The organism is Halosimplex carlsbadense 2-9-1, assembly GCF_000337455.1.
In the GTDB taxonomy this organism is placed as follows: domain Archaea; phylum Halobacteriota; class Halobacteria; order Halobacteriales; family Haloarculaceae; genus Halosimplex; species Halosimplex carlsbadense.
Genome location: NZ_AOIU01000047.1, coordinates 54,578 through 152,206 on the forward strand (window position 1 = coordinate 54,578; position 97,629 = coordinate 152,206).

Consider the following 97,629-nt stretch of genomic DNA (forward strand, 5'->3'; position numbering starts at 1 on the left):
TCGCCCCGCGGTCGGTCGCCTCGCCGGACCGGCTCAGGCCTCGATGATGTCGTCGTCGTCGCTCTCGGGAACCGTGAGGTCGCCGTCGAGCGTCGTGACCGCCCGGCCACCGACGCGGGGCGCCGTCTCGCCCTCCTCGCCTTCGCGGGTGTCGACCAGCACCCGTCCCGGACGGTCGAGGAAGTGCCCCTGCTCGAACACGAGCGGGTCCTCGGCGTCGAGCGCGCCCTGGTAGCGCAGATACGCGCCCACCGCGCCGCTGGCAGTCCCGGTGACGGGGTCCTCGGGGATGCCCGCCAGCGGCGCGAACGACCGCCCGTGGAGCGTCGCGTCGCCTTCGAGCGTGTCGAAGGTGAACGCGTACAGCCCTTCGGCGCCGTTCAGCTTGCAGAGCTTCTCGATCGCCGCCATATCGGGGTCGACCGCAGAGAGCTGTTCGAAGTAGCCAACCGGAACGACGAGGAAGGGCAGGCCGGTCGAAGCGCGGGCGATCGGCAGGTCCTCGCCGACCTCCGACAGCGCCGGGGTGTCGAGGCCGAGCGCGTCGGCCGCCGCCTCGATCTCCACGTCGACCTCGCGGACCTCCGGCGGCGACTGCGTGAGCCAGACGGTGCCGTCGGGTTCGACTTCGACGTCGAGGACGCCGACTTCGGTCTCGACGGTGTGGTCGCCGTCGTCGATCGCCCCGCGGTCGGACAGCGACGCGAACGCCGCGACGGTGGCGTGGCCACAGAGGTCGACCTCGCGCTCGGGCGTGAAGTAGCGCAGCCGGTGGTCGGCCTCGTCGCTGGGAAGGACGAACGCGGTCTCGCTGGCGCCGAGTTCCGACGCGATGGCTTCCATCTGGTCGTCGGCGAGGTCGGCCGCCTCGGGGACGACCCCCGCCGGGTTGCCGGCCATCGGTTCCGTCGTGAACGCGTCGACGAGCTGGACGCGACGGGTCTCGGTCATGTGTATCCCGTTGCCTACCTGCACAATAAGATACCGGGTGTGCGTAGTGCGGTTCCATCGAGGCCACCGCGACCGTGTCCAACCGCACTCTCCCTGGTGCCCCAAACAGCGTGAAAGCCCCCGCTCGCTCGTGGCCGCCGCGACTCGCTGCGCGCTTCGCTCCCTGTGGTCGCTGCAGTGCTTACTTCGTCGCGGCGGCCACGAGCGAGCGGCCCCTTTCATTCCCGCCCGCACAGACTGTCCGATCAGCCGACGCAGGTGGGAATAAAAGGGGCGACGCGTTCGACGAACCGCGGGAGTCGAACGCGTCGGGGCTTTCACGCTGTTCGCGGTCTGCGTCATTCCCGCGGTCGGTGCGTCACGCCCGCGGTCGTCGGTCGCGGTACCGGCAGCCTCGTTCCGGGCAAATACCGACCCGGGAACGATCGAAACGACTCGCTCAGATCGGGTCGAGTTCGCCGGAGTCGTCGGTGATGAGGTCGTTGATCTCGTCTTCGCGGGTGTCGGCCTGCTGCTGGATGTTGGACTTGGCGTCGACCGCCTGGTCCTGGAGGGCGTCGATGCGGTCGACCCGCGTGACGTTCGAGAGCAGTACCGCGACCGACAGCCTGTCGGCGCCCTCGCGGGGGTCGTCGCCGGCCAGGATCTCGACGCTGTCGGTCTCGCGTTCGAGCCACTCGCGGGCGCGACGCATCCCCTTCTGGGAGAACTCCGAGGGCGGGCCGGAGACGACGACCAGCGAGCGCTCGGCGGAGTCGATCTCCGCGGGGATGGTCAGGCGGGACTTGACGGCCTTGCGGACGAGGCCGTGGACCTTCATCGTGAGGTCGCTCTCGTCGCGGCTCTCGTCGTGGCCGTTCGTGAACCGGCTGATGAGGCCCTTCTCCTCGCGGGTGCCAGATTCGAGGCCGGAGGAGGAGAAGGCGATGGAGCTGACGCCGCCGGTGGCCAGCGTGCGTTTGACGTCCGAGGAGTCCATGGCGGCCTCGGATATCTGGGAGCCGTCGAGTTCGCCCGCTGCGAGGAGGGTGACGACCCGACGGGCGATCTCCTCGTTGGTGCGGTCGTAGCCCGTCTCGACGGAGTCGCCGTGCTGGCGCCAGGTGTCGTTGTCGAACAGGACGAGGTTCTCGGTGGCCTCGGTGAACGAGGTGAGCGAGCGGGCGGCGTTGAACGCGGGGCGGCCGCCCTCGTCGGCGCTGGGGAGCACGCCCAGCCCGTACACCGGTTCGGCGTAGCGGTCGCTCAGTGTCTCGGCGAGGACGGGCGCGCCGCCGGAGCCGGTGCCGCCGCCGAGGCCGGCGACGACGAGGAAGCCGTCGATGTCGTGGATCGGGACGCCGTCCATCGCGCGCTCGATCTCGTGGTGGTCCTGGCGGGCGATCGTCGCGCCGACCTCGGGGTCGGCGCCCGCGCCGCGGCCCTTGACGCGCTGGTCGGTCTGCCCGATGAGGATGCGGTTGTCGCGGGGCACGTAGTCCAGCTTGGCGAGGTCGATCTCGGCGGAGTTGACCGCGAGCGCGAAGCGACACAGCGACCGTCCCGTATTCGACTCGAACGCGAGCAGTTTGTCCACGACCTTCCCCCCGGCGTTCCCGAATCCGATCACGGCGAGATTCATGGATGCTCGTCCGGCGTGTGTTTCGTTAACTATGAGCCACTTTCTCAGGTCGGTGCGACCGCAACGTCGGCTTACCCCGATTGACTGCCCGCCGGAGGGAAAGCGGATCCGCACGGTACACGCAGGAAACTCGCAACCGACTGGCGACTGGTTCGCGGACAATCGGTAGCGGGCCGCGAGCGACCGGCTCTCGCCCCCTCCCGGGGGCTACCGGACATCCTCAGCCACCGCTCCCCGTCACCCTGCCACGCCGAGAACTACCGCCGGTCGTCCGCTACCGTTCGGTGCCAGCCCCGCACAACCGGTGTGTACCGACGCGGCGCTCAGCGTCGACGCCCGTCTCGTCCGCGCTCGCGTCCGTCCTCGCGGACGTACCGGAGCGCGTCGTAGAAGGCCTCGATGTCGACCTTCCCGTCGGCCTCCTTCAGGCGCTCCCGGAACTTGGTCGGCGTCATGTCTCCTGTTAACACACGCCACTTCGAAGTATAACTGTTTCGACGGGGGGTGGCTGTCGGGTACGAAGCCCCAATCGCGGCGTCTCAGCGGGATTTCCGACGGAGCGCTGCGGCGGTGACGAGACAGCAGAGTCCGAGCGCCAGCGGGACGAGGGAGTTGGTCCGCCAGTTGCAGCCGTCGTACCACGAGAGCGCCAGCGACGGGAGTTCGACGCCGAGGACTCTGACACCCCAGGGGTCGACGCCGACCGCCTCGTAGACGGCGCTGTCGATCCCCGGACACGCCCGCTGGGTCGAACCGCCGACGCGCGCGGTCAGCCCGCAGCAGACGACACCGACGACTACGAGCGCGTACTCGGCGCGGTCGGGGACGTTCACGTCGAGATATCGGCGCCTCGGCCACATATTCGTGGCGACGAGCGACGCGACGGTCAGTCGGCGACGGCTTCCTCGGAGCCCGTGGCCGCGTTGGGGTCCTGGACCCACAGGTCGCCGAACATCTCGTCCTGGGTGAGCCGGACGTGGCCGCGGTGGGCCAGAAAGAGCAGGCCGAGGAAGGTGAGCACGCGCGAGCCGCCGGTGTCGGATATCTCGCGGTAGAGCACCTCCTCGCGGCCCTTGTCGTACTGCTCGCGCAGCGCGTCGTGGACGTCGTCGATGATCTCGTCGACGTGCTCCTCGTGGGCCGTGTCGGTCACGTCGGCGGCGCTGGGCTCCTCGTCCATCCGGAAGTCGTCGCCGCTGCGGTAGTCGAGCTCCTGGGTGCCCCGGTCGAAGCCCGCGGGCGAGCCGCTGGTGTCGTACTCGCGCGATTCCTTCCACCAGTTGTCCCGCTCGGCCTCCCGCAGGTCGCGAACGAGTTCGTCCAGCGTCTGGGGCATCCCGCGGGCGCGCCGGCGCTCCAGCCGGCGGTCCATCTCCGACTCCAGCGCGGCGAAGGGGTCGGGGCCCTCGAAGCCGTCGTCGGCCATCTCGCCGCCCTGTTCCCAGGGTTCCTCCCACGGTTCGTCCTCCTCCTCGCTCCCGTCGTCGAGCATCGCGTCGCTCTTCATCCGCAGGAGGACGCTCGCGTAGAACAGCGCCCGGCCGGACGTGCGCAGGTCGCCCTCGTCCAACCGGTCGAGGAACTTGTCCGTCACCGCGACGATGTCGATGTCCCACGGGTCGATCTCTCCGTCTTCGGCGAGGTTGACCAGGACCTCCACCGGCTCCTCGTCTTCCTCGTCCTCGCCGTCGCCGGCCGTCGAAGCCGCCGCGTCGGCCTCGGCGTCGATCGTGGGGTCGGGCTGGCCGTCCACCGAGGGGTCGCCGGTGACGAGGGTGTCGGTTGCCGCCTCGTCGCCATTCCCGTCCGACTCGTCGTCGCCGCCGAACGGGTTCTCGTCGCTCTCACTCGGCCGCTGGCGGTCCTCGTGGCCCGCGATGTTCAGCGGAATCTCGTCCTCGGCGTCCTCGCTGTCTCGCGGGTCATCACTCCGTTCCTCCCCGCTCGACTCGCTCTGCTCGCGGCTCGCTTCGCTCTCCGCTCGCGTGTCCGAGTCGCTTCGCGACTCGCTAGTCATCCGCGGGCACCCCCTCGGAACTGAGGTCGATACCCGTCACCGCGGAGATGTTGTCGCCCTGCATCGTCACGCCGATGGCCCGCTCTGAGCGTTCGAGCATCGCCGACCGGTGGGAGACGACGACAAACTGCGCCTTCCCGGCGAGCTCGTCGACCATCTCGCCCACCAGGTCGGCGTTCTTCGCGTCGAGGAAGGCGTCGACCTCGTCGAGCGCGTAGAACGGCGCGGGATTGTGCCGCTGGATGGCGAAAATAAAGGCCAGCGCAGTCAGCGACTTCTCCCCGCCGGACATCGCCGCCAGCCGCTGGATCGGCTTGTCGGCCGGCTGTGCCTTCATCGTCAGGCCGCCCTCGAAGGGGTCGTCCTCGTTCTCCAGGTGGAGCTGGCCGCTGCCGTTCGAGAGGCGTTCGAAGATGTCCCGGAACTGCTCGTCGATGGCGTCGTAGGCCTCCATGAACGTCTCCTTCTTGTTCTGCTCGTAGCGGTCGATCCGGTCGCGGATGCCCTCCGCCTCCTCGACCAGGGTCCCCTTCTTGTCCTGCAGGTCGTCGAGTTCCGCCTCGACGCGGTCGTACTCCTCGATGGCGAGCATGTTCACCGGCTCCAGCGCCTCCATCTCGCGTTCGAGGCGAGCGATCTCCGACTCGACCTCGTCGTGGTCGGGGATCTCCTCGGGGTCGTAGTCGCCCACGGCGGCCTCGAGTTCGTCGACCTCCCACTCCAGGCGCTCGGCCTCGTCCCGGCGCTCGTCGAGGTCGCTCTCGACCGCGCCGACCGCTTCTTTCTTCTCGTCGCGCTCGGCGCGGGCCTCCTTCAGATCCTCCTTGAGGTCCTCGCGCTCGTCTTTCAGATCGGCCAGCTCCGATTCGAGCTCGGCGACCGCCGCCTCTTTCTCCTCGAGTGTCTCCTCCTTCTCGGCGATCTCGCTCTCGAAGCCCTCGATGCGCTCCCGGTGTTTCGCCGTGCGGTTCTGCGCCGACTCGATTTTCTCCTGCAGGTCCTCGATGGCGTCCTCGGCGTACTCCTTCTCCAGTTGCAGTTCGTTCAGCTCGCCGTCGAGATCGTCTATCTGGCCCTCCAGGTCGTCGATAGCGGCGTTGATCTCGTCGGCGCGACTCGTCAGGTCCGGCAGCTCGGAGTCCTCGACCTCGCTCTCCAGGTCGTCGATCTCGGCCTCCAGTTCGTCGATCTCGGCGGTCTTGGCCTCGATGTCGGCCTCGATGGCGTCCATGTCCGCCGAGACCTCGTCGCGTTCGCTCTCGATTTCGTCGAGGCGCTCTCCGAGGTCCTCGATCTTCTCGCGGGTCTCCTCCCGTTCGGTCTCGCGCCGTTCGATGTCCGTCTCGATGTCCCGGACCTGCTCGGCGGCGTCCGATTCCTTGTCGCGGGCGTCGTCGAGGCGGTCCTCCACGTCACGCAGGTCCTCGCGGACGGACTGGCGTTCGTCCTCGAGGTCGTTGATGTTCGCGGCGATCCGTTCGATCTGACCCTGGCCGCCCGAGAACGAGTAGCGGGTTCCCTTCGAGGAACCGCCGGTCATGGCGCCGGATTTCTCGACGAGGTCGCCCTCCAGCGTGACCATCCGGAAGTCGCCCATCAGGTCCCGTGCGGTGTCCATGCTGTCGACGACGAGGGTGTCGCCGAGGACGTACGAAAAGACGCCCGCGTAGTCGCGGTCGAAGTCGACGAGGTTGGCCGCGAAGTCGACGACGCCGTCGTGGCTCGGCAGCGAGGGCAGCGAGCGGTTCTGCATCTGCGTGATCGGCAGGAACGTCGCCCGGCCGGCGCCCCGCGATTTCAGGTAGTCGATACACTGCTGGCCGATGCCGTCGTCGTCGACGACGACGTGGGCCAGGCGACCCCCGGCGGCGGTCTCGCAGGCCACCGCGTACTCGGGGTCGACGCCGCCCAGCTGGCCGACGGTCCCGTGGACGCCGTCGATGCCGCCGTTGAGGATGGTCGTCACCGCGCGGCCGTACGAGGAGTCGCCGTCCTGGCCGGCCTTCGCCTCCAGCTCGGCGTACTCCTGCTGTTTGGCCGTCAGCTCGTCTTCGATGTCGTCCAAGTCGTCCTGCAGCGCGCGGCGCTCGTCTTTCAGGTCCGAGACCACCTCGGCGATGGTCCCCTGGTTCTTCCGGGCTTTCTCCAGCTCGCCCTCCAGGTCGTCGATCTCCGCCTCGATCTCCGGGATCCGTTCTTCGAGGTCCTCGATCTCCGACTCGGTCTCTCGCTGTTCGTTCGACCGCCGACGGGCTTCGTCGAGCAGGCGGTCCTGCTCGCGCTGGAGGTCGTTCTTCTCGGATTTGAGTTCCTCCAGGCGCTCGCGCTTCTCTTCGAGTTCGTCTTTGACCTCCTCGAACTCCTCGCCGACCTCGTCGATGCGGGCCTGCACCTCGTCGAGTTCGCTCTCTCTCTCCTGCACGTCGGCCTTCAGCGAGGATTTCGAGACCTTCGTCTCGCGGATGTCCGATTCCAGGTCGTCGATGGTCTCCTGTTTGCGGTCGATCTCGACGAACGCCTGGCGGCGCTCGTTCTCGGCGTCCTCGATAGTTTCCTCGGCCGAGTCGATCTTGTCCTCCAGCCGGGAGATGTCGCCCTTGACCTCCTCCATCTCCCGCTTGATGGCGAGCTGTTCGTCCTCGCCCTTGCGCTCGATCTCGGCGTTGAGGTCGTCGAGTTCCTCGTCGAGCCGGACGACGCGGCCCTGGCGCTCGTCGAGTTCCAGCTGGAGGTCCTCGAGTTCGGCCTCCAGTTCCTCGACGGCGTCGGTGGCCGCGTCGAGCTCCTCGCGCTTGTCCTCCAGCTCGGCGGCCTTGCGGTAGCTCTCGTACTCGCTTTTCTCGTCGCGCAGGTCCTGGTACTCCAGGGCGGTCTCCCGTTCCTCGGAGAGCTGGTCGAGGCGGGTCTCCTTCTCCTCGACGCGGAGTTCGGCCTCCTCGATGCGCTCCTCGACGACTTCGAGCTCCTCGAAGGCGGATTCCTTCTTCTGGTCGAACTCGGCGACGCCGGCGATCTCGTCGATGATCTCGCGGCGGGCGCCGGGTGTCATGTTTATGATCTCGGTCACGTCGCCCTGCATGACGACGTTGTAGCCCTCGGGAGTGACCCCCGCCTGCGCGAGCAGGTCGCGGATNGTCATGTTTATGATCTCGGTCACGTCGCCCTGCATGACGACGTTGTAGCCCTCGGGAGTGACCCCCGCCTGCGCGAGCAGGTCGCGGATGTCCGAGAGGTTGACCGAGCGGCCGTTGATGTAGTAATAAGAGTAGTAGTTGTCGTCGGTCTCCTTGACCCGGCGGCGGATCGAGATTTCGTCGACGTCGCCGACGTTCTCGGTGCCTGCGGCGGTGACGACCTGCGACCGGGAGAGGGTGCGGTCGACGTTGTCGAGGATCACCTCGACGCTGGCCTCCCGTTCGCCGCCGGTCTCGGCGTCGTCGTCGGCGTGGCCGGGGTTGTAGATCAGGTCGGTGAGTTTCTCGGCGCGGATGCCGGAGGTCCGGGCCAGGCCCAGGGCGAACAGAACGGCGTCGATTATGTTGGACTTACCGGAGCCGTTGGGGCCGCTGACGGTGGTGAAGTCCTCGTAGAAAGGGATGCGAGTCTTCCGGCCGAAACTCTTGAAGTTGTCAAGGACGAGCTCTTTGATGTGCATGGTGCTCGCGATGGAGCGGCCCTAGGCGATGATGATGTCGCCGGGACCGCTCTCCGTGCTATCGTCTTCCTCGGTAGCCTCGGTTTTAGTCCTATCGGCCTCGACTTCGTCTGGAGATTCCGACGAGTCGACGGGCTCGTCGGGGGTGAACCCGATGTCCTCGTCGACCGCGTTCTCCAGCTCGCGGAGGCGGACCTTGCACTCGACGAGTTCGTCCGTCAGCCCCTCGACGGACGCCTCGAGTTCCTTGACGCGTGATTCGAGCTCCTCGACTCGGTTACCGCACATATCACTACGAGTGGTTTCCCCCGTCATAAACCTACGTCAGACATTCGCACCGATCCTGATAGGAACCGCCTACTCGCAGCGTCTCCGTGGCCGGAGCGCTCGCGCCGCTGGCACGCCCACTCCGCTCGGACCGACGCGTCGCTCGGCCGGTCGTTCGACCTCGACACGAAACACTCGTTTCACGTCCGATCCACGCATCTAACGGTCGTCTGTGCCACGATGATGGGTCGCAAACGTCTGTGACTGGCGGTCGCCACGCTCGTCGTTCGTCTGCTCGGCCCGACCGAGCGGCGATTGCGGCGGCGTCACGACCGGTGACGTTCGCTCGGGTCGTTAGCCTTTAGCCGGACGGTGCCGAATCGCGGGTAATGACCGCACAAGCCGTCGAGACGGGGGACCTCGCGACCGTCATCGGACTGGAGGTCCACGTCCAGCTGGAGACGGACACCAAGATATTCTGCGGCTGTTCGACCGACGTTGGCGACGACGAGCCCAACACCCACACCTGTCCCACCTGCCTCGGCCTGCCCGGCGCGCTCCCGGTGGTCAACGAGGGCGCCGTCGAGGCGGCCGTCAAGGTCGGCAAGGCCATCGACGCCACCATCCCCGAGGAGACGAACTTCCACCGGAAGAACTACTACTACCCCGACCTGCCGAAGAACTTCCAGATCACTCAGTACGACGCCCCGATCTGCCAGGACGGCGAACTCGAATTCTCAGTCGAGGGCGAGCGCCGGTCGGTCTCCGTTCGTCGGGCGCACCTCGAAGAGGACCCCGGTAGCCTCCAGCACAAGGGCGGCTCCATCGACACCGCCGACTACACGCTCGTCGACTACAACCGCGCGGGCACGCCCCTGATGGAGATCGTCACCGAGCCCGACTTCCGCTCGCCCGACGAGGTTCGCTCCTTTCTCGCGAAGCTCACGGAGGTGCTGGAGTATCTGGGCATCTTCGACGCCACCCGCGACGGCTCGCTGCGCGTCGACGCCAACCTCTCGATCGTCGACATGAGCGAGGTCGACGGCGAGGAGGTCGACGCGTCGACCCTGGAGGACGCCGACCCCAACCGCACGGAGGTCAAGAACATCTCCAGCCACAAGGGCGCGGAGAAGGCGCTGGCCTACGAGGAGACCCGTCAGCGCAACGCCATCCAGCGCGGCCGCGTCGTCGAGCAGGAGACCCGCCACTGGGACGAATCGAAGGGCGTCACCCTCTCGATGCGCTCGAAGGAAGAGGAGAAAGATTACCGCTACTTCCGCGAGGCCGACCTCCCGCCGCTGAAAGTCAGCGACTGGAAGGAGCGGCTGTCGATCCCGGAACTCCCCGATGCTCGCCGGGAGCGCTTCCAGGCGGAGTACGGCCTCAACGAGGAGGCCGCCGACAAGCTCACCTCCACGAAGGAGGTCGCCGACTTCTTCGAAGACGTGGCCGAGCGCTTCGACCCCGGCCTGGCCGCGACGTGGGTCGCCGACGAGCTGCTGGGGGAGCTGAACTACCGCGACATGGCGATCACGGATGTCTCGGGTCGGTTCGACGAGATCGAGCGGCTGGTCGAACTCGTCGCCGACGAGGAGATCACGACGAAGAACGCCCGCGAGACGGTGCTCCGGGAGATGCTCGACGAGGGCGACGCGCCGACGGAGATCGTCGAGCGCGAGGACCTGGGCAAGACCAGCGGCGACGAGGTCCAGGGGGCCGTCGAGGCGGCCATCGAGGAGAACCCCGACGCCGTCGCCGACTACCACGACGGCGACGACGGCGCCATCAACTTCCTCGTCGGACAGGTCATGGGCAAGACCGGCGGCTCGGCGGACCCCGGTGACGTGAACCAGCTGCTGCGTGCGGAACTGGACGGGTAAGCGCGGCGGCCCTCGCTCTCGCCGACTGTCGGGCTCCGTCCCTGAACTGTGAACGCTCGGTCGCGCTTTCGACGCGCGTATCAGAACGTCCTTTGTCGTCCGGTCCCGACGTTCGACAATGACACTCGGCCAGGCGATCGGAACCGGACCGACGGCCGCGGTCGGGAGCTTCGGGGGGTTCGACGCGGTCGTCGCCCACGCGGGCACGACCCACGCCGGGACGCCCCACTGGCTCCTCGGCGCGCTCGCAATCCTGGGGATCGTCGCGGGCGCCGGCGGATTGCAGGTGCTGCGCGACGGGACGCGGAGCGACCGCTTCGGCGCGGGACTCCTCTCGGCTGGCGCGATACTGGTCATCGCGGGGACCATCGGGCTCGTCGAGATCCAGATCGCGCCGGAAGCGACGCCGGACTGGACGCGGCTGTTCCCGGTCGTCAACGCCGTCTCGGCCATCGTCGTCGCGCTGGGGAGTCTCGTCGTCGTCCGCTGGAAGTGGCCCGAGCGCCCCCGCTACGTCGGGCTCGGCCTCCTGCTTTCGGCGTGGATCGCCTACCCGACGCTGCTGCCCCAGGAGGGACTGACGAACCCGCTCGGGTACTGCCTCGCCGCGGCAGTGCCCGCCGCCGTGATCTACGTCTTCTACCGCGACGCCGGCGCGGCGTTCCCGGGGGTGCTCACCGCGCGGATCCCGGCGCTCACCGCCGTCGTCACCTTCGGCATGTTCGGCGTCTTCTACCTGTTCTCGGCGGGGACGCTCTCGGTGAACCCCGACCTGACGGCCGACATGGTGGGCCAGGGCTTCGTCACCCCCTACCAGGTCGCCTCGCCGCTCGTGTACTGGCCGGCCCTGGAGTTTTACTTCCCCTCGATCCCCCTGTCGGGGTACGTCTCGCTGGGGTCGCTGCTGCTGGTGGGCATTCTCGGCGGGCTCGTCGCGAGCAACGCCGCGCTGGCGGCGCGCCAGCTCACGACCGGCGGGAGTGTCGACTCCCCGCGGGCGGTGATCGGCACCATCACGACCGCCGGCGCGACCGCCTGCGGCTGCTGTGCGCCCGCGGTCTACGGCGCGGCCGGCGCCGTCTTCGGCGCGGCGGCCACGCCGGTCTACTGGGCGTTCATGGATCCGTCGTCGCCCGTCGGCGGGCTCTTCTTCGCCGCGAGTGTCCTCATCCTGACCGGCAGCGCGGTCCGGGCGAGCCACGACCCCGCCTGTGCGATCCCGGCGGTCGACCGGCCCAGCGGCGAGCCCAGCGCCGGCGACTGAACGCGAGGCCGGTCGCGGTCCCCGACATCAGTCCGCTTCGGCGCTCGCGGTCGGAGCTGTCTCGGCCTCGGTGCCGGCCGGGAGCGTGACCGTGACGACGGTCCCGACCGGGTCCCTGTCGCTGAACGCGAGACGGCCGCCCAGTCGAGTCACGCCCCAGTTGACCGCCCAGAGGCCCAGTCCGCTGCCGTGTTCGAGCGGCGACTCCTCGCCCGACTCGATGACCGCCCGCTCGTGGTCGGGGAGTCCCGCGCCGTTGTCCGCCACCGAGATCCGGACGGCGCGCTCGTCGGGGACAGCCCGCGCGCCGACCGTGACGACCGGCGTCGGCGCGTCGTTGTGTTCGAGCGCGTTCTCGACGAGGTTGTCGAGGACCTGCGAGAGGAGCGTCTCGTCGGCGGCGACCGCTAGCGAGGTCGGGACGTCGACCGACAGCGTCGCCGCCGAGTCGGTCGTACGGTGGTCGTCGACGACCCGCTGGGCGACGGGGCCGACCGCGAGCGACGGGTCGGTGTCCAGCGAGCGCGCCATCATCCCCTCGACTTCGTGAGCGCGGTCGCCCAGGTCGGCGAGGTCGTCGGCGGTGTCGAGGATCGACTCGGCCATGTCCGTGTGGTCGCCGTCGCGCTCGGCGATGATCGACGCTCGGCCGATGATCGTCGAGAGTTCGTTGCGGAGGTTGTGCCTGACGACGCGGTTGAGCACGCTCAGCCGCTGTGCGCGGACCCGATCGCCGGTCACGTCCCGCAACACGACGACCTCGCCGGGCGAGCGACCGTACCTGTCGGTCACCGACGAGACGGTCGCCTCGAACTGCCGGGTCCGCCCGCCGACATCGAGGGCCACCGTCCCCGGTTCGGTGAGGGTCGCGCGGTCGACGCCGACGACGGCCCCGAGGCGCGCGCCGACGGGGTCGGGTCCGTCGACGCCGAACGTCTCGGCACCCGTCTCGTTGACGCGGACGACCCGCGCCCGCCGGTCGACGACGAGCACGGATTCGTCAAGTTCCGAGAGGACCGTCTGCGGTCCGAGCGTCCCCGCGGCGGGGGCGGCGTCGTCGAGGCCGCCCCGCGTCACCGCGAACGCGGCGGCACCGGCGCTGAGTACGTATCCGACCGTGGTGAAGCCCACGAGCGTCTCCGCCGGGACTGTCCCGTTCATCCCCGGCGCGAGGAAGTGCCCGACCCAGGGCCACGCGGGGACGAAGGAGAGCGCGACGGCCAGGCGCCTATCGAGGTGGTCGTAGCGGGCGACCGTCACCGCCAGCAGCGCGATACCAGCGAGCATCACCGCGCTCGCGAAGTAGAGCCCGACCTGTTCGAAGGCGCCCGCCAGCGCGAGGACCGCGGGGAACCGCGGCGTCGCCGTGAGGCCGCCGCCGCTCATCGCGCCCGCGGCCGAGGGGGCGAGGATGATCACCGTCCCGCCGGCGACGCCCAGCGCCACCGGCGTCGCGAACGCGACGCGACGCGGCCGCGAGGCCAGGTGCGGGAGGCCGTAGTACTCGACGACGAACCAGCCGAACGCGGCCGGGATCGCGAGGTACGCGACGAGCCACACGACCGACAGTCCGGTCGGGTCACCGGCCGCCAGCGAGTCGGCGACCGCGAGCGTCCCGACGACGCCGACGAGCGCCGCGAACGGCCGCAGCGCTCGCGTCCCGTCGGTCCGGTACACCGAGGCCGCGACGGCGAGCAGCACGGCCCCCGCCGCGGCCATCGTCACCCGCAGCGCGCCCGCGGCTATCACTCCGACCACCGCCCGTGGCCCGCTCGCGCGGCCGGTCCCGCGAGCGGCCCGCCCGTTCGACGCATGGACGTGTCCACGCCGATCGGTCACATAGGTGTTGTTCAAATTCCGTTGTGGATCCGGCCAAAAACGCCCCGAGACGGCTCGAAACGTGCTTCCGGTGACTGCCGTCCGTCCAGCGCCTCACAGCGGGAACCACGCGCCAGCGCGGCCCCCCGGCACGGCCAGCGCCTCGCTTGCGATACCCCGGCCGCGCCGGTGACGGGTGAGCCGTCGGACACGGGAATCCTCCGCACGTGCCCACGCGCGACGCACCCGCTCGCACACCCCTGCACGCGCTCTCGCTCGCGGGCGCTCGATCGCACGCACACGCCCGCTGTCGGCTGATTTCGCCCGAAACCTTTAGGACGGGGACCTCCCTATCGACACCCATGACTGCAGCCCGCGGAGCCGGAGGTGGCGCCCGGTGGAACTGATTATCACGGAGAAGAACAACGCCGCGCGGCGCATCGCGGAGATCCTGAGCGGCGGGAGCGCGACGACGACCCAGCGCAACGGCGTCAACGTCTACGAGTGGGGACTGACGACCTGCGTCGGCCTGTCGGGCCACGTCGTCGGCGTCGACTTCCCCGAGGAGTATTCGGACTGGCGCGACGTCGAACCCGTGGAACTGATCGACGCCGACATCGTCAAGTCGCCGACTCAGGAGAACATCGTCCGGACGCTGCGCCAGCTGGCCCGCGAGGCCGACGAGGCGACGATCGCGACCGACTACGACCGCGAGGGCGAACTCATCGGCAAGGAGGCCTACGAGCTCATCCGCGAGGAGACCGACGCGCCCGTCAAGCGGGTGCGCTTCTCGTCGATCACCGAGCGCGAGGTCAAAAGCGCCTTCGACGAGCCCGACGACATCGACTTCGACCTGGCCGCCGCCGGGGAGGCCCGGCAGGTCATCGACCTCGTCTGGGGCGCGGCGCTGACGCGCTTCCTCTCGCTGTCCGCGCGGCAACTCGGCCAAGACTTCATCTCCGTCGGGCGAGTGCAGTCGCCGACGCTGAAGCTCATCGTCGACCGCGAACGGGAGATCCAGGCGTTCGACCCCGAGGACTACTGGGAACTGTTCGCCGACCTGGCGAAAGACGGCGAGACCTTCGAGGCGCAGTACTTCTACGACGACGACGGCAGCGAGGCCGAGCGCGTCTGGGACGAGGCCGACGCCGACGAGGCCCACGAACGGCTGCGCGAGGCGACCAGCGCCGAGGTCACGTCGGTCCGTCGGCGCACCCGCACGGACAACCCGCCCGCGCCGTTCAACACGACGGCGTTCATCTCCGCCGCGGGCTCGCTGGGCTACTCCGCCCAGCGCGCGATGTCGATCGCCGAGGAGCTCTACACCACCGGTTACATCACCTACCCCCGCACCGACAACACGGTCTACCCGGAGGATCTCGACCCCGAGGAGCTGCTCGACGAGTTCACGATGACCCACGAGTTCGGGGACGACGCCGAGTCGCTGCTCGAACGCGACGAGATCGAGCCCACGGAGGGCGACGACGAGACGACCGACCACCCGCCGATCCACCCGACCGGCGCGGTGCCCGACCGCGACGAACTCGACGAGGACGAGTGGGAGGTGTACGAACTCGTGGTCCGTCGCTTCTTCGCGACGGTCGCCGAGGCCGCGACGTGGGAGCACCTGCGGGTCGTCGCCGCCGCCAACGGCTGCCAGCTGAAAGCCACCGGCAAGCGCCTGCTCGAAGCCGGCTACCACGACGTCTACCCCTACTCGTCGGCCAGCGAGTCGTTCCTCCCGCCGGTCGAGGAGGGCGACGCGCTCGACGTGACCGACGTGGAACTCGAGGCCAAACAGACCCAACCGCCCCGCCGGTACGGCCAGTCGCGGCTCATCCAGCAGATGGAGGACATGGGCATCGGGACGAAGGCCACCCGGCACAACGTCATCGAGAAGCTCTACGACCGCGGGTACATCGAGTCGGACCCGCCGCGGCCGACGTCGCTGGCGGAGGCGGTCGTCGAGGCCGCCGAGGAGTTCGCCGACCTGGTCGTCAGCGAGGACATGACCGCCCAGCTGGAGGCGGACATGTCCGCTATCGCCAACGGCGAGGCGACGCTCGACGACGTGACCGCCGAGTCCCGAGAGATGCTCGACAGAGTGTTCGAGGAGCTTCGCGACTCACGCGAGGACATCGGCGACCACCTCCAGGAGTCGCTGAAGGCCGACCGCCGCCTGGGTCCCTGTCCCGAGAGCGACCACGACCTGCTCGTCAGACAGAGCCGCCAGGGGTCCTATTTCGTCGGCTGCGACGGCTTCCCCGAGTGTCGCTACACGCTCCCGCTGCCGAGTACGGGCGAGCCGCTCGTGCTGGAGGAGGCCTGCGAAGAACACGGCCTGAACCACGTGAAGATGCTCGCCGGCCGGGACACGTTCGTCCACGGCTGTCCCCAGTGCAAGGCCGACGAGGCCGACGACACCGAGGACGAGGTCATCGGGCTGTGTCCCGACTGCGGCGACGAACACGAGGGGAACCTCGCGATCAAGAAGCTGCGCTCGGGCTCGCGGCTCGTCGGCTGTACCCGCTACCCCGACTGCGACTACTCGCTGCCCCTGCCCCGTCGCGGCGACATCGAGATCACCGACGAGTACTGCGACGACCACGACCTCCCCGAACTGGTCGTCCACAGCGGCGACGACCCGTGGGAACTGGGCTGTCCCATCTGTAACTACCAGGAGTACCAGGCCCGCCAGGCCGTCGACGACCTCGAAGATCTGGACGGCGTCGGCCCGGCCACGGCCGAACGGCTGGAGACCGCCGGCGTCTCCGAGCCGGCGGACCTCCGGGACGTGGACCCGGACGTACTCGCAACGGAGATCCAGGGCGTCAGTTCGAGCCAGATCCGCGACTGGATCTCGCAACTGCCGGAAGTCGACCCCGGCGACGACGACGACGACGACCCCGACGACACCGTGTCGGGAAGCGAAGACGGAGAAATCATGGACGATATCCGCGCCGAGGTCGAAGAAGTCGAAAGCGACTGAGCGCTCGACGTGCGTGGCGGTCTGAACGGCAGTTCGTCCGCCGCTTCTCGTTGCCCTTCAATCTCTGTCCGTCAGAAGCCGACGTGGCTGGTCGAACTCGGGCCGCTCTCACCGTCGTCGATCCCGCCGTCGTGTTCGAAGCTGTACTCCTCGTCGACCAGATACACCGCGCCGTCCGCCACGGCCACGTCGACGTCCGGGAGCGTCGTTCCGGCCGCCTGGCCGTTGTCACAGTCGCCCGAACACGCGTCAGGAACCACCTTTTTTCGCCTCGGGTTTCCTCGGTCGCCCAGGGCGACCTGCGGGAACCGCTCGACGAAAAAATCTGGACCAAAAAAGGCCGGACGCTTCGCTCGTTTCACTCGCTCGCGTCCGGTGAGTGCGCTCGACCGCAGTTCAGAACCCGACGTGACTCGTCGAACTCGGCCCGTCGTCGCCGTCGTCGATCCCGCCGTCGTGTTCGAAGCTGTAGTCGTCGTCGACCAGATACACCGCCCCGTCCGCCACGGCCACGTCCACGTCCGGCAGCGTCGTCCCAGCCGCTTCGCCGTTGTCGCAGTCGCCTGAACACGCGTCGAACATCGAGCCGTGCTTGGGACAGATTATCTCGCCGTCGCGCATGGGGACGCCGCGGCCGGTGTCGAAGCGCTGGGCCTCGTGGGTACAGCGGTTGATCCACGCCGCGACGCCGCCCTCGTCGTCGACCGGCGTGCCGCCATCGGCCGCCACGTCCTCGTCGCAGGGGACGACGATGATCTCCTCGTCCATGTCGAAGGAGTTGGTCGCCGTGAACAGGAACGATCCGTCTTCGCGCACTTCCTCGACCGTCGTCAGTCGCGCGCCCGCTGGCATTATCCGTCGATAGGACGGCGCCGAGTTAGGTCTGGCGGCGACGAACCGACGACCTGTCCACGTCGGCGCGCGCTGGAGCGCGCGTTCATGCGCGCGACGACACCGTGCGAGGGATGAGGAGCGCAGCGGAGCGAGTAGCGAGGGAGCGGAGCTCCCTTGGGCCATGCGGGCGACCCGCGGGTCGCCCGCAGACACCGCAATCGGCTGGGGAAGTTCGTGGCGGTCTGCGGTGCTGTGTGTGACGGTCGCGGTCCCTGGCGGACTGAAAGGGCGAGGCGCGCTCGCGTTCACGTGGTCGTCTGAGCGACCTCTATCCGCGCGGGCGGTGCCGAGAGCGCGGATATGTCGCTTAGCGGCCGCGAGCGGGTCGAGGGCTTTCATCGCTTGCTGTCCCTGACCGTCAATGGGCCAGCTAGCGAGCGGGTCGAGGGCTTTCATCGCTTGCTGTTCCCGACGGTCGAGTCGACTGTGAGCGAGCGGGCCGAGGGCTTTCACCGACGGCCATCTGCAACTATGCCGAACCCGGACGGAGTATTACATGCGGGTACCGGGTTGACCGCGCACAATCGTGCGATCGATCTCGGACTGTCTCATAATAATCCGGGTCAGAGTACGTCGGTAGGATGTTCGGCACCGTGTTCGATCAGCTCGCTATCGAACGAGACGAGCGTCGCATCGACCGCGTCCGCGGCGGCGAGGACGAGCGCGTCCATCGGGTAGAGCAGCGTCTCCGACTGAAGTTGATTGGCTGCGACCATGTCGGACGCGTCGGGAACGGTGACCGTGGCACGGGTGGTGATCCGGTTCTCGATTCGCTCGATCCGGTCGCGTTCGAACTGCTTTTTCTTCGTGAGAACGCTCCGGAGTTCCATCAGGTTCAGAACGGAGACGTACGCCTCGTCGACTTCGTTGAGTAGTTCGACCGCGTCCTCGGATCGGTCGGTATCGCGCGTGACCGCTGCCACGAGGACGTTCGTATCGAGAAGTAGTTTCAGAGCCGCTCGCGAACGTCGCGAACCGCCTCGACGGAGTCGGTTTCGGCGTCGACGGCCAGCTCCGCAAGCGCGTCACCGAGCGGGACGGTTTCGTCGTCTTCCGGGTCCGAACCCATGAAATCCCGGAAGTCGTCCGTCGTGAGACTCATACGACTGGGTTGCACTGCCCGCCGCAAAAGCCTGCTGGTGGCTCGGACATCGGTACGCCCGACAATCGGCCCCGCGGCCGCCTGCGCTCGCCGCTACTCCCCCACCGCTTCCTCGACGATAGCGATCTCGTCGTCGGTCAGCCCGTACAGTTCGTACACGATCTCGTCGATCAGGTCGTCGGTGCGTTCGATCTTCCGTTCCAGTTCCGCCGCCCGGTCCATCGTCTCGCGGTAGCTCGCCAGCCCATCTTCCACGTCGGCGACCCGCGGCAGGGTCAGCGAGCGCAACCGATCGACCAGCGAATTCGTCTTCGTCGCCGTCTCCCGGAAGTCCGCGAACCCACCGGCCTCGTCGACGGCGACGGGCACGAACGCCTCGATCAGGTCCGCCTCCGTCTCGGTGAGGTCCGTGATCCGCAGGGCGGGGAGCGGGTCCGTTTCGGTGTAGCCCCACTGGTCGGTCTCGTAGGCGTCCTCGTCGTCGGGCTTGTAGCGTGCGGTGAGCCGGATCTCCACGGTCGTGTCGGATTCGCGGTGGACCGTCGCCTCGCCGACGCGGAGGTTGGGTTTCTGTTCTGCTGTTTCTTGGAGAATGGAGTCGGCCGAGTTCTCGGGCGGTTGAGTGAGGCCGATCTCAGCGAGTGTTTGGCCGTCGGAGTAGGTGCCGAGGTGATCTAGAAGATCTAAATTCAGTTCTTCCAAGTTTTCCTCAAAGAGCATCATCTCTTTACAGCAATGGGATATAAAACTCTCCTTCAGATTGAAACTGCTATTCCTCTGAATCCGTTCCCTTATGCCATCTATACTTACATTTCCTTCCACAAATTTAGAAAACTGGCTTGGAATAGTTTGCGTGTCCTCTTCGGTAGCAGACCCATTCTTGTCTGAGGGTAGTGGTATCGAGAACGGATACAAATACTCGCTTCTAAACGTGTAATATCCACCTCTGAATGTAGACCCGGTATTCGTCATAAAGAACCAAAATACCGAACTATTCAGAACTCCTAATAAATATTCTACCGACACCGGTGTATCTTCTTCGAAGGGGATCCCCTCAATGTCTGTATTATGGTATATGCCGCCCGGTTTAACGGTAAACTCTGGTTGGTTCCCAAGCCGAGGAGTGATTATATATTCTCGCTCATAATCTGTGAGGTTCTTTGGATATACGTAATCATACCACTCTTCATGATCCATTTTGCCGCCCTCTCGCTGTCGCAGCGTTTCTTCGTGATCTTTTAGATATTGATACGTCTTCGGATACTCTGACTCCATTTCCTTTTCACCGACAAACTCAGCTAAAGAATCGTCCTCTTGTTGTTGAATCTGGTACGGGAATATAACTGAAAGACGGGGATTCACTTGTCTATATCTGTCAGAATCGTTCCCTTTGAGCATTGGTTTAAGAAGATCTGATTCCAGTTCAAACACTTCATCACTACTCTGGCGCCTGACTTTCTGATATCCGTCTCCAGTTTCGATATTTTCTAAGATATATACTGAGTCTGCGCTCGTGGCGAGTCCTTGAAACACTTTTTCGGCTACATTCACTAGGTCTTCGCCATTCGAGTCGATTTTCTGTAATACCCTATCGATATGCGGTGGCGAAAACACCCATTTTTGTTCGGAGTAGTCCGCTGAAATAGAATTAAACGGTAATTTTCCGTCTACAGATAGTGTCTCTGGCTTGATTTCTGTATACTCAAACTGCTCATGCTCAGACCCGCTAAGGAGTAAGATACAAGTGTAGATGGTAGCATCCTCAAACACCTGATAATCCCCAAAAGATACGACTTTGCGTAGCGATCTGTCTTGAGAGATTACCTGACGAAGTCCTTCCCCAAAGCTACTCTGGAAGAATTTGTGTGGTTCAATGTATCCTAAGTAGCCATTTTCGCTCAGTAGGTCAGAGCCCTTCTCGGTGAAGCACACATAGAGATCGAAATTCCCTATCGCCGATTGGTATTCTCCGGTCAAGTAATCTGCTTGGCTGGGGACAGCTTGTCGTAATTCTTGAATCTTCACGTAGGGTGGATTACCAAGAACTCCACCAAAGCCGGCTCCATCAGAGACATCCCCATCATTATCAAAGAACACCTCGGGGTACTCCAGTTCCCAGTGGAAGAAGTCCTCCCGTTCGGCCACGGACTGCGCCTCGGAGAACCACGGCTCTCCCTCGATCTCGGCCCACTCGTCTTCGTCCTCGATAGCGCCGGCCATCTCCTCGTAGGCATTCTCAGGTACGTCGACGCCGAACTCCTCGGCGGTGTGGACGTTTGCCAACTCGAACAGCCGTTGGTACAGCGGGTCGTCACGGATCTCGTCGTACAGCTCCTCCATCGACTTGATGTCTTTCAGTTCCTCGTTGTCGATGGCGAGCAGTTCCTGCATCAGGTCCATGACGTGGTCGAGCGTGTCCTTGCGCACCCGCTCTAACGCCTCGAATAGCGTCAACTGTCCGTCCTTCTGCTCGGAACCGTTGCTCAGCACCTCCGTGATGTCCGACCCGACCAGCGAGTTCCCCGTCTTGAGCCGGTGGTCCAGAAACGCGAGCGGCTTGTCCGCCGCCAGCGTCTCCAGCCACATCGAGAGCTTCGCCAACTCGACGGCCATGCCGTTCACGTCCACGCCGTAGATGCACTCCTTGGCGAGCGTGCGCCGGATCACTTGCTCGTCACGACCCTGTTCGCCTTCCCGGACGACCTCCATCACTTGCTCGGTGAGATAGCCGACCGCTTTCGTGAGGAAGTGTCCCGACCCCATCGCTGGATCGAGGACCGTCAGGTCCTGTACCTGCCTGTAGAACCGCCCGAAGTACGTCGGGTCGCCCGGTTCCAGCCCATCCTCGCGCAACTCCGCGTCGATGTCGTCGATCAGCGGGTCGACGGTCTCCTCGACGATGTAGGCGACGACGTAGTCGGGGGTGTAGTAGGCGCCGGTGGCCTTGCGCTCGCCGTCGTCGTTGACGACGAACAGTTCCCCCGACTCGACCGTCTCGACGGCCTCGGCGACGCTCACCTCCGTCGCGGGCTGCCAGACCTGGCCGCCGTCCTCCGCGACGGCGGCGTAGGCCTCCGGCGCGATGCGGAACTCGTGTTCGAGCAGGCCCTCGTAGATGCTGCCGAGGTGGCGAGTATCGAGGTCGGCGTAGTCCGCCAGGACGAACGAGCCCTCGTCGTCCTCCGTCGTCCCCAGTCGGTAGATCACCTCGGCGATGTAGCGGTCTGCGACCTGATTCTCGGCGAGGAACTCGTGGCTGTCGTCGTCGAACAGGCCGCCGTTGTACGGCGGGATGCCCAGCGACTCCTCGCCGGAGTCGACCAGCCGAAAGAGGTCCTCCAGGCGGCTCCACATCGAGGTGGAGTGCTCGCTGTAGTCGGCCAGCGACCCGCCGCCGTCGACCTCCTCGTGGACCTCCAGCCGCAACGCGTCGAGGCTGAAATGTTCCTCGTACTCCGAGACGGCGTCGGGGTCGTCGGGATGGATGAGTCCCCGCGACTCCGCGTAGAGGACGAACATCAGCCGATACAGCAGGACGAGCGACTGCTCTTTCAACTCCTCCAGCGCCGCGTCGTCGTCGGGGTGGATGTCGAGGTCGTTCGTCTCGACGAAGCCCTCGCCGAGCACCCGGAGGCCGGTGAAGACGTTGTCCTGCAGGTCCTCGCCGAGTTCCTGGGCGGCCGTCTCGCTCTCGGACCAGACGGTGTCGAGAAAGCACGTCCCGGCGGTCTCCCGGAACGCCCCGGGGCGGAAGAAGGCGAAGAAGTACTTGAACTGCTCGACGCTGCCGGAGGCGAGCAGTTCCGGCAGGTCGACCTCGTAGTAGGTCTCGGTGGCGTAGTCCTTGGTCCCGTAGAGGCGCCACTTGCGGCCGTCGGTCAAGACTCCCCAGCGCATCCGCTCGGGGGTGTGTTCGAGGTAGTACTTGATCTGGTGGGAGGCGTCGCGGTACGAACGCTGTTCGCTGAACCGCGCGGAGAAGTCGGCGCCCCACTGTTTCGCTTCGAGGACGGCCGCTGCGGTCCCGTACATCGCCTCGGGTTCGCCCTCTTTCTTCCGGAGCGCCCCCTCCCTGCGGTCGTCGTCGGACTCGAAGAGGAGCCGATCGTTGTACCCGCCACTGTCGGGGAGGGTCGTCTCGGACATCGTCCCGAATCCGAGGACGTCGAGCACCTCGTCGATCCACGAATCGAGCAGCTCGTCTTCCTTGTACGACGGGAGGAGATCACCCTCCAGTTCCCACAGTTCTCGCAGTCGCTCGAACGCTTCGCGGGCTTCCTCGTCGCAATCCCAGGCGTCCAAGTCGGCGACACGCTCGTCGAGATAGTAGTTAGAGAAGAGATTCGAGTTCTGATAGGGTGTCGACGAGAGGGTCGCCTGGCTCATCGGATACCCCTATCTCCTGTCGGCGATCACCAAAAACGTAGGTGCTCCGGCGGCCTCTGTGCCGGGTTTCGGCGGTGAATCAAGTGACAGGTCCGTCGAGATGTTACACTGGTCCCATCCGAAGCGGTTTTATCGCCCCGCGGGGAGTGTGGGAGTATGCAGAGGCCGTGGGACGACTGGGATCACGTGCTGAAGGTCGACCCGGACAAGGATCTGGTCGACGGGGAGACGTACGCCGACGTCGTCACCTGTGGCACGGACGCCATCGAGGTGGGCGGCACGACGGGCGTCACCGAGGAGAAGATGGCCGACGTGGTCGAGGCCTGCGCCGAGTACGACGTGCCGCTGTACGTCGAACCCTCCAATCCGGCCAACGTCGTCTACCGCGGCGGCGTCGACGGCTACCTCGTGCCCGCCGTCCTGAACGCCGGCGACATCGCCTGGCTCACGGGCGTCCAGAAGGAGTGGGTCCGCATCGACGACGACATCGACTGGGACCACACCTTCACCGAGGGGTACATCGTCCTCAACCCCGATTCGGCCGCCGCGAAACTGACCCAGTCCGACTGCGACCTCGACCCCGCGGACGTGGCCGCCTACGCCGAAGTGGGCGAGCGGATGCTCGGCCAGGAGATCGTCTACGCCGAGTACTCGGGCACCTTCGGCGACCCCGAGGTCGTCGCCGCCGCGGCCGACGCGCTGGCGGAGGCCACGCTGTTCTACGGCGGCGGCATCCACGACTACGAGTCGGCGAACACGATGGCCGACCACGCCGACACCGTGATCGTCGGCGACCTGGTCCACGAGGAGGGGGTCGACGCCGTCGCCGAGACCGTCGAGGGCGCCAAAGACGCCAAGGCGGCGACCGTCTCCGAGTAGGTCCGCCTCCACACCCGCCTTCTCCCGACCGTCCGGTGCTGGATAGCGCCGCCGCAAGGTTCAATTGCGTCCGGTCCTGCGCTCCGGATGGTGTGATACCATGTGCCACGAATACACGTCCCGGGTCTGGGACCGCGAGCGCGCCGACAGCGAGGCCGAGCCGGCGTCCGAATCGGGCGAGGAGCTACCGGAGTTCGCCAACGAGGACGGCAGCGACGACGTGGAGGTCCTGACGGACGGCGGCGACGACAACGACGAGTCGTAACCCATCGCGTTTTTTCGCGGGTGTCGTACGACCCTCACCGACGGGAGTATCCGTCGGTGGCGTGGCAACCGGTGACGGCGAAGGACTGTCCTTAAGTCGAGCCCCCCAGAAGCCACTCCCATGGACGACCGTACCTACACAGCCGAGGCCGAGCCGGGCGAGACCGTCACAGTCGCCGGCTGGGTCCACGAGATCCGCGACCTCGGTGGCATCGCCTTCCTCATCCTCCGGGACACGACCGGCAAGATCCAGGTCAAATTCGAGAAAGACGAGATGGACGACGACCTGGTCGACACGGGATTAGGCGTCCACCGCGAGTCCGTCGTCGCCGTCACCGGCGACGTCGAGGAGGAACCGCGCGCCCCGACCGGCGTCGAGATCACCCCCGACAGCCTCGACGTGGTCGCCGAGGCCGACCCCGAACTCCCGCTCGACCCCTCCGGGAAGGTCGACGCCGACCTCTCGACGCGCCTGGACAACCGCACGCTGGACCTGCGCAAGGACGAGGTCCAGGCCATCTTCGCGATCCGCGCGGAGGTCCTCCGCTCGGTCCGCGAGGCGTTCCGCAACCTCGACGCGACGGAGATCAACACGCCGAAGATCGTCGCCACCGGCACCGAGGGCGGCACCGAACTGTTCCCGATCACCTACTTCGGCCAGGAAGCGTTCATGAACCAGAGCCCGCAGCTGTTCAAGCAGCTGATGGTCGGCTCCGGCCTGGAGCGGGTCTTCGAGATCGGTCCGATCTTCCGCGCCGAGGAACACAACACGCCGCGACACCTCAACGAGGCCACCTCGATCGACTTCGAGTCGGCCTTCTACGACCACACCGAGGCGATGGACGCCTGCGAGACCATCGTCAAGGCCGCCTACGAGGGCGTCGCCGAGAACTGTCAGGACGAGCTCGAAGCGCTCGACCTGGACGAGGAGTTCGAGGCGCCGGCGGGTGACTTCCCGCGGCTCACCTACGAGGAGGCCATCGAGCGGATCAACGCGACGGGCGAACTCGACGAGCAGCTCGTCTGGGGCGACGACCTCCCGACCGAGGGCGAGCACGCCCTCGGCCAGGACGTGGGCGAGCACTACTTCATCACCGACTGGCCCAGCGAGATCAAGCCGTTCTACATCAAGGACCACGACGACGACGAGCAGCTGTCGACGGGCTTCGACATGATGCACCCGACGATGGAACTGGTCTCCGGCGGCCAGCGTGAGCACCGCTACGACCACCTCGTCGAAGGGTTCGAACAGCAGGGGCTCGACCCCGAGCAGTTCGACTACTACACCAAGATGTTCAAGTACGGGATGCCGCCCCACGCCGGCTGGGGCCTCGGCGGCGAGCGCCTCGTCATGACGATGCTCGGGCTGGGCAACATTCGCGAGGCGGTGCTGTTCCCGCGAGATCGCCAGCGCCTCTCTCCGTAGAGCCGCTCGATCTCGCTGCGTTCGCGACAGGCAGCGCCTGTCGCCGTAGCGCGCAGCCGTCAACGTTTTTCGGCACCACCTCCGAAGCCAGTCCGTGGAGTGGACGGCTTACACGTTCGAGTGTGCTGACGAGGCGGCCCGCGAGTCGCTGGTGGCGTGGTTCGACGACGAGCACCCGGTCGACGCGCCGGACGACGAAAGCTGCGTCCACGGCGACCTCGTCGACGGTGACGGGACCGAGCGGGCGGCCGACCTGGCGTGGGTCGCCGAGTACTGTTACGTCCTGACCGGCGACCCCGTCCCGGGCCTGCTCGTCGAGAGCGCCGACCGCTGGGAGCGGGCGGCGGTCGGGACCTTCGATTCGGAGACGGAGACCTGCACGGAGGCCGTACTCTACCGGTCGAACGGCGACGACGCGCCGGCCGAGGTCGCCCGGTACGAAGGCGAGGACGGGCTCGCCGGGCAGGACATGCTCTATCGGTTCGCGATGGCCCACCGGTTTCGCTTCCGCGCGTTCGCCCACGCGCCGCCGGCGCCGATGCTCACGGAGCTATTCGGCGCGTTCGACGCCGTCGCGGGCATGGGGTGGGGGAGCGACCTGCTGGCGGAGTTCGAAGCCGAGACCGGCGTCGAACCCACCGCCCGCGGCGTCGAGTTCCTCGAAGCGGACCCGGTGCTTGACGACGGCGAGTTCTACGAGGCCGCCGGCGAGGAGTGACGAGCGGCGGGTCGCGGTCGACGAGCGACCGAATCAGTCGTCGTCGACGGCCGCGGCGCCGCTCCCGGCGCTGCTTCCGAACCCGGCGGTCTCGACCACACTCTGGTTGGCGGCGACCCAGCGCAACAGCAGGAACGCGAAGATGTACTTCGCCCCGATGTCGAGCACGGAGTAGGCCCACGACGTGAGCCCGACCGACTCGACCAGCGCCAGTCCCTCGATGCCCACTGCCCAGATGATCGGGTATCCGAGCCACAGCACGACCGTCAGCGCGCGCAGTGTGCCGAATATCTCGTCGGTGCCCGCCGCGCTCGCCGACTCGGGCCACTCGACGAGGACGGCGTACAGCACGACGACGAAGAAGGCGCAACTGATACCGTAGAACACCCACCGGAGCGCGTACGAGGAGGTGACCAGCGCCGCGGCCAGCCCGGTGACGCACATCCCGATGTCGGCCGCGACGACGGTGAACAGGCTTCCGAGGTCGACGTCGGCCAGCAGTCCAAGCGCGATGAGGATCATCGGCGTCGAGAGCGCCCACGTCAGGTAGCGGCCCCACTGGCTCATGACTTCCTCGCCGGCCAGCGCGTGCCCGGCCGGCATCTCGAGATAGCCGACCGTCAGCCCCGAGACCAGCCCGGTGTAGCTCGATATCGAGACCAGCGGGATCATGAGCGTCGCCCCGAAGATGAGTTTCCCGCGCGTCCCCTCGACGTTCCGGCCCATGTACACGAACAACAGTATCGACAGCCCCGCCAACGCGATGTTCGCCCACAGCGACGACGACAGGAGTACGTCGTTGCTAATCTCACTGAACACTTCGGACTGTGTGGCCTGCAACGCGACCCCGCCCGCTGTAACTGGTGGCATACGCCCGGAAATTCGGCCCCTGTGGTATTGTACCTCGTGCCAAACTATGCAGGGTCGCGGCGCACTGACCCCACCCAAGCGGTCTCGTGAGCCCGCGTCAACCGCGATATCATCTCTGGCGCGCGGACGCTACTCCCCGACCGCACCGACCGCCTGCGACCGCATCTGCGCCCATCTTTTTCCCGGAAGGGGTATCCTCGCGCTCTGCGAGCGCTGCGGGTACCCCTCCGGCAAAAACATGGGTGAAAAAGCGGGCCCTCACTACGTTCGGTCCCGAGAACCGCGCGCCGGGGCGCGCGGACGCTACTCCCCGACCGCACCGACCGCCTGCGACCGCATCTCCCCGGTCATCTGGATGCCGTTGGCGTCGATGCGGCGGACGATCCGCCGGGCCTGCGAGCGCGAGAGGTACTTGTCCTCGGCGGCCGCGCGAGCGACGACGCCGAAACAGCTGGTGACCGCGCCGCCCAGCCCCTCGGCGATGCGGCGGACGCGGCGGTCCTCGGAGACGACGGCGACGGCGTGGCGGTCGTTCGGGTCGGCGTGGGCGATGACGCCCGCGAGCATCGCCGCTTCGTGGGTTCCCTCGTCGATGCCGACGACCTCGACGGCCCGCTCGTGGGCCGTGTCGGGCACCGCGGTCGAGACGGACGTCTCGTCGAGAAACGACTCCAGCGCGCTCCGGGCCGGCTCGGTCGTCACCTGTCGCTCGACGACCTCGGGGACGACCAGTCGCCCGTCGAAGCTCTCCAGCAGGTCCAGCTCGCCCACCTGGCCGAGCGCGTAGAGGCTCGTCGGGCCGACGTAGATGCGGGTCATTACAGCTCCTGGGCGGTGAACGCGTCGTCGCCCAGGTCCTCGGCGGCCAGCTGGGTGGTGAGGTTGCGCTCGTGGGCGATCTCCAGCCACTCGCCCAGCGAGACGCCGGCGATGCGGGCGGCCTCGGCGACCGAGGCGTCGCCCGTCTGGTAGCGTTCGACCGCGCGCCTGACGCGCAGCTCGGCCAGCCCCTCACGGAGCGCCTTCCGGATCGTGGTGCTGCGGTCCTCGTCTAGCAGTTCGGCGACCGCGTCCAGTTCCTCCTTCTCGTCGGTCGGGAGCCGCGCGCTGACTGACGGCATACTCGATACGATGTCCCCCATCGTATACAATAACTCTATGGGTCGCCGCCGGCGCTCGGCTGCCCGGATCCGGGCGGCGCCGCGGGGACGCCAGCGGTCGCGGCGAGGTAGATACAAATGCGGGGCCGCCCTCGATCCGGTATGGCACGCGACGACCGCGACGCCGTCGAACCGGACGACGGCGACGAGGAGAGTCCGCTCGTCGGCGTCGCGACCGGCGCCGTCACCTTCCTGACGCTCGGCGTGGCCTTCTCGCTCATGTTCCTCGGCGTCGACTACTTCTGGGTGGCGTTCCCGGTCGGCTTCGGCGGCGGCATGCCGCTGGCCGTGGCGCTGGCGAAGTACTACGAGTCCGAGGGGGCGGCCGAGCGCGACCGAGAGCGCGGACGCCGCGACCGCGGCCGGAGCGACGAGGCCGACGACGCGCTGGCGGAACTCCGGGACCGCTACGCCCGCGGGGAGATCGACGACGAGGAGTTCGAGGCCCGCGTCGAGCGGCTGCTGGAGACCGAGTCCGTCGACGACGCCGAGACGTTCCTGGGGACGGACTCGCCGACGGGTGACGGCTCGGACGAACGCGAGCGCGACACGGCCTGAACGGCGCCTCTCTCCGCCGCGCCCCGAGGACGAAACTGATTACAGGCGCCGTACCGACGAGCGAGTATGACAGCGGTGGCACGGGCGTTCGTCCCCGGGCACGTGACGGGCTTTTTCACCGTCGACCGGGCCGACGACCCGACGAAGGCGGGGTCGCGCGGCGCGGGACTGGCGCTCTCGGAGGGCGTGACCGTCACCGTCCGGCCGGCCGAGGCGGTCGCGGTGACTCTGAACGGCGAATCCGTCGAGATCGAGGCGGTCGAGCGCGTGCTCGACGCGCTGGAGGCGACAGTCGCGGTCCGCGGCGTGACGGGCTTGCCCGTCGGCTCGGGGTTCGGCGTCTCCGGCGCGATGGCGCTGGGGGCGGCGCTGGCGACGAACGACCTGCTCGACCGGCGGCTCTCGACGTACGAGCTCGCAACGATCGCTCACGGTGCGGAGGTTCAGGCGGGGACCGGCCTGGGCGACGTGGTGGGCCAGCTCCACGGCGGCGTCCCGATCCGGCTGGAGCCCGGGAGTCCCCAGCACAACAAGATGGACGCGGTGCCGGCCCGCTCGCGCGTCGAGTTCCAGACGTTCGGCGAGCTGTCGACGAGCGAGGTGATCGGCGGCGACACCGAGGCCATCTCGGCGGCCGGCGAGCGCGCGCTGTCGCGGCTCGTCCAGGAGCCGACGCTGGAACGGCTCGTGGCGTCGTCACGGCAGTTCTCCCGCGAGGCGGACCTGGTCACCGACCGGGTGTACGAGGTGGTGACCGACGTGGCCGAGGCCGGCGGCGAGGCGACGATGGGGATGCTCGGGCAGACGGTCGTCGCGCTCGGTAGCGGCCTCAGCGACGCCGGCTACGACCCGACGGTCTGCCGGGTCGACCCGACGGGGGCGACGCTGGTCGCCCCCCGGGGCGACCGGACGCTGCCGGAGTAGAAGCCGCTTACCGCCAGCCAGCGACGGACCGTAGTATTCAGGCATTCGTTTTTCATCCGTGGCATCCGTCTCATTCGACGGACCGGAGACGCGCGCGATATCGGTCCCACCTCTCCCACCACCCCACCCCGGTTTCCGCTTTCGACTCACTGGCCCGCGCATGCGCGGGCCACCTACCACCCAACCCATGCGAAAACGCGAGACACTCTACTTGCACGCGCTGTTCGTCCTGGTCCGTCGGGAGTTCGAGGACGAGCGCGACCTGGCGGCCGCTCCGTTCGACGAGTACGACGAGACGGCGGTCGATCCGACCGCGGTCCACCGCCCGAAAGACGCACACGAGCGGGCGCTGTTCGCGCTCTCGACGGGTCTGAGCGCGACCGCCGCGTCGGCGACGGACGACACGGAGCGGCCCCGGTCGGACGCGGCAGGTTCGGACCAGTATGCGAGGTGACCGACGACGCGGGGTTCAGCCCCCGGTGTGCCCGTCCGCGTCGAGCGACACAAGACACTTGTCGCCGTACCCGTGGGGTCCCCGATAGCATGGCCTCGCCCGAAGAGCAACCGACGGAGCTCGAATTCCGGGTGACCAGTTCCGACTACGTGTTCGTCAGGGAGTCGGAACGCGGCTCCTGTCGGTGGATACTCCGGGAACTGCTGCCGCGGTCGAACGGCGAGTATCTGGAGTTCTTCGAGGTGCGCGACGCCTCGCCCGCGACCGTCGACCGGATCACCGGCGCCGGACCGGTCGAGGAGCGACTGGTCGACCATCACACCGACAACGGCGTGCTGGTCTGTCGCATCGAGGAGCCCGCCGACTGCGTCGCGACGACGCTCGCTGACGAGGAGGCGTTCCTCCGCGACCTCTGGGCCGAGGCGGGCGACGGTCACGTCGTCGCCGAAGTGTTGCCCTCCCGCGATGCGGGTGCGGTCGTCGAGTCGTTCATGGACGAACACTCCTCGGTCGAACTGGTCGCCAAGCGCGACCGTCCCCGCGAGGGGCCGCTGTTCCTCCGCCACCAGGTCCAGGACGTGCTCGCCAGGGAACTCACGGACCGCCAGCTGGAGGTGCTGGTGACCGCCTACCGGACCGGCTACTTCGAGCGACCGCGCGAGACGACCGGGGCGGAGGTCGCCGCGGACCTCGATATCTCGCCGTCGACGTTCTCCCAGCACCTCCGGGCCGCCCAGCGCAAGCTCCTCGGGGCCCTCTTCGAGGAGGGCGGCCCCGCCGCCGGCCACCGGATCGGCGCGGAGTGACCGGCCGATACCGGCGGCCTCGATTCGCGAACCCCCGCGACCGAGACGCGCCACCGACCGTGAGCGGTCGGCGTCGGAAGCGTCGGATTTTCGGCGCTCGGCCCCGAGCGTCCGGGCATGACCGACGCCGACATCCCCGAGAGTCACCCGCGCTACGAGTCGCTGCTCACCCGCCACCGCATCGAGGCGGGCGTCGAGAAGGGGATCACCTCTCGCCAGGGGCTCATCGCCCAGGGCCGCGGCGAGGCGTTCGACTACCTGCTCGGCGAGCGGACGCTTCCCTCGGCCGACGCCGCCGAACGAGCCGCTGCCGCCCATCTCCTCCTGGCCGACCACCCCGTCCTCTCGGTCAACGGCAACGTCGCCGCGCTGGTTCCCGGCGAAGTCGTCGACCTGGCCGAAGCGACGGCGGCCGACATCGAGGTCAACCTCTTCAACCGCACCGACGAACGGATGGAGCGGATCGCCGACCACCTCCGCGACCACGGCGCGAGCGAGGTGAAGGGCCTGACTGCCGACGGCCGTATCCCGGGACTGGACCACGAGCGAGCGAAGGTCGACGCCGACGGCATCGGCGACGCCGACGTGGTGGTCGTTCCCCTGGAGGACGGCGACCGCGCCGAGGCGCTGGGCGAACTGGGCAAGGTCGAGGTCGTGATCGACCTCAACCCGATGTCGCGCTCGGCGCGGGCGGCCGACGTGCCGATCGTCGACAACGTGATCCGCGCGGTCCCGGCGATCGCAGAGCACGCCCGCGATCTGGCCGATGCCGACCGCGAGACGCTCGAATCGGCCGTCGCCGAGTTCGACGCCGACGAGGCGCTGGCGGCCGCCGAGCGCGCGATCCGCGAGGGCGGCGACGACGACGAGACGTGAGGCCGCTGTCGGGTCGCCGGGTGGCGCGAACGCCGGTCGGACCGGCGACGGCCCCGGTCGCGGTCGGCCGGAACGTTGATACTCCTGACCGTGTCACTCCGTCGTAATGACCCGCGCACGCGACGGAGGAGTCTGACGTGCTCCCGAAACGGTTCGCCTTCGACCGGCGGCTACCCGACGAGGCGACGGTCCGGGCCGCGCTGGACGAGCGAGCGATCACCCCGTTCGGCCCCGGCGAGGACCTCGACCGCCTCCACCGGGTCCTCTACCCCGCGTTCCGGCTGACCTTCGAGTACGAGGCGTCCGAACTGCTCTCGTTCGGCGCGAACAGGGAGACGACGACCACGCTCGTCGACGGGCTGGTCGAGGGCAACGACCGGTTCGTCCACGAGTACGTCGACGGGACGGCCGACCCAGTGACGGTCGACCCCGGGGAGTTCGACCTGGGGAGCGACCATCCGGGCCTGGGGACCACGGTGATGCTGGAGTTCCAGGCGACGAACGACCGCGCCGAGAGCGTACTCGTCGAGCGGCTGCTCGACTATCGCGAGCGCCGCGCGGCCGCCGGCGAGGAGGCCGCCGCCGTCTTCCTCAACAAGTTCAAGGACGCCTACGGCCTGCCCAACGACTTCGACCCCGACGGCGGCATCGACGTGGTCGACGTGAGCCGCGTCTACCTGCCGTTCTGGCTCGCGGAGTTCCGTGCCGACAGCGCCGACCACGCCTATATCGTCTCCTTTCGCGACGAGAGCGACGCCGACGTGGACCACCCCGACGGCTGGGTGGCCGAGTGGGTCTCCGGCGACCCGACGGTCGTCGGCGACTTCGGGTACGAGGTCGACCTCGACCGCGTCCAGCGGAGCGCCGGCGACGCCGGAAGCGACGGCACCGGGAGCGACCGCGGGGTCGGGGACGCTGAGACGAACCACGAGGGCGGCCCCGACCCCCTGGACTCCTCGGGCAGTCGCGGCGCCGGGGCCGGCGACGGCGACACCGAAGCCGTCCAGCCCGACGGGGTCGAGATGAACGCCGATTCGCTCGTCGACCTCGCACCGGACCACGGCTTCGGCGAGGTCGGCGGGATGGCCGATCTCAAGGAGACCCTGCGCCACAAGGTCGTCCGGCCGGTCACCGACCCCGACCGGTTCGCCGAGTACGGCCTGAGCGTCGTCAACGGCGTCCTCCTGCACGGCCCGCCCGGCTGCGGGAAGACCTACGTCACCCGGGCGCTGGCCGGCGAACTGGGCCACGCCTTCGTCGAGGTCTCGCCCGCCGACGTGACGAGCAAGTACATGGGCGAGCCCGCCCAGAAAGTCGCCGACGTGTTCGAGATCGCCCGCGCGAACGCGCCCTGCCTCCTCTTTATCGACGAGATCGACGGGATCGCCGGCGACCGCGGCGGCGGCGCGGACATGAACTCCAGCGAGCAGCAACTGGTCAACCAGCTACTGACGGAGCTCGAATCGCTGGACGACCACGACGTGGTCGTGGTGGGCGCGACCAACCTCCTCGAAGACGTGGACCCGGCGATCCGTCGGTCGGGGCGGTTCGACGAGCGTGTCGAGGTGCCGCCGCCCGACGCCGACGCGCGGCGGGCCATCCTCGACCTGCACCTCGCCGGCCGACCCACGGTCGACGACCTAGACCGCTCGCCCGCCGTCGAGCGGACGGTCGGCTACGCCGCGAGCGACCTCGAGTTGATCGCCGAGAACGCGGCCCGCGAGGCGTTGCGCGACGAAGCGCCGATCGGCAAGTCCCACCTCGAATCGGCCCTCGAATCGACCGAGTCGAGCATCGGCGACTGGGTCGGCGTCTCGCACAAGGAAGGGACCCACGTCGTCCAGCCCGACGGGGTCGACCTGTCGGCCCACTCGCTGGTCACCGTCGACGTGGACCAGTCGTTCGGCGACGTGGGGGGCATGGCCGAGCTGAAAGCACGACTGCGCGAGACGGTGCTGGACCCGCTCTCGAACCCCGAGACCTACGACCGCTACGATATCGACGTGCTCTCCGGGCTCCTGCTGTACGGCCCGCCCGGCTGCGGCAAGACCCACGTCACGCGGGCGCTGGCGGGCGAACTCGACCACGCGTTCGTCGAGGTGTCCCCCGCCGATTTGACCAGCAAGTGGATGGGGAAACCGGAGGAGAACGTCGCCGACCTGTTCGAGATCGCCCGGGCGAACGCGCCGTGTCTCCTCTTTATCGACGAGATCGACGCCGTCGCGGGGTCGCGCGGCGGCATGAGCCAGGGCAGCCAGGGGATGGTCAACCAGCTGCTCACGGAGTTGGAGGCGCTCGACGAGGACGACGTGGTCGCCGTCGGCGCGACCAACCTGCTGGAGGACGTGGACGGGGCGATCCGCCGGTCGGGGCGGTTCGACGAGCGCGTCGAGGTGTCGCCGCCCGACGTCGACGCCCGACGGGAGATACTCGACCTGCACCTCGGCGAGCGACCGGTGGCCGACGCGGTTGACTGGGACCGGATCGTCGCGGGCACCGAGGGGTACGCCGCGAGCGACCTCGAACTCCTCGCCGAGAACGCCGCACGCAACGCGCTCCGCGCGGGCGACCCCATCGACGACGACCACCTCGACGCGGCGCTCGACGAGACGCAGTCGAGCCTGCGAAACTGGGGCGACGGCGACCGCTACGCCGAGAGCGACGCCGGCTCGGACCTGCAGTACTTCGGGTGAGCGACCAGCCAGCGCGTTCGAGGGGCGCTCAGGTCAGCGGCTCGTCGAGCGCGGCGTTCACCCGCGCTTCGAGGGCGCCCGACCGCACGAGGTCGGCGACGGCGGCCATCTCGTCGGCGAGCGGACGGTCACCCTCCAGCGGCGGGACGCGCTCGCGGACGGCCTCGTAGGCGGCGCCGCTGCCCCGTCCGGGGGCCAGGTCGTCGTCGACGAACTCGGCGGCCTGGGCGCCACAGCACAGTTCGACCCCGAGGACGCGAGCGACGCGGTCGGCCGTCTCGCGGGCGGCCCAGGCGGCGGTGGCGCTCATGCTGACGTGGTCCTCCTGGTTGCCGCTGACGGGCGTGTTGTCCGTCGACGCTCGGCCCGTGGCCCGGCACTCGTTGACGAGCGCGGCCGCGGTGTACTGGGCGATCATGTACCCCGAGCGGACGCCGGCGTCGGTGGTGAGGAACGGCGGGAGATGCGGCTCCTGGGTGTTGGGGTTGAGCATGCGGTCGACGCGGCGCTCGCTGATCGCGGCGAGTTCGGTCAGCGCGCTCGTGAGGTAGTCCAGCCGGAGCGCGAGGGGTTCGCCGTGGAAGTTGCCGCCCGAGAGGACCGCGGCGCGGTCGGTGCCGCTGGCGCGGGCGGCGGCGTCCGTGGCCCCGCCGTCGGATCGGCCGGCGATCGAGTCGCGCCGGAAGACGAGCGGATTGTCGGTGGCGCTGTTGAGTTCCGTCTCGACCGCCTCCCGGAGGTGGGAGACGGCGTCGCGGACGGCGCCGTGGACCTGTGGGAGACAGCGCGTCGAGTAGGCGTCCTGCACGCGGTCGCAGTTGCGGTGGGAGTCGACGATCTCCGAGTCGGCGGTCAGCCGCCGGAGGTTCGCCGCGCTGTCGGCCTGGCCGTCGTGCGGGCGGACCGCCTGGATCGCCGGGTGGCTCGGTACCGTCGAACTCAGCGTCACCTCCGTCGTCAGCGCGCCCGCCACGTCGGCCGCCCGGACCTGCCGCTCGGTATCGACGACGAGCAGGGCGCCCAGCCCGACCGTCAACTGCGTGCCGTTGATGAGCGCCAGTCCCTCCTTGGCGCCCAGCGTCAGCGGCTCCAGCCCCGCGCGGGCCAGCGCCGCCTCGCCGTCGAGCCGTTCGTCCCCGACCTCGGCCTCGCCCTCCCCGAGCAGGACGATCGTCGCGTGGGCCAGCGGCGCGAGGTCGCCGCTGGCACCGAGGCTTCCCGTCCGCGGGACGACGGGGTGGACCCCTTCGTTCAGCAACGCGGTGAAGTGGTCGACGACGACCTCGCGGACGCCCGAGTAGCCCTTGACGAGCGCGTTGATCCGGGCGACGAGCATCGCGCGGACCGCCTCGGTCGGCAGGGGCTCGCCGCTGCCGGCGCTGTGGCTCCGCAGGAGGTTCGTCTGCAACTGCGCGACCGCCTCGCGCGGGATGCGCTCGTCGACGAGTTCGCCGAAACCCGTGTTCACGCCGTAGACCGCTTCGTCGCTCTCGACCACCTCCGCCACGCGCTCGCGGGCGGCGCGGACGGCCTCGCGGGCGTCGTCGGCGATCGCGACTTCGGCGCCCTCGCGGGCGACGGCGGCCACGTCCGCGGGGGTCAGCGACTCGCCGTCGAGGACGACCGCGCCTCCGCCCCCGGCATCAGACATCGGTCTCACCGCCGGACCCTCCGTCGTTCGCGTCGTGACTCCCGGTCCACTCGGGGCCGACGACCGGGCGTCCGTCCTTCAGCACGGTCGCGACGCGGTTGATCCCGTAGCTGTAGGGGACGTGGACGTGCGAGGGCGCGTCGAGGACGACCAGGTCGGCGGGCGCCCCCTCGCGGACGACGCCCAGGTCGGGGCGGTCGAGCGCGCGGGCGCCGTTTCGGGTCCCGGCCACGAGCGCCTCGGCGGGCGTCAGTCCCATCTCGACGCAGGCCAGCGCGCTCGCGAAGCCCATGCTCTGGGAGTGGCAGTTCGGGTTGAAGTCGGTGGCGACGGCGACGGGGGCGCCCGCCTCGACCATCGCCCGCGCGTCGGCGTAGTCGGCGCCGAGGCCGAACGCCGTTCCCGGCAACAGCACCGGCGCGACGCCCGCCTCCACGAGCGCGGCCACGTCCTCGTCGGTGGCGTGCAGGAGGTGGTCGGCGCTGGCGGCACCGACCTCGGCCGCGAGCTTCGCGCCGCCGCGGTGGGCGAGTTCTTCGGCGTGGACCTTCGGCGTCAGGCCGCACTCGGCGCCCGCCCGGAGGACTCGCCGGGACTGGTCGACGGTGAACGCCCCCTCGTCGCAGAACACGTCACAGAACTCGGCGATCCCCTGATCCGCGACGGCCGGGAGCTGTTCGTCCACGACCCGGTCGACGTAGTCGTCGTCGCTCACGGGATCACCACTCCCCTCGTAGTCCCGCGGGACCGCGTGGGCACCCATGAACGTCGGGATCACGTCCACGGGGTGGCGGTCGTCGGCACGGTCGACGACGTCGAGCATCCGCAGTTCGGTTTCGGTGTCGAGGCCGTAGCCCGATTTCACCTCGACGGTGGTCGTTCCGTGAGTCAGCATCACGTCGAGGTGGTCGAGCAGGTTCCCGAGCAGTTCGTCGTCGCCGGCGGCCCGCGTCGCGCGGACGGTGCGGTGGATGCCGCCGCCGTTCGCGAGCAACTCGCCGTAGGTCGTCCCCCGGAGTTTCGCCTCGAACTCGTCCGAACGGTCCCCGGCGAAGCAGGCGTGGGTGTGCGAGTCGACGTAGCCGGGGATCACCGCCCGACCGCTCGCGTCGACTTCGTGGGCGGCGTTTTCCGGTGGGTACTCGCGAGTCACCTCGTCGGTGGGTCCCACCGCCGCGACCGCGCCGTCGACGACCGCTATCGCGCCGTTCTCGACGATCCCCGCGGGGTCGTCGCTCCCCAGCCCGCCGGTCGCGGTCGCCGCCTCGGCGGCGCCGTGGACGACGGCGTCGAGATCAGCCATCGAGGGCCCCCGTGCGGGAGTGGCGGCCTTTCGGCGCGGCGAGGCTGGCGAGGAAGTGCGCGAGAGCGCGGGCGGCGGCGTCGACGGTGCGTCCGCCCTCGTCCAGCGACGGCGCGCACTCGACGACCTCGAAGCTCGCCACGCGGCCGTGGGTGGCGACGTGTTCGAGCAGCCGATACAGCTCCCGGGTCAAGAGCCCGCCCGGCGTCGGCGCGCTGACGCCCGGCGCGGCCGCCGCGTCGAGGACGTCCACGTCCACGCTGACGTAGATGGCGTCCACGTCGCCCAGCGAGGCGATGGCGTCGTCCATCGCGTCGATGGGGTCGGCGGCCACCTCGGCGGGGGTGAACACCCGTCCACCCTGTTCGTGGAGGAAGTCGTGGTAGGCGGTCGAGGTCTCGAAGTTGCGGGCGCCGACGACGGCGAGTTCGTCGAGGCCGTCGGCGAACAGCTGTCGGTACGGCGTGCCGCTGGTCGGACCGGTCCCGTTGCGGACCTCGCGGCAGTCGAGGTGGGCGTCGAAGCTGATGGCGCCCAGCGATCCGCGGTCGAGTAGCGGCGCGGCGTTCGGGTACGTCAGCGAGTTGTCGCCGCCGAGGAAGACGGGGACGGCGCCGCGGCCGTAGAGGTCGCTCGTCACCTCTCGGACCCGCTCCTGGGTGCTCGCCACGTCGGGGCCGCCCCCCTCGGTCTGGTCCGGGAGGGCCACGTCGCCGAGGTCGCCGAGCGCGAGCGACTGGCCGGTCGAACCGTGGTCGTGGCCGGGGGTCCCCCTCCGTCGCTCGTCGCGAGCGACAGGTCCGACATCGACGTGGTGCGTCTTCGCCGCGGCGAGCGACTCGCGGATCGCGGCCGGTCCGTCGGCCGCGCCGCGGCGGCCGATAACCCCGCCGTCGTAGGGTTCGCCGACGAGCACGGCGTCGAACGCGTGGAGATCCTCCAGCGACGCCCGCTCGACGGCGTCGCCGAGTTGCTCGTCGTTCGGGTCGTCCGAGGGACCGCTCCACTCCGGCGGCGGCGAGAACGCGGCCGCGCCCGCTTCGCCGTCACGCATCTCGGTCCTCCATCGGGACGGCGATATCGGACGCGCGGGCCTGTTCCAGCGCCCGCTCGTAGCCCGCGTCGGCGTGGCGGACGACGCCCATCCCGGGGTCGGTGGTGAACACGCGCTCGGCCTTCTCGGCGGCCAGGCCGGAGCCGTCGAGGACGACGTGGTTGTTGGTGTGCAGGGAGTTGCCGATCCCGACGCCGCCGCCGTCGTGGACGCTCACGACGTCCGCGCCCGCCGCGCAGTTGAGCAGGGCGTTGAGGATCGGCCAGTCGGCGACGGCGTCCGAGCCGTCGCGCATGGCCTCGGTCTCCCGATTGGGCGAGGCGACGCTGCCGGCGTCGAGGTGGTCCCGGGTCACGACGACGGGCGCCCGGATCTCGCCGTCCGCGACGAGGTCGTTGATCCGCAGGGCGAAGCGGGCGCGCTCGGTGAGTCCCTCCTCGTCGCCGGTTTCACCGGCTCCGCTCCGAGACGCCTGCGGCGTCTCGCTCGTTGCGGCCCCGAGCCAGCAGACTCGCGCCGGGAGTCCCTGGAACGAGACTCGCTCCTGTGCGAGGTCGATCCAGCGGTGGAGGGCGTCTTTCCCGGGAAACAGCTCCTTGACGGCCTCGTCCGTGCGGTGGATGTCGGCGGGGTCGCCCGACAGCGCCACCCAGCGGAAGGGGCCCTTCCCTTCGCAAAAGAGCGGGCGGACGTACGCCGGGACGAACCCGGGGAAGTCGAAGGGTACGCGCTCCCGGGCGGTCGCGCCGGAGACCGGCCAGGGGTCCTCACTACCTCCGTCGGCCCGGAAGTCGGCGACCTGGCCGCGGATGTTGTTGCCGTACTCGACGGCCACGGCACCGCGCTCCTGCAGTTCGAGGACCGCGTCGACGTGCCGTTCCATCGTTTCGAGGCTCTCGCGTTCGTAGCGGTCGGGGTCCGCCTCGCGCAGTTCGTCGGCCTCGGCGACGGTGTAGCCCGAGGGATAGTACCCCTCCAGGGCGTCGTGAGCGGACGTCTGGTCGGTGACGATATCGGGGACGAAATCGCGTTCGAGCATCGCTTCGAGCACGTCCGCGGCGTTGCCGTGGACGCCGACCGAGTACGGCTCACCCGATTCGGCGGCCCCCTCGGCGCGCTCGATGGCTTCGTCGAGGTCGTCGGTCTTCGCCTCGCAGTAGTCCGTCTCGATGCGGCGGTCGATGCGGCCCTCGTCGACCTCGGCAGCGATACACACCCCGCCGTTCATCGTTACCGCGAGCGGCTGGGCGCCGCCCATGCCGCCGAGGCCGCCCGTGACGACGATCCTGCCTTCGAGGGATCCGTCAAAGTGTTGGCGGCCCGCCTCGGCGAGCGTCTCGTAGGTCCCCTGGATGATCCCCTGCGTGCCGATGTAGGCCCACGACCCGGCGGTCATCTGGCCGTACATGATCAGTCCCTTCGCCTCCAGTTCGTGGAACTGTTCCCAGGTGTCCCAGCGGCCGACGAGGTTGGAGTTGGCGATGAGGACCCGAGGCGCCCGCTCGTGGGTCTCGAAGCGTCCCACTGGCTTCCCGGACTGGACGAGCAGCGTCTCCGTGTCGCCCAACTCGCGGAGTTCCGCGACGATAGCGTCGTACGCGTCCCACGAGCGGGCGGCGCGGCCGGTCCCGCCGTAGACGACCAGGTCCGCCGGCCGCTCGGCGACCTCGGGGTCGAGGTTGTTGTCGAGCATGCGGAGCGCGGCCTCCTGGCGCCAGCCCTCGCACTCGACGTCTGTCCCCGTCGTCGCTCCCGGGTCGGCGCGCCACCGGTCGCTCGGTTCGCCGACCGCGGCGTCGTCGGGCTCCTGCTGTGACATACGGTAGCTTGGATCGAGACGGACAAAAGCGCGATGCCGGCTGGCGTCGGGCCGATCGGAGACGGGGCGGTCGCGTCGCGGCTCGGCTACAGCGGGACGCGACTACGGCGCGGTGAGGGTGACGGTGCCGGCGGTCCCGCTCGCGGTCGCGTTCGCGACGAACGACTCGGAGCCGCCGAAGACGACGACCGTCTCGTCGCCGATCCGGGTCGACCGAAGACTGGTCGCGTTTCGCGATTCGAGGTCCGTTTCGAGGTCGGCGACGGCCGCGGCGAGTTCGTCGGCGTCGTCCTCGGAGTCCATCCGGAGGACCCAGGCGACGCTCGGATCGGCATCGTCGCCGAACCGAACGAGTCTGTCGGCGCCCCACCCCGTCGCGGCGGTGTCGACGCGCTCGTCCGAGAGGCCAGCGTGGAGCCACGCCCGGAGTTCGACCTCGCCCGCTCGACGGCGCTCCCCGACCGCCCAACGGTCGCCGCCGTCGACCGTCACGTCCAGCGAACGGACCGGTTCCGCGCCGGGTTCGAGGCGGTGGACGACCGCTTCGGCGGACCCGGGCGGCGACTCGAAGACCGCCGAGAGGTTCGTCGGCTCGTCGACTCGCCACTCGACGTAGCGCGCCCCGAAGTAGACCTCGCCGGCCGTCTGTCGGTAGGTTCCGGGAGCGTGGTCGTACAGACACTCCCTGACCCCGACAGGCCGAGACCCGTTCCAGCGCTTGTCGTAGCGGTCGGCGTACTGATTCGTGGTGTACACCGCGACACCACCCGTGAGGTAGGTGGACGCCTCACCGAGTTCGATCATTTCCACGGACCCTGACGCCTGTCCCTGGAACATATGACCGAGTTCGTGGACGAAGATCAGCTCGACGGCTTCCGCCGAGAGGGTCCCCTGCGTGATGGAGATGGAGTCACCGCCGGACGCCGGATAGAACGTCGGACAGTTGGATACCGAGCCCGCCTGCAGTCCCAACGCCGCCTGGTACGGGCGCGGTTCGATCGTCGAGAAGTCGAACGCATCTCGGTCCTCGATGACGACATCGGGAGCCGGTGCGTCGACGCCGAGCAGCCGCTCGACGCGGCGGTAGACGACCGTCGCGTTGAACGGGAGCTCCCCACCGCGAACGGCGACGCGCTGACTCTCGCCGACGCCGTCCGGATCGCCCGGTTCGACTCCGCGCTCGGTGGCCGACGGCTCCGATCCAACGGGGGGTACGGTCGATGTCGCTCCCGGGTCCGAACCGGTCGCGGCCGGCGTCGGATCCGGCGTCGTACTCGCGCCGAACGGGGCTCCACACCCCGCGAGGACGAGGAGACAGGCGCACAGCAGCGTCGGGAGGGCTCGTCGAGTCGCCATGTCGCTCGATGGAACTGTAACTTCAAAATACGATCGGATCGATACGTTCGGCTACGGGACGGTGATCGTCACGTCGCCGGCGGAGCCGGTGGCCTCCCCGCCCGCCGCGAACGACTCGGTCCCGGCGAAGACGACGACCGTCTCGTCGCCGACGCGGGCCGTCTCGACGTTCGTCGCGTTTCGCGATTCGAGCGTCGCTTCGAGGTCGCCGACCGCCGCGGCGAGTTCGTCGGCGTCGGTCGACGAGTCCATGCGCAGGACCCAGGCGACGCCCGTCTCGCCGCCCCGGTCGAAGGCGAGGATCTCGTCGCCTCCCCAGCCGGCCGCGGCGGTGTCGACACGGTCGGCGGGGAGGCCGGTGTAGAGCCACGACCGGAGTCGGAGTTCACCCGCTCGCTCGCGCGTGTCGCCGATCCAGCGGCCGCGCTGTCGGACCGACACCGAGAGGTTCGCGACCGGTTCGGTCCCGGGCGCGAGCCCGTGGATCACCTGTTCGGTCGTCCGTGGCGGCGCGCGGTACACCGCCGAGAGGTTCGCCGGCGAGTCGAGCCGTTGCTCGAAGTGCAGCCCCCCGAAGTAGTAGCGGCCGGCGAGTCCGCGAGTGCCGTCGCCGACGCGGTCGTAGATGCACTCGCGGATGCCCAGCGGGGTCCGTCGGTTCCACGTCTTGTCGTAGCGGTCGGCGTAGCGGTCGGCGACGTAGACGGCGCTGCCCTCGGTGAGCGCGTGGTCGACGGCGTACCGTTCGATCTCGCCGACCCGCTCGTACCCGGCGAGGTCGTCCTGAACGATGTGGACGAACTCGTGGGCGAGGACCAGCTCGACGGCCTGGGCCGAGAGGTTCCCCGGCGCGATGGAGACGGTGTCGGTGGTCGCGAAGGCGGGATAGAACTGGCCACACTGCGAGACCGACCCGCCGTCGCGGCGGTAGCCCAGCGCCTCGGTGGTCGGAGCGAGCTCCGGCGAGGAGAATTCGATCGGTCCGTCGTCGGTCACCTCGACGGTCGGCGCCGGTGCGTCGGCCCCCATCACCCGCTCGACCCGCTGGTACACCATCGTGGCGTTGACGGGCAACTCCCCCCCGCGGACGACGACGCCGTCGCTCTCACCGACGCCGTCGGAGCCGCTGTTCGCCGTCGGTGTCGGGGTCGGCGTCGGTGTCGCCGTAGGCGTCGGTGTCGGGGTCGCTGTCGGCGTCGCCGTAGGCGTCGGTGTCGCTGTCGGCGTCGGTGTCGGAGTAGCCGTCGGTGTCGGCGACGGACTCGGTGTCGGCGAGAGGGTCTGTGGGGCCGAAGGCGTCGCGGTCGGTGTGACCGGGCCGTTCGCAGCCGTCGGAGCGGGGGTCGGTCCGTCGTCGGTGGGCGCGGGCGTCGAGCCGCCACCGAGGAGCGTCGAACACCCGGCGAGGACGACGAGCGTTGCGAGGAGGAGGGTCGCGGTCGGGACGCGGGAACCCATCGCCCCACCTTGGAATGTTAGACAATAAATAGTTCCGGTCGGCGGGACCGCCGTCACTCGGTCCGGGCCGACTCGGCGAGGTCGACGGCGAGGGCGGCCGCCTCGGTCGCCGTCTCGCCGAAGACGTACGTGACCGGTTCGATACCGAACGCTCCCTCGTGATAGGCCACGCGGGGGACGGCGCCGCGGTCGCGGAAGCGCTCGCGCAGGCGCTCGCCGCGCTCCTCGTAGTCGGCGTCGAACGCCAGGGGGTCGATCCCGCGGTCGCGAGCGGCGGCGAGCAGCCCCTCGGACGTGGCGAGGTTGAGCGCGCCGCGGGTTTCGGGGTCGACGGCCGTCGCGGCGCGGATCGTCTCGGCGACGCGCTGGGAGGCGCCGAACTCCGGGTCGGCAGGAAGCACGACCCGGCCGTTGACCGCCTGGAGCCGGCCCGGGACCGCGGCCACGTCGGTCGGATCGGCGGCGTCGGGGACGGCGGTCCCGACGTTCGTGCCGACGTTGGGGACGTGTTCGGCCATCCCCGGCTCGTTGGCGATCCGACGAGCGGCCCGGCGGACGGCCGCCAGCGCCTCGCGCTCGGCGAGGACGGCGTCGTCGGTCCCCCGGACGCACAGATCACAGCCCAATCCATCGAGCGCGGGCATCTCCTCCTCGTGGACGGCGCAGATGGGGCCGCGGTCCTCGAAGACGCGAACGAGGTCGAGCAGCTCCGAGAGAGCCTCGTAGCCGTCCATCGAGCCGTCGGCGAACCCCTCGGCGATGGCCTCGACGGTCGCGGCCATCCGCTCGTCCTCGGCGAAGCGGTCCTCGACGGTCACGTCGCCGCGGAGGTACTTGCTCACCGCCGCTTGGGTCAGTCCGAGGCGGTCGGCGACCTCCTTCTGAGTGAACCCGCGGTCGTGCAACTCCGTCGCCAGCATCGCCCGCGCGGTCGGGAGGAACCGCTCGACCACGATCTCGCTGGGCAACCGCAGTGACATGCCCACACGTTCGCCTGTCCACGGTATAAGCTCGTTGTACAACGAACCCGTGCGGAACCGTGTCGTCGTTCCCCTTCGCGCTCCCGACTGGTCGATTATACAATCGAGTTATATCGAAAGTTGCTTTACCACTGGCTGGTAACACTGGTTAATATGAGCCAGGAAGGCTTCGACAAGTTCAGCGACGTCGGCGAGGCGGAAGTCACCCGAGCGATCGGCCAGGAGTGGACCGAGGAGTTCATGGACTTCTCCGACAGCGACGTGATCATCGTCGGCGGGGGCCCCTCGGGCCTGATGGCGGCGAAAGAACTCGCAGAGCGGGGCGTCCAGGTGATGGTCGTCGAGAAGAACAACTACCTCGGCGGCGGCTTCTGGCTGGGCGGGTTCCTGATGAACAAGGTCACCGTGCGCGACCCGGCCCAGCAGGTCCTCGACGAACTCGACGTCGACCACAAGCAGTCCAAGGACAGCGAGGGGCTGTACGTCGCCAACGGCCCGGAGGCCTGTTCGGGCCTCATCAAGGCCGCTTGCGACGCGGGCGCGAAAATGCAGAACATGACGGAGTTCACCGACATCGTCATCCGCGAGGACCACCGCGTCGGCGGCATCGTCATGAACTGGACGCCCGTCCACGCGCTGCCCCGCGAGATCACCTGCGTCGACCCCATCGCCGTCGAGGCGGACCTGGTCATCGACGCCACCGGTCACGACGCGATGGCCGTCAAGAAGCTCGACGAGCGCGGCGTCCTCAACGCGCCGGGCATCGGCGAGGAGAACAGCGGCATGGACCAGACCGGCGACGACACCTACGGCGCCCCCGGCCACGACTCGCCCGGCCACGACTCGATGTGGGTCGGCGAGAGCGAGGACGCCGTCGTCGAGCACACCGGCCTCGCCCACGACGGCCTCGTCGTCACCGGCATGGCCACCGCGACGACCTACGGCCTGCCGCGGATGGGCCCGACGTTCGGCGCCATGCTCGTCTCCGGCAAGCGCGCCGCCCAGGTCGCCCTCGACGAACTCGAAGTCGACGCCGACCCCGTCGACCTGACGAGCCGCGACGCCGTGGCGTCCGCCGACGACTAGCGTAGACGACCAACCAATTGTTCTGACGCGCGCTGTCGTCTCGGAATCGCTCGCGATTCCGATGGGCCGTCAGAGCTTGCCTCTGACGTTGGCGGCTCTCGTGCCGCGACAGTACCGTGCGAGGGATGAGTGAGCGAGCGAATCGGCTGGGGAGGTTTGTGGCCGATTGCGGTGCTGTGCGAGCGGGTCGAGGGCTTTCGCCGAGTACGCAGACAGTGCCCCGAACGGATCAGCACAACTGCTGTTCACTCATTCGATCCCCGACAGACCTACACGCGAACCCTACCAACATCCGGTTGTGACAGAGGAGCCCGAGTACTGCCGCCTCTGCGGCCGAGAACTCCACGTCGACCTCGCCGCCACGGACAGCCGGAACTGCTGTCTCAACGCGACGCCGATCGCGGGCACCTGCCCCGAGCACGGACCGGTCGGCCCGCACCACGCGACGACCGACCCGTCCTGACGGAGCGCACGGCGACGGGATCCGGCGAAACACAAGGGATTTAGAGCAACTCGTCAACGATCGAATAGAGTGCGACGGAGAACGATCCTGGCTGCGCTCGGGGCCGCGGCGGTGGGGTCGCTGGCGGGCTGCACAGGGGGATGCTCGCCCACGGGCGGGGGAGACACCGACCGCGGGGGCGACGCGGCGACCGGCTGGCGGCAGGTCGGCGGCGGCCCTCACCACACGGGTCGTGCCGCCCCCGAGGAACGACCGCCGTCGGACCCCTCGGCGACGACGCTGGGTCTCGAACCGGTGACTGACAGCGAGCAAGTACACTACTCGCCCGCGAGCGCGCCGGCCGTCGCGGACGGTCGGACGTACGTCGCGACGGGGGTGGGGAGCGAGTGGGACGACGACCCGCCCGGCGGCGTGTACGCGCTCGACCCGGGCCGGTCCGAACCGGTCTGGTCGGTGGCGGTCCCGTCGGGGGTGACCGGGCCGCCGGCGGCGGTCGGCGACGCCGTCGTCGTCGGCGTCCGCGACGAGTCGCTGACCGCCTACGACGCCGAGACGGGCGAACAACGGTGGCGGGTCGCGCTCGGCGGGACGCCCGGTTCCCCGGTGGTCGCCGGCGACCGGGTCTACGTCGGCACGGACGCGGGCCGGCTCGCGGCGGTCGACCCGGGTGGCGCCGAGCGATGTGCCAGCCGGTCGCTCGTGCCGGCGACGGCCAGGCTCACGAAGGGCGGACGGCCGATCCCGGCGGCGCCGGCCGTCGACGGCGAGACGGCGTATCTCCTCGTCGACGGGCGAGCCGAGAACGCGTACGACGAGCGGACGGCCGAGTTGGTGGCGCTCGACCTCGCGTCGGGGGCCGAGCAGTGGCGGTACGCGGCGTCGACGGCGGACCCGCTCGCGGCGCCGTCGGTCGGTGACGGCATCGTTTACGTGTCGCTGGGCGGCGCAGTCCACGCGGTCGACGCGAGCGACGGGACTCGCGAGTGGCGCTTCGCGACCGGCTTCGACCGGCCGAGCCGCCCGGCGGTCGGCGACGGCACCGTCTACGTGAGCGCGAAGAACGTCTACGCGCTGGACGCGGCCACGGGGACAGAGCGGTGGCGCCACGTCAACACGTACGCCGACCGGGACGCCGACCGGGTGCCGCGACATGACGCACCGGTCGTCGCCGGCGACCGGGTCTACGCCGGCCTCGGCGCGCTGGACGCCGCGACGGGCGAGCGCGTCTGGGGGGAGTTCGGCAACCGCGCGGAGTCCGAGTACTTCTGGGGAGACGAGTTCAGGGGGAACGTGGCGCCGGCCGGGCCGGCGGTGGCGGACGGCTCGACGGTCGTGACGCTGCGGTCCGGGCGGGTGGTGTGGTTCGAATGAACCGACGGGCGTACCTCGCGGCCGGGGCGAGCGCCGCGGCGCTGGTCGCCGGCTGTTCGCTCGGCGACACCGAGAGCGACCGCACCTGCTCGGTCGACCCGGCGCGCAATCCCGGCACTGCGGGCTGGCCGACCGCGACGGGCGACTGGCGGAACACGCGGTCGGTCCCGCGGGCGGCGATGCCCGAGCCGCCGCTGTCGATCCAGTGGACCCACGCGGTCGGCGGCCACATCGGAATCCCCGCGCCGACTGTCGCGGACGGCACCGTCTACACGACGAACATGGACACGACGCTGTACGCAGTCGGGGCGGAGGAGGGGCGGGCGCGCTGGAGCGCGCGGATGGCCGGCCCGGGCCTGCCGGTCGTCGCGGGCGACGCGCTGGCGGTCGGCGTGGACGACAGTCACCTCAGGGGTGTCGGGCGAGCCGACGGGGACGAACGCTGGACGGCGAGGCTCCCGGCGGGCGACCGGTTCCCCTACAGGCGACCGGCCGTCGCGGCCGAGTCGGTACTCGCGCCGACGGAACTCGGGCTGGTGGCGTTTGACCCAACCACTGGCGAGGTTCGGTGGCGCTACCGGACGGGGCTGTCGACCGCGCGCCATCCGGCGGTGGCCGACGGGACCGTCTACGTCGGCGGCGCGGACGCGTACGTCCACGCGGTCGACGCCGCGACGGGCGATCGACGGTGGTGGACCAAGACGGCGACAGCGGTCGAGACCCCCGTCGCCGCTGCTCACGGGGCGGTGTACGCCGGGACCGCCGACGGGACCGTCGTCGCGCTGGACGGGGCGACCGGCGAGGTGCGGTGGCGCGGCGAGGTCGACGACCGCCCCGAGCGACTGGCCGTCGACGGCGGTCACGTCTACGTCGGGACCGGCGGGGGACTGGTCGCGCTGCGGGCCGACTCGGGCGAGCGGTGCTGGCGCTACGACGGGTTCAGTCCCTCCTACGCCGGCGGGCTGGCGGCGAGTCCCGACCGGATATTCGCGACGGAAACCGGATCAGACGGCGATATCCCGGGGACCATCGTCGCGCTCGACCCCGCGAGCGGCGAGGTGGCGTGGCGCTTCGCCGGCGCGGCCGACCGGCTGACCAGCGGCCCGGCGGTCGTCGACGGGGCGCTGTACGTCGGCGGCGTGGCCGAGGCGACGCTCTCGCTAGTCAAACTCGCCTGAGCCCGGGGACCGACTCCGGTGGGGCGGTCACCTTCGGACCGGCCGGTCCGCTCAGGCCGGCTTCCCGAACGCGAACAGCGTCATCGGCGTCTGGCCGTCGGCGTGCGGGGCGAGGTACTCGGCGACCTCGGTGTCGAAGAACGTGAACCCCCGGCCACCGAGCGACCTGTGGGCGTAGGTCGCCAGATACAGCCGTCCCAGGACGACCCCGGCCTCCAGTTGCGCGAGCCGATACCCTCGGTTTCCGAACTCCGAGACGACGGCGTCCACGTCGGCGACGAGGTAGACGTTCACCGCGGCGTCGCCGACCACGTCCTGGCCGAGCGCCAGTTCGCCCGCTCGCTCGCGGTCCGTCTCGCGGACCCGCTCCAGCTCGTCGGTTCCGGGGTGATACTCGTAGACGCCCGACTCGATCCCGGAGACCGCGTGGACGAGGCAGTAGCAGTCGACGAGCCCGCGCAGGTCGCCGGCGAAGGCGTCGGCCGGAACCCCGCCCAGCGCCCGGTCCATCACGGTCGCGAACTTCCGGGCGCTGATGGGTTCGCGGCTGTACTCGCGACAGGACCCGCGGCGCTCGATGGCGTTCCCGACCGGGCGAGCCGACGCGGTCTCGGCGTCCACGGGGTCGAGGTCGACCCACTCCGCGTCGTCCGCGCGCTCGCCCAACGAGGCGTCGGCGACCTCGTGGACGAAGATCCCGCGCCACGCCGCCGCGGCGTCCCCGTCCTCCAGCCGGCTCCCTCGCCACGCGTCCGAAACGAGCGGATAGTCGACGGGGTCCTCGGAGAGCGGCCGCTCGGCGGGATCGATCGGGTCGACGTCGGGCGTCTCGACGCTCTCGGCGACCGGCGATCCCGACCCGACTGGGGCGAGCGCCAGCGGCGCCTCCTCGTCGGGATCGAGCCCGAGCAACTCGACGACGGGGTCGTCGGCAAAGCCGGCGACGATTTCCGCGCGGTGGCCGCCGCCGTGGGCGACGGCGAGCAGGTTCGCGAGGACCGTCCCCGCGTCCCAGAAGGCGTGGCGGTAGGTCCGATCGCGATACTTCCAGGCGTTGCGCCACCACTGAGAGGTAGCGACGAACGTGACCGGGGCGTCGGCGACACCGGAGTGGTCGCCAGAGGCCGCCTGGAGGACGCCGCGATAGTCGCCCTCGCGGAGTACGTCGAACTCGCCGGACTGGGGGTCGAAGTGGTAGACGCCCGGGGAGAACGCGCCGCAGTCGCCGGCGACGGCGTAGCAGTCGACGTGGTAGAGCGCGCCGGTGCAGGCGGCCGCGCGGTACCGGTACCGCTCGCCGCCGATCTCCAGCTCCGTCGTGATCCCGGCGGCGTAGTGACAGAGCGTCCCGATGTCGGGGTCGCCGTCGGCGTCGGTCGCGGCGGCCGGCGGCGCGGGACCGTCGGTCGCGACGGCCGCGAGCGCGGGCGTCTCCGGCGGGTCGGGCTCGCCGTTGGGCGAGACCCGAGGCAGGTCCTCGTAGGTCTTGTCGGGCCGGGGCCGGTTCGACTCTTCGCGTTCGAAGTCCCGCTCGCGGAGCCGCTCGGGCGAGTAGCTGGTCCGCTCGTGGTACTCGCGGGCGTCGACCATGCCGGCGGTTCGACCGGGCCGGTCTAACCGCTTGGGGTGGTGTAGAGCGCGCCGACACGCCCCGAGTGGTCGCCGAGACAACACTATCGGTCGGGGGATCGAACGGGGAGTATGACGACGGAGGACACGACGGTCGCGGTCGCCTGCCAGGGCGGGGGGAGCCACACGGCGTTCGCCGGCGGTGCGCTGGCCGAGTTGTTCGAGGGGCTGCCCGCGGACTACGCGGTCGAGGGGCTGAGCGGCACGTCGGGCGGCGCGATCACGGCCGCGGCGGCGTGGGACGCGCTCCGCGCGGACGGCCCGGACGCGGTTACCGGACGAGTGGCCGGCCTCTGGGCGGACATCGCCGCGGACACGGTGGCCGAGCGGACGGTCAACGACCTGGGCGTGTGGACGGTCGGGCTCGCGGCGGCGGGGGCGCCGCTCCCGTCGGTGAGCCCGTACGCGAACCCGGCGGCATGGGCCGGACGGGCGCAGCTGCGCGCGCTCGTCGAGACTCACGTCGACTTCGACCGTTCGGTCGAACCGGAGGGCCCGCGGCTGTTCGTCAGCGCTGTCGACGTACTCGCCGGGCGGTTTCGGACGTTCGACGAACGCGCGGTGACCCCCGAGGTGTTGCTGGCGTCGGCCGCGGCGCCCCGGATCTTCCCGGCGGTCGACCTCGACGGCGTCCCTCACTGGGACGGGCTGTTCGCGCGGAATCCGCCGATCAAACCCTTCCTCGTCGAACCGGACGACGTGGCGGACAAGCCCGACGAGATCTGGGTCGTCCGGGTCAACCCCGGCCGTCGCGAGACCGAACCGCGGAGCGAGCGGGCGATCGCCGACCGCCGTGACGAGCTGGCGGCCGACATCTCGCTGACCGAGCAGATCGACTTCGTCGAGCAGGTCTCGGAGTGGCTCGAGGCGGAGTGGCTCCCCCGCTCGGCGTACAAACCGGTGACCGTCCGACAGGCCGTCCTCTCGAAGCCGCTGTCGCTGGCCTCGCGGGTCGACCGCGACCCCGACCTGATCGACGACCTGTTCGAGCGGGGACGGGCCGCCGGCGCCGCCCTCCTCGCCGACCTCCCGTGAGCCGGCCGCGCCCGGGCGCCCCGCCGCCGGTCACGCGGGCTCGACTACCAGCGTCTCAGTCGCGCCGGGCTGGAACTCGTAGGGCACCTCGCGGAACTCGACGGCGTGGCCCTCCGCGCGGAGCGCGTCGGCCACGGGCTCGACGAACGACGACCGGGTGCGGTCGAGCGAGTGCAGCGGAAAGACGCGCACCTCCTCGCGGGCGACGCGCACGAGGTCGCGGAGGGCCGCCTCGTGAAACGCGCGGTCGAGCCGGTCGTCGTAGACGAACAGCAGATTCGCCGCGAGGGCGAGGTCGACGCTGTCGTCGGCGAGCGGGATGTCGGGGAGCACGCCCGCGACGTACCGGCCGGGGTGAGTCGCGTAGTCGGCGAGGAATCGCTCGGCGGCCGCCCGGAGGTACCGGCCGCGCGTCTCCGCGTCGCCGTAGAAGTCCCAGACGAAGAGATCCCGCTTCTCGCGGAGCTGATCGAGGTTGTACGCGATGGCCTCGTCGAGCCGCGGTTCGAGTTCCGCGGTCGCCGGGCCGTAGAGGGGATCCACGGCGACCGCACCGTCGGCGAGTTCCGCCGCCGTCGCCGTGAACGCCCCCGCTCCTCCGCCGCAGTCCAGCACTTCTCTCCCCGCGATGTCCTCGACTCGCAGGTCGAACATCCGCCGGTACTCCGCGAACGTTCGCCCGATCGTCAGGAAGTCGGCCTCGACCTCGAACATCTCGCAGGACATGATTGTGTTGTAATGTACAGTATTGTACACTGGTGTATAATAATTCCGGGTTCGTAACTCGAAATCATCCGGCAAGCGAGTGACCAGTCAGAATATGGCGTGTGGGAACGTACCACGAACTATGCCCGAGACAGCAACGCGGGAGCGCGACTACGTGGGGTGTCCGGCGCCGGCGTGCAACCGGAAAGACAGGCGGAGCGTCATCAGGGAACACCTCGCCGAGATGGACGACCAGCGCCACGAACGCTTCGACGGCACGGAGATATAGCCGTCGCGGAACCACGGTTCGACCGCGAGCCGCAACTCGTTTGACCGGGTGGTACCACCGATTCGTATGGTCGAAGAGGTCACCCTGTATCGGGCACCCACCACGGAGGCCGACGCCGACGCGGTCGCCGACTGGCTCCGCGAGCGGGTCGGTGCCGACGTGAGCGTACGCGACAGGTTTCTGTCCGTCTTCGGGGACGAGAACCGGGACGGTGACGGGAGCCTCGCCGAGTCGTTCGCCGAGGCGCGGGTGCTCTCGCCGTACGAGCGAGAGACGGGCAACACGATGGTCGGCATCGTCCGCTACGAGCGGCGGGCGCTGGAGAACCCCGAGCGGGCCGGCGGCGTCATCTACGACGGGCTGGCGGTCCAGTCGATCCTCACCGAACTGCTTCCCGACGAGGAGCGGGGCCTGGACCACCTGCACGTCCCCCTCATAGATCGCGTCGTCGGCACCTGGGGCGACCACGACGGGCGCTGGCACAAGCGCGTGAACGTCCTCGGTCAGCCCGGCGTGGTGTCCGTCCCGGGCCTCTACGAGGCGCCCGCCAAGCCAGAGCAGTACTACAAGGAACAGCAGAAACACGCCCTGCTCTCCGGTGGTGCGCCGCCCCGCGAAGTGCTGGAGAACGAGGTCGACGGGGAGTTCCTCGTCGAATCCGATCCCCGAACGACGGAGGCGCTGCGGGGCTACGTCCTCCAGTGTTACCACTATCTGGAGACGGGCGAGGACTTCTGCGACGAGGAGGGTTGTCGCCTGCACAACCCACACCGCCAGCCCGGCGTCGTCCGGGCGCAGCTACGGGATCCGGCGTTCTGCGACCGTCACGCGGAGACCTACGACGCGTGACGGTCGCAGAGCACGGGAGACCTCGTCTCCCGGCGTTCTGTCCCGAACACGCCGAGCGGTATCGAGAGTAGCGCGAAGGGGTCGGCCGGCGGACCGTCTACGCGAGCGCGATCCCGGCACCGACGGCGACGCTCGTCAGCGCCAGGCCGGCGAGGGCGACCGCCGTCGTCCGCTCCAGACCCTCGTCCGAGTCGTCGGGGTCGAACCCGCGACCCGTCAGGACACCGACGCCGACGGCGACCGCCGAGAGTCCGCCGGCCAGCGCCAGCGCCGTCCAGGGTTCGAGTCCGTGCTGTGCGATCGATCGTGCGGCGGACCCGGCGAGGAGCACGCCGGTCGCTATCGGGGCCGCACCTGTCGCTCTGTTGGAGGGCATCGTCTAGGGTTCCGACGCGATGCCCAAAAGTATGGCGACGGGGACGCCAACGGCGCTCACGCCTCGGCAACCACGGCGATCTCCTGTCGCTCTGCCTCCGGGTCCGGCTCCGAGCGGTCGTAGCCACCGTACATCGTCCAGCCGCTGTACCCGGTCGCGTCGAGGAGTAGTTCGACCTCGCGTGCGTGGAGCAGTTTCGAGCGCTGTGCGCCCTCGGCGACGAGGTCGCCGTCGGCGTCGTACACCCGCCGCTCGGCACGGGTGATCTCCTCGACCCGGTCGACGAACTCCGTCGTCGTCACCTGGGTGTACTGTTCGCCGTCGATTTCGACCGGGATCTCCCGCTCGACGCCGTAGCTCTCGGCGATCGGCTCCGGACTCAACTGCGGGAAATCGAGGATCAGCCGCCCGTCGTCGGTGAGATGCTCGCGGATCCGCCGTAGCGTCCGTTTCTGGTCGTCCACGGTGACCGCGTTCATGAACGTCCGCAGCGGGACGACGACCAGGTCGAACGACCGGTCGAGGTCGAAGGTTCGCATGTCGGCGCGCTCGACGGTCGGATCGAGCCCACGGTCGGCGGCCGCCGATTCGAGTTCGTCCAGCATCCCGCGGGAGATGTCGATCCCGTGCGCGTCGACGCCCGCGTCGAGGAGTTCGAGGTAGACGCGACCGGTGCCGCACCCGACTTCGAGGACGGGACCGTTGGCACGTTGGGCTTCCTCGACCCAGAAGCCCACGTCGTGTTCGATCGGGTTCACCGCCTCGTAGTACGGCGCGATCTCGTCGAAGTACGCTTCCGGCGACTGCATGCGTCTTCGACCGGTCGGCGAGGTATTATGTCGTCGCCTGTCGGTGAGAATTGCGGCCGTCGCTGACAGTGATTCGACCGCACTCGATTCGACTGTACTCGATAACAGACGTTGAAAGCCCTCGACCCGCTCGCGGTCGCTGAGCGGGATATCCGCGCTCTCCGCACCGCCGCGCGGATAGTGCCCGCTCAGACGACTACACTGCACGCGAGCGCGCCTCGCCCGTTCAGTCCACCAGGGAACGCACAGCACCGCAACCGGCCACACACCTCCCCAGCCGATTGCGTTACTCGTCGCAGGCTCCTGCGTTACTCATCCCTCGCGCAGCTATTTCGAGCGGCCCGCCAAGAGGCGGGCACGCTCGACAGCGCGCGCCACTGCGGATGTTCACCCCTGTCGGAACGTAGAGGACCGCCGACCCGTCGGGTCCTCACCCTTCATCCGTCAGTCCCCGAATCTGCTGCGTGTAGTTCTTCAGGAGCGCCACGGTCTCCTCGTCGCGCGGGTAGATGGCGTGGCGGTTCCACGGGCTGGTCCACTCGTACTCGGACTCGGTGCGCAGATCCCACACCATCGCGCCGTCGGTCCGGGTGTCGACCATCGCCTCGTACCAGCGCTCGTACATCGCGTTGCGCTCGGCGAGTTCCTCGTCGTCGGGCGTGTCGTCGCTCCGGTCGACCTCCCAGCCGAACTCCCCGCAGTAGGCGGGTTTGCCGATCTCCTCGTGGGCCTCGGTCGTGTGTCGCCGGATCCACTCGACGGATTCGTCCTTCGAGAGGCCCCAGGCGTTGGGATAGAGGTGGTACGAGGCGGAGTCGATGGCGTCTATCCCGTGCGTCTCGACGTATCGCGTCTCGTCGGCGCCGACGGGGCCGTCCGGGCCGCAGAACCCCTCCATCCCCGTCGAGACGAGGTGGTTGTCGTCGATGCCCTTGACGAACTCCGCCGTGGACTTCACCCACTCCTTGTAGGCCCCGTAGTCGGCCGACCCCGCGCGGGGTTCGTTGGCGAGTTCCCACAGCATGATCGTGGGGTCGTTCTTGTACTTCACACCCGTGACCGTGTTCTCGCGTTCGAGCAGCGTCTCGACGAACGAGCGGAAGTAGCTGACCAGTTCGTCGTTCGTGTAGAACGCCGACTTCTCCGAGGCGCCGACCCAGTCGAGGTACTGCGGGATGCCGCCGCGCCAGTCCCAGTAGTTCGACAGGGGCATCACCAGGCGGACGCCCATCCGGCCGAACTGGTAGATAACGCGGTCCAGCAGGCGGAAGGCCTCCTCGTCGAACAGCCCGGGCGCGGGCTGGAGGTAGTTCTCTTGACCCTCGCCGAAGGCGGGCACGCGCATGACGTCGAGCCCGGGGACCAGGTCGGTCCACGTCGAGAGCAGTTCCTTCGGGGGCAGGCCGCCGTCGTGGCGCGAGACCTGCGGGTGGTTGCCGCCGCTGAAGGAGGCGGGCTCGCCGTCGACGACGAACTCCGTCCCGTCAGTCTCGACGAAGTGGTCGAAGACCACGTCGTCGGCCGACCCCTCGATCGGTGTCAGCGTCGGCACGGGCGTCGATCGCGGGGTCGCGGTGGCGGTCGAGCCAGGGGCGACCGTCGAGCCGCCGTCGAGGTACGTGATCTCGACGTGGCCGAGCTGACCGCTCCAGGCCTTGTTCCCGCCGGTGAGGACGAACCGACAGCGGTCGACGCCCCCGGAGAGATCGGCCGAGAGCGTCGCGTGGTGCCAGGAGGCGCTGACCTCGCCGTACTCCTCGCGGGCGGCGTCGACGGCCGACCACGAGTCGCCGCCGTCGGGGGACTCCTCGACGCGCACGTCGCCGCCGGCGCCCTCGTGCCAGTGGAACTGGGCCGACGCCTCACGTAGTTCGCCGCCGAGGGCGTAGGCGACGGCCGCGTCGTCCGTCGTCCCCACCCGGACGAACCGCACCTCGTCGGTGCCGCCGTCGGGGTGGACGAAGTGCTCGGTGTTCGTGCTGTCGGTGCCCAGTCGGTCGGTGTCCGAGGACGGCGCCAGGTCGCCGACGCCCTCGCAGGCGTCCGTGACCGTCCGCTCGGTCGGCGTCCCACCGCCACCGTCGCCGTCGCCACCACCGCCGCTCGGACAGCCCGCGAGCCCGACGGCCGCGGCCGCGACGGCGCCCCTGAGAACCTGTCTCCGGTTCTGCATGTCCCGACTGGTGTGTGGTGTGTTACAAAAACACACCGATGGGCGCCTCGGGAGTCGGCGGTCGTCGGTCGGTACAGCCGCCGATCCGACACGCCCAAGACGCCCGCCCGCCCAGCGACGGCCGTGACCGACCGGACGCGCGACGCGCTGGCGGTGTTCGCCACGGGCGCCCTGCTCGGCGTCGCGATCCTGGTCAACTACGCCGTCAACAGACCCGACACCTTCGGGCTCAACTACCGCGTCTACCACGTCGCCGCCGAGGCCGCGCTGGCGGGGCGGGACTTCTACGCCGTCACGCCGGCCGACAGCGGCTACCACTACGTCTACCCACCCGCCGCCGTCCTCGCCGTCCTCCCCTCCGCGCTCACCGAGTCGTGGGTTCCCGGCTTCCTCGCCATCACCGCCGTCTCGACCGCCGCCAGCGCCCTCGCCGCGCGCCTGCTCGTCGGCTACGTCGAGTCGCTGGGCTACGCCGTAGGCCGCCTCGAACGCGTGTTCCTGTTCGCGTTCCTGCTCGCGTCGGCGTCCTCGGCCCCGTCGCTGGGCTACGGGCAGGTGAACCACGTCCTCGCCCTCGCGCTGGTCGCCGGGTTCGTCTGGCTCGCTCGCGACCGGGAGACCAAAGCGGGCGTCGCGCTCGCGATCCCGGCGTTCGTGAAAGTCTTCCCCGCCGCGGTCGGCCTGTGGCTGCTCCGCCGACGCGCCTGGCGCGCCATCGCCGCCGCGGTCGGGACCGCGGCGAGCCTGTTCGGACTGGGACTGCTCGCCTTCGGCGTCGACACAACCCGGACGTACGTCACCGCCGCCTTGCTGCCCCAGCGGGAGACGGCCGACTTCGTGGGCGGGCTGGCGCCGGGCAAGAGCTTCGTGACCCTCCGCCGGCCGCTGTCGGTGCTCGCCCCGAACGTCGACCCGCTCTGGTACGCCGTCGGCGCGGCGGCGCTACTCGCGCCGGTCCTCGCCGCGCTGTACTACCGCCCGCGGACCGTCACCGACCGCCACGTCGCCGTCCACGGGACCCTCGTCGCGACGGTACTCGCGTTCCCGTCGCTGTTGCTCTACTACGCATTCACCGCCTTCTCGCTCGTGGTCCTCCTCTACGACCTGCCCGCGGGCCGCGGCCGCCAGTTGTTCGTCGCCGGCGCCCTGCTGGCCAACGTCTCGCTCTCGTACGGCAACCTCCGGGAGACCCTGTGGGCGCTTCCGGTCGGTCCCGCGACGAGACGCACGATCCTCGACGCCGCGCTTCCGATACTCCGCCTCGGGACGCCGGTGCTGTGGGGGAGCCTGCTCACCCTCGCCGGCTGCCTCGTCTACCGCGTCGAGTCCGGGGCGCTGTCGGTCCCCGCGCCGCTCCGCGCAGTTTTCGACGGCGATTAGTCTCGGTTGCTCACGTCCGTTCGCCCCAGGCCAGTCCCAGGAACCCGAACCCGAACTCGTCGAAGCCGTGGTCGGAACAGTTCGAATAGACGGCGTCGCGGGCGGTCGCCACGCGTCGCTCCAGGCTCTCGACGGGCGAGACCCGTCCGTCGCCGGGCGCCGCCAGCCTGACGAACGCGCGAAAGCCCAGGTTCAGCGGCGCCGCCGCCAGGCGCTCGGACCGGCCGGCGTTGAGCAGGGCGATCCGCCCGCCCGGACCGAGCGTCTCGATCCACCGCTCGACGGCCGGCCGCGGGTCGGCGAACATCCCGACGACGAACGTCGCCAGGACGGCGTCGACCGGACCGTCGACCGGCGGCCGTCGGGCGTCGCCCTGAACGAGATGGACGTTGTCCCACCCCGCGCGGTCGACGCGCTCGCTCGCCCGGCGAAGCATTCCCCGGGTCACGTCGACGCCGACGACCCGCCCCTCCGGGCCGACGCGCTCGCGCAGCTGGGCGAAGTTCGCGCCGGTGCCACACCCCATCTCGACGACGGTGTCGCCCGGTTCGAGTCCGAGCCGGTCAGCGGCGCGGTCGCGCCAGGAGTCGACGCCCGGCGCGGTCGCCAGCCAGTCGTAGGCGGTCGCCCAGCGGCCGTAGAACGCCTGGGTCGCGCGGGCGTCGTTCGCCATTACAGTTTCCTGACCGCGCGGGCGGCGGTCGGCCCGTCCGCCCCCAGCACGTAGACGATCGGCTCGACGCCGAACCCGCCGGTCTGATAGAGCACGTCGGCGTCGGGCGAGTCGGCGAGCGCGTCGGCGACCGCCTCGGTCAGGTCGGCCTCGGCGTCGAACTCGACGGCGGTGTAACCCGCGTCAGTCAGCGTCTCGACGATGTCGGCTTCGTAGCGGACGTTGAGGGCGGCACGGGCGTCGCTGCCGCCCGCGCGGGCGGCCAGCAACACGCTCGCGACGTGCTCGCTGACGCCGAACTCCGGGTCGCCGGGGATGGCCGTCGTCCCCTCCAGGTCGAGGATGCGACCGGGCACCGCGGCCACGTCCTCGATGCCTTCGGCCTCCGGGAGGCACTCGACGAGGTTCGAACCGACGGCGGGCACCAGGTCGGGGAACTCGTCGGTGTTCTCCAGGATGCGCACCCCCCGTCGGAGCGAGGCGAGCACCTGCTCGGCCGCGCGGACGGTGCTCTCGGGGTCGTGGATAGCGAAGCGGTCGTCGCCGTACTCCGCGAGCCCCGGCATCTCCGCCTCGTGAAGCTGGGCGAGCAGGTCGCCCCGTTCCAGCCGGCGGACGAACACCTCCGCCTCGACGAGCGCCTGGACCGGGCTCATCTCGCCGCTGGCCAGCCCCTCGGCGAGCCGTTCGACGAGTTCGCGCAGGCGTCGGTCCGAGAGGAGCCGGTCGTTGCGCTCGACCTCCCCGTGGACGTACTTCGAGACGGCGCTCTGGCTGATGCCCAGCAGCTCCGCGACCTCGCTCTGGGTGAGTCCGCGCTCGCGCAGCGCCTCGGCGAGCATCGAGCGAAAGGTCGGCAGGAACTCGTCGACGACGACCTCCTCGACGAACTTCATCGGTCGGTCACCGCCGTTGTCGACAGCATGTCACTGGTCCCCACCGAACTCTCTATCGCCCTGGATCTTCGACGCTTGCGGCCCGGACTGGTCCTGGTACTTCGAGCCGCGGTCCTCGCCGTAGGGGCGGTCGGCAGGTGTCTTCAGCTCGGTGAAGGTGAGCTGGGAGATGCGCATGCCCGGGGTGAGCGCCACCGGAGCAGTCCCGAGATTGGAGAGTTCGAGCGTGATCTGGCCCTTGTACCCGGGGTCGCACAGCCCGGCAGTCGCGTGGACGACGATGGCGAGCCGCCCCAGCGAGGAGCGGCCCTCGACGTGGGCGATGAGGTCGTCGGGGATCTCGACGCGCTCGCGGGTGGTGCCGAGCACGAAGTCGCCGGGGTGGAGGATGTACTCTCCGTCTTCGGGAACCTCGACGCGGTCGGTGTAGTCCTCCGTCTCCTGTTCGCTGTTCGGATGGATACAGGGGATGTTGGCGTGCTGGAACTCCAGGAACTCCCGGCCCAGCCGCAGGTCGACGCTGGCGGGCTGGATCTGGATGTCCGGGTCGTCGAGCGGCTCGACCACCAGATCGCCGGCCTCCAGGCGTCGCAGAATATCGGCGTCCGACAGTATCATACAGAGGGCTCTCCCCGCTGGGGGTAAAACATCACGATTGCCGGCGGTGAGCGCCTCGGTGATGACCGGAGCGAGACGAACGGGGCGGTCCCCGGTCGCTACACCGGGCTCAGCGCGCCGACTCGCTCGGGCCACTCGGTCAGCGAGACGTAGTAGCCGGCGAACAGCGAGTACACGACGACGGCGGGCCCGAGGAAGTTACGCCAGCCGGCCACCCAGATGCCCATCGCGGTGACGACGACCGCGGCCAGCGGCGTCGCCCACAGCGCGAGCAGGTCCCACTCCTCGCGCCGTATCGCCGCCCGGACCCCGAGCGCGGCGAGGATCAGCAGGGGCGTGAGCGTCAGGACCGTCCGGACCGTGTGCCCCGACGACCAGCCGGGCATCACCGGCGAGAAGAACCACAGCCCGCGAAGGACGGCGATGGCGACGACGTGCTCGGCGTTGGCGACGAAGAAGTCGAGGACGCCGCTGGCCGTCGCGGGGTCGTAGCCGTAGACGACGCGCTCGGGCGTGACGATAATCCCCTCGCGCCAGTGGTACAGCATCGACCCCTTCGCCCAGCCGAACTGCAGGCGATAGGCGATGGCCGCGGCGAGGACGCCGACGATGCCGAGGTTCACCTTCGCCGGGAAGCCGAGGTTCAGCCGGCGGTCGCTGGTCGCCGGCAGGAGGTCGTAGAGCAGGTACGCGCCGACGATTGGCAGCCCGTTCGGGCGAACTAGCGCGACGAGGCCCAGCGACCCGAGCGCGAACAGTCGGTTGCGGGTCGTCGGCGTCGTGTGGTAGTGCGCCAGGCGCCACAGCGCGAGCGCGAGCGCGAACGTGAGCATGAACTCCGACTGCGGACGGACGACCCACCGGTACACCTCCCACTGGAGGGCGAGCGCGACACCGGCGACGATGCCCGCCGACCGACCGGCCAGGTGGCGACCGGTAGCGTAGACGAGGACGCAGGCGAGCGCTGAGAGCACGACCTGGACGCCGACCCAGCCGTGGACCCACTCGCCGGTCGCTTTCAGCCAGCCGCAGTAGGGGAGCCAGTAGCCGGAGTAGGCGAGCGCGCGGCTCCCGAACAGGGTCCCGGCGGAGAGCTCGTTGCACCACGCCACGTAGCGGGTGGCGTCGCGGACGACGTGGGTGCCCGTCTGGGCCCACATCCAGCCTCGGAGTCCGAGTGCGATCAGGAAGATCAGCGCGGCGTCGCGCGTGCCCGCCTCGTCCGGGAGGGGAGCGGCGAGGGCGTCGCGGACGCTGGAGTTGCGGAGGACCATGGGTAGCACCGCTGACACGACCCACCTTTGAAAAACTTCTTCATGCGCTCGCAGCGTCGCGAGCGTCGACGGACCCGGCCGCAGCGACTCTCACTCGGCCGGCTCGTAGACGAACCGCTCGACGCGAGCCGGCGTCGCGTCGGCGGGGCCGCCGTCGGCGACGGCGTAGGGGCCGACCGTCACGCCGGTGAACCCGCCCGCGACCTCCGTCGAGAGGTACTTCGACCGGGCCTCGGCGACGACCTCGCCGTCGACGCGGAACTCGTAGTTCTCCGCCGTCGCGTCGACGCCGAGCGTCGCTCGCTCGCCGACCGATTCGCGCGCGAGCACGTCGGTCGCGTCGCCGACGGTGACGCGGACGAGGGCCGTCGATCCGCCTTCGGCTCCGCCCCCGGTGTCACCGTCGCCCCCGCCGACGACCCCGACTTCGTAGTGGTGCTGTTCGTCCATGACCAGCGCCAGGCCCGCCTCCTCGCCGGGGTCGGGGTCGAAGACCAGATCGGCGCGGATCCGGCAGTCGAAGTTCGTCTGCCGGCGGGCGAGGAAGGTCGTCCCCGTCTCGTCTAGCGTCTCGGGACCGCCCCGGAGGACGAGGCCGTCGTCGGTGAACGCGTAGCGGTCCCGGTCGGGCGTCCGCCGGTAGAGGAACTCGTGGCTGCGCCCCTCGGAGAAGTCGGTGTCCGTGTGTTCGACCGGGTCCGGGTCGGCATCTGCGCGAGCGGGGTCGCCCGGCAACGTGTCCGCGTCGATCTCGGGCGGAATCGCGCCGCTCTCGACGACCGGCCAGCCCTCGTCCCAGGAGACGGGCGCGAGGAACGTCTCGCGGCCGAGGTGGTGCCAGCCGGGGAACCCGCCGCGCGGGCGGATGCCCAGGCAGACCAGCCACCAGTTCCCGTCGGCGTCGGTGACGAAGTCGGCGTGGCCCGCCGCGTGTACGTCGCGGTAGAAGTCGTCGCGGTGGGTGAGGATCGGGTTCTGGGGATGGGGGTCGAACGGTCCCGTCGGGTCGTCGCTCCGACCCACCATCACCGAGTGGCCGGTGTGGGTGCCGCCCTCGGCGACGACGAGGTAGTAGCTCCCCGCCCGCTCGTAGAGATGCGGCGCTTCGGCGTGGGGGTCCTCGTGGCCGGTCCAGACGGTGTACTGCTCGCCGAGTTCTCCCGTCCCGGGGTCGATCTCGGCCTGTTCGATCCGCCGGTCGTCGTCGGTGGTGAAGTAGGTGAAATAGCAGGTGTCACCCTCGAAGAACAGGTCCGGGTCGATCCCCGGCGCGTCGACGGAGACCGGGTCGGACCACTCGCCCGCCGGGTCCTCGGCGGTGACGACGAAGTGGCCGCCGCCGCTCGTGTTCGTCGACGTGAGGTAGAACGTGCCGTCGTGCTCCCGGATCGTCGGCGCGAAGATCCCGCCGGAGGTCCGGGCGTCGCGAGTGTCCAGTTGCGACTCGCGCGTGAGCGCGTGGCCGATCGGCTCCCAGTCGACCAGGTTCTCGCTCCGGTAGAGCGGGAGGCCGGGGACGTACTCGAAGGAACTCGTCGTCAGATAGAACGTCTCGCCGACGCGGCATATCGAGGGGTCGGGGTGGAATCCGGGTAGGACGGGGTTCGATGGCATGTCCCACCGCTCGACGGGGCGGGTGGTAACTCCTGCGGACCCTCGTCGGCGCCGGACCGTCGCGGTCGCCGGGCGCTCGTCCGGTGGGGGATGGAAAGGCAGATACGCCGGCCCGCCCACCCCGACGATATGAAACAGGCCATCGTCGCCCGCGCCGACCTCAGAATGGGCGAGGGGAAGCTCGCAGCGCAAGTCGCCCACGCGTCGCTCATGGCCTTCGAGGACGCCGACCGACAGGCCGCCAGCGAGTGGAAAGGCAGCGGCCAGAAGAAAGTCGTCCTCCAGGCCGACGGCGAATCGCAGCTGTTCGAACTCGCCGACAAGGCCGAACGCGAGGGCCTGCCCCACGCTGTCGTCCGCGACGCCGGCCACACCCAGCTCGAACCCGGCACCGCCAGCGCCCTCGCCGTCGGTCCCGCCCGCGACGATCTGGTGGACAAGGTGACCGGGGACCTCTCGCTGTACTGATCGGGGTCGATCGACCGATTCACGTCGCGGACAACTCGCGTCCATTCCTCCCGTGGCCGCGGGCATCTGGCACGTGAAGCTGAAATTACCTCCCGGTGTCGGCAACTTCGCTTAACACGTCAGCCAGTCAGAATTCGCGTATGGTAAAATGGATGGCCGTAGCCTACGGAATCGTCGCATCGCTCGTAATCGGGCTCCTCGGTGGACTGGGTCTCCCGTTCACCGATGCGACGCTCCCGACGCTCGGTGCGGGGGTGACCGGCCTCGTCGCCGGCGCGATAGCCGGATACGCCGCCCGTGAGGGGTTGGGTGGCGGCGCGCTCCACGGGTTCCTGGCGACGACGATCGGGGGGATCCTCGTCGCGCTGGTCCTCCTGTTCGCCGGGACGCTCGTGGCGGGTATCTTCGGGTTCAGCGCCGGCGTCGTCGCGCTGATCTGGGTCGCCGCGACCGGGATCCCCGGCGCGGTCGGCGGTGCGATCGGCGGCGCCGTCGCACCGGAAGCGGAGGCGGCCGGCCAGCCCGTCGCCTGACGGCCGCCCCCGTTCGCTCGGCCCCGAGTAGCCCGAGCGTATCGGGTCGAATCGCCGCATAGCGGTCCGATTCGGCGGCTTCACCGCCGCAATCGTCGGTTTTCCGTCGTCCGTTCGGCGGGACGGATGCCACGAGTTAAGCCCGCGTAGCCGAGAGGTAGGGTATCGCCATGACCGTGCGACCCGTCGCGACCCAGTACAGTCCCGACCGAACGCCGACTGCCGACGGTTCGCGGAGCCTACCGCGAGGCGGCCGCGGGGGGCGCCGCTGATGTACGAGACGACCGCCGTCGCCCGACTCACTGGCGCGGTCTCCCTGCCGGTCGCGCTCGCGGTCTGGGGGCTGGGTTCCGTGCTCGCCGGCGGCGGGACGACCGCGTCGACGTGGGCGCTGGGGCTCGCCGTCATGTTTCCCGTCAGCGCGCTCGCGCTCGGATACGCCGGCGGCCGCACCCCGCCGAGGACCGGGTCGGAGTACGCCCTCGGGCTCGTCGTCGCCGTCGCGGCCGCCTCGGTCACGTATCTCGCCGCGCTCGCGGTCGGCCTCCCGCTGGTCGCCACCCTCGTCGGGGCGAGCCCGTTCGAACTCCTCGTCGCCGCCAGTGGCTTCGGCCTGCTCGCGACGACGCTCGCGGTCGTCGACGCTCGGTACGTCCGGCACCCGCCCACCGCGGCCCGCCTCGAAGCGCGGTACCTCGACGACCCCGTCGGCGACGACTGACCGGCCCCGCCGAGGCCCGAACCGTTACCGACGCCACCCCGGACCGCTGGACGCCACCCCCAGCGCGACCGCTTCGAACTCACGGCCCCGGTGAAAAGGCCTATATATAGCAACTCCTAACTGGAGGTTAGTCACGACGACTCAGTGACGCACACTATGCAGGATCAGAACCAGCAGGCGTACGACCGCGGGACGTCGATCTTCTCGCCGGACGGACGCCTCTATCAGGTCGAGTACGCCCGGGAAGCGATCAAGCGCGGCACCGCCAGCGTCGGGGTTCGCACCGCCGACGGCGTGGTGCTCGCGGCGGACCGGCAGGTGCGATCGCCACTCGTCGAGGAACAGAGCATCGAGAAACTCCACCGCGTCGACGACCACATCGCGGTCGCGAGCGCGGGCCACGTCGCCGACGCGCGCCAACTCGTCGACTTCGCGCGCGAGCAGGCGCAGGTCAACAAGCTGCGCTACGACGAGCCGATCGGCGTCGAGTCGCTGGCCAAGGAGGTCACCGACTACATCCAGCGCTACACCCAGAGCGGCGGCGTCCGCCCGTTCGGCGTGGCGCTGGCCATCGGCGGCGTCGACCCCGACGGCACGCCGAAGCTCTTCGAGACGGACCCCTCGGGGACGCCCTACGAGTGGAAGGCGACCGCCATCGGCGGCAACCGCGAGGCGCTGCAGGGCTTCCTCGAAGACGAGTACCGCGCGGAGATGGATCTCGATTCAGGGATCTCCCTCGCGCTGGAGACCATCGCGCAGGGCGAGGACGACGAGGCGGTCGACCCCGCGGCCGCCGAGGTGACCGTGGTCGACACAGAGACCCACCGGGTGCGCTCGCTCGACCCCGAGGAGATCGCGAGCCACCTCGACGAGCTGGACGGAGGTGAGGCCGATGAGTAGATTCACCGACCCGCTGACCGGCGCCGACGCCGTCGGCGACCCGACCGCGCCCGAACTCACCGACGGGTTCGACGACGCGGGCGGGGCCGGCGGCGCGAACGCGGGGGACCGCGACGAGGGGAGCGTGAACAAGACCGGGACGACCACCGTCGGCATCAGCACGGACGACGGCGTCATCGTCGCGACGGACCGGCGCGCCTCGCTGGGCGGTCGATTCGTCTCGAACAAGTCCGTCCAGAAGGTCGAGCAGATCCACCCGACCGGCGTCCTGACGCTGGTCGGCTCCGTGGGCGGCGCCCAGTCGTTCATCCGGACGCTCCGCTCGGAAGCGGACCTCTACGAGGTGCGCAAGGGCGAGTCGATCGGTATCCACGCGCTGGCGACGCTGGCGGGCAACTTCGCCCGCGGCGGGCCGTGGTTCGCCATCAACCCGATCCTCGCCGGCGTCGACGAGGAGGGCAGCCACGTCTACTCCATCGACCCCGCCGGCGGCGTCATGGCCGACGACTACACGGTCACCGGCTCGGGGATGCAGCTCGCCTACGGGACCATCGAGGGCGAGTACGACGACGAGATGAGTATGGCCGACGCCCGCGACCTGGCCGTCCGGGCGGTCGACGCCGCCAGCGAGCGCGACACGGGCTCTGGCAACGGCGTCTACGTCGCGGAGGTCACCGCCGACGGCGTCGACATCGAGGGCTTCGACGACACTGACGCGGCGCTGGCCGAGTAGCGACCGAGAACGTGAACGGCGCCGGCCTCGCGACCCACCCGTTTCGGAGACGCGCGAGCGGCGGTCGCTCAGCTGTTGAGGAAGTAGACCTGTTTTCGGGCGTCGTGGAAGCTGTAGCGCGAGCCCACGAGGCCGGACTCTTCGAGTCGGTTGAGAGCGTAGCGGACGGTCCGGTCGGGCAGCAGCGACTCCTCGGCGAGCTGACCCTGCGAGAGCGGGGCGTCCGTCTCCAGTACTTTCGCGACTAGCTTCGCGCTCGGGGGGAGCTCGCGGAGTCGCTCGCGGAACTCGGCCTCACCCAGTGCTTCTTCGGCCGCGGGCTCGTCTATCGTCGTACTCATACTGCTTCGTCTCGCGAGAGTACTGGTAAAAGTTGGCTATATGGATGACCAAATAGTCCAAACCATATAAGGTCCCCTAGTATTTTCGCCCGTTCGTCGAACACATCGCCAGTAGGCGGCGGTTTCGGCGGGATCCGCACCCGAAAACCGGATGCCGTCGCTTACGAGGGCCACCTTTTCGGTGCCGTGGGCCGAGGAGTCGGTATGTCGTCGATCCCCGAGTCGTACCACGAACTGTTCGAGAAAGAGACCTACGCGCACTTCGCGACGCTGACGCCGGAGGGGTTCCCGCACGTCACGCCGGTCTGGATCGACTACGACCCCGGAGCCGACCGAGTGCTGGTCAACACGGCGCGCGGGCGCCGCAAGGAGCGCAACGTCCGGGCGGACCCACGCGTCGGCGTGAGCATGGTCGACCCGGACGACGCCTACCGGTACTGCTCGGTGGTCGGCGAGGTGTCGGCGCTGACCGACGAGGGCGCCGAGGACCACATCGACGGTCTGGCGGCCCGCTATCTGGGTACCGAGACGTACCCCGGGTACGAGAACGACCCGGGGCCCAGGATGATCGTCGAGATCCGGCCGGACGAGGTGTTCACGGCGGACGTCTCGTAGCGGCGACCCCGCGAGGCGAGGCCGGCAGAGAGGGGATCGGTCGACCCGGTCGGCCCCGAGCGCTTTCAGTACTCTTTTGCCCCCCGAGGGGGCAAATTCGGTATCGTGAAGGGTCAGGAGTGGTACCAGCAGGAAACTGTCGTCGAGTCCTACGAGGACAAACGCTTCTCCCGCGGTGGGGGTCGGCTCACCGACCGGCTTGAGAAGGAGGCGGTCGGCGAAGCGCTCGCGCCCGTCGAAGGCAGGAAGATCCTCGAAATCGCCTGCGGCACCGGCCGCTTTTCCGTGATGCTCGCCCAGCAGGGAGCGGACGTGGTCGGGCTGGACATCTCGGCACCGATGCTCGGCGAGGGTCGGCGGAAGGCCCGCCAGGCCGGCGTCGACGACCACCTCGAGTTCCTCCGCGGGGACGCGGCCCGTCTGCCGTTCCCCGACGACCACTTCGACTCCGTGTTCGCCATCCGCTTTTTCCACCTCGTCGACGAGCCCAAGCGGTACCTCCGCGAACTCGCCCGGGTCTCCAGCGACCAGGTCGTCTTCGAGACGTACAACCGGTTTTCGGGTCGGTCGCTGTACAACTGGGCGCTCCCGATGGGGTCGCGGCTGTACTCCCGGCGGGAGGTCGACGGCATGCTCGCCGCCGCCGACCTGCGGCTGACCGACGAGACCCACGAGTTCGTCGTTCCCTTCGGCCTCTACCGCAAGCTCCCCGGCGGCGTCGCGAAGGCGTTCCGCAAGCTCGAGGAAGGGATCGACCGCACGCCGCTGGGCGACAGCCTCGCCTCGATCTCCTACTGGTCGGCCACCGTCGAGTGACCGACGGGCGGTCCGGTCCGCGGTCGGCCCCGCCTCGCACAGCCGTCTAACTCGGATTCACGGCGCCCGTTCGTCCCACGACTTTTATACGCATCGAGCCTGCTACGGACTGTATGCAGCTCTCGGTGGTGGTTCCGACGCTCGACGGCCGGGAGCAACTCGCCCGGACGCTCGACGCGCTGGCCGGGCACGTCCCCGCGGTCGAGGTGGTGGTGGTCAACGGCCCGTCGACCGACGGGACGACCGGGATGGTCCGCGAGCGCGACGACGTGGACGTGCTCGTCGAGGTCGCCGACCGGACCGTCACGGCCGCGCGCAACGCCGGTATCGAACAGACCACCGGTGACGCCGTCGCGCTGGTCGACCAGGGCCTGGCCGTGACCGACGAATGGTACGACTCGCTGGTCGAGGGCCTGACCGACGCCGACGTGGTCTCCGGCCCGGTCCACGAGCGACTGCGCGGCGGCATGACGACCGAAGCGGTCGAGTCCGACGCGCTCGCCGGCCGCGAGATAACGTACTTCAACGGCGGTAACGTGGCCTTTTCGCGACCCGCACTGGACGCGCTGGACGGCTTCGACGAGTACCTGGAGATCGGCAGCGCCCGCGACGGCGCCCACCGGCTGGCGAACCTCGACTACGCGGTGACCTGGCAGTCCGGGATGGGCGTCGCCCGCCAGGTCGGCGCCGACGGCGGCGGCCCGACGAGCGAGCCCGGCTGGAAGTATCGCTCGCTCGCCTACCGCCTCGTCAAGAACTACGGCGTTCGCCCGCGTGTGGCCGCGCGGATGGTAGCCCACGCCGGCCGCGACGCGCTCGACTCGCTGCGCGACGTGGCTCGCGGCGACGGCACGCCGTCGAACTGGCTGACCACCGGCCGGGACGTGCTCTCGGGACTCGCTGTCGGCTCCAAGGACGGTCTCTGGGCACGCCTGCTCGACCGATCGCCTCGCCGCAACCCGTACGGCCGTTCGGCCCGCTCGGACCGTGCCGTCGCCGTCTACGACCGCCGCTGACCGGCTGTCTTCTGCGTTCGAGCGTCCGTATCGTCGAACGACCGGACAGCGATTCGTGGTGAGAGTAGTGAGTGCGGTCGGCGCGCGCTGTCGCGGCGTTTATGCCGCGACAGCATCGTGCGAGGGATGACTGAGCGAGCGCAGCGAGCGAAGGAATCGGTTGGGGAGGTGTGTGGCTGTTTGTGGTTGCTGTGCTGTCCTGTCGGACTGAAAGGGCGAGGCGCGCTCGCGTTCAGTTTAGTCGTCTCAGCGGGGCGAGGGCGTTCATCGATTGCTGTCCCTGCCGGTCGAGTCACCAGCCAGCGAGCGGGTCGAGAATGTTCAGCCGAAAGCTACCCGTCGCCGGCGGGCGCGAGCGCGTCGAAGACGCGGCCGGGATTGTTCGAGAAGACCTTCGTCATCGCGTCCTCGGGCACGTCGAGTGTCAGCACTTCCATGACGGCGACGTTGGGGTGGGCGGCGGGCGAGCCGCTGCCGAAACAGACCCGGTCGGGGTGTTCCATGATCGCCCGCTCCAGGGGGTCGCGGTAGCGGACGAAGCTCGTGTCCAGGTATAGCGACGAGGAGTGGTCGAGCAGGTCGATGCTGCGCTCCATCAGCGCCCGGTCGAGCGGGTGGCCGCCGAAGTGGGCGAGGACGACCGGGAAGTCGTATTCGAGGAGGGTGGCCTCGACGGCTTCGGGCGGGAAGTCGCGGCCGCCGTGGACGATGGTCGGCAGGCCCACCTCGGCCAGACCTTCGAGGACCTCCTCGTCGGGGAGCCCGTCGCGCGGGGGATTGAGCTTGAAGCCGACGAAGCGGTCGTCGTAGGCGTACTGCTCCACGTCCTCGGGGGAGGTGTGGTCGTCACCGCGACTGGCGGTGAGGTTCCGGAGTTTCGCCGCGGTCGTGTCGCCGGGGTCGCGAGCGCCGTTGATCCGGGCGACGGCGACGAACGGCCGCCCGACGCTCATCCGCGCGACGGCGTTGTTCGCCGGCAGGTAGGTGCCCTCGCGTTCGCTCGGGAACACGAGCGACCGCACCACACCGGCCTGGTGCATCTCCCGCTCCAGCCGCTCGGGGTCGCCCAGCCCCTCGCGCTGGCGGCGGTCCTCGTCCGGCTCCAGCCGCGCGTGTACGTCGACCACCCGGAACCCGTGCTCCAGCTCCAGCATTCACCCTATCATGTGTGGAGGTGATTGAAACGGTTGTCGGAGCGACCGGGGGACTGGTCGGATCGGCCTTTTGACTCGTCGTCGGGGTCAGTCCGCGAGGCGGCGGGCGAGTCTCCCGAGTCCGAATCCGACCGTTCCCGCGAGACCGGCGTAGACGGCCGAGACGAGCACGTAGACCCCGACGAGGACCCACATATGTCCCGCGAATATTCCCGGACGGGAGTGTGGAACGACGTACGCGGCGACGAGGACGAAGTTGACCCCGAGACAGCTCGCCAGCCCGAACCCGTAGTAGCTGACGACCAGACCGACCGAGAGGGCTGCGACCCCCTCGACCGGGAACGACCCCGGGACCACGACGAACGGAATTCGCAGTCCCAGGCTGAACGTGGGTGAGACGGTCGCGCTCCGCACTAGCAGGATGGCGGCCGCCGCGCAGACCGTGGCGTTCCAGAGCCGGCGGCTGTGTTGCTCATTGGTCTCGAACACCCACGACGGGAGGCTCCGAGCGGACACAGACGGTGTGATTCCACCGTTCGTTGTAGCTCTTCTGTGAGATCACGACCACCAACACTCGACGGCAGTGGCGTCACTACGGTCGACAGCGGGAGGTGGCTGCGACCGCAACAGCAACCGTCCCGCACAGCGACCGCGGACGGCCACAACCCTCCCCAACCGATTCGCTCCTGCCGTCGCTCGTCCCTCGCGCGGCTGCGTCGACGCACGAGAGCGCGCGACAGCGCACGCCACCACACCCGGCCACACCGACTTTCCACGGCCGAATCCGACGAGAAAAACCCGACCCAGTTCATCCTATTTAAACGCTTCCCGGGAAATCGAATGGTGACACCTCACACACCGCTGGCGGTGGTTGTGGGGGGTGCTTGGAAAGTTTTATATAGAACCGCTAACGATGAATAGATGAACCTCAACCATGTCATCTGGCCAGCGACGCATGGGTGGACAGCCGATGTTCATCCTCAACGAGGACAGTGAACGCACGCAAGGCAAGGACGCTCAGAGCTCCAACATCACGGCCGGCAAGGCCGTCAGCGAGTCCGTACGGACCACACTCGGTCCGCGCGGTATGGACAAGATGCTCGTCTCCGACGGCGGCGACGTCGTCATCACGAACGACGGCGCGACCATCCTGGACGAGATGGACATCGAGCACCCGGCCGCGCAGATGATCTCCGAGGTCGCCGAGACCCAGGAGGTCGAGGTCGGCGACGGCACGACCACCGCTGCCGTGCTCGCCGGCGAACTGCTCAGTCAGGCCGAGGACCTGCTCGACGACGACGTCCACCCGACGACCATCGTCGAGGGGTACTACGCCGCCCTCTCGATGGCCCACGAGGCCATCGACGAGATCAAGCTCGACGAGGAGCTCGACGACGACCTCCTCGAAACGGTCGCTCGCTCGTCGATGACCGGCAAGGGCACCGGCGACGTCTCCGCCGAGCGCCTCGCCGAGACCGTCGTCGACGCCGTCCGCCGCGTCGAGAACGACGCCGGCGTCGTCCGCGACAACATCACCGTCTACACCCAGACGGGCTCGTCCTCGTCGGCCACCCGCCTCGTCGACGGCGTCCTCATCGACGAGGAGCCGGTCCACGACAACATGCCGACCAGCTTCGAGGACCCGCAGATCGCCTTCGTCAACGACGATATCGAGGTCCGCGAGGCCTCCATCGACGCCGAGTACAACGTCTCCAACGTCGACGACCTCAACACCGCCATCGAGGCCGAGGAGAACGAACTCCGCGGCTACGCCGAGCACGTCGTCGACCTCGGTGTCGACGTGCTGTTCGTCGACGGCGACGTGGCCGACCAGGTCGCCGCCATCCTCGCCAAGAACGGCGTCGCCGCCTTCGAGGTCGGCGACGACGAGGGCGACGAGCTCGCCCACGCCACCGGCCTCTCGCGGGCCGCCGGCGTTCAGGAGCTCGAAGCCGACGACCTGGGCTCGGCGGGCTCGCTCTCCGTCGAGAAGTTCGGTGACAACTACGTCACCTTCGTCGAGGACGGCGACGCGGGCCAGTCGGTCACCGTCTTCGCCCGCGGCGGCACCGAACACGTCACCGACGAACTCGAACGCGTCCTCGGCGACGCGCTCGACGTCGTGACGGCCGCCCTCGACCAGGGCGGCGTCGTCCCCGGCGCCGGCGCCACCGAGATCGCCGTCGCCGACCACATCCGCAGCGAGGCCGCCGGCGTCGAAGGCCGCAAGCAGCTCGCCGTCGAGGCCTTCGCCGACGCCGTCGACGTCCTCCCGCGCACGCTCGCCGAGAACACGGGCATGGACCCCATCGACGCGCTCGTCGACCTCCGTGCCGAGTACGAGAGCGAGGGCATCGCCGGTATCATCTCCGAGGGCCAGACCGGCGTCATCGACGACCCCGTCGAACTGGGCGTCCTCGACCCCGTCGCGGTCAAGGACGAGGCCGTCGAGTCCGCCGCCGAGGCCGCGACGATGATCGTCCGCATCGACGACGTCATCTCCGCGAGCTAGCGACCGCCGGCCATCCGGCTTCGCCGCTTCGACTACCGATTTTTCGCCGCTCGCGCCCCCACAGCGATATCCCCGTCCGCCGTCGCCGCCCTCGCCGGAACGGGACTCGCTCGCCGGCACCACTTTCAACCGTCCGAGAGCCGAATACGGACCCAGCCGTGGCCAGCGAGCAACTTGGTCTGACCGAGAGCGTGTCGATGGCGCTGGGCGGGATGATCGGCGGCGGGATCTACGCCGTCCTCGGCGTCGTCACCGGGATCACCGGCCCGGTTACCTGGGTGTCGTTCGCGCTCGCGGGCGTCGTCGCCGCCTGCGCTGGCTACTCCTACAACGCGCTCAACGACGTGGACGACGACAACCAGGGCGGGTCGGTCTCGTTCGTCCAGTCGTTCGTCGGCAACTCGACGCTGGCGGGGATGGCCGGCTGGACGCTCCTGTTCGGCTACGTCGGGTCGATGGCGATGTACGCGTTCGCCTTCGGCGAGTTCACCGTCGCGCTGGAGGGCGTGCCCGACAGCGTCGGCGCCGTCCCGCTCCGGCCGGTCGTCTCTGTGGCCGCCGTCGCCGGGTTCGTCGGGCTGAACCTGCTCGGAGCGCAAGCGACGGGCAGCGCCGAGAACGTTCTCGTCGCGGCGAAGGTCGGCGTCCTCGTCGCCTTCGGCCTCGGCGGTCTCGTCTCCGTCACCACCGGCGCCAGCGGCGCGACGCTCTCGCTCGGGCTCTCCCGGATCACCTCGTTCGGCCCGGTCGTCGCCGCGGCGGTCTCGTTCGTCGCCTTCCAGGGGTGGCAACTGCTGTTCTACGACCAGGAGAGCATCGAGAACCCCGTCGAGACCATCAGGACGGCGGTGTACGTCTCGATCCCGGTCGCGGTAGCCATCTACGCGCTGGTCGCCCTCGTCACCATCGCGCTGGCGCCCGAGGCGCTGCGCTCGCACCCCCACACCGCGCTGGCGGACGCCGCCGGTGCGATCACGGCGCCGTTCGGACTGCGCGGGGCGGGCGTGCTCGTCATCTCGCTGTCGGCGCTGTTCTCGACGGGGTCGGCGATCAACGCGACGCTGTTCTCGACGGGGCACTTCGCGAAGGGGATGCTCAGCGACGACCTGTTGCCCGACCGGATCGGCGATTCCCAGGCCGAGGGGATCCCGACCCGGACGTTGCTCGTTCTCGGCGGCGTCACCGCCGCGTTCGCGGCGATCGGGAGCCTGGGCGGGATCACTTCTTTCGCCTCGGTCGCATTCATCGTCGTCTTCGGGGCGATGAGCTACCTCGCGTTCCGCGAGCGCGACCGCGACCGGGTCAACCCCCTCGCGCCCGCGGTCGGGCTGGTCGGCACCGCCGGGTTCCTGCCGCTGCTGTTCTGGCACCTCTACACGAACCAGCGCCACACCTTCTACGTCGTGGTGGCCATCTCTGTCCTCGTCGTCGCGGTCGAACTGCTGTACTTCGAGCGCGACGCGATCGAGGAGGAGGTCGAGTCGGTCGAGCCGGATATCGTCTGAGCGGGGCGACCGCTTCAGTCGTCTTCGTCGCCGGTCTCCCAGCGCTCGGAGACGTCGTCCTCGGCGATGGTCTGGAGTCGCTGGACGCCGCTGAACTCGTCGATCACGTCGGCGACCACGTCGGGAACGCGGTCGGTCCAGGTGTCGTCGGCGAGCATCCGCGCGCGGATGTCGCTGCCTTCCAGGCGGTCGCGGTCGAACATGGGGGAGTCGCGCACCTCGATGCCCCGCTCCTCGAACAGCTGGACGACCAGGGGGTTGTTCGAGTAGGCCACGTCGAAACTGGGCGACATGCTCTCGATGTGGCTGACCCAGACGGCGTTGCGGTCGATGTCCTCGATGGGAACGACGTAGGTCGGAACGTCCACGTCCTGGAGGGCCTTGGTCACCATCATCACACGCTCGCCCGCGGTGAAGGGGTTGCGGACGGTGTGAGACACGTCCGCGCTCCCGATGCCGAGGACGAGTTCGTCAACGTCGTCGACGATGTGGTCGACCATCGCCCGGTGGCCGTCGTGGAACGGCTGGAAGCGCCCGATGTAGAACCCGCGCGTCATACGCCACCGTGTGCGGAGCGACCACATTAACCCCCGTGACTCGCCTCGTCGAACCTGACCCTGTACTCACCCGCCGTCCGCGACCGTCCCGCGGTTCCCCGACCGACTGGCGCGGCCGGGCGCCGACGGCGGTTTCCACCGTACGTGCCACGTCTAGACACACCCTGTTTTTGATGGGCTGACCGGTAGGAGGCGTGTACTCCGAACCCGCCGATACCGCTCACGTCCGGCGGTTTGAGCGTGTTATCGGGGCGTGCTGTGGGAGAAAGTATATCAATAAACAGCCCTTGGCTTCTGATGTCAGAATCGTTTATATGAGTGAAAATATCGACACCGACGATCCGTCCGCAGACGACGCGGACGAGACCGAGGAGGTCGGCGTGACCGACGAGGCGCCGGACTCGACCCCCGACGAGCGGGGCGAACAGCCGGGGCCGCCGGGCGACGCCGAGGGCGGCGAGGAGTCGGGTGCCGACGAGTCCGAGGACGGCGGGTCCGCCGTCGCCGTCGACGCCGACGACAGCCTGGGAAGCACCGTCGAGATCGACGCCGACGAGGCGGCCGTCGAGGACGCCGACGAGGAGCTGCTCGGCGGGCTCGACGTCGAGACCACCGCGGACATCGAGGTCCCCGACCGACTGGTCGACCAGGTCATCGGACAGGACCACGCCCGCGACGTGGTGTTGAAAGCGGCCAAACAGCGCCGACACGTGATGATGATCGGCTCGCCCGGGACGGGCAAGTCGATGCTGGCGAAGGCGATGAGCCAGTTGCTCCCCAAGGAGGAACTCCAGGACGTTCTCGTCTACCACAACCCCGACGACGGTAACGAGCCGAAAGTCCGCACCGTCCCGGCGGGGAAAGGCGAGCAGATCGTGGACGCCCACAAGGAAGAGGCGCGCAAGCGCAACCAGATGCGGTCGTTCCTGATGTGGATCATCATCGCGATCATCATCGGGTACGCGCTGCTCATCCAGGGATCGGTCCTGCTAGGCATCCTCGCCGCCGGGGTCGTTTACCTCGCGTTCCGCTACGGCTCGCGCGGCAACGACTCCATGATCCCGAACCTGCTGGTCAACAACGCCAACCAGCAGACCGCGCCGTTCGAGGACGCCACCGGCGCCCACGCCGGTGCGCTGCTGGGCGACGTCCGCCACGACCCGTTCCAGTCCGGCGGCATGGAGACGCCGAGCCACGACCGCGTCGAGGCCGGCGGCATCCACAAGGCCAACAAGGGCGTGCTGTTCGTCGACGAGATCAACACGCTCGACATCCGCTCCCAGCAGAAGCTGATGACGGCCATCCAGGAGGGCGAGTTCTCCATCACAGGCCAGTCCGAGCGCTCCTCGGGCGCGATGGTCCAGACCGAGCCCGTCCCGACGGACTTCATCATGGTCGCCGCGGGCAACCTCGACGCCATGGAGAACATGCACCCCGCCCTGCGCTCGCGTATCAAGGGCTACGGGTACGAGGTGTACATGGACGACACCATCGGGGACGACGCCGAGATGCGGCGCAAGTACGCCCGCTTCGTCGCCCAGGAAGTCGAGAAGGACGGCCGCCTGCCCCACTTCGACGAGGAGGCCGTCGAGGAGGTCATCCTCGAAGCCCGGCGCCGGTCGGGTCGCAAGGGCCACCTCTCGCTGAAGCTGCGCGACCTCGGTGGGCTGGTCCGCGTCGCGGGCGACATCGCCCGCGCCGAGGACAAGGAGTTCACCGAGCGCGGCGACGTGCTACAGGCCAAACGGCGCTCCCGGTCGATCGAGCAGCAGCTCGCCGACAACTACATCGAGCGCCGCAAGGACTACGAGCTCACCGTCAACGAGGGCGACGTGGTCGGCCGCGTCAACGGCCTCGCGGTCATGGGCGAGGACTCCGGTATCGTCCTCCCCGTCATGGCCGAGGTCACGCCCTCGCAGGGCCCGGGCCAGGTCATCGCGACCGGGCAGCTCCAGGAGATGGCCGAGGAGGCGGTCCAGAACGTCTCGGCCATCATCAAGAAGTTCAGCGACGAGGACATCTCCGAGAAGGACGTCCACATCCAGTTCGTCCAGGCCGGCGAGGGCGGCGTCGACGGCGACTCCGCGTCCATCACGGTCGCGACCGCCGTCATCTCCGCGCTCGAAGACGTGCCTGTCGAGCAGAACCTCGCGATGACGGGCTCGCTGTCGGTCCGGGGCGACGTGCTCCCGGTCGGCGGCGTCACCCACAAGATCGAGGCCGCGGCGAAGTCCGGCCTCGACACGGTCATCATCCCCAAGGCGAACGAGCAGGACGTGATGATCGAGGACGAGTTCAAAGACCAGATCGAGATCGTCCCCGTCCAGCACATCTCCGAGGTGCTGGAGGTCGCGCTGGCGGGCGAACCCGAGAAGGACTCGCTGGTCGCCCGCCTCAAGTCCATCACGGGCAAGGCGCTCGAACAGCGTGAAGTCGGCCAGACCGGCGGCTCGCCGAGCCCGCAGTAAGGCTCCACGCCGCTCCCGTTCGACCCACGATTTCGCATTCTTCGGCTCCGAAACGACTTTCGACCGCCGAGTCTCAACTGAAACCGTGACGCTACAGCCGGCCGCCGTCGGCGCCACCGTCCAGACGCTCCCCGTCCCCGAGACGGATCTCGCCGGGTTCGCCTGGCTCGTCGCCGTCGTCCTGACCGGGTTCCTGATCCTCGCGCGGCTCTCGCAGGGCGTCGTCGACGGCGAGAAACGCGAGGACGACGGCGCGAGCAGTGACCGCGAAGACGACGGTGTAAGCCCCGAGCGCCCGCGGTCGCCGGGGCCGTCGGGGTTCGACAGCCGCGACGTGAGCGCGACCGACCAGGGAGCGAGCGAGGGCCGCGACGAGGACGGCGACTCGCCGGGGTCGTCGCCGGTCGCGCACCCGCTGGCGCCCGACGGCGCGCTGGGGCCGACCGAGGACCCGGGCCGAACCGGGACCGTCGAAGACGGCGCGGCGAGGGGACCGGTCGAGCCCGCCGTCGCGCACAACGCCCGCGAGGACCCCGCGATGTCGCCCGGGCTACTCCTGTTGAACGTGGCGCTCACGCAGGGGCTGTTCGGCGCGCTTCTCGCCGGTGGCGCTTGGTACTTCGGCGTCCCGCTCGACGCGCTGGGAGTCAGCGGCGACGCGCTCTCGACGGGACTGCCGGCGCTCGCCGTCGGCGTCGTCTTCGGGGTCGTGCTCTGGGCGGGGAACGAGCTCGCCTCCGGGCTGGCGGCGTCCTCGGGCGCCGACTACGACGAGGGGCTGCGGGAACTGCTCGCACCGGACGGCGTCCGCGGCTGGGGACTGCTCCTGGGAGCGACGCTGCCGACCATCGCGGTCGTCGAGGAGTTCGTCTTCCGAGCGGCGGTCGTCGGCGCGGTGACACCGGCGGTCGGCACGTCGCCGTGGGTCCTCGCCGTCGTCTCCTCGGTCGCGTTCGCGCTCGGTCACGGCGCCCAGGGCCGCGTTGGCATCCTCGTCACCGGGGGGCTGGGCATGGCGCTGGCGGCCGGATTCGTCCTCACCGACAGCCTGCTGGTCGTCGTCGTCGCTCACTACCTCGTCAACGCCCTGGAGTTTCTCGTCCACGAGGGACTCGGACTGCCGGACCCGATTTGGTCGTGACCGATCGGTGACCGGGTCAGATCGAGGCCGCGTCCGCTCGCTGTTCCGACCCGTCTCACGTTCCTCTTTCTGTGGTACCGAGCGTGTTATTCAATCGTTGCCGACGGATCGGTTCACGCCGGCAGCCAGCGGACCGTCCGCTAGGTAGAGCTTGCGAGTGTAGCAGTGGTTTCTGCTGGTTATGTCGTGGAAGAAAGTCAAACGACAGCGACCGCACTTACCGGAGACAGCAGGCGATGAAAGCCCTCGGCGCGCTCGCTCACGGGTCGTTGCACTCCCCGTTCGCATGTCGAGGCGCTCGCTTCGCTCGCGCCTCGCACTCGCGGTCGCTGAGGCGGGATATCCTCGCGGCCTCCGGCCGCTTCGGATAGTGCCCGCTCAGGCGACTGGATAAACGCGAGCGCGCCTCGCCCTTTCAGTCCACCAGGAGAGCAAGCTCTCCTGAGCCCTCGTTCGCTCCGCTCACGAGGACGCCAGGAAAGCACCGCGCCAGCAACCACAAACAGCCACACACCTCCCCAGCCGACTGCGCTTCTCGCAGGCTGCGATGCTCATCCCTCGCGCGACTGTTTCGAGCGGCCCGCCAAGAGGCGCGCACGCTCGACAGCGCACGCCGACCGCACCGCTAACGACCTCACCTGTACTGAGCATCCGCGCGAACGAAGCGAGCGAGGAAACTCCCGGTCGAAAAAGATGGTTTTTGAGGGTCGCGCTCCAACGGTGTGACATGGCAACACACGAGGCCACGGTCGAGGGCGTCGGCGTCGGCGTCGGCGACGACGGCCCGGGCCACCCGGTCGTCCTCCTGCGCGTCCGCGAGGAACTGGTCCCCATCTTCGTCAGCGCCGACCAGGCCCAGTCGATGCAACACGCCCTGGACGGGACGCCCTTCGAGCGACCGCTCACCCACGACCTGTTCGTCGACATGGTCGCCGAGTTCGGTGGTGCCATCGACCGGATCCGCATCGACGACCTGGCCGACGGCACCTTCTACGCGAAGATCGACACCGAGCAGTACGGCGACGAGGAGCGCTCGGAGATGGTCTTCGACGCCCGCCCGAGCGACGGCATCGCGCTCGCGCTGCGGGTCGACTGCCCCATCATCGTCTCCGACGAGGTGGTCGACGAAGCGGGTCGCGACCCCGACGACCTGGGGTTCGTCGACGAGGAGGAAGCCCGCCGCGAACACGACCTGGGCGAGGAGGGGTTCGACTTCGACGACGAGGACGACGGTCCGGACTTCGGCGGCGACGACCCGTTCTGAGGAGGTGTTCCGTCCCGAACTCGGAACCGAGGGATGGGATCCGACGGCCTCGTCGGTCTCGACCAAGGGACCTGAGTCGTGTTCGCGAAGTGCGGTCTACTGCTGGCGACGCTGTTCGGCGTCCTCGCGTCGTCTTTCGGCGGAGTCCAGACCTGCGTTGGCTGTCTCCGTGAGCGCGGTGAAAAACGGCGGACGGCGTCAGTCGTCGGCGATGACGCGGTCGTCGCTGGTGGCGACGAGCCGATCGATGGCGTCGACCATGGCCTCGACGGAGGCGCGGGTGATGTCCGAGTCGCTGGCGGTCACCGTCACGAAGTCGTCGCCGCGGGACATCTCCACCTCGACGGTGACGATAGCGTCCGTCCCACCAGTAATGGCGTCGACGTGGTAGGATTCGAGGTGGGTGTCGAACGAATGGCCGAGCGCCGACTGGACGGCGTTGATCGCGGCGTCCACAGGTCCGGAACCGATCTCGGCCTCGGTGCGCTCCTCGCCGTCGACGACGAGGGTGACCGTGGCCGTCGGCGTGTTGCCGCCGGCGACGGTCGTGAGTTCCGTGATCTCGACGCGGCGCTCGTGTTCGCTGTCGGTCACGTCTTCGGCGATGGTGAGCAGGTCGGCGTCGGTGACGCGCTTGCCGCGGTCGCCGATCTCCTTGACGCGGGCGACGATCGCTGACAGCTCCTCGTCGGTCACCTCGAAGTCCTTCTCGTCGAGGGCGGCCTTCACGCCGGCGCGGCCGGCGTGCTTGCCCAGCGCGAGCCGTCGTTCGCGGCCCACCTTCTCCGGCGGGTAGGGCTCGTACATCGCGTCGTCCTTGAGCGTGCCGTCGGTGTGGATGCCCGACTCGTGGGTGAAGGTGTTCTGGCCGACGACCGCCTTGTTCGGCGGCAGCGGGATGCCGGTCGCGTTGGCGACCAGTTCCGCCAGGTCGTACACCTCGGTGAGTTCGAGCGTCTCGACGCCGTAGCCGTGCGAGAGGGCGATCGCCACTTCCTCGATTGCGACGTTGCCCGCCCGTTCGCCGATGCCGTTGATGGTCCCGTGGACCACGTCGGCGCCCGCGGCGACCGACGTGAGGGCGTTCATCACCGCGAGCCCGAGGTCGTCGTGGGTGTGAGCGCTCACCGGCCCCAGCTCGGAGAGCCGGGAGACCGCTTCGAGCGCGCCGTCGGGCGTCGCGTGCCCCACGGTATCGGCCCAGCAGATGCGGTCGGCGCCCGCTTCCAGCGAGGCGCCCAGGAGCTCTTCGAGGTAGTCGAGATCCGCCCGGGAGCCGTCCTCGCCGATGACCTCGACCCACAGATCGTGGTCCTTTGCGTACTCGACGAGTTCGACGGTGTCGCGGACGTTCTGTTCGCGGGTCGTCCCCACCTTGTCGGTGACGTGGCGGTCGCTCGCCGGGACGACGAGGTTGATCCCGTCCACGCCACACTCCAGGGCGAGGTCGATGTCGCGCTGGATGCCGCGACAGAAGCTCGTGACCGTCGCCGACAGGTCGAGTTCGGCGACGCGAGAGATGGTCTCGCGTTCGCCGGGGCCGGTGCAGGCGCTGCCGGCCTCGATGAATCCGACGTTCGCGCGGTCGAGCGCGCGGGCGATCCGGGCCTTCTCGTCGGGCGTCAGCGAGACACCCGGGGCTTGCTCGCCGTCGCGCAGCGTCGTGTCGAGAAACTGTACGTCTCCGACGTCAGAGAGGTGAGTCGTCTCGGGATGGTCGCCGAATAGCGTGGTCCCTTCGCGCTCACCGGAGCCGTCACACATGACGGAGAATTTCGCGGCCAGCCGCCGTGAGGCGACTTCCTCTATCCTCCGTGTCGGTATGGTCCGACATCGTACTCCAACGTGAAGCGAGCGCCCCTAATTAAACCGTCGGGTTCCCCGTCGAACGAGTGCGACACATGGGTCACCGCCGCCGTCCGCCTCGCTCGACGGGCGGACAGCACTCGGTCACCCTCCGTCGAGGGAGACCCTGTCACCGGGTTCGACACCGTCGGCGGCGCCGCCCGGGAGTTCGACGAAACAGTCGGCCTTGGCGACGCCGGTGCCGCGCCACGGGTCCAGGGTCTTCACCTGCACCACCTCGTCGTCGCGGAGCCAGATCACGTCCAGGGGCGTGCGGACGAACAGCATGTGTACGTCGCGGTAGCTCGTCCGCCCGAAGTCGAACACGAGCGCGTACCCCTCGGGCAGCGACGACTTGCCCATCAGTCCCTTGACCTTCGACAGCAGCGAGTCGGCCCGCTCCACGTCCGTCGCGAGGGTGCGGGTGTCGCCGTCGGCCGACTCGTGGACGAGGCGCATGGCTCCACACTGGTGAGAGGGGGACAAAACCGTTGCCCTCAGTCGTCGGTCGCCGCGGCCGAAGCGTGGCTCCCGGTCGCGAGCGCCCCGCTCCCGTCGCCGGCCGCGTCGGGCAGGCGGAAGCGGTCGAGGGCGGCCCGGAGGTCGTCGGCGCGCTCGGCGACCGACCGCACGTCGGCAGTGACCGTCGAGACGGACGCGGTCTGTTGCTCGGCCGCCGCCGCCACGGCCTCGGCCTCCTCGCGGGTCCGCTCGCTGATGTCCGCAACCTCGTCGACCCGGCCGACCACGTCCTGGGTCGTCCCGGCCTGCTCGTCGGTCGCCGCGCTGATCTCCCGGACGCTCTCGTCGAGGTCCCCCACGTCGTCGACGATGTCTTCGAAGTCGGTGAGCGCGTCCTCGATCGTGGCGACGCTGTCGCCGACCTGGTCGTGCATCTCTCGGACCGTCGTGGCAGTCTCGGCGGACTCGCGCTGGAGCTCCTCGACGAGGTCGCCCACCTCCTCGGCGGCGTCGCGGGTCTCCCCGGCCAGCCCCTTCACCTCGTCGGCGACGACCGCGAAGCCGTCGCCCGTGTCGCTCCCGTTCCCGCCGCCGGCACGGGCGGCCTCGATGCTCGCGTTCAGCGCCAGCATGTTCGTCTCCTCGGCGATCCCGTCGATGAACGAGACGATTTCGTCGACCTCGGTCATGCGGTCGGCCAGGCTCTCGACGGCGTCGGCGGTCCGCTCGATCCGACCTTCCAGGTCGCCGAGCGCCTCGACGGCCTCGGCGGCCGCGTCGCGACCCGAGCGGCCGCGCTCGGCGGTCTTGCCCGCGGTGTCGGCCACCTCGTCCGCGGAGGCGGCGATCTGCTGGACCGTCGCCGAGAGATCGTTCATCCGCTCGGCGACCGACCGGACCTGGTCGCTCTGGCGCGTCGCCCCCTCCGAGATCTCCCCCGTCGAGGTCGCCACCTCGTCGCTGGCCCGGTCGAGTTCGTCCATGCTCGCGGCCACGTCGTCGCTGGCTGCCGAGACCTCGTCGGCGAACGCGCGCACGTCACCGACCGTCGTCCCCAGGGTCTCGACCAGCCGGTTGTAGTTCTCGCAGATCTCTCGGTACCGTTCGTCGTCACCGGCGATGTCGTCGGCGTCGAGCGTCGCGGTCAGGTCGCCGTCGGCGGCGCGGTCGGCCGCGTCTCCGAACGCCGCGACCAGCGACTCCAGGCGCTCCGAGCGCCGCTCCAGGTCGGCGGTCATCTCCTCGAGTTCGTCGGTGTACTCGCGGAGGCTGTCAGACATCCGCGACAGCGACTCGCCGAACGCGCCAGGTGCCTGCTCGTCGAGGACGGGCGCGTCGAACTCCTGGTCGGCCAGCGCGTCGGCCTGGGCCGCGACGAGTTCGATGTGGGAACTCATCTCCGCGAACGAGCGCGTCAGACTCCCGATCTCCGAGGGGTCGTCGCTCGTAGAGACGGGCACGTCGACCGCGCCGTCGGCGATCCGGTCGGCCGCCGCCTCCAGCCGCCGAACGGGGACGACCACGTCCTCGCGGACGATCCAGACCGTGTTCACGAGCGCGAGCGCCGCCCCGACGAACAGGACCGCGCCCAGCGCGACCCTGGCGACTCCCGTCGTCACGAACGGGGCGAGCGCCTGAGCGAGTGATATCAGAAACTGAATCCCGGCCGCCGCGACGACCGTCCGCTCGACCGAACGGTCGATCCCCATCGTCGTTATCCAGCCGCGTATGAATCGCTTGTACCAGTTAACCGGGCGACCGTACATGTGCTGTCGGTCGGCGAGCGCCCCCATAAAGACCGGAAGTCAATTTCAGAGCCTGAGAACTTCGATCGCCGTCCGGTCGGCCGCCGACGCCTCCCGGTCGTCACCGCGTCAGAGACGGGGACGCTCATCACGAGCGTCCGCTCGCCGCGAACGGGGGGTTCAAACCGTTCCGCGCCCACCGGCCGGACATGGAGAAGACGCCCTCGGGCACGTCGGTCGGGGTGGACGACCCGTACGCCCACGTCGACCGCTGCGACCACTGTACCGACGAGGGCCGCTGCCGGTTCGCCGTCGAACAGGGCGACCGCGACCCCGAGTTCGCGAACGCGCGCAGCCGCGAGGACTTTCGCTGTCCGGTCGTCGGCGACCTCGACGAGGAGGGGTTGACCGGCCGCTGGGAGTGGGCCGACTGCCCCCACTTCCGGTGTCGCAACAGGGATCGGGAGTGCGAGCGTTGCGGTCTCGAAGAGCACCGGATGGCCCACGACGACGAGCGGCCGCTGCTGGAGGAGCATCACCTGTCCTACGCCGGGCGGTCGGACGACGAGTCCGACGACCCGAGCCACGAGATCACGGTGTTCCTCTGTCGGTGGTGTCACGCGAAGGTCCACGACTCGTGGGCGAGTGTCGACGACGACGCCAACCCCGACCCCGAGGCCATCGCCGAGCGCGAGGGGCGACGCTCCCGAGAGCAGTCCGAACTCGGCTTCCAGTCCGCCGCCGAGCGGTTCGATACCGGCGGAAGCGAGGGCGGTACCGACGAGAGCGGCGAGGGGTCGTCGGACCGCGGTCGGGACGAGTCCGACCGCTGACACGCGGAGCCCTTATTTCCGTTCCGCCGTCAGGATCGATACGGATGGCCCTCCGCGAGTACACGGACGACGAGTACGAACGGCTCCAGCGGAGCGAACGCGAACTCACCGGGAACCGCGAGCGGGCGGAGATCACCGACGTGGCCGTCGTCGACGACACGGCCCGACTGACGTTCGGCTTCGAGTGGACGCCCGAGCCCGACTCGGTCAGTTACGACCTCGACGACGCGCGGGACGTGATGGAGTTGAAGTCCGTGGCCGGAGCCGCGGGCTACGAGTACGACCAGCTCCCCTACCTCGAAGGCGAGACGATCCCCGTCGTCTACCTCGACGACGGCTGGGTGCCGGCCGCGGCGCTCCCCGGCGGCGGGCCGGAGACCGCCGGCGAGCGCGGCCGACAGGGCCCCTCGCTCGTCGACAGTGCATACCGTCGGCTCGCCGACCGGCTCGACGACATCACCGCCCGGTCGGTCGTCCTCGGGGTCATCGTCGTCAAGAAGCTCCTCATCGCCTCCGCGCTCGTCTACCTCCTCGTCGCCTGACGCGGTCGCGGCTCAGATCCCCTCGTCGTCCTCGACGGGAACCACCGGCGGCGGGTCGCTCACCCGGACCGACAGCGACGCCGCCGCCAGCCCGCCCAGCAGGACGACGAACCAGTAGTTCGACAGCCGGAAGAGGAAGACGGCGGCGGTCGCCGTCGGCAGGCCGACGGGCGCGAGTGCGGCGGTCACGCCCGCCAGCGCCACCTCGAACCCGCCGAGGCCGCCCGGCAGCGGCACCACGTTCAGCAGGGTGACGACCGGGACGACGAAGACGACGAGCGCGTAGGGCACCGGCTCGCCGATCGCGAGGAAGCTCGTGTACAGCGGCAACAGAAAGCAGAGCCAGCCGACGACCGCGAGCGCGACGGTCGTCAGGACCCCCCGCCGGTCACCCGTCAGGTCGCCGACCGCGCCGCCGAACCGCGCGACCGCGTCGGTGATCACCTCGGGCGCGAGCGCCGTCTCGGCCCGGGCCGAGACCCGACCGACCGTCCCGCGGAGGCCGGCGGCGACCCGGAGCGCGACGCGTTCGAGCGTCTCGCGTCGGTACACCGCGAGATAGGTGAGCGCGAGGACGACGGCGGTCACGCCGACCATCGCGACGAGGACGGTACGCAGCAGCGTCCCGCTCGGACCGCGCTGGGTCGCGATCAAGAACGCCAGGCCGACGACGGCGAGGACGAGCGACGCCACGACGTTGAGGAAGGCGAACACCGACGCCGCGGCCAGCGTCGACTCGTAGGGCGCCGCGGTCTCGCGGCTGACCGTGTAGGACATGAGGACGGGGCCCCCGCTCTGACCCATCGGGAGCACCTGTTTGAGGAACTCGCCGCTCAGGTACGCCGAGCGGTAGCGCCGGCCGCGGACGGTGTGGCCGGTGCTCGCCAGCAGGCGCCGCACGGCCTCGCTCCAGATCCCGAGTGCGGCGACCACCCCGAGGAATCCGACGGACAGCACCGCGAGATCCGCCGTCCGCAGCTCCGCCAGCACCGCCTCCGGCCCCACCGCCCAGAGGAACCCGCCGACGGCCAGCAACGCGACCGTGAACCCCGCGACCAGCCGGACCCGACGTGACATGACGAAGACAGACACGGGCGGCCGGTAAAAATCGTCCGGCGTTCGCTCCGGAGATCGATCGGTGCAGACGATGGACGTAGCAATCCACCGTGGCGCGCGCTGTCGCGGCCTCCGTGCCGCGACGAAACCGTGCGAGGTCTGCGGGCGACCCGAGCGTCGCCCGCATGGCCCGAGGGACCTCCGGTCCCTCGCTGTCTTCGTGAACGTGTGACCGAAGGCTTGTCAGAGCGTGCTCTGACAGTGGATGACTGAGCGAGCGCACCGAGGGCGTTCATCGCCTGCTGTCCCCGGTAAGTGCGGTCGCTGTCGTTCGACTTCCTCTCAGGACACAACCGGCAGAAACTACCGATACACTCACACCACGAATCGAACAGCGACCTCACTCCCTGTCCGTCGCCGAGTCGACGGGAGCGCCGTCGGGGTCCGTCGCGGGTGCGAGCGGGCTGGGCACGTCGGCCAGCCGGGTCGAGACCCACCCCGCGGCGAGCCCGCCAAGCAGGACGACGAACCAGTAGTTCGACAGCCGGTAGAGGAACACCCCGGCCGTCGCCGCCGGCAGGTCCAGCCCGACCAGCGCGACGACGACCGCCGCCAGCGCCACCTCGAAGCCCCCCAGCCCGCCCGGGAGCGGCACGACGTTCACCAGACTCAACACGGGGACGACGAAGAGGACCAGCGCGTAGGAGACCGGCTCGCCGATGGCGCGGAAGCTCGTGTACATCGGGGCGAGAAACAGCGCCCAGCCCGCCAGCGAGAAGACCGCGGCGCGGCGCACCTCCGCCCGGTCGGCCAGCGCCCGGTCGAACGCCGCGTAGTAGGTGCCGAAGGTCGCGGCGACGCGCTCGGCCGCCAGCGCGGTCCGCGCACGGGCGGAGAGCCGTCCGACGGTCGCCCGGCCGGCGCCCGCGGCCCGGAGGACGAGTCGCTCGACGAGCGCCCGACGTGAGTAAACCAGCAGCGCGGCGCCGCCCAGCGCGACGACGGCCACCGCGAAGCCGACGAGCAGCGCGGCGAACAGCGGTGTGATCGGCCCGTCGCTCGTGAGCAGGATGACACCGAGCCCGACACCGGCGAGGCCCATCGACGCCGCGATGTTGACGAGTTCGACGACCGTCGCCGCGGCCAGCGCCGCCTCGTAGGGGGCGTCGGTCTCGCGGCTGACCGCGTAGGAGACGAAGACCGGGCCGCCGGAGTGGCCCATCGGAACGATCTGCTTGAGGAACTCGCCGCTCATGAACGCCGCGCGGTAGCGGGGACCGTCGACCCCGTGGCCGACACTGGCGAGCAGGCGACGCAGCGCCTCGCTCCAGCAGTAGAAGGCGGCGACGACGGCGAGGAATCCGGCCGCGTAGGTGACCGGCTCGACACCGGCCAGTTCGTCGAGGACCTGGCGCGGGCCGACGACCCACAGGAAGCCGCCGACCGCGAGCAGGGCCAGCGCGAAGCCGAGGAGGACCCGGAGGATGCGGCGCATCTACGGATCCCTCACGGGGGGTGGGCATAAGCGCGATGACCGGGAGACGAGGACGGGCGGCAGCCTCCCGTCCCGACACCGGTCGTCGCGGTCCGCCGCTGGCCAGTCCTGCGCGTTCCGGACGCCTTTTACCGTCCGGTGGGCTACGGGCCCCTAATGACCCGCATCGACGTGATCGACAACCACGGCCAGTTCACCCACCTGGAGCAGCGCGCGCTCCGGGACATGGGCGTGGACGTGGAGATCGTTGACAACGAGACGCCACCGGAGGAGATCGACGCCGACGGGCTCGTCCTCTCGGGTGGCCCCTCGATCGACCGCATCGGCAACTGCCCCGACTACCTCGACCTCGATATCCCGGTGTTTGGTATCTGTCTGGGCCACCAGGTCATCGCGACGGAACTCGGCGGCGAGGTCGGCGAGGGCGACTACGGCGGCTACGCCGACGTGACCGTCGATATCGTCGAGGACGCCGACCCGCTCGTCGGGTCGCTCGCACCGGACACCCGCGTCTGGGCGAGCCACGCCGACGAGGTCGTCCGCGTCCCCGAGGGCTTCGCGCGCACCGCCGAGAGCGACGTCTGCGGCGTCGAGGCGATGAGCGACACCGACCGCGACCTCTACGGCGTCCAGTGGCACCCCGAAGTCGCCCACACCGAGCGCGGCGAAGAGGTCTTCGAGAACTTCCTCGACATCTGCGAGTAGGCGGTCGCGGCTGACCGCGAGCGGACACTGTGTTACCGACCCGCACGGCCGTTCGATTTCGACCGGCGATCACGGGGTCTAGACGCTCGAACACACCGCTGACGGGCGTCTGACGGAACTCCCACGTTTGAAGTGATCGTACGGTCATTGGTGGATCAGGTTAGTCATGACGACCACTCAGGGCAATCTCGCGAGCCTCTCGCGGTTCGTCTTTCGCGCGCCCAGCTGGTACTCCAGCGTCGGCTTCGCCCTGCTCATCGCGGCGGTCGCCGGCGTCGCGGCCTTCGACTCCCGGTTCGTCTTCGAGGACGCCTGGGAGGGGCTGTTCTACATCGGCGTTCCCACCGTCGTGGCGAGCGTGTTCACGCCGTACGTCGACCGCAAGCTCGGCGGGCAGCTCTCGCGAAACCAGGCGTCGCTACTGGCGCTGGCCTGCGAGCTCATCACGATCGCCGTGTTGACCGCCGCGGCGTTCGTCGCGTTCGTGACGCCGCTGGGCCAGGAGTTCGTCGTCGACGCTCTGCTGGTCGCGCTCGCGTCGATCTTCGCCCTGCGGCTGTTCGTCATCATGGCCGTCTCGCGCCAGCGACTCCCCGTCGCGAGCGCCGCCGCCAGCATCCAGACCGTCTCGGCGGCGCTGCTGCTGTTCGTCTACAGCGGCGCGATGCGCTACATGGAGTTCGGCGGCGGCCCCGTCGCCCGTGCGTTCCTGTTTCGGCCCGACGAGGCGCCCGCGCGCATCGCCGAGATGCAGTACGTCGACCCCGGGAAGTTCGGCCTGCTCGCGCTCATCTGCGTCGTCTACGCCGGCTGCGTCTGGCTCTTTCTCACCGTCATCGACCAGCCCTGGAAGCGTAGCCTGGGCGTGAGCGTCCTCGATTTCGTCCGTGGGTTCATCGGCCACGTCGCCGAAGGGAGCCGGGAGCTGGAGACGTTCTTCGAGGACATCGGCGAGGACGCCATCGTCCCCGTGAGCGTGCTCTCGGTCCGCCGGGCGGAGGGCGGCGAGAAGGCCCGGTTCGTCCTCCCGATGCTCCACCCCGGCCCGATGGGCGACATCGGCGGCGGCAACCTCCCGCGGCGGATCGCCGAACAGGCCGACGGGTTGGCCTTCCCGCCCCACGCCACCGCCGGCCACGACTTCAACCTCGTCACCGAACGCGAGGTCGAGACCGTCATCGACACCGCCGAGACCGCCTACCAGCGCATCGAGTACGACGCGACGGCGACCAAGTCCGTGCGGGTCGAGGAGGGCGAGGCCACTCTGACCGGGCAGGCGTTCGGCGACAGCGCCTTCCTCGCGTCGACGTTCGCCCCGGGGTTCGCCGACGACGTGGAGTACGCCGTCGGCCTCTCGGCCGTCGCCGAGGCCCGCACCGGCGACCTGGACGAGGTGATGCTCGCCGACGCCCACAACTGCAACAACGGGCTGGCGGGCGAGGACCTGGGCCACGTCGTCCCCGGCAGCCAGCGCTCGTTCGACATGATCGACGGCGCCGGCGAAGTCGGCTCCCGGCTCGCGGCCGCGACCCGAGGCCCCTTCGAATGCGGCGTCGCCTGGGACGAGACCGACTGGGAACCCGAGGAGGGAATCGGCCCGCTGGGCATCCGCGTCGCCGTCTTCGAGATCGACGACCAGCAGACCGCCTACGTCTTCGTCGACGGCAACAACATGGTCCCCGGCCTGCGCGAGCGGATCGTCGAGGCCGTCGACGGCGTCGACCGCGTCGAGGTGTTGACGACCGACACCCACGTCGTCAACACGATGGAGGCCGAGAACCAGGTCGGCGACGTCCTCCCCGAGGCCGAGATCGTCGCGGCTATCGAGGATCTCGTCGAACGAGCGAAGGCCGACCTCGAACCGGTCGAGGCGGGCATGGAGACCGAGAGCGCCGAGGTGACCGTCTTCGGCAACGACCGCACGGAGATGCTCGCCTCGACGGCCAACGCCGCCGTCTCGATGGGCGCGCCGCTGGCCGGCGCCATCATCACCGCCGCCCTCTCCGTGTCGGCGCTCATCTTCCTCGTCGCACGGCTCTGAAACCGCCACCTCGCCGCGCGTACCGACGATACCGAAACGCCGAACACGGACTCTCCCGTAGCTTTCCCCGTGAGCCGCTCGCTGACAGACGTCGCTCCCGCCGTCCTCGTCCCCGCCGCCTGGACCCTGACGCTGGGTGCCCACGTCTCGCCGCTCGTGTCGCGTCACGTCCTACTGGTCGGCCTCTCGGTGATGACCGTCCTGCTCGGCGCCTTCGCCGTCGTCGCCCGCGACCAGATGACCGGCCCCGTCCTGGCCGTCTGGCAGGGGGTGATCGTCGTCGGCTTCCTCATCACGCTCGTCGGCGCCGTCGATCTGGCGATCACGCCCGACGCCGACCCCGCGCTCCCGGTGACGCTGTACGGCTGGATGGCCATCCCGGCGCTGGCGTACGTCGCGACCGCCGCCGAGATGGAGCCGCCGTTCAACCGCATCTACCTCGCCGGCGCCATCCTCGCGCTGGCCGGCGCGGCCACCTACGGACTGGCCGGCTCCGACGTGGACGCCGCCGTCGGCATCGCCGCCGTCGGCCTCGGCCAGACCGCCGGCATCGTCACCGCGGTCTACCAGAACCCCGGGACCGGCGGCTGACCGACGCGACGACCCGCCCACGCCGGATCGCCGACCGCCGACGGAGTCGTCCACCGAACCAGTTGGACCCTCCCGTTTTGATGGTTCGGTCCGCACGTCCGGTATGACAGTCGGAACGCTGACGATCGACTGGCTGCCCGTCGGCCTGCTCGCCGGTGCGGCGGTCGGACTGGTCGCGACGTTCGGCATGGATCTCCCGATGAACCGCCTCCCGGAGGGGCCGACCGCGCCGCGGGTGGCCGCCGGGACGCTCTCCGATGCCACCCTCGAATCGGCTCCGGACGGCGTCGCCACCGCCGCACACTACGGGGCCGGGATCGGGACCGGCGTCCTCTTCCTCGCCGGAGTCAGCGCGGCGCAGTGGCTGCTCGATGGGACCGTCCTCGCGGTCGCCACAGCGGCCGTCGCGCTCGGCGTCCTGATGAACTGGTTCTTCTCGTTCGTCGTCGTCCCGACCTACGGCCGGGTGCCCGACGACCGGGTCGGCCGCGTGCGCCGCGACTGGGCGCTGTCGGCCGCCGCGTACCTCCTCGTCGCGAGCGCGGTCGTCGCGGCCGCCCTCTCGGTCGCCTGACCGCGAGCCCAGCGGAGGGTCAACTCTCCCGTTCGGCGGCCGCCCGCCGCAGTCGTTCGACCCGGTCCTCGGTCGCCGGGTGCGTTCCGAGCAGCCGCCGGAAGATCAGCCGGCGCGTTCGGTCGAAAAAGCGGTGTTCTTCCCAGGGCGGCGGCACGATGCCGAACGCCGTGGCGGCGCTGCGCAGGTCTTCGGTCGGCCGCCGACCGAGCCGTGCGTCGAGCGTCTCGAGCGCGCTGGCCAGCGCCGCGGGGTCGCCCGTCATCGCGGCCGCCCCGTCGTCGGCGACGTACTCGCGAGCGCGGGCGACCACGGCGGTACAGAACCGCCCCGTCAGCGCGACGAACCCGGCCAGCAGTGACACGACGGGGTTGATCCCGTAGCGGTCGAACAGCCGCTCGGCGTTCACCCGCGGGAACGACAGCGCAGTCAGCACCGCCGCGTCGTGGTTGGCGACGTGTGCGAGTTCGTGGGCCACCACCGCGTCGAGCTCCCGGTCGTCGAGCGCCTCGACCAGCCCCGTCGAGAGGACGAGCGTCGACTCGCCCGGGCGGTAGCCGACCGCGGCGGCCGTCGGCTCGGTCGACGCCACGAACCGGACCCGCGGCGCTGGCACGTCCGCCTGGGCCGCCAGCCGCTCGACCCGCGCCTGCAACGCCCGCCGACGCTCGGGGTCCTCGACCGTCCGGTACGCCTCGTCGAACGCCCCCAGCGCCGCGCTGTCGGCCAGTTCCGACCGGACCAGCGCCGCGAGGTGTCCGGTCGTCAGGACGAGGGCGATCAGCGCCGCGAGCGGGCGGACCAGCTCGTCGGCCGACCACCGGATCGCGGCAACGTACACCCCCGCCAGCGTCCCGCTGGCGAGGACGAGCGCGCCGGCGACGCCGAGGAGACCGGTACGGTCGACGAACCCCGTCAGGAGCGTCCACGCGTGCCCGGCCAGCGTCCGGACGGTGTCGAGCGGCGTCCGGTCGAGTCCGCGTTCGTCGTCGCTCCCGTTCTCGTCCCCGTCGTCGTCGCTCCCGTCGTCGACCCACGGGGGACTATCGCTGTCGACTTGCCACGGCGCTTCGTCGCCTTCGGTCGCCCAGGGGGGGTCCTCGTCTTCGTCACTCCCGTCGTCTTCGGACCGCTCGCGGGCGATCTGGAACAGCATGAACGGATACACGGACGCCACGAGCGTGACCAGCACCAGCGCGAACGCCCACCCCGGGGTCCCGAGGCGGTCGAGGACGACGAAGGTCACCCCGAGCGACGCGATCAGCGAGCCGACGAAGGCGTAGCCCAGCAAGTTCGGCGCCACGTCGAACCCTCGCTCGGTGGTGACCGCCGCGTGATACGCGAGGAAGACCACCCCGAGCACGGCCGCGTAGCCGACGACCGCGCCGACGAGTCCGAGCGCGGCCGTCCCGAGGAAGAGTTCGAGCAGGCCGCTGGCGAGCAACAGGAACCAGTAGGAGACGAACCCGAACAGCAGCCCCTCGAAGGCGACGAGGAGGGCGGCGACGACGGTCAGCGCCGCGACCGCCAGCGCCATCCGAGCGCGGAGGCCGACGCTGGACGACGAGCGAACGGAGGGCATCGTCCTCACGATGGGACAGCCGCCACTTCAGTCGTGGGGATCGGGCGGTCGCGAGTGCGACCACTGCCCGAGTGACGGATCGCGAAAACGCCGAGGAGGAGATTTGAACTACGCCGAGACGGTCGCTCGCTCCGCTCGCGCTGCGACTCGTCTACTTCGAATCTCACGCGCCGGTCGCGCTCACCGATGCGAGCGACACGCAGACCGGTCGCTCGCGGACGTGGTTCGCGGAGAACGCCGAGGAGGAGATTTGAACTCCTGAGTCCTTGCGGAGACCTGCTCTCGAAGCAGGCGCCTTGGCCAGGCTAGGCTACCTCGGCTCACCTGTTCGTAGACGCAAGCCGACTTTATGGGTTACGATCCGTCCCGGCAGGGAACCGGCCGACTGCACCGACCCGCGGGGGCCGCGACGCCAGACCCAACGCCTAACTTGTCGGCGAACTCACGGGAGGCCATGGACGTAAGCGAAGCGAACGCGGAGTGCGACCGGGTCCTCGACGAGATCGGTTCGGCCGTCATCGCCGACCGGGAGTTCCTCGAAACGGTGCTCCTGGGATTCGTCGGCCGCGGCCACGTCCTCATGGAGGACGTGCCGGGGACCGGGAAGACCCTCACCGCCCGCAGCATGGCCACCGCGCTCGGCCTCGACTTCTCCCGCGTGCAGTTCACGCCCGACCTCCTGCCCGCCGACATCACCGGCACCCACGTGTTCAACGAGCGCGAACGCGAGTTCGAGTTCAACGAAGGTCCCCTGTTCGCCAACGTCGTCCTCGCCGACGAGATCAACCGCGCGCCGCCCAAGACGCAGTCGGCCCTCCTCGAAGCGATGGAGGAGGAGCAGGTCACCGTCGACGGCGACACCTACGAGCTCCCCTCTCCCTTCTTCGTCCTCGCGACGCAGAACCCCGTCGAGATGGAGGGGACCTTCGAACTCCCCGAGGCGCAGGTCGACCGCTTCCTCGTCAAGAGCTCCATCGGCTACCCCGACGAGGCCGGCGAAGAGGAACTGCTCCACCGCCGCCTGGGCCGCAGCGAGCAGAGCCCGTCGGTCTCGCCGGTGTTGAACCAGGAACTCGTGACCGACCTGCGCGAGGCCCCCGAGCAGGTCCGCGTCGACGACGACCTGGTCACGTACGTCTCGGCCATCGCGCGGGCGACCCGCCAGGACCGCCGCGTCGAGGTGGGCGTCTCCCCGCGCGGGACCCAGCGCCTGCTGGAAGCCACCCGCGCCCGCGCCGCCATGGTCGGCCGCGAGTACGTCACCCCCGACGACGTGAAACGCGTCGCCCAGCCGGTGCTGGCCCACCGCGTCGTCCTCACGCCCGACGCCCGCGTCGACGAGGTCCAGAAGTCCACCGTCGTCGACGCCGTCCTCGACGAAGTGCCGGTCCCGACGGTCTGAGCCGCCGACGCAGTCACCCGCTCGTCTCGTCCTCCTCGGCCAGGTCGTCCCGGTCGGAGCCGCCCCGGTCGGAGTAGCGCTGGCGACCCACCGACTCGGCGGGCATCATGTTGAGCATCCCCTGGCGCAGCTCCTCGTCGGACTCGAACGACTGGTCGCCGGCGCCGGCGAACAGGTCCTCGATGGCGATCGGGTCGGCGCTCGTGCGCTCGATCTCCCGGTCGCCGAACTGTTCGACGAGTTCGCTCGCCGTCACCGGGTAGGACAGCCCCTCGAAGACCGACTCGATGGACCCGAACTCGACGCCCTGTTCGTGGTCGTCGTCACTTTCGGACATACCCCCCTTCGGGTCGGCTCGCGCAACTGCCTTCACCTTGCAAATGTGGGGTCGTCCGGTGGGGCGTCCCGGTCAGTTATCGACACGTCCGGTGTGGGTGCGTCTCTGGCAGTGAATTCCTTCCTGAATAATTGGTTGTAAGATCGGCATCAATTTCATCGTAACGAAACTTAGGTGAGATAATGATGCGAGTAGACCGCCCGATGGGTGAGACCGAACGTATCGTCGAGGATTCGATGCGTGCCGCTGGCATCCCGGATCGGAAGATTGGACGCGACGGCCGTGGGCGGATCGAGGGCGTAAAGACGGCGATCTCCGCGACTGGGATCGTCCTGGCCGACGTTGCGACACTGCCCGAACGGGACGATAGTTGCTACGTCTCCATCGTCGGTCGGTACAATTCACGGTCACAGATCCCCTCCCTGCTGGGACGACAGTCACCGAAGATATCCGAGGAGGTGAGGTCGATCCTACGCGAGAAAGCCGGAGACGATCTTACAGTTCTGTAGTGGAGTAGACGTACTATCCGCCCTCCCCGAGGCCGCTCAGCCGTCGCCGTTGCCGGAACTGTCTGTGTGGGATGTACCCTCTTTATCGAGCATCGGCCACCGAAGAGAGCCCTATGAAAAGACGGCCTCACGGTTCCAGCGCGTACAGCAACAGCGCGCTCCCGACCAGCAGGAAGACGAGGACGCCGGGCGCGAGCGTGGCGGTGGAGAACAGGAAGACCCCCAACGCGATACCGCCGGCCACCAGCGTCGTGAGCGTCGCGCCGCCGAGGTGGACGAGGATCGCCCGCTGGACGGGCGCGTCGCGGCCCAGGTGTTCGGCGAGGCCGACGACGTGCTCGGCGGTCGTCCAGGTGACGATGGTCGCGGCGGTCACCAGCAACAGGACGGCCGGCGGGGCGCCNGATCAGACCGCTACCGGCGGTCACGAGCGCGCGCGACGCCCGATCGGTCCCGAAGCCGACGACGGCCAGGCCCGCCGCGGCGACGGCGAACGAGACGAGGTTGACCGCGAGCCCGAGGACGGCGACGACCGCCGGCGCGAGCGCGATCCACACCGACTCGCGGGCGGGGCGGCGGACGACGCTCACGCCGACCACCGCCGTTGAGCGGCGTCGATGGCCGTCTCCAGCGGGTTGTCGGTGTTCCAGTCCACGACGCGGACGCCAGCGCGGCGCAGCCGGGAGATCCGCATCGCCCGCTCGATGGCCGCCAGGCGCTGGCCGGTCGAGGCGCCGGCGGTCACGTCGGGGCTGAGGACCGTGACGGGGAACCCGCGGGCGTGCAGTTGGCGGACGATGTCGACGGCGTCGTCGTCGGCCAGCGGCGAGCAGAGGACGAGCTGTGCGTCGCTCGGGAGCTCCCGGCGGAGCCGGCGCTCGGCGAACTCGCCGTAGAAGGTTCCCTCGGGTCGGTTCCCGTCGAACGCGGGGTGGCGTTCGAGCAAGCTGCGGGCGCGAGCGGCCTGGGTGGCGCCGCCGCGGGGTTCGAGCCAGCAGCGCTCCGGCGAGAGGGCGGCCAGCCCCACCGAGTCGCCGGCTGCGACCAGCGAGGCGACGACCACGTCCGCGGCGGCGATACTGTGGTCGACGGCCGAGGGAGCGTCGACGCGCGGGGCGACGTACGCCTCGGCGCGGGCGTCGACGAGGACGACCACCGTCGCGGCGTGTTCCTCGCGGAACAGGAGGGTCGCGAACTCCCCCGAGCGAGCGACGCGGTTCCAGTCGATGCGGGAGAGGGGGTCGCCCCGCTGGTACTCCCGCACCGAGTGGAGTTCGACGCCGCTACCGCCGGTGTCGGTGACGACGCGACCCACGCGGCGGGCGGTCTGGGGGTGGACCGGGATCTCCTCGGCGGCGCTCAGGTCGAGCGCGCAGGAAAGCACCGTCCCCTCCCCGCTCGGGACGTACCGTTCGCGTTCGAGCGCGCCGCTGAAGTCGCGGGCGACGACGTGGACCGGGTCGAAGGGATGGTCGCCCCGCACGGCCTCGACGGTGTAGGAGAAGGAGACCGTCTCGCCGGCCCGGAGCGCGGTCGCGAACCGCGGCGAGCCGTCGACGACGCGGACGGCCGAGGGGACGCCGTCGACGAGGCGCAGGTCCGGCAGGAGGTCGTCGCTCTCGTTGGTGACGCGAACGGTCACCGTGACGGCCTCGCCGGGCGCGGGATCGGTCGCGGAGAGTTCGCGCTCGACGGCCAGTTCGACGGGCGGCGGCGAGGAGAGGTAGACGTAGCCGGCGGCGCCGACGACGGTCGCGGCGGCGACCATCAGCGACGGCGGCACCGCCGAGTGGCCGGCCCAGATGCCGACGCCGACGGCGAGTAGCCCCAGCCCGGTCAGGCCCGTCCAGCGGTTGGTCCGTCGGTCGACCTGGCGGCGCCGACGGCCGGTCGTCCGGACCGTCGAGGGGCGGTCGGTGTCGGTCGTCTCGTCAGCCCAGTCGGCGGCGTCGAGACCGGGTGCGAGAGCGGCTAGCTCGGCCAGCACGCGGTCGGTGTCGGTCGAGAGCTTCGTCCGACGGCCGACCAGCGACCGGACCTGGTCGCCGGTCGCGGAGACCGACGACTCCGCCGAGAGAAACTGCGCGGCGACGGGGTCGTCCGTCCACGTCCCCGAGGCGACGGCCTCGCGGGCCTCGGCCTCGGGGATCCGTTCGGCCTGGGCGTAGATCGAGACCGCCGCGCGCTGGAGCCGTTCGGTCGCGTCGCGGCGGGCGTCGACGCGCGTGCGGCTCAGCCCGTGGATCGCGCCGGCGAGCGTGTCGTCGAACGCCGAACCGGGGACGGTGACGGACTCGCGGTACTCCACGTCGGCCGTCTCGGCCGTCTCGTAGTCGGTGAACAGCCGCCGGACCAGCGCGAGCGCGCCCGTCGCGATCGCCGAGATCGAGATCCCGGCGACGACGCCGTTCCCGAACGGCAGATCGGGGACGGCGTCGAGGCCGACGACCGCCGCCAGCCCCGCCAGGACGACGACCAGTCCGGCGACCGTCCTGGCGGGATTGTCGCGCACCGACGGCGCCCGGAAGTCGATGTCGCCGGTCACCCCCGTGTCGACGGTCTCCATCGTCCGCCGCATCGCCTGGCCCTGCTGGAGGCGCTGGTCGGTGACGCTCCCGGGGTCCCTGTCCACGTCGTCGGGGCTCACGTCCGATC

The 97,629-nt window shown here is 69.5% G+C and carries 89 protein-coding genes and 1 tRNA gene; 42 read left to right on the forward strand and 48 right to left on the reverse strand.

Features of this window, described 5'->3' with window-relative positions; genetic code table 11:
- Positions 1–33: 33 nt before the first annotated feature.
- The 7 genes from C475_RS20490 to C475_RS20515 form a co-directional block, all read right to left on the reverse strand.
- Entirely contained in the window at positions 34–951 is a 918-nt protein-coding gene (locus C475_RS20490; protein ID WP_006885820.1) for a PhzF family phenazine biosynthesis protein, read from the reverse strand.
- Positions 952–1,390: 439 nt separating this feature from the next.
- A complete protein-coding gene (locus tag C475_RS20495; RefSeq protein ID WP_006885821.1) occupies positions 1,391–2,572 on the reverse strand; it encodes a tubulin/FtsZ family protein in 1,182 nt (393 codons plus the stop codon).
- A 323-nt stretch (positions 2,573–2,895) separates the two neighbouring features.
- The gene (locus C475_RS25210; protein WP_006885822.1) at positions 2,896–3,027 is read right to left on the reverse strand and encodes a hypothetical protein; all 132 of its coding nucleotides are present in this window, start codon (positions 3,025–3,027) and stop codon (positions 2,896–2,898) included.
- 84 nt (positions 3,028–3,111) lie between these two features.
- On the reverse strand, positions 3,112–3,405 hold the full coding sequence (locus C475_RS20500; RefSeq protein ID WP_152436561.1) for a hypothetical protein: 294 nt from the start codon (positions 3,403–3,405) through the stop codon (positions 3,112–3,114).
- 53 nt (positions 3,406–3,458) lie between these two features.
- Positions 3,459–4,589: a segregation and condensation protein A gene (locus tag C475_RS20505; RefSeq protein ID WP_006885824.1), complete on the reverse strand. Its 1,131-nt coding sequence runs from the start codon at positions 4,587–4,589 to the stop codon at positions 3,459–3,461.
- Positions 4,582–8,244, reverse strand: coding sequence for a chromosome segregation protein SMC (smc, locus tag C475_RS20510; RefSeq protein ID WP_006885825.1), 3,663 nt, complete (start codon positions 8,242–8,244; stop codon positions 4,582–4,584). The genes C475_RS20505 and smc overlap by 8 nt, the downstream gene beginning before the upstream one ends.
- Positions 8,245–8,265: 21 nt before the next feature.
- The gene (locus C475_RS20515) at positions 8,266–8,532 is read right to left on the reverse strand and encodes a DUF7518 family protein (protein ID WP_006885826.1); all 267 of its coding nucleotides are present in this window, start codon (positions 8,530–8,532) and stop codon (positions 8,266–8,268) included.
- 368 nt (positions 8,533–8,900) lie between these two features.
- On the opposite strand from C475_RS20515, the gene gatB reads away from it, so the two are divergent.
- Both gatB and C475_RS20525 read left to right on the forward strand, forming a co-directional pair.
- Entirely contained in the window at positions 8,901–10,391 is a 1,491-nt protein-coding gene (gatB, locus tag C475_RS20520; protein ID WP_006885827.1) for an Asp-tRNA(Asn)/Glu-tRNA(Gln) amidotransferase subunit GatB, read from the forward strand.
- Positions 10,392–10,509: 118 nt separating this feature from the next.
- Positions 10,510–11,655 carry a hypothetical protein gene (locus tag C475_RS20525; RefSeq protein WP_006885828.1) on the forward strand — a complete coding sequence of 382 codons (1,146 nt, stop codon included), beginning with the start codon at positions 10,510–10,512 and terminating at the stop codon, positions 11,653–11,655.
- Positions 11,656–11,682: 27 nt separating this feature from the next.
- Here the strand turns inward: C475_RS20525 and C475_RS20530 are convergent, their stop codons facing one another.
- Positions 11,683–13,413 (reverse strand): sensor histidine kinase, encoded by a 1,731-nt coding sequence (locus C475_RS20530; protein ID WP_006885829.1) that lies wholly within the window; start codon positions 13,411–13,413, stop codon positions 11,683–11,685.
- 457 nt (positions 13,414–13,870) lie between these two features.
- On the opposite strand from C475_RS20530, the gene C475_RS20535 reads away from it, so the two are divergent.
- A complete protein-coding gene (locus tag C475_RS20535; RefSeq protein ID WP_006885830.1) occupies positions 13,871–16,462 on the forward strand; it encodes a DNA topoisomerase I in 2,592 nt (863 codons plus the stop codon).
- 71 nt (positions 16,463–16,533) lie between these two features.
- Here C475_RS20535 and C475_RS20540 read toward each other — a convergent pair whose 3' ends face one another.
- The 5 genes from C475_RS20540 to C475_RS25045 all read right to left on the reverse strand — a co-directional run bounded on the left by C475_RS20540 (position 16,534) and on the right by C475_RS25045 (position 22,844).
- The gene (locus C475_RS20540; RefSeq protein WP_006885831.1) at positions 16,534–16,722 is read right to left on the reverse strand and encodes a hypothetical protein; all 189 of its coding nucleotides are present in this window, start codon (positions 16,720–16,722) and stop codon (positions 16,534–16,536) included.
- Positions 16,723–16,858: 136 nt separating this feature from the next.
- Entirely contained in the window at positions 16,859–17,314 is a 456-nt protein-coding gene (locus C475_RS20545; RefSeq protein ID WP_006885832.1) for a Rieske (2Fe-2S) protein, read from the reverse strand.
- Between the two features lie 605 nt (positions 17,315–17,919).
- Positions 17,920–18,309, reverse strand: coding sequence for a type II toxin-antitoxin system VapC family toxin (locus tag C475_RS20550; protein WP_049931092.1), 390 nt, complete (start codon positions 18,307–18,309; stop codon positions 17,920–17,922).
- Positions 18,306–18,458, reverse strand: coding sequence for a hypothetical protein (locus C475_RS24550; RefSeq protein WP_006885834.1), 153 nt, complete (start codon positions 18,456–18,458; stop codon positions 18,306–18,308). Before C475_RS24550 ends, C475_RS20550 begins: the two co-directional genes overlap by 4 nt.
- Positions 18,459–18,551: 93 nt before the next feature.
- Positions 18,552–22,844: an Eco57I restriction-modification methylase domain-containing protein gene (locus tag C475_RS25045; protein ID WP_006885835.1), complete on the reverse strand. Its 4,293-nt coding sequence runs from the start codon at positions 22,842–22,844 to the stop codon at positions 18,552–18,554.
- A 156-nt stretch (positions 22,845–23,000) separates the two neighbouring features.
- Here C475_RS25045 and C475_RS20560 point away from each other — a divergent pair, with 156 nt between their 5' ends.
- The 4 genes from C475_RS20560 to C475_RS20570 all read left to right on the forward strand — a co-directional run bounded on the left by C475_RS20560 (position 23,001) and on the right by C475_RS20570 (position 26,131).
- Positions 23,001–23,723, forward strand: coding sequence for a phosphoglycerol geranylgeranyltransferase (locus C475_RS20560; RefSeq protein ID WP_049931094.1), 723 nt, complete (start codon positions 23,001–23,003; stop codon positions 23,721–23,723).
- Positions 23,724–23,823: 100 nt separating this feature from the next.
- Positions 23,824–23,988, forward strand: a complete 165-nt coding sequence (locus tag C475_RS24095) for a hypothetical protein (protein ID WP_161625233.1) — start codon at positions 23,824–23,826, stop codon at positions 23,986–23,988.
- 120 nt (positions 23,989–24,108) lie between these two features.
- On the forward strand, positions 24,109–25,413 hold the full coding sequence (gene aspS, locus C475_RS20565) for an aspartate--tRNA(Asn) ligase (protein WP_006885837.1): 1,305 nt from the start codon (positions 24,109–24,111) through the stop codon (positions 25,411–25,413).
- 94 nt (positions 25,414–25,507) lie between these two features.
- A complete protein-coding gene (locus C475_RS20570; RefSeq protein WP_006885838.1) occupies positions 25,508–26,131 on the forward strand; it encodes a hypothetical protein in 624 nt (207 codons plus the stop codon).
- 33 nt (positions 26,132–26,164) lie between these two features.
- Here the strand turns inward: C475_RS20570 and C475_RS20575 are convergent, their stop codons facing one another.
- The 3 genes from C475_RS20575 to C475_RS20585 all read right to left on the reverse strand — a co-directional run bounded on the left by C475_RS20575 (position 26,165) and on the right by C475_RS20585 (position 28,122).
- Positions 26,165–27,001 (reverse strand): bacteriorhodopsin, encoded by an 837-nt coding sequence (locus tag C475_RS20575; RefSeq protein ID WP_049931096.1) that lies wholly within the window; start codon positions 26,999–27,001, stop codon positions 26,165–26,167.
- Between the two features lie 303 nt (positions 27,002–27,304).
- Positions 27,305–27,820 carry a hypothetical protein gene (locus tag C475_RS20580; RefSeq protein WP_006885840.1) on the reverse strand — a complete coding sequence of 172 codons (516 nt, stop codon included), beginning with the start codon at positions 27,818–27,820 and terminating at the stop codon, positions 27,305–27,307.
- Complete coding sequence (locus tag C475_RS20585) at positions 27,820–28,122, reverse strand: UPF0175 family protein (protein ID WP_006885841.1); 303 nt, start codon at positions 28,120–28,122, stop codon at positions 27,820–27,822. Before C475_RS20585 ends, C475_RS20580 begins: the two co-directional genes overlap by 1 nt.
- Before the next feature lie 141 nt (positions 28,123–28,263).
- On the opposite strand from C475_RS20585, the gene C475_RS20590 reads away from it, so the two are divergent.
- The 6 genes from C475_RS20590 (at position 28,264) to C475_RS20615 (ending at position 34,472) form a co-directional block, all read left to right on the forward strand.
- Positions 28,264–28,719, forward strand: coding sequence for an SHOCT domain-containing protein (locus tag C475_RS20590; protein WP_006885842.1), 456 nt, complete (start codon positions 28,264–28,266; stop codon positions 28,717–28,719).
- Between the two features lie 66 nt (positions 28,720–28,785).
- Entirely contained in the window at positions 28,786–29,643 is an 858-nt protein-coding gene (locus C475_RS20595) for a pantoate kinase (protein ID WP_049931099.1), read from the forward strand.
- Between the two features lie 187 nt (positions 29,644–29,830).
- Positions 29,831–30,097 (forward strand): UPF0058 family protein, encoded by a 267-nt coding sequence (locus C475_RS20600; protein WP_006885844.1) that lies wholly within the window; start codon positions 29,831–29,833, stop codon positions 30,095–30,097.
- 89 nt (positions 30,098–30,186) lie between these two features.
- Positions 30,187–30,903, forward strand: coding sequence for a helix-turn-helix domain-containing protein (locus C475_RS20605; RefSeq protein ID WP_006885845.1), 717 nt, complete (start codon positions 30,187–30,189; stop codon positions 30,901–30,903).
- A 117-nt stretch (positions 30,904–31,020) separates the two neighbouring features.
- Entirely contained in the window at positions 31,021–31,779 is a 759-nt protein-coding gene (locus C475_RS20610; protein WP_006885846.1) for a 4-phosphopantoate--beta-alanine ligase, read from the forward strand.
- A gap of 137 nt (positions 31,780–31,916) precedes the next feature.
- The gene (locus C475_RS20615) at positions 31,917–34,472 is read left to right on the forward strand and encodes an AAA family ATPase (protein ID WP_006885847.1); all 2,556 of its coding nucleotides are present in this window, start codon (positions 31,917–31,919) and stop codon (positions 34,470–34,472) included.
- Between the two features lie 28 nt (positions 34,473–34,500).
- On the opposite strand, the gene hutH is transcribed toward C475_RS20615, so the two are convergent.
- The 8 genes from hutH to C475_RS20655 form a co-directional block, all read right to left on the reverse strand.
- Positions 34,501–36,123 (reverse strand): histidine ammonia-lyase, encoded by a 1,623-nt coding sequence (gene hutH / locus C475_RS20620; protein ID WP_006885848.1) that lies wholly within the window; start codon positions 36,121–36,123, stop codon positions 34,501–34,503.
- Positions 36,116–37,426 (reverse strand): imidazolonepropionase, encoded by a 1,311-nt coding sequence (gene hutI, locus C475_RS20625; RefSeq protein ID WP_006885849.1) that lies wholly within the window; start codon positions 37,424–37,426, stop codon positions 36,116–36,118. Before hutI ends, hutH begins: the two co-directional genes overlap by 8 nt.
- On the reverse strand, positions 37,419–38,480 hold the full coding sequence (hutG, locus tag C475_RS20630) for a formimidoylglutamase (RefSeq protein ID WP_006885850.1): 1,062 nt from the start codon (positions 38,478–38,480) through the stop codon (positions 37,419–37,421). The genes hutI and hutG overlap by 8 nt, the downstream gene beginning before the upstream one ends.
- Positions 38,473–40,299, reverse strand: a complete 1,827-nt coding sequence (hutU, locus tag C475_RS20635; protein ID WP_006885851.1) for a urocanate hydratase — start codon at positions 40,297–40,299, stop codon at positions 38,473–38,475. The genes hutG and hutU overlap by 8 nt, the downstream gene beginning before the upstream one ends.
- Before the next feature lie 102 nt (positions 40,300–40,401).
- A complete protein-coding gene (locus C475_RS20640) occupies positions 40,402–41,655 on the reverse strand; it encodes a hypothetical protein (RefSeq protein WP_006885852.1) in 1,254 nt (417 codons plus the stop codon).
- Positions 41,656–41,706: 51 nt separating this feature from the next.
- The gene (locus tag C475_RS20645; RefSeq protein WP_161625234.1) at positions 41,707–42,729 is read right to left on the reverse strand and encodes a hypothetical protein; all 1,023 of its coding nucleotides are present in this window, start codon (positions 42,727–42,729) and stop codon (positions 41,707–41,709) included.
- Positions 42,730–42,760: 31 nt separating this feature from the next.
- The gene (locus C475_RS24100) at positions 42,761–43,054 is read right to left on the reverse strand and encodes a hypothetical protein (RefSeq protein ID WP_006885854.1); all 294 of its coding nucleotides are present in this window, start codon (positions 43,052–43,054) and stop codon (positions 42,761–42,763) included.
- A gap of 112 nt (positions 43,055–43,166) precedes the next feature.
- Positions 43,167–44,093, reverse strand: a complete 927-nt coding sequence (locus C475_RS20655; RefSeq protein WP_006885855.1) for a thiamine-phosphate synthase family protein — start codon at positions 44,091–44,093, stop codon at positions 43,167–43,169.
- A 153-nt stretch (positions 44,094–44,246) separates the two neighbouring features.
- Here C475_RS20655 and C475_RS20660 point away from each other — a divergent pair, with 153 nt between their 5' ends.
- The 4 genes from C475_RS20660 to C475_RS20670 all read left to right on the forward strand — a co-directional run bounded on the left by C475_RS20660 (position 44,247) and on the right by C475_RS20670 (position 48,191).
- Positions 44,247–45,179: a sulfide-dependent adenosine diphosphate thiazole synthase gene (locus C475_RS20660; protein ID WP_006885856.1), complete on the forward strand. Its 933-nt coding sequence runs from the start codon at positions 44,247–44,249 to the stop codon at positions 45,177–45,179.
- A 298-nt stretch (positions 45,180–45,477) separates the two neighbouring features.
- Positions 45,478–45,642, forward strand: coding sequence for a hypothetical protein (locus C475_RS24555; RefSeq protein WP_193366331.1), 165 nt, complete (start codon positions 45,478–45,480; stop codon positions 45,640–45,642).
- Between the two features lie 69 nt (positions 45,643–45,711).
- Positions 45,712–47,013 carry an outer membrane protein assembly factor BamB family protein gene (locus tag C475_RS20665; RefSeq protein WP_006885857.1) on the forward strand — a complete coding sequence of 434 codons (1,302 nt, stop codon included), beginning with the start codon at positions 45,712–45,714 and terminating at the stop codon, positions 47,011–47,013.
- Positions 47,010–48,191 carry an outer membrane protein assembly factor BamB family protein gene (locus C475_RS20670; RefSeq protein WP_006885858.1) on the forward strand — a complete coding sequence of 394 codons (1,182 nt, stop codon included), beginning with the start codon at positions 47,010–47,012 and terminating at the stop codon, positions 48,189–48,191. Before C475_RS20665 ends, C475_RS20670 begins: the two co-directional genes overlap by 4 nt.
- A 51-nt stretch (positions 48,192–48,242) precedes the next feature.
- Here C475_RS20670 and C475_RS20675 read toward each other — a convergent pair whose 3' ends face one another.
- On the reverse strand, positions 48,243–49,781 hold the full coding sequence (locus C475_RS20675; protein ID WP_006885859.1) for a SagB/ThcOx family dehydrogenase: 1,539 nt from the start codon (positions 49,779–49,781) through the stop codon (positions 48,243–48,245).
- A gap of 111 nt (positions 49,782–49,892) precedes the next feature.
- On the opposite strand from C475_RS20675, the gene C475_RS20680 reads away from it, so the two are divergent.
- Complete coding sequence (locus tag C475_RS20680; RefSeq protein ID WP_006885860.1) at positions 49,893–50,855, forward strand: patatin-like phospholipase family protein; 963 nt, start codon at positions 49,893–49,895, stop codon at positions 50,853–50,855.
- A 30-nt stretch (positions 50,856–50,885) separates the two neighbouring features.
- Here C475_RS20680 and C475_RS20685 read toward each other — a convergent pair whose 3' ends face one another.
- The gene (locus C475_RS20685) at positions 50,886–51,581 is read right to left on the reverse strand and encodes a hypothetical protein (protein WP_006885861.1); all 696 of its coding nucleotides are present in this window, start codon (positions 51,579–51,581) and stop codon (positions 50,886–50,888) included.
- Positions 51,582–51,702: 121 nt separating this feature from the next.
- Between C475_RS20685 and C475_RS24105 the strand changes: the two genes are divergently transcribed.
- Positions 51,703–51,849, forward strand: a complete 147-nt coding sequence (locus C475_RS24105; RefSeq protein ID WP_161625235.1) for a hypothetical protein — start codon at positions 51,703–51,705, stop codon at positions 51,847–51,849.
- Positions 51,850–51,915: 66 nt separating this feature from the next.
- Positions 51,916–52,698 carry a DUF7001 family protein gene (locus tag C475_RS20690; RefSeq protein ID WP_006885862.1) on the forward strand — a complete coding sequence of 261 codons (783 nt, stop codon included), beginning with the start codon at positions 51,916–51,918 and terminating at the stop codon, positions 52,696–52,698.
- A 97-nt stretch (positions 52,699–52,795) separates the two neighbouring features.
- Here C475_RS20690 and C475_RS20695 read toward each other — a convergent pair whose 3' ends face one another.
- The 3 genes from C475_RS20695 to C475_RS20705 all read right to left on the reverse strand — a co-directional run bounded on the left by C475_RS20695 (position 52,796) and on the right by C475_RS20705 (position 56,056).
- Complete coding sequence (locus C475_RS20695; protein ID WP_049931102.1) at positions 52,796–53,074, reverse strand: hypothetical protein; 279 nt, start codon at positions 53,072–53,074, stop codon at positions 52,796–52,798.
- Positions 53,075–53,130: 56 nt separating this feature from the next.
- Entirely contained in the window at positions 53,131–53,883 is a 753-nt protein-coding gene (locus C475_RS20700; protein WP_006885864.1) for a class I SAM-dependent methyltransferase, read from the reverse strand.
- 430 nt (positions 53,884–54,313) lie between these two features.
- A complete protein-coding gene (locus C475_RS20705; protein ID WP_006885865.1) occupies positions 54,314–56,056 on the reverse strand; it encodes a glycoside hydrolase 5 family protein in 1,743 nt (580 codons plus the stop codon).
- A gap of 123 nt (positions 56,057–56,179) precedes the next feature.
- Here C475_RS20705 and C475_RS20710 point away from each other — a divergent pair, with 123 nt between their 5' ends.
- Complete coding sequence (locus C475_RS20710; RefSeq protein WP_006885867.1) at positions 56,180–57,436, forward strand: glycosyltransferase family 87 protein; 1,257 nt, start codon at positions 56,180–56,182, stop codon at positions 57,434–57,436.
- Between the two features lie 10 nt (positions 57,437–57,446).
- On the opposite strand, the gene C475_RS20715 is transcribed toward C475_RS20710, so the two are convergent.
- The 5 genes from C475_RS20715 to C475_RS20735 form a co-directional block, all read right to left on the reverse strand.
- Positions 57,447–58,109, reverse strand: a complete 663-nt coding sequence (locus C475_RS20715; protein WP_006885868.1) for a class I SAM-dependent methyltransferase — start codon at positions 58,107–58,109, stop codon at positions 57,447–57,449.
- On the reverse strand, positions 58,109–59,005 hold the full coding sequence (locus C475_RS20720) for a thiamine-phosphate synthase family protein (RefSeq protein ID WP_006885869.1): 897 nt from the start codon (positions 59,003–59,005) through the stop codon (positions 58,109–58,111). The genes C475_RS20715 and C475_RS20720 overlap by 1 nt, the downstream gene beginning before the upstream one ends.
- A 30-nt stretch (positions 59,006–59,035) precedes the next feature.
- Positions 59,036–59,623 carry a dCTP deaminase gene (gene dcd, locus C475_RS20725; protein WP_006885870.1) on the reverse strand — a complete coding sequence of 196 codons (588 nt, stop codon included), beginning with the start codon at positions 59,621–59,623 and terminating at the stop codon, positions 59,036–59,038.
- A gap of 98 nt (positions 59,624–59,721) precedes the next feature.
- Positions 59,722–60,897: a glycosyltransferase family 39 protein gene (locus tag C475_RS20730; protein ID WP_006885871.1), complete on the reverse strand. Its 1,176-nt coding sequence runs from the start codon at positions 60,895–60,897 to the stop codon at positions 59,722–59,724.
- A 90-nt stretch (positions 60,898–60,987) separates the two neighbouring features.
- Positions 60,988–62,511: a glycoside hydrolase family 43 protein gene (locus tag C475_RS20735; RefSeq protein WP_006885872.1), complete on the reverse strand. Its 1,524-nt coding sequence runs from the start codon at positions 62,509–62,511 to the stop codon at positions 60,988–60,990.
- A 129-nt stretch (positions 62,512–62,640) separates the two neighbouring features.
- Here C475_RS20735 and pth2 point away from each other — a divergent pair, with 129 nt between their 5' ends.
- The 5 genes from pth2 (at position 62,641) to psmB (ending at position 65,866) form a co-directional block, all read left to right on the forward strand.
- Positions 62,641–62,979 carry a peptidyl-tRNA hydrolase Pth2 gene (gene pth2 / locus C475_RS20740; protein ID WP_006885873.1) on the forward strand — a complete coding sequence of 113 codons (339 nt, stop codon included), beginning with the start codon at positions 62,641–62,643 and terminating at the stop codon, positions 62,977–62,979.
- 140 nt (positions 62,980–63,119) lie between these two features.
- On the forward strand, positions 63,120–63,512 hold the full coding sequence (locus C475_RS20745; protein ID WP_152436564.1) for a DUF5518 domain-containing protein: 393 nt from the start codon (positions 63,120–63,122) through the stop codon (positions 63,510–63,512).
- Between the two features lie 271 nt (positions 63,513–63,783).
- On the forward strand, positions 63,784–64,233 hold the full coding sequence (locus tag C475_RS20750) for a hypothetical protein (protein ID WP_006885875.1): 450 nt from the start codon (positions 63,784–63,786) through the stop codon (positions 64,231–64,233).
- Positions 64,234–64,389: 156 nt separating this feature from the next.
- Positions 64,390–65,133 (forward strand): archaeal proteasome endopeptidase complex subunit alpha, encoded by a 744-nt coding sequence (psmA, locus tag C475_RS20755; RefSeq protein ID WP_006885876.1) that lies wholly within the window; start codon positions 64,390–64,392, stop codon positions 65,131–65,133.
- Positions 65,126–65,866, forward strand: coding sequence for an archaeal proteasome endopeptidase complex subunit beta (psmB, locus tag C475_RS20760; RefSeq protein WP_006885877.1), 741 nt, complete (start codon positions 65,126–65,128; stop codon positions 65,864–65,866). The genes psmA and psmB overlap by 8 nt, the downstream gene beginning before the upstream one ends.
- Before the next feature lie 68 nt (positions 65,867–65,934).
- On the opposite strand, the gene C475_RS20765 is transcribed toward psmB, so the two are convergent.
- Positions 65,935–66,207, reverse strand: coding sequence for a MarR family transcriptional regulator (locus tag C475_RS20765; protein WP_006885878.1), 273 nt, complete (start codon positions 66,205–66,207; stop codon positions 65,935–65,937).
- A gap of 204 nt (positions 66,208–66,411) precedes the next feature.
- Between C475_RS20765 and C475_RS20770 the strand changes: the two genes are divergently transcribed.
- The 3 genes from C475_RS20770 to C475_RS20780 all read left to right on the forward strand — a co-directional run bounded on the left by C475_RS20770 (position 66,412) and on the right by C475_RS20780 (position 68,654).
- Positions 66,412–66,822, forward strand: coding sequence for a pyridoxamine 5'-phosphate oxidase family protein (locus tag C475_RS20770; protein WP_006885879.1), 411 nt, complete (start codon positions 66,412–66,414; stop codon positions 66,820–66,822).
- A 105-nt stretch (positions 66,823–66,927) separates the two neighbouring features.
- Positions 66,928–67,638, forward strand: coding sequence for a class I SAM-dependent methyltransferase (locus C475_RS20775; protein ID WP_006885880.1), 711 nt, complete (start codon positions 66,928–66,930; stop codon positions 67,636–67,638).
- A gap of 113 nt (positions 67,639–67,751) precedes the next feature.
- Positions 67,752–68,654 (forward strand): glycosyltransferase family 2 protein, encoded by a 903-nt coding sequence (locus tag C475_RS20780; RefSeq protein ID WP_006885881.1) that lies wholly within the window; start codon positions 67,752–67,754, stop codon positions 68,652–68,654.
- A 332-nt stretch (positions 68,655–68,986) separates the two neighbouring features.
- Here C475_RS20780 and C475_RS20785 read toward each other — a convergent pair whose 3' ends face one another.
- Together C475_RS20785 and C475_RS20790 are read right to left on the reverse strand one after the other, a co-directional pair.
- Positions 68,987–69,808, reverse strand: coding sequence for an amidohydrolase family protein (locus C475_RS20785; RefSeq protein ID WP_006885882.1), 822 nt, complete (start codon positions 69,806–69,808; stop codon positions 68,987–68,989).
- 87 nt (positions 69,809–69,895) lie between these two features.
- Entirely contained in the window at positions 69,896–70,324 is a 429-nt protein-coding gene (locus C475_RS20790; RefSeq protein WP_006885883.1) for a hypothetical protein, read from the reverse strand.
- Between the two features lie 439 nt (positions 70,325–70,763).
- Between C475_RS20790 and thsA the strand changes: the two genes are divergently transcribed.
- Both thsA and C475_RS20800 read left to right on the forward strand, forming a co-directional pair.
- A complete protein-coding gene (gene thsA / locus C475_RS20795) occupies positions 70,764–72,320 on the forward strand; it encodes a thermosome subunit alpha (RefSeq protein ID WP_049931109.1) in 1,557 nt (518 codons plus the stop codon).
- Positions 72,321–72,478: 158 nt separating this feature from the next.
- Entirely contained in the window at positions 72,479–73,825 is a 1,347-nt protein-coding gene (locus tag C475_RS20800; RefSeq protein WP_006885885.1) for an APC family permease, read from the forward strand.
- Between the two features lie 14 nt (positions 73,826–73,839).
- Here the strand turns inward: C475_RS20800 and C475_RS20805 are convergent, their stop codons facing one another.
- Positions 73,840–74,382: a nicotinamide-nucleotide adenylyltransferase gene (locus tag C475_RS20805; protein ID WP_049931111.1), complete on the reverse strand. Its 543-nt coding sequence runs from the start codon at positions 74,380–74,382 to the stop codon at positions 73,840–73,842.
- 314 nt (positions 74,383–74,696) lie between these two features.
- Between C475_RS20805 and lonB the strand changes: the two genes are divergently transcribed.
- The 3 genes from lonB to C475_RS20820 all read left to right on the forward strand — a co-directional run bounded on the left by lonB (position 74,697) and on the right by C475_RS20820 (position 79,255).
- Positions 74,697–76,850, forward strand: a complete 2,154-nt coding sequence (gene lonB / locus C475_RS20810; RefSeq protein WP_006885887.1) for an ATP-dependent protease LonB — start codon at positions 74,697–74,699, stop codon at positions 76,848–76,850.
- Positions 76,851–76,935: 85 nt separating this feature from the next.
- Positions 76,936–77,991 (forward strand): CPBP family glutamic-type intramembrane protease, encoded by a 1,056-nt coding sequence (locus tag C475_RS25050; protein ID WP_006885888.1) that lies wholly within the window; start codon positions 76,936–76,938, stop codon positions 77,989–77,991.
- A 727-nt stretch (positions 77,992–78,718) separates the two neighbouring features.
- On the forward strand, positions 78,719–79,255 hold the full coding sequence (locus C475_RS20820; protein WP_006885889.1) for a bifunctional nuclease family protein: 537 nt from the start codon (positions 78,719–78,721) through the stop codon (positions 79,253–79,255).
- Between the two features lie 198 nt (positions 79,256–79,453).
- Here the strand turns inward: C475_RS20820 and C475_RS20825 are convergent, their stop codons facing one another.
- The 3 genes from C475_RS20825 to C475_RS20835 all read right to left on the reverse strand — a co-directional run bounded on the left by C475_RS20825 (position 79,454) and on the right by C475_RS20835 (position 83,328).
- Positions 79,454–81,019, reverse strand: coding sequence for a (R)-citramalate synthase (locus tag C475_RS20825; RefSeq protein WP_006885890.1), 1,566 nt, complete (start codon positions 81,017–81,019; stop codon positions 79,454–79,456).
- Positions 81,020–81,205: 186 nt separating this feature from the next.
- On the reverse strand, positions 81,206–81,559 hold the full coding sequence (locus tag C475_RS20830; RefSeq protein WP_006885891.1) for a DUF192 domain-containing protein: 354 nt from the start codon (positions 81,557–81,559) through the stop codon (positions 81,206–81,208).
- A gap of 38 nt (positions 81,560–81,597) precedes the next feature.
- Positions 81,598–83,328, reverse strand: a complete 1,731-nt coding sequence (locus tag C475_RS20835; RefSeq protein WP_049931122.1) for a methyl-accepting chemotaxis protein — start codon at positions 83,326–83,328, stop codon at positions 81,598–81,600.
- 188 nt (positions 83,329–83,516) lie between these two features.
- On the opposite strand from C475_RS20835, the gene C475_RS20840 reads away from it, so the two are divergent.
- Both C475_RS20840 and C475_RS20845 read left to right on the forward strand, forming a co-directional pair.
- Complete coding sequence (locus C475_RS20840) at positions 83,517–84,140, forward strand: DUF7097 family protein (protein ID WP_006885893.1); 624 nt, start codon at positions 83,517–83,519, stop codon at positions 84,138–84,140.
- Positions 84,141–84,184: 44 nt separating this feature from the next.
- On the forward strand, positions 84,185–84,682 hold the full coding sequence (locus tag C475_RS20845) for a hypothetical protein (RefSeq protein ID WP_006885894.1): 498 nt from the start codon (positions 84,185–84,187) through the stop codon (positions 84,680–84,682).
- Between the two features lie 12 nt (positions 84,683–84,694).
- Here the strand turns inward: C475_RS20845 and C475_RS20850 are convergent, their stop codons facing one another.
- Together C475_RS20850 and C475_RS20855 are read right to left on the reverse strand one after the other, a co-directional pair.
- The gene (locus C475_RS20850; RefSeq protein WP_006885895.1) at positions 84,695–85,759 is read right to left on the reverse strand and encodes a lysylphosphatidylglycerol synthase transmembrane domain-containing protein; all 1,065 of its coding nucleotides are present in this window, start codon (positions 85,757–85,759) and stop codon (positions 84,695–84,697) included.
- A gap of 379 nt (positions 85,760–86,138) precedes the next feature.
- Entirely contained in the window at positions 86,139–87,233 is a 1,095-nt protein-coding gene (locus tag C475_RS20855) for a lysylphosphatidylglycerol synthase transmembrane domain-containing protein (RefSeq protein WP_006885896.1), read from the reverse strand.
- Positions 87,234–87,389: 156 nt separating this feature from the next.
- On the opposite strand from C475_RS20855, the gene C475_RS20860 reads away from it, so the two are divergent.
- The 4 genes from C475_RS20860 (at position 87,390) to C475_RS20875 (ending at position 91,144) form a co-directional block, all read left to right on the forward strand.
- Positions 87,390–87,938 (forward strand): GMP synthase subunit A, encoded by a 549-nt coding sequence (locus C475_RS20860; protein ID WP_006885897.1) that lies wholly within the window; start codon positions 87,390–87,392, stop codon positions 87,936–87,938.
- A 166-nt stretch (positions 87,939–88,104) separates the two neighbouring features.
- On the forward strand, positions 88,105–89,979 hold the full coding sequence (locus C475_RS20865; protein ID WP_006885898.1) for a DUF2070 family protein: 1,875 nt from the start codon (positions 88,105–88,107) through the stop codon (positions 89,977–89,979).
- A gap of 69 nt (positions 89,980–90,048) precedes the next feature.
- Positions 90,049–90,570, forward strand: coding sequence for a hypothetical protein (locus C475_RS24110; protein ID WP_006885899.1), 522 nt, complete (start codon positions 90,049–90,051; stop codon positions 90,568–90,570).
- A gap of 103 nt (positions 90,571–90,673) precedes the next feature.
- Positions 90,674–91,144, forward strand: coding sequence for a hypothetical protein (locus C475_RS20875; RefSeq protein ID WP_006885900.1), 471 nt, complete (start codon positions 90,674–90,676; stop codon positions 91,142–91,144).
- A 19-nt stretch (positions 91,145–91,163) separates the two neighbouring features.
- Here C475_RS20875 and C475_RS20880 read toward each other — a convergent pair whose 3' ends face one another.
- Together C475_RS20880 and C475_RS20885 are read right to left on the reverse strand one after the other, a co-directional pair.
- Positions 91,164–92,726: a M48 family metallopeptidase gene (locus C475_RS20880; RefSeq protein WP_049931113.1), complete on the reverse strand. Its 1,563-nt coding sequence runs from the start codon at positions 92,724–92,726 to the stop codon at positions 91,164–91,166.
- A 235-nt stretch (positions 92,727–92,961) separates the two neighbouring features.
- Positions 92,962–93,046, reverse strand: a tRNA-Ser gene (locus C475_RS20885).
- A 134-nt stretch (positions 93,047–93,180) separates the two neighbouring features.
- Here C475_RS20885 and C475_RS20890 point away from each other — a divergent pair.
- The gene (locus C475_RS20890; protein ID WP_006885902.1) at positions 93,181–94,128 is read left to right on the forward strand and encodes an AAA family ATPase; all 948 of its coding nucleotides are present in this window, start codon (positions 93,181–93,183) and stop codon (positions 94,126–94,128) included.
- Between the two features lie 13 nt (positions 94,129–94,141).
- Here the strand turns inward: C475_RS20890 and C475_RS20895 are convergent, their stop codons facing one another.
- Positions 94,142–94,465: a DUF5789 family protein gene (locus C475_RS20895; RefSeq protein WP_006885903.1), complete on the reverse strand. Its 324-nt coding sequence runs from the start codon at positions 94,463–94,465 to the stop codon at positions 94,142–94,144.
- A 203-nt stretch (positions 94,466–94,668) separates the two neighbouring features.
- On the opposite strand from C475_RS20895, the gene C475_RS20900 reads away from it, so the two are divergent.
- Entirely contained in the window at positions 94,669–94,974 is a 306-nt protein-coding gene (locus tag C475_RS20900; protein WP_152436565.1) for a hypothetical protein, read from the forward strand.
- Between the two features lie 127 nt (positions 94,975–95,101).
- Here C475_RS20900 and C475_RS20905 read toward each other — a convergent pair whose 3' ends face one another.
- Both C475_RS20905 and C475_RS24750 read right to left on the reverse strand, forming a co-directional pair.
- Entirely contained in the window at positions 95,102–95,350 is a 249-nt protein-coding gene (locus C475_RS20905) for a DUF7519 family protein (RefSeq protein WP_006885905.1), read from the reverse strand.
- 210 nt (positions 95,351–95,560) lie between these two features.
- The coding region (locus C475_RS24750; protein WP_006885906.1) for a DUF58 domain-containing protein at positions 95,561–97,629 on the reverse strand (2,069 nt) is incomplete at its 5' end.

Excerpts from the sequence above, each read along its gene's own strand:
- C475_RS20695 (WP_049931102.1), bottom strand. The coding sequence starts at position 53,074 with ATGCCCTCCAACAGAGCGACAGGTGCGGCCCCGATAGCGACCGGCGTG.
- C475_RS20730 (WP_006885871.1), bottom strand. The coding sequence starts at position 60,897 with ATGGTCCTCCGCAACTCCAGCGTCCGCGACGCCCTCGCCGCTCCCCTC.
- C475_RS24095 (WP_161625233.1), top strand. The coding sequence starts at position 23,824 with ATGTGCCACGAATACACGTCCCGGGTCTGGGACCGCGAGCGCGCCGAC.
- C475_RS20595 (WP_049931099.1), top strand. The coding sequence starts at position 28,786 with ATGACAGCGGTGGCACGGGCGTTCGTCCCCGGGCACGTGACGGGCTTT.
- C475_RS25210 (WP_006885822.1), bottom strand. The coding sequence starts at position 3,027 with ATGACGCCGACCAAGTTCCGGGAGCGCCTGAAGGAGGCCGACGGGAAG.
- C475_RS20700 (WP_006885864.1), bottom strand. The coding sequence starts at position 53,883 with ATGCAGTCGCCGGAAGCGTACTTCGACGAGATCGCGCCGTACTACGAG.
- C475_RS20495 (WP_006885821.1), bottom strand. The coding sequence starts at position 2,572 with ATGAATCTCGCCGTGATCGGATTCGGGAACGCCGGGGGGAAGGTCGTG.
- C475_RS20880 (WP_049931113.1), bottom strand. The coding sequence starts at position 92,726 with ATGCCCTCCGTTCGCTCGTCGTCCAGCGTCGGCCTCCGCGCTCGGATG.
- C475_RS20895 (WP_006885903.1), bottom strand. The coding sequence starts at position 94,465 with ATGTCCGAAAGTGACGACGACCACGAACAGGGCGTCGAGTTCGGGTCC.
- C475_RS20490 (WP_006885820.1), bottom strand. The coding sequence starts at position 951 with ATGACCGAGACCCGTCGCGTCCAGCTCGTCGACGCGTTCACGACGGAA.
- gatB (WP_006885827.1), top strand. The coding sequence starts at position 8,901 with ATGACCGCACAAGCCGTCGAGACGGGGGACCTCGCGACCGTCATCGGA.
- C475_RS20525 (WP_006885828.1), top strand. The coding sequence starts at position 10,510 with ATGACACTCGGCCAGGCGATCGGAACCGGACCGACGGCCGCGGTCGGG.
- pth2 (WP_006885873.1), top strand. The coding sequence starts at position 62,641 with ATGAAACAGGCCATCGTCGCCCGCGCCGACCTCAGAATGGGCGAGGGG.
- C475_RS20545 (WP_006885832.1), bottom strand. The coding sequence starts at position 17,314 with ATGCCAGCGGGCGCGCGACTGACGACGGTCGAGGAAGTGCGCGAAGAC.
- C475_RS20805 (WP_049931111.1), bottom strand. The coding sequence starts at position 74,382 with ATGACGCGCGGGTTCTACATCGGGCGCTTCCAGCCGTTCCACGACGGC.
- dcd (WP_006885870.1), bottom strand. The coding sequence starts at position 59,623 with ATGATACTGTCGGACGCCGATATTCTGCGACGCCTGGAGGCCGGCGAT.
- C475_RS20575 (WP_049931096.1), bottom strand. The coding sequence starts at position 27,001 with ATGCCACCAGTTACAGCGGGCGGGGTCGCGTTGCAGGCCACACAGTCC.
- hutG (WP_006885850.1), bottom strand. The coding sequence starts at position 38,480 with ATGCGTGACGGCGAAGCGGGCGCGGCCGCGTTCTCGCCGCCGCCGGAG.
- psmB (WP_006885877.1), top strand. The coding sequence starts at position 65,126 with ATGAGTAGATTCACCGACCCGCTGACCGGCGCCGACGCCGTCGGCGAC.
- C475_RS20865 (WP_006885898.1), top strand. The coding sequence starts at position 88,105 with ATGACGACCACTCAGGGCAATCTCGCGAGCCTCTCGCGGTTCGTCTTT.
- C475_RS24105 (WP_161625235.1), top strand. The coding sequence starts at position 51,703 with ATGCCCGAGACAGCAACGCGGGAGCGCGACTACGTGGGGTGTCCGGCG.
- C475_RS20770 (WP_006885879.1), top strand. The coding sequence starts at position 66,412 with ATGTCGTCGATCCCCGAGTCGTACCACGAACTGTTCGAGAAAGAGACC.
- C475_RS20670 (WP_006885858.1), top strand. The coding sequence starts at position 47,010 with ATGAACCGACGGGCGTACCTCGCGGCCGGGGCGAGCGCCGCGGCGCTG.
- C475_RS24550 (WP_006885834.1), bottom strand. The coding sequence starts at position 18,458 with ATGAGTCTCACGACGGACGACTTCCGGGATTTCATGGGTTCGGACCCG.
- C475_RS20845 (WP_006885894.1), top strand. The coding sequence starts at position 84,185 with ATGGCCCTCCGCGAGTACACGGACGACGAGTACGAACGGCTCCAGCGG.
- C475_RS20600 (WP_006885844.1), top strand. The coding sequence starts at position 29,831 with ATGCGAAAACGCGAGACACTCTACTTGCACGCGCTGTTCGTCCTGGTC.
- C475_RS20780 (WP_006885881.1), top strand. The coding sequence starts at position 67,752 with ATGCAGCTCTCGGTGGTGGTTCCGACGCTCGACGGCCGGGAGCAACTC.
- lonB (WP_006885887.1), top strand. The coding sequence starts at position 74,697 with ATGAGTGAAAATATCGACACCGACGATCCGTCCGCAGACGACGCGGAC.
- C475_RS20890 (WP_006885902.1), top strand. The coding sequence starts at position 93,181 with ATGGACGTAAGCGAAGCGAACGCGGAGTGCGACCGGGTCCTCGACGAG.
- C475_RS20685 (WP_006885861.1), bottom strand. The coding sequence starts at position 51,581 with ATGTCCTGCGAGATGTTCGAGGTCGAGGCCGACTTCCTGACGATCGGG.
- hutI (WP_006885849.1), bottom strand. The coding sequence starts at position 37,426 with ATGGCTGATCTCGACGCCGTCGTCCACGGCGCCGCCGAGGCGGCGACC.
- C475_RS20590 (WP_006885842.1), top strand. The coding sequence starts at position 28,264 with ATGGCACGCGACGACCGCGACGCCGTCGAACCGGACGACGGCGACGAG.
- C475_RS20855 (WP_006885896.1), bottom strand. The coding sequence starts at position 87,233 with ATGCGCCGCATCCTCCGGGTCCTCCTCGGCTTCGCGCTGGCCCTGCTC.
- C475_RS20705 (WP_006885865.1), bottom strand. The coding sequence starts at position 56,056 with ATGCAGAACCGGAGACAGGTTCTCAGGGGCGCCGTCGCGGCCGCGGCC.
- C475_RS20875 (WP_006885900.1), top strand. The coding sequence starts at position 90,674 with ATGACAGTCGGAACGCTGACGATCGACTGGCTGCCCGTCGGCCTGCTC.
- C475_RS20860 (WP_006885897.1), top strand. The coding sequence starts at position 87,390 with ATGACCCGCATCGACGTGATCGACAACCACGGCCAGTTCACCCACCTG.
- C475_RS20765 (WP_006885878.1), bottom strand. The coding sequence starts at position 66,207 with ATGAGTACGACGATAGACGAGCCCGCGGCCGAAGAAGCACTGGGTGAG.
- C475_RS20720 (WP_006885869.1), bottom strand. The coding sequence starts at position 59,005 with ATGAAGTTCGTCGAGGAGGTCGTCGTCGACGAGTTCCTGCCGACCTTT.
- C475_RS20690 (WP_006885862.1), top strand. The coding sequence starts at position 51,916 with ATGGTCGAAGAGGTCACCCTGTATCGGGCACCCACCACGGAGGCCGAC.
- C475_RS20745 (WP_152436564.1), top strand. The coding sequence starts at position 63,120 with ATGGTAAAATGGATGGCCGTAGCCTACGGAATCGTCGCATCGCTCGTA.
- C475_RS25045 (WP_006885835.1), bottom strand. The coding sequence starts at position 22,844 with ATGAGCCAGGCGACCCTCTCGTCGACACCCTATCAGAACTCGAATCTC.
- psmA (WP_006885876.1), top strand. The coding sequence starts at position 64,390 with ATGCAGGATCAGAACCAGCAGGCGTACGACCGCGGGACGTCGATCTTC.
- C475_RS20680 (WP_006885860.1), top strand. The coding sequence starts at position 49,893 with ATGACGACGGAGGACACGACGGTCGCGGTCGCCTGCCAGGGCGGGGGG.
- hutU (WP_006885851.1), bottom strand. The coding sequence starts at position 40,299 with ATGTCACAGCAGGAGCCCGACGACGCCGCGGTCGGCGAACCGAGCGAC.
- C475_RS20605 (WP_006885845.1), top strand. The coding sequence starts at position 30,187 with ATGGCCTCGCCCGAAGAGCAACCGACGGAGCTCGAATTCCGGGTGACC.
- C475_RS20655 (WP_006885855.1), bottom strand. The coding sequence starts at position 44,093 with ATGTCACTGCGGTTGCCCAGCGAGATCGTGGTCGAGCGGTTCCTCCCG.
- C475_RS20560 (WP_049931094.1), top strand. The coding sequence starts at position 23,001 with ATGCAGAGGCCGTGGGACGACTGGGATCACGTGCTGAAGGTCGACCCG.
- thsA (WP_049931109.1), top strand. The coding sequence starts at position 70,764 with ATGGGTGGACAGCCGATGTTCATCCTCAACGAGGACAGTGAACGCACG.
- C475_RS20580 (WP_006885840.1), bottom strand. The coding sequence starts at position 27,820 with ATGACCCGCATCTACGTCGGCCCGACGAGCCTCTACGCGCTCGGCCAG.
- C475_RS20750 (WP_006885875.1), top strand. The coding sequence starts at position 63,784 with ATGTACGAGACGACCGCCGTCGCCCGACTCACTGGCGCGGTCTCCCTG.
- C475_RS20715 (WP_006885868.1), bottom strand. The coding sequence starts at position 58,109 with ATGGCGAACGACGCCCGCGCGACCCAGGCGTTCTACGGCCGCTGGGCG.
- C475_RS20660 (WP_006885856.1), top strand. The coding sequence starts at position 44,247 with ATGAGCCAGGAAGGCTTCGACAAGTTCAGCGACGTCGGCGAGGCGGAA.
- C475_RS20585 (WP_006885841.1), bottom strand. The coding sequence starts at position 28,122 with ATGCCGTCAGTCAGCGCGCGGCTCCCGACCGACGAGAAGGAGGAACTG.
- C475_RS20735 (WP_006885872.1), bottom strand. The coding sequence starts at position 62,511 with ATGCCATCGAACCCCGTCCTACCCGGATTCCACCCCGACCCCTCGATA.
- C475_RS20505 (WP_006885824.1), bottom strand. The coding sequence starts at position 4,589 with ATGACTAGCGAGTCGCGAAGCGACTCGGACACGCGAGCGGAGAGCGAA.
- hutH (WP_006885848.1), bottom strand. The coding sequence starts at position 36,123 with ATGTCTGATGCCGGGGGCGGAGGCGCGGTCGTCCTCGACGGCGAGTCG.
- C475_RS20785 (WP_006885882.1), bottom strand. The coding sequence starts at position 69,808 with ATGCTGGAGCTGGAGCACGGGTTCCGGGTGGTCGACGTACACGCGCGG.
- C475_RS20675 (WP_006885859.1), bottom strand. The coding sequence starts at position 49,781 with ATGGTCGACGCCCGCGAGTACCACGAGCGGACCAGCTACTCGCCCGAG.
- C475_RS20515 (WP_006885826.1), bottom strand. The coding sequence starts at position 8,532 with ATGTGCGGTAACCGAGTCGAGGAGCTCGAATCACGCGTCAAGGAACTC.
- C475_RS20830 (WP_006885891.1), bottom strand. The coding sequence starts at position 81,559 with ATGCGCCTCGTCCACGAGTCGGCCGACGGCGACACCCGCACCCTCGCG.
- C475_RS20640 (WP_006885852.1), bottom strand. The coding sequence starts at position 41,655 with ATGGCGACTCGACGAGCCCTCCCGACGCTGCTGTGCGCCTGTCTCCTC.
- C475_RS20840 (WP_006885893.1), top strand. The coding sequence starts at position 83,517 with ATGGAGAAGACGCCCTCGGGCACGTCGGTCGGGGTGGACGACCCGTAC.
- C475_RS20900 (WP_152436565.1), top strand. The coding sequence starts at position 94,669 with ATGGGTGAGACCGAACGTATCGTCGAGGATTCGATGCGTGCCGCTGGC.
- C475_RS20825 (WP_006885890.1), bottom strand. The coding sequence starts at position 81,019 with ATGTGTGACGGCTCCGGTGAGCGCGAAGGGACCACGCTATTCGGCGAC.
- C475_RS20835 (WP_049931122.1), bottom strand. The coding sequence starts at position 83,328 with ATGTACGGTCGCCCGGTTAACTGGTACAAGCGATTCATACGCGGCTGG.
- C475_RS20850 (WP_006885895.1), bottom strand. The coding sequence starts at position 85,759 with ATGTCACGTCGGGTCCGGCTGGTCGCGGGGTTCACGGTCGCGTTGCTG.
- C475_RS20610 (WP_006885846.1), top strand. The coding sequence starts at position 31,021 with ATGACCGACGCCGACATCCCCGAGAGTCACCCGCGCTACGAGTCGCTG.
- aspS (WP_006885837.1), top strand. The coding sequence starts at position 24,109 with ATGGACGACCGTACCTACACAGCCGAGGCCGAGCCGGGCGAGACCGTC.
- C475_RS20820 (WP_006885889.1), top strand. The coding sequence starts at position 78,719 with ATGGCAACACACGAGGCCACGGTCGAGGGCGTCGGCGTCGGCGTCGGC.